Consider the following 113,314-nt stretch of genomic DNA (forward strand, 5'->3'; position numbering starts at 1 on the left):
AGCAGAACGCGCGCCTCGCGCTGCAGGCGGCCGACCGCGGCTACGTGATGGATTCGGGCACGGTCACGATGGAAGGCGACGCGAAGCAGATGCTCGACGATCCGAAGGTGCGGGCCGCGTATCTGGGTGAGTAACCTCGTGAACAAGTGCGGCATGCCGACGATGCTGGTCGAAACGAGCAATGCAGGGAGTGATATCACATGACTTGACTCTCACGCCTTCGTGTCCTGAAAGTCCGGACATTCGCATCGACCGAACCGACTGATTGCGATCGGATGTGTCGAGGCCAGTACCGGGACCAATCATGCAGATGATCCAGCCGCATGAGTCGGCAGAATGCGTTTGTGCTGGAGCGCACTGAGCTTGAGGCCATCGTTGGAAGTTGGAGCGCGTTGCAAGCAAGGCATCCACGACCTTTGGCATCGGGAGCAAGAGGATCCGACCTGAGCGCCCTTCAACGGCTCAAAGAGAGAAGTCTCAGTCGCCTTACCAAGTAGACCGGCACCATGCCGATCAAGTTTTTCAGCGGCCGGTCCGACAAGTGATCTTGGGAAACCAATGGGTTCTTGCCGGTGTCGGAAGCGGAGCAAGATGGGTGGTGGAGCGGGGCAGTCCTGGAGCGAGAGTCATCCTGATTTGCGTCGGGATTCAGCGTCGACGTTTCGGGGCACCGGATGCAAATCGTTACGTGTCGTTCTGGGATCAGGGTTTATGTGCCGGACCGCGATCAGTATGTCGATGATGAGAAGCGTGTGTGATGTACCCCGATCGGAACGCGTCGCTTCTTCCGGCAATATTGCATGCACTTGGGCAAGCCGTGATCGGGGTAACGGGACAATGGACTACCAGTCGAGCGTAGCAAAGAGTTCCGGTACTTCGTGCAGCGTCTGTAACGTCGCGTCTGGAGTGTAGTCCGGCAGCAATTTTCGACCCGTGCCTCGATCAATCCACACGCAACGAAATCCGATGTCTCGCGCCGCTGCATGGTCCAGATGCGGGCTGGCGCAAATGTGAACAACGTCGTCCTTCGATACATCAAGCTGTTCGTGCGCGTAATCGAACAGCCGACGTGCTGGTTTGTAGGCCCCGGCCTGTTGTGCAGTAATGACCCTGTCGATATAGCCGCCAAGTTGTGCTACGTTGCCTGCAATAATGTCGTCGTCCGTATTCGAGACAATACACAGACGGTATCCCATTGCTTTCAACTTCCCTAGCGTGCCGACGACCTCGGGAAACGGTGGCATCGCCGCAATCCTCGAAGTCAGCACTGCGGCGTCGCTTTCGCTCCCGGCAAGCCCGAATTCCTCCAGCGCAAGTCGAAGGCCCTGGCCGGAAACCTGACGGAAGGTGCGGTGGGGCGATTGCTGCTCGAGCTCATGTTCATACCGGTCGTAAACCTCGATGAATCTGGATGCGTCGACCTCCGTTGCCTGCCGTTTTCCAAGAATCTCGCGTACCGCTGCCAGCAAACCTTCGTCCCATTGAATGAGCGTGCCGTAGCAGTCGAATGTCAGCCATTGTGGCCGACTCGTATCTTTCAGTGACATCATTGTTCCTGTTTGGCTAGAAGACATTCGCATCATAGGCAGAAGGTCTCATATTTAGAAATTAGATAATAAAATCATGGATATTTAAATTTCAAATGACTGACCATGTTTGATCTCGAGCTACTGAAGACGCTGATTTGCGTCGTTGATGAAGGCAGCTTCACTCGTGCAGGCGAACGTGTTCATCGCACGCAGTCGACTGTTAGCCAGCAGGTGCGAAAGCTGGAAGAGTCGGTAGGTCGCCCGCTGCTGCTCAGGGACCGTTCGGGGAATCATGTCGTTGCCACCGAACACGGTGTCTTGCTCGCGCAGTACGCGCGGAGGCTGCTGGCGTTGTCGCAGGAAGCCCGCGAGGTGCTCCAGCGCGACGTCAAGCTTTCGCCGGTTCGAATCGGGGTCCCGGAGGACTTCGATGCGCGGCGCATGTCGGCAATACTCTCGGGTTTTCTGAAGGTCCGACCGGATGTGAGGCTTGAAACGTCGGCGGGTATGAGCGCGGATTTGCAAGGCAAGCTTGCCGCGAGGGAAATAGACCTCGCACTCGTCAAGCGGGAACCTGGCAGAGGCGACTGCTTCGCGGCTTGGCCAGAGTCGCTTGCTTGGGTGCGGGGGCGGGATGCTGATTCCCCGAAGCCGGATTCGGACGAGCCGATCGCGCTTGCGCTTTTTCCCCACGGATGTATTTACCGTCAGCGGGCGATCCGCAGTCTCGACAAGGCGCAGCGTGCCTGGCGCATAGCGTTTGGCAGCCAAAGCCTTACTGCGATTCAGGCAGCGGTCGCCGCAGGTCTGGCTATCTCGGTGCTACCGAAGTCTGCGATCTTGCCGGAGCATCGAGTCTGCACCGATTTGCCTCCATTGCCACCGTCAGAGCTTGCGCTAGTCGGCACCGGCGATATTCTTGACAACGCACAGCGAGATATGGTCGATTTTTTGATCAAGCAAATCAAACGCGCGTAACCGCCCGAATACGAAAAGCCTTAAGACATGCCGGCTTCAGGCTGATTTCAACGTGCTTCGAATCGTTGCATGAAGCCGCTACGCCACTTGCATTCATTGGTGTCGTTCAACCGTGGCAATCAGTGAGCCGTTCGAATTTCCCGAACCCGTGCTGAGCGCTGAGAGTCCATCAACCATCATTCTGCTTTCATTTGGATGAATCGGGGGTAGACGCGACAAGCATGTCGATCAGGGCCCGTGATGCCGCAGACAAGCGACGATGAGGCGCATAAATCACAGAAAACGGCCGTGTGCGGCCACGGAGGTGGGGCAGCAGTTCGACGAGAGTTCCGGCCTGAATCCGGTCCCGAACAATAAAATCATAGGTCTGGCAGATGCCGGCGCCGCTCTGCGCCATTGAAACGACACCCAGCACATCGTCGGAGACCGCGACGTTCGAAGGCGGCAGCCAGTCGATGTCCTGACCGCCGTCCTGGAACACCCACGGTGCGATACGGCCGCTGCTGGGCAGCATGAAAGGCAAGCAAAGGTGGCGCTCCAGATCGGCCACGTTTTCCGGAATGCCAGCATTGGCGATGTAATCTGGCGACGCTACCAGGCATAACGCTGCATCTTCGAGCTTGCGCGCGACCAGTCCACTGTCGGGCAATGCGCCTAGCCGGATCGCCAGATCGAAACCTTCGGCCACCAGATCGACGTTCCGGTTCGCGATATTCAACTCCACGCGAACCTGCGGGTGTTGCTGCGTGAACTGCCGAAGCAGCGGTGGCAGACGATAGTGTCCGTACGTCGTCGGTACGCTGAGCCGGACATGACCTGTCAGCGCGCCGTCCTGCCCCTGAATGGCGCGCTCGGCATCGTCGATCAACAAGAACGCTGCGCGCGATTGTTCCAGATAGAGCCTGCCTTGCTCCGTCAGGCTCAACCGTCGGGTCGAACGACGCAGCAACTGCACACCCAGCCGAGTCTCCAGGCGCGTGATAGCTCGGCTCAGAACCGAAGGTGTGCTGCCCAAGGCCACCGCGCCGGCGGTCATCGAGCCTTTTTCAATTACCGTGACAAACGCTTCCACATCACCGAGATGGTCGAATCTTCGCCCCATCTTGTCCCCCAGAGAACAGAAGATTTACTTCTGACTCAGTTTATCTCCTCCATTGAGCTAAATAAAGTGGGCGCATTGTGATCCGTCGTCGGGTCACCCACTGAAATCGAGGAGCGAACCATGAATAGTGAACATCGTGACCGGCAGGACTTGTCCGTGCTGTTCGTACTCACGAGCCACGCGACGAAAGGCTCGACCGGCGAGCCGACCGGGTTTTATCTCGGCGAAGTGACGCATCCGCTTGCCGAACTCGACGCGGCCGGCATCCCGGTCGAATTCGCGTCGATTCTGGGCGGCGAGCCGCCCGTCGACGGGCTTGACCTGACGGACGAAGTCAACGCGCGCTATTGGAACGACAGTGCTTTCCGCGACGCGCTACGCCACACGCAGCGACTGGGCGATGTCGACGCGTCGAAATATGCGGCTGTCTTCTTTGCAGGCGGTCACGGTGCGATGTGGGATTTTCCGGGCAATCCCGACGTGCAAAAGGTGACTCGCGCGGTCTATGAGGCAGGCGGTGTGGTCGGCGCGGTATGTCATGGCCCCGCCGCGCTGGTGGATGTGACCCTCGGCGACGGAACGTACCTGGTCGCCGGCAAGAACCTCAGCGCATTCACGGATGAAGAGGAGCGCGCGGTTCAACTCGATCGCGTCGTGCCTTTCCTGCTCGCGAGCACGTTGACACAGCGCGGCGCGCATCACCATCCCGTACCGAATTGGACGGCGAAGGTCGTCGTCGACGGACGTCTCGTGACCGGCCAGAACCCGCAGTCGGCTTCCGGCGTTGGCGCGGCGATCCGTTATCTGTTGCTGAATCACTCAGGGCAGGCCTGAAATTCCCCATGGAGAACGCTATGCATTCGATGCGCAAGCTCGCCGTTGCCGCCATGCTCGGCATTGCAGCGTACAGCGCTCACGCGGCCAACGTGCTCGTGGTGTTGTCGGATTCCGATCACCTCGATCTGAAGGACGGCAAGGTCTTCGCGACGGGCTTCTACCTGAACGAACTGATGCAGCCCGTGAAGGCCTTGCTTGATGCCGGCCACCAGGTGACCTTCGCCACGCCCGAGGGCAACGCGCCCACGATGGATGCGACGTCTGCCGACAAGATGTACTTCAACGGCGACGAAAAGGCGATGCGCGGTTACCAGGCTTTGCTCGACAAGCTGCAAATCACGTCGCGCTCGCACTCTCCCGTGATCAGTCTGTCGCGGGTGGAGCAGATCGGTTACGGGCACTTCGATGCCGTCTATGTTCCCGGCGGCCACGCGCCGATGCAGGATCTTCTGACCAGCCCCGCGGTGGGCCGACTGCTGGCCGATTTTCACGCGCGCGGCAAGACCACGGCGCTCGTTTGTCATGGTCCGATTGCGTTGCTGTCGACCCTGCCCGATGCACAGGGCTTTGCACGAAAGCTCGCCTCGGGGAACGCGAGCGGCAGCTACCCGAAATGGATCTATTCCGGTTACCGCATGACGGTGATCAGCAACGCGGAAGAGGAGCAGGCAAAAGGACTGCTTGGCGGCGGAGTGATGAAGTTCTATCCGCAGACCGCGCTGCAGCAGGCCGGCGGCATCTATAGCAGCAACGAGGTGCCATTTACCGCGCACATGGTGACCGACCGCGAATTGATCACCGGTCAGAATCCGGCCTCCGCACTCGACGTCGCGGGCGAGATGCTGAAGCGGCTGAAGTAATGCCACGCAATGGACCGGCGTAGCCGGTCCTTCGACGAGCAAGGGAGAGGCAAACGGTGGATCTGCAACTTGAAGGTAAAACTGCCATCGTCACCGGCGCCACCGCTGGCATCGGTATGGCCATTGCACGAACGTTGGCCGGCGAAGGTGTGTCGGTCACGATCACCGGGCGTCAGCGTGACAAACTCGACACCGCCGTCGCCGAGATATCCGCTACCGCGCATCGCGGCAGCGTGCGCGGAATCGTCGCCGATGTGAGCGGCAAGCGAGGTGTCGCGGAACTGATCGAAGCGCAGCCGGATACGGATATTCTCGTGAATAACCTTGGCTACTACGAAGCCAGGGCCTTCGCCGAGATCACTGATGACGAATGGCTGCGAATGATCGATGTCAACGTCATGTCGGGCGTACGGCTGTCACGTCATTACTTTCCTCGCATGCTTGCGAAGAACTGGGGGCGTGTCATCTTCATGTCCAGCGAAGTCGGGGCGTTCACGCCGCCGGACATGGTGCACTACGGTGTCAGCAAATCGGCCCAGCTCGCGGTCTCGCGCGGAATGGCCGAACTGACGAAGGGTACGGGTGTGACCGTCAACAGCGTACTGCCGTCCGCTACGCGCTCCAAAGGCATCGTCGCGTATTTGCGGCAGACCGCGCCACGGCCCGATATGACCGATGCGGAAATCGAATCCCACTTCTTCGACACGTATCGTCCGAGCTCACTGATCGCCCGCATGATCGAGGCCGACGAGATTGCCGCCATAGTGGCGTTGCTGGTCAGTCCTTTGGGTGCCGCATCCAACGGTGCTGCGGTGCGCGTCGAAGGCGGCACTTTTCGGTCGATTCTGTGAACAGGTGCCTCGATATGTCTGCCCACGTCATTGTTGCACTCGTAGAGGCGAAGCACGGTTGCGAAGCGGTGCTGGTTCAAGCCCAACAGGAACTCGTCGAGATGGCGCGCCACCAGCCCGGCTGTCTCAGTTACGAACTGCATGAATCGCTGGATCAGCCGGGGATGGTCGTCTTTTTTGAGCAATGGGCGGACCGCGCGTCGTGGGAGTACCACATGCGCAGCCCGCTGATGGACGCATTCCGCGCGACCGCCGGTCAATGGATCGAAACCTTCAAATTGCTGCATCTGCATCAAGTCGCATAACCGCATCTAACGAATTCACCATCCTTCATCATGTTCGAGCGCTTGAGTCGAGTTACGCCATTTGCTTTCGCAATTGCCTTCATCAGTTGCGCGACCGCAGCGACTGCGGTGGCCGATACCCGGCTTGAACGCTGGCGAAGCTACGCCGGAGTAAGTTGGGAGATTCCGAAAGACGGTGGAGATCCCGCGCCGTTCGCTGGCTCGGTCAATGCGCCGATTGCCGGGCTTCATTTCGACGCACGCGGTACCGCATATGTGAGTACCCCGCGGTTCGTCGCCGCTTCGACACCGGCGACGCTAAGCAGGCTGGATACTCGGGCAACTACCGGCCCGGCGCGACTGACGCCATTTCCGTCAATGGAAGGCAATTCCATAGCAACTGCTCCGAGCGAGCATTTGCGCAACGTGCTGGGCTTCTACGTCGATCGGAAAAACGACTGGCTCTGGGCACTTGACATGGGGTTCGTTGCCGGCGAATCGGAGGCACCTGCTGGAGCCCAGAAAATCGTGGTGTTCGATCTGAAATCCGGACGAATCGTGAAGCGCATCGCCCTCGACGGTGTGGCCGATCGTGTCGGCAGCTTCCTCAACGACATCGTCGTCGACGAACACAGGCGCATCGCGTATGTTTCCGACAGTGGCTCGCGCAGTTCACCGCATAACAAGGTCGGACTGATCGTCGCCGATTTTGCGTCAGGCACGGCGCGACGTGTGCTGGATGGGCATCCGTATTTGCAGGTCGAAGCTGGGGTAAAGGTCGTCTCCCATGGCGTTGAAGTATGGCCGGAAAAGCCGCTGCTGATAGGTATCAATGGTATCGCGCTGTCGCCGGACGGTGCGACGCTGTATTGGACCGTGACGACAGGAACACGCGCACGTTCGGTTCCGACCGCCGTTCTTAGGCTGCACGGTGCAACAGATGAGCAGATCGCCACGGAGATTCGTGATCTTGGTGCTGTCGGTGGCAACACGGACGGAATCGTGACGGATTCGCACGGTGTGCTCTACATTACCGATGTCACGCACAATGGCATCGTGAAGTACGAACCGGGCACGAAATCGATGTCGTTGATCGCATCCGACGATGGCGTGCATTGGCCGGACACTCCGGCTCTGCTTCCGACCGGCGATCTCGTCTTCACGTCGAGCGCGCTGAGTGACCATGTCGCAGGTCTGGTCCCAAACGGTCACGAGCGCTACGAGTTATGGCGGATATCGATCGGCGGCAAGTAATTGGGAGTCGGGGCTGCATCTGTATTGGGCGACAGCCGTTTTATGGCCAACCGAGAATAGAACGGCGTGTGCGCTTGCGGCATTGGCTCCTGGTGTGACGGCGAAGGGTGCTGAAAGCCATGTGCCTGAGCAACCTGAAATTGCGCGGTTAAATTCGGCGATCCGATACGAGTCCGTTTATGCCTTGTGTCGAAACCGTGGCTGTTTCAGATCATTCTCCGGCGCTCTGATTCATCGCCGCGAGAGGATGTTGATCATCGGCGAATAGACTGATCTCTTACGCCATCATTCCTTTAATTTTCCTGATCGTGTAGGATTTTTTCGATTTCACCGCAAAGAAAAATTACGAGAGGACGTTGTTCAAAGCTGACTGGATTCACTTTTGCAATTAAGGCAAGTTCGGTCCCCGGTAAATCGGGCAGCTTATCGGAGGACGACAGGATTCGATGGGAGGGCAAGACGGCAGATCTTGGCAATACGCCAACGGCCAAGCCGGCAGATACCGCGGCTTGAATTCCGGTCAAGCTGGGACTTTCGAAACCAACTCTCCATCGTATTCCTGCTTTTTTGAGAGCATATACCGCTCGTGCCCTGTAGATGCATCCTCGAGGAAAGACTGCCAATGGCAACACGTCGTACGGCGTGACAGTCTGCCGGTTTGTCACCCAGACGACGGACTCTGGCCAAGACGCCACACACGCCCCCGTTCCGGGTTCCCGTTTTACCAAGGCGAGTTGAAGCTGATCAGCAGCAAGCTTCGCATGCAGATCAATACTCATGCCGCTTGCTATTTCAAGTCGAATGGACGGGTTTATACAGGCGAATCCGGAAAGAACTTGCGTAATCCGGTCGACCCGAAAATCTTCTGGTATTCCAATTCGAATTTGAATCAAATCCCGGTTGGCCGCAAGAGCATTTTTTGCTTCCTGGGCAAGTTCAATAAGACGACGCGCGTAGGTCGCCAATATTTCACCCTGTTCCGTGACGACAACATTGTTACCACTTCTATCGCGGACGAGCAACGTGTGTCCAAGTGATCTCTCGAGCCTCGATATTTGTTGACTTACTGTGGATTGCGTCTTGTGGATTCTCTCCGCGGTTCTCGTAAAGTTCCGCTCTTCGACGACGCACAGCAGGGTGTTCAATAGATCGAGGTCAATCATTATCGGGATGTGCTGAATCTCGGAATTAGAAACAGTAATTCATTTCCTTGACGATTGTCATTCGGTGGCGCGGAACAATAGTTTTGCTCGACGGATCAAGATTTCCGTCTTGCTTGGAGCGCCATCCATGGAATTGTCGCGAATCGCATGTGGTGGCTGGGAGTAAGGCGGTTTGGCATTTGATGAATAAAATGGGAGTTTTTGATCTTCGCATATTCAAATAGTCGATCGTGATTGTATGTGGAATGGCTGAGCTGGTGTGCATGAGAGGCATATTATTATAATTAATAACACTTATCGAGATATTTAATTTCCTCGTAAAAATGAGGCGGGTTAGGCTGCGGGTTGTAAATTGGAGTCAAGAATGAGTTATGGTCGTGTGGGGTGGTGTCACGGCCCGGTGGTGCTTCCGAGGTAATTATCCGAATCGGACCCGCTGCACGGTATTCGATGCGGCTTTTTGCAAATATCGATTCGCTGTAATGATGCGGTGTGCTGATGTATTGGTTGTTTTGTTGTGGGTGGTTATTTGAAACTTAGAAACTTTCAATGAATTTGGGGGTGTCGGATGAGGTGGCGCATTGCGTTGTTCATGGGAATTTCGTCGCTTGCGGTCAGTGCGTGTGGAGGGGATGACGGAGCTGTAGGTTCTCCTGCCAGTGTGCTGACGCAGCAGTCTGCATCCGGGCAGCAGTTCGAATCGAACTCCCTTTCGACCGCCGGGAAAAATTCCGTCGCGATCGATAAGGACTATTCCGTAAGAAAATCTGCATGGGTCAACTTGTCGAGTGGATCCGTGGGGATTGCAATGCAAGAACTTGGCCGTTCTGCAACAATCCAGTCCAGCGATTCGGTGAATCCCGCAATTCAGAATCAATTTGATGGGGTGATTGTGAACGCAGATGAAGATTTCGGTCGCTATAAAGAGAAAGTATCCAGTGCGCTGAACGAAGGCTATCTGATAATCATCGATTCATCGGGGAGTGCCGATAGTCAACAGCGCGTTCTCGATCTCAGTATCGAACTGGCCCATGTCGGGCGCAAAGCAGCGGTTGCGTTGCTGTATAAGGGGGCGCCGGATGAGGGGGTAGGCGTACTCGCATTTGATGCCGCAGAGCGAGATGAGTTGGCCACGCTCTTGCCCAAACTCGGGCGACGCGGAAGCGATTCGTTGATTAAACAAAAAACGCAATGATTGCGGGGTGAATCGAATGAAAATTGAATTCTCTCGATATGCCGTTCTGGCAACATTGCTCGCGGCTTGCCTGGGCTTGCTTTCCCAAAATAGTCACGCTCTCGCTACCGGAACAACGAAGTGGGTGACGGACCCAACGATTTCCGCTGATCGAAATAATTCGTATATTTCGTACTATTCCAATCAAGGTGCCCAAGGAACGTATTGGGTGTGGAGGGTCCAAAAATATTATCCCGAATTTACGCTCAGTTGCAGTACGCCGTCGAATAGTGGATGCACAGCGAACAAGACAGAAGGCCGTAGCACGTCGATCACGAGGCAGTGGACGATCGGTATCGATTTATCCCCGACCTTCAAAAGCCAAGGCGGCGGCCTAAGTGCCTCCTATAGTCAGGCCGTGACGCAAGAGCAGAGTTTCACCATTGGGCAAACAATCTATGTGCCATCCGGATCTACGGCGTATGCGATGATAATCGCGCTCGATAAGTACATTCCGGCGGCGGATTATAGAGGTGTTTGGAGGGCGACGGGAAAAAGGCAGAATCCGACGTGTACCCAGTGGGGCTGTGGGCCTTATCGTTACGAAATGCGATGGGATAACGACTATACATTCTCAACATGGAAGGGCCATATGGTGACGTATCACCGTGCTTTCATGTGTGCGACAAGAGATACCGTCGCGCCCCGAGTCGGGGACGGCCCGCCGAAGGGTTGCTCGTTGCCACCGATACCGTATTGACTTGGACGAAGGCCCTGGCAGGCTCCGCCCCTTTTTCGTCGAGGGGCGATCGGCCGTGCGGGGCCAGATTGTTTCGATGAGTGATGGGCCTGATTTGAGTGAAATCGTACCGTCGCGCAGAACGGCGAACCGGCAGTTGAAGTGACTAGCGGTGATCGACGAGTACGCGCGTGAATGCCCGCCGATGACGAGGGCATCAAACACGGATCACTCTCTCCGTTCCAAAACGTCCGCACGGGGCTCGTGTGCCTCGCCTTGCCGAAGGATGCCAATCGGACGGACGAGTTCCTGACAAGCGACGATCCTGCGCTGCGCGTAGCGGTATATGCATCGCGTTGGATGGGTACGAACCAGATCGCCGCAGCCGCCGAGCGCGATGGCGCCATGGGGCTCGATGAGATGGTACGCATACCCAGTTGTGGCGGGGGCAAGAGCATCGAGCCGAGTTGCGTGCAGCCTCCTAGGCGGTGATCAACACCGATCAGCACACCGATTTGCTGCCCACAACCTCTTCACAAGGGGGCGGACGGATGGAGCTCGAGCATCTATCGTGGTTCAGCAACGTGGTGCCCACTGACCTCGATGATCTGGACTTGCTGGCCACTCGGGCAGACGTGCATCGCGTGCTCGAAACATAGGCGGATTCGAACACCGGTCTTGGACTCCAAGAGGTCGGCGCAGCCATCCAGGCGTTGAACAAGCGCCTGGGCTGGGTAGGGTGATTCTCGTTGGGCGCGCTGCTCGCCACCGTCGGCTACCGGTTGTAATGGGGCACATCCTCAAAACAAGCGACGGGGACTTGCGGCCTCGTTGTCGCTTGCGGTCTCCAGATGCCGCGCTCGATCTCCCGGACCTGCTCGCGTTGTGCCGTCGCTCTTGTTTGCGTTCCCACGCCACGGTGATCACGGGCCCCGTAAGGCATCGGTGATCACCCGGGACGGGAAGTGAAATAAATGGGGCCACGACAACGAGCCGTGAGACTTGCCCGGACTAACGAGCCGTGCGAACTGCATGGGACGAGGAAATATCGCGTCCATCGTATAGCCACGAACGAGCGAGATGCACGCCGAGTTCCGTCGAATTCTCATCGGATTCAGCCAAGATCCTATTCAAGGGCCGAGTGTGGCCACGGCCGATAAGAGTCACACCGACGCGCTCGCCGCTTTCTGCACGAGATGTACCGAGGGAGCCGGACAACTGTCCAAAGACAGCTTTTCTGAGAATTTTCGTGCCCAAGGACACTTTTTCTGAGACGAGCAGCGTGCACTCGTCTCAGAAAAGATGTCCAAGTCCTTGATTTCTCAAGGGTGCCAAAGACACCTTTTCTGAGAGCCCACACGTGTTTGTAAAACCAGGAGATTCCGGTGCATCCCCCGATGTCGTTTTTATGGCCAGCATCTACTCCGACTACGCGGCTTCGTCAGGCCCCGGCCAGTGTGGACAGAGCTTTCTCCGATATTTCACCCAGAAAAATGATAGTTTCATATCCATAGATCATCTTTCATTGGGTGGAAGATTAAGTGGACAGACTGGAAGCAATGTCGATCGTGCTGCTCACGATCGAAAAAGGTAGCCTCACTGCGGCCGCGAAAGCCTTGAATATGCCGCTGCCGACCGTGAGCCGGAAGGTCACGGAACTCGAAGCGTATCTCGGCACGAAATTGCTGCATCGTTCAACGCGCAAGCTGACCTTGACCGATGCCGGCCAAGCATACGTCGCGTCTGCCAGACGCATCATGGAAGACATCGAGGAAACCGAACGCGCCGCGGCTGGCGAGTACACCACTCCACGGGGAGAGCTGGTGCTCACCGCGCCGGTGCTGTTCGGCCATGTGTACATCTTGCCCATCGTCACGGACTTCCTGGCTGCCTATCCCGAGATCAACGTCCGGTTGGTTCTCTCGGATCGGAACCTTCATCTCTACGATGACCACGTTGACATGGCAGTGCGCATCGGCACCCTGCCGGACAGCAACATGATTGCAACGCGTGTCGGCGCCATGGATACACTCGTGTGCGCTTCGCCGGCCCTGCTGGCTGCGCACGGCAAACCAAAACACCCGAGCGACCTGGAAAAGCTTCCGTGTGTTGTCTTCGCCGGCCCTTCCACCGCAACATGGTGGTTTCGGGATCCGTCGACCCAACGTGATTTCAACGTCAACATCACTCCGCGCTTGTCCGTGACCACGGCTGAGGCAGCGGTACAGGCGGCGCTCCGTCACACCGGTTTGACGAGGGTGTACCGCTACCACTGCGATGCCGCGCTCCGCACCGGGGAGCTTGTCCACGTCCTTCCGAAGTTCGATGTCGAGTCGATTCCTGTCAGTCTCGTCCACGGAGAGCGCGGGCTGTTGCCGCTCAAGATGAGAGTCTTCCTCGACTTCGCAACCGACCGGTTGCGCTCGGCGATGTCGGAGCTGGGTAAGGCCTGACGAGCGTTCGCTCCAAGGAGTGCGCTCTTTCCAATTCCTCAATACTTTCACTGGATGGAATGTCGGTTCTCGAAAATAGCCAATTATTGTTTTGGGTGGAAGTCACTACTATCTCTCCTACCGAAGCCACGGTGGCTCGGATTAACGGAGAAATCTCATGGCCCGCCTTGCAATCCCCTCGAAAGAAGCCGCTCCCGCCAAAGCGCAACCGATCCTCGCGAACTACGAGAAAGTTCTCGGTGTGATCCCGAACTTCTTCGCCCTGATCTCGCAATCCCCCGACGCACTGAAGGCGATCGCCGACATGCACGGCGCGCTCGGCAAGAGCCTCGGTCACAAGACCCGGGAGCGCATCCACGTGATGACCGCCGAAGTGAACGGCTGCAACTACTGCCTGTCGGCCCACACCTACCTCGGCGCCAAGCTGCAGGGGCTGACGCCGGAAGACATGGAGCTCAATCGCGACGGCCATTCGACCGATCCGAAGGCCGACGCCGCGCTGCAGTTCGCCTACAAGATCGCCATGTCGCGCGGTCACATCGAAGACGCGGATGTCGAAGCCGTACGTGCCGCGGGTTACACCGACGAGCAGATCGTCGACATCGTCGCCGAGACCGCGTTCAGCTTCATCACCAACCTCTTCAACAACACGTTCAAGACCGACATTGACGCGACGTTCCCGCCGCTTCGGACGCGGGCCCGTCAGGCCGCCTGAAGTCCGGGTGGCCCGGGCGTCCTATGAAGCGTCCGGCTGCCTGGCCTCGATGGCTGGCTGCTCCGTTCTGGCCACGCGCAATTCCCTATGCGCGCGTGGTTGGTCGGAACGCTTCTATTGATGCAATCCGCTGGATGGTCGCGCCTGGTAGCGAAGCAGCTTGGTCATCTCGGCGATGCCGACATCGCTGCAGTGAGGCATGCGGGCTACGACGACGCACCGAGCGTCGAAATCGTTGCACTCGCCGCCGTGAATGTCTTCACCCACGACCTCGACGAAGTGGCTAAAACCCACATCGACTTCCCCGTTGTGGCCGATCTGGCAGATCGACTGCATGCAGCAGAGACCCGATGAATCATGGACCATCCGCGCTTCGTTGATCCGCGTATAGCGAACGGACGAGCAAGAGTCATTTCAGATGCGACGTCTCAGTTCGCGTTTTCCAGGGTATTTGATGGCGCGATAAAGCGGGTATCAAAGCAGTGGCGGCCCGGGATGAGCGGCAGGAAGGCATTCCGCTACATGGAACGTGTGCTGAAGCCGGAACTCGACAAGCACCTGATCACGTTTCCGCTGATACGCCTCGGCGAAATGACCATGTACTGCGGATTGTTCGAGCAACGTGGCGCCACTGGCGGGCTGGATTTCTTCTTCTTCGTCTGTTCGTCGGCTGTGCGGCCGGAAGACGGTCTCATGTACCGGATCGAGGTTAGCCAGCATGCAATGCAACGGATCATTCAGCGGACGGGCCGAACCGGCGAGGACGAGATCCGCACGCGCCTCTATACCGCCATGGCAAATATCTATTGGTTGCAGCCGTGGATCTACCGGGACAAATGGTTGCAGTTGGGGCTCGCGTGCGAAGAAGGCGTATTTGTTGGCGAAGTGCGAGACGACTGCTACAGCATCAAGACGTTCATCCCGGCGATCGACAACGGCAGACCGTCGCGATGGCGCGATTTGCACGCCGACCTGTGGCCCCGGATCCAGCGACGCGTTCCCCGCGACAAGACGTACGAAGCGGATCAACGCTCGATTGGCGACTGGTACTTCTTCGCGGACGGGCTGACACGGCGTCATCCCTTTCTGCTGAGGCCTTTTGTACCGGGACACGATTATCTCGACGCGGCATGGGCGAGTCGTCCGGTTTGATTCTGGAAATATCTGAAAGGCTAGCCGGAGCGTCACATGCCGCGCATGGAAAAAGGCCGTTCAATGCGTGCGTGTTCCGTGACAATTTAGTTCGGAACGTTCGGCAATAAAGATTGGAATACAGACAGTCTGAGGCATCCCAATCGCCATGCATTTCACCAGGCCGCAATATTATTTAAGCATCAAAATCACGATGCGCATATCAAAATAAACATATCGATATTATCACGCCGACCAAAATGTTTTTTGAAATTTAACTGAAAGGTCTTTTCCAAGCTTTATTGTCTTCGAACATCTCAACGCGTCACGATTACGTCCACGATCGAAACGATTTGCTGCGACGCAGATTTGACATGCTGCTCGATCAGCTTCGCGCCGCGGCGACACGCCGCGACCCTGCAAATTGGCATGAAATGCTCAGTTCAGTACATCGGAGCAGCGTCAATTAAAACGTGAAAGATCGAGCTTCAGTGGGTTCCTGCGATCATAGTGACGTAGCTCCCACTCAGCGAGCGAGAGTTGACGCGACGACGCCTCGGCCTGCAGCGCATTGATCGCAAGTTTGTACTCATCGACCGTCGAAATTTCAGTCCAGTTAATCTCAATCTGGTCGGAGATTCTCCCGATAATCACGCGGTCCACAGGGCAGTGCGGCGGTTCCGGGATCAGACCCAGCGACCAGAGCGATTTTAGAAGCAGATTGAAGAATTTCTGGGCAACGCCCAGCCGATATCCAGCGTCATCAAACAAGGCTCCGCCGATTTGGGTTCCATATTCGCAGATCCGGACCAGGTTCTCGACATGCTCCACCTCCGTACAACCCGTGATGTAACGAGGTAGCAGGTCGCGTTCGACAAATGCCAACAGATCCCGACGAAACCGGTTTGTCGAAGGACGATCCTTTACGGGAACGCTAGAGTTGTAAGGTTTTGCTCGCTGTACCGATGCTGCCCATGCAACCATAAGCAGTTCGCCAACGAGATAGGTGAGTTGATAAAGAGAGGGGTGCGGCTTGGTCACGATGAACTCCGTATGGTTGAACGCGAGCCCGGCAACATGGCCGGTAGCTGCTTTGCGCTGAGAGTGTTGTGTCGACGTACGTAGTCGGCCGCTTCGCCCAGAAAGCCAGCGGTGCCAAAGCAGGGGTCGTACACGCGCTCGCCGACCCGTGGCTGCACCACCTGCACGATGGCACGGATGATGTGGCGCTGGGTGTAGAACTCGCCGGCATAGCCGGCCGAGTCGGCGGCCACTCGCTTGAGAAGGTCTTCGTAAATCTCCGAGAGGATGATGCCTACCGGATTGTTCTAAGTATCGGCCACGCTCGCTCACATCAAGCCTTGCTGCTACATTCTGAAACTGCCAACCCGTTGGTCTCTTTCCAAGCAACCGCACCAGCAGTTCGACGTCGATAGGATGATCGTAGCAAAGCACGGGTTTCTCACGGCGCTGTCTAAGTTCGTTCATCCAGCTGCTCAACTCCCTTGCCGCCTCCACACTGGACATCACTCTATCGGGATATTGTCCTAGCTGTGGAACAACAATCGTTCGCACAAAGTCAGTACAGTCACTAACTAAATAATCTGTCAGCTCGACGTAGAATTCGCGGCCATCCTCCGCAACTAGCGCGAGGCTTACAAGCGCCGGAGAGTCCAAATTCGTGAACTCCGTGTCAATGAAGACTCGTCTTTTCCATGGGTGCAAGGTCCCCACCATAACGTAGCATTCGAGAAAACACATCATCCCTCAAACGTTTTCCGTAGAAAAAATACCCCCTTAAATCTATTCCCACCTCCATTCCACATAAAATCCATCGAACTTCGATCTCAGCACCACATATCCATCCAATTCAAGAGTATGCTACCAAACGGACTGCACGCCACGATCATAATCCTGGAGCAACTATGCCGCGACTTTCCCTCACCGATCTAGTTGACGTAGTTTCGAAGGCGGGCTCCCCGAAGGCAACAAAAGTTAGACAAATCAAGAACAGAGATGACTACAGCCCGGCGATTGATTTCTACAAGCCATTGCGCGATGGAATCGTTTCCGTTCACCAATCTGGAAAATCCAAATCCGAGCTAGACTCCATTCTCGATGGCCTTAAAGATGTAAAGAAGCGCTCCGCGTATCCGGAAATTATTGAAGGATATCGAAAATGGTGGGGAGCAAAGAGACCTCAATGGTTTTCTCCACCAACGGCCGTGTATACAAATTCCGGTATCGAGGTCTCCGTCAACCCTGAAATTGGATTGCTTTACAACGATACGCCACACGTCATAAAGCTCTACTTGAAAGATGACGATGTAAATAAATCCAAAATGGATCTTATTACCGCACTCATGGAGCATTGCCTCAGACAAAAATCAAGCGCAAATACACGCATGGGGGTTCTGGATGTGCGTGGATCTAAGCTATACACGCTTGGCACCAACTCTGCGGTACAGAGGGCCATCATTGATGCTGAGCTGGCGTATGTCGCGGCACTTTGGCCAAATGTCTGAGACTCATGGCATCGAAGCACGGCGGCATCGAGCGGCAAGAATTTCAGGAAAGTACCGTACATGGCGCACGCCCGCGTGAGTGGACGTCCGGGTACCCAACTCCGAACTCGCCTGCGTACAACGTGGCGCTCACACCATTCGGTTGGGCCGCTCCCACCGCGGGGTAAACGCGATTAGTCCCTGTATCTATAGTCAGCGATCACGTACAACTTTCGAAATTCAAATTTCGAAAAAAAGCCCTCGTGAGAGGGCTTTCATATCGGTTACGATTTCCAAAGTTTGTTGCGGGTCACTCCGTCAACTTTCCAAACTTTGTTGCCGTTTCCAAACTTTATTGTGACGGAACAGTGCGATTCGCCCGCCGATGCCCTATGTCGCCCCGGAATCACCAGACGCCATCGGAAGCTGGCGACGAGACCTACTCCGGAGCGTGATCCCTGCCTTCCTTCGAAAGTTCGAGCAACGCGGCCATGGCCCGCTTGTACGGCCCGAGATCGCCGTTTGCCGCCTGCAGGATGAGCGCTCCTTGCAGGCGAGCGACCCAGTCCTCCGCGAAATGCCGCGCCCGCGCCGGCGACATGCCACTTTCACGCGCCAGGGCTTCGATGGCGTCGATCCAGTGCGAAAACGCCAGCAACAAACCCTGTTTCGCAACCGAGCCGATGTTGGCCGTGGCGAGTTGACCGAGCACGCAGGGGGCGCGCCCACCGACGTACATCTGGTCCAGCGTGGCCACGATTTTGCGAATGCGGGCTTTCAGCGTGCCGGACGAGTGCGCCGCGTTCAGGATTTCGCTGTCGATTACCGCTGTCGCGCGCTCCAACACGGCCTCGGCCATCTGCTCCTTTCCCTCGGGGAAGTGGTGATAGAGGCTCGACTTGCCGAGACCGGTTGCGCGCGACAGATCGGCGATCGACGCCCCGTCGAAGCCGCGATCCCGGAACACCGTGAACAGCCGGTCAATGATTTCGTCCTTCGATGCCTGAGCGGTGGCCATAGATCTTTTCGCTTCCCAAAAAGTACTGATCGTTCGGTACAAGCGGAAGGGTAAGTTGCCTTGCTCGTTAAATCAACCTTGACGCCCATCATTTCCGGATGTACTGTACCGATCGTTCGGTACAGAAAACTCAGGCCGACGCCTCATTCCGTGATCCAGGAGATTTTCGATGTCCACACGCGTGACCTATCAAACCGCCTCCGTCGCCGATCGTCGTACCGGCTCGGCCCTCAATCTGTTCTACCGGGAAGCCGGCCAGAAGGACGCGTCCGCGGTGCTGCTGCTGCACGGTTTCCCGACTTCGAGCCATCAGTATCGCGGGCTGATCGAGCGTCTCGCCGACAAGTACCGGGTGATCGCGCCGGACCTGCCCGGTTTCGGTTTCTCCGACGCCCCGGAAGCGAAGGCGTTCGGCTACACCTTCGACCATCTCGCGGAAGTGATCGAGCGCTTTACCGACACGCTCGGCCTGACGCGCTACGCGCTGTACGTTTTCGATTACGGCGCGCCGGTGGGCTTCCGTCTGGCTGCGTCGCGCCCGGATCGCGTGTCCGCACTCGTCTCGCAGAATGGCAACGCGTACGAGGAAGGCCTGAGCGACGGCTGGAATCCGATGCGTGCATACTGGCAGAACCCGTCCGATGCGAACCGTGAGCAACTGCGCGGTTTCCTGACGGCCGGTACCACGCAGTTCCAGTACCGGCATGGCGAGGCGGATACGTCGCACATTGCGCCGGAGAGCTACACGCTCGACCAGCACTTCCTCGACCGCGCGGGTAACGACGAGATCCAGCTCGACCTGTTCGCCGACTACAAGGCGAACGTCGCGGCCTATCCGCGCTTCCACGAATACTTCCGCACGCATCGTCCGCCGACGCTGGCGGTGTGGGGCAAGAACGATCCGTTTTTCCTGCCGGCGGGAGCCGAGGCGTTCAAGCGCGATATCCCCGATGCCGAGGTGCATTTCGTCGATGGCGGTCATTTCCCGCTCGAGTCGCATCTGGACGAAGTGGCCGGCATCATTCGCGCATTCTTCGCGCGCACGCTGGACGTCGCACAAGGTCAGGCGCTGTTTGGCGGACTGGACGACGTGTCTGCGTCGGCGGAGGCCCAGCCGCTGTTCGACGCGATGCGCGGCGTATTCGGTTTCGTGCCGAATCTCGGCCACGCGCTTGCGGTCGAACCGCCGGTGCTGTCGGCTTACCTGCAGTGGCTCCATGCTCTCGGTGCGACGTCCCTCGATGCGGTGGCGCAGCAGGTCGCAATGGCGGCCGCGAGCCGCGTGAATGCCGCGGACTACGGCGTGGCCGTCCACGCGACGCTGGCTGGCAAGCTCGGTGCCGCCGCGGACGTGGTCGACGCGTTGCGTACCGGCAGCGCGCTTGCCGATCCGAAGCTCGAAGCGGTGCGCCAGTTCGCGACAGCCATCGCATCGAAGCGCGCGCAGGTATCGGATAGCGACGTGAACGCGCTGAAGGCGGCGGGCTTCGACCGCCGCGCGGCGGTGGCGATTGCGATGGCCGTGGCCGGCAAGACGCTCGTCAATACGGTCGCGCACCTGTCGAAGATCGAGATCGATGCGGGTTTCCTGCCGGACGCCGCTGCCTGACCTGCTGCGGCGGGGCGGCCGTAAATGGCCGCCCGGCAAGCAGCCTCGAGGATCGAGAGCATGTCGGGTAGTCAGCTCGACCGCGCGCGACGCGGCCGCGATGATCCCGGACACACGCCGGATCGTCTCGACGAGATCGCGTTGCTGGCGCATCTCGCTATCGACGGCGGGCCAGATGCGGCCCGCTGTCGGTTGACCGATCGCCGCCGCCGGCCCGACTTTTTCACGTCGGCCCGCCGGTCGCGCGTGCCTATTCGGTCTCCAGCGTCGACGCACCGGGGACGACGTGCGAGGGACCCGGTCGAAGCACGATCAACAGCGCACCTGCCGCCATCAGGCTCGATAGCATATAGAGTGCCGGCGTCGTCGAATGGATCGTATCGTGGACCCAACCGATGAAATACGGACTGACGAAGCCGGCGATCTGCCCGAGCGAATTGATCAGTGCGACTCCGGCCGCGGATGGGCGATTGGGCAGCGACGACGTGAATGGCCAGAACATCGCGATGCCGGTCAGCGTGCCTGCGGTCGCCAGCGTCAGGCCGACGATCGACAGGATCATGTCGCCGCCCGCGCCGCCCGTGAGCAAGAGTCCCAGAAAGCCGATCAACAACGGCACCCCGAGATGCAGACGGCGCTCCTGGCGGAAGTCGGCGGAACGGCCGACGACGACCATCGAGATACTCGCCGCAAGATAGGGCACCGCGCTTGCGAGGCCGATCTGGCCCGGCTTCGTGACGCCGAGCGCGTGAATGATCGTCGGCAGCCAGAAGTTCATCGCGTAGGCGCCCATCTGGATGCAGAAGTACACGAAGCCGAGCGACAGGACTGTTCGGTCGAACAGCACATGGCTCGTCGAGCCTGTCGGGTGTGCGGGCAGGGCACGCGTGCGCGCGTCTCTGTCGAGATCCTCGCGGACCATCTGCTTTTCGGCATCAGTCAGCCAGGACACCTGTTCGACGCGATCACGCAGCACGAACAGCAGCAGGATGCCGAACAGGACGGTCGGCGCGCCCTGCAGCAGATAAAGCCACTGCCACGCGGACAGGCCGGCGCGACCGCCGGCGAAATAATCGAGCATCCAGCCGGACAACGGTCCGCCGACCGCGCCTGACACCGGAATCGAAACCAGAAACAGCGACAATACCCGGCCGCGATGCTTGGTCGAGAACCATTGCTCGAGATACAGCACGATGCTCGGAAAGAAGCCGGCTTCCGCCACGCCAGTCAGAAATCGCAGCGCATAGAACGATGCGGGTGTCTTCACCGACAGCAGGGCGGCCGACAGCGTGCCCCATGAAAGCATCAGGATGCACATCCAGCGGCGCGGCGACACGCGGCGCAATACCAGGCTGCTCGGCACGCCTGCACACACATATCCGACGAAGAATACGCCGGCACCGATCCCGAACGCCGTGTTGCTCATTCGGAGTTGATCGAGCATCTGCAGCTTGGCAAAGCCGACGTTGATGCGATCGAGATAGTTGCACATGTAGCAGACGAACAGGATCGGGATGATGCGTAGCGTCGCGGTTCGATACGCGCGCTCGAGCGCGGCCGGCCGATGCGTCGGCGATGATGAAAAGGCGGGGGACATGTCGAATTCTCCGTGCAGGAAGCGGGCCGGAAGTGACCGGTTGCCGCGTGCATTCAGTGGCGTAGCGACGGAATCGCGTCGAGGATCTGCGGCGGGTACGCCGGACGGTCCGGCATCGCGTCTTGCGGCGGGTGGCGAAGCAGCAGCGACACCGCGTTTGCAGCCGCGCGCGCCTCGAGGTCGACCTCGAGGCCGGCCGGCAGGTCCATGTGCACCGGCAGGCCGATCTCGTACAGCACGGCCGGGCCGTCCCCCACGCGGGCACGGGTGAGCAGACCGGGAAAGCCGGTCATTGCGCTCGCGTGCGCGGCCAGCAGCGGCGCGAGGTCGCCGCCTGCGAGGACCGTATCGAACCCGTCCGGCTCGACGATGAACCGCTCGATCGCCTGCTCGACCAGCAGATGCTCGAGCTGAACGTCCGGGTACTGCAACGCGGTCTCGGACACGATGTCGCGCCACATCCCCATCACGTCCAGGCGATCCGACCGGTCGACCGAGGTCAGGCGTCGTGAGCGAGCGCCGGCCAGCCTGAAGGCCCGGTGCGCGAGGCGACGGATGTCGCTCTCCGTATAGCGCTGCGTATACCAGCCCACGAGCTCGCGTTCGCCCGCGACGACGCCGCTCGTATGCGTGTTATTCGTGCCGCGCGACGCATCGCCCAGAATCAGGCAATCCGTTGCGCGTGCATGCCGCGTGGACACGGGAGAAAACCGCTTCAGCTCCGCCGGGATGGAGATCGCATGAAGTTCGGTATGCAGCCCGGCTACCTTGGCGAATGCGGCGACGGCCGTCGCATGTCTCGCGCCGGGTGTGGCAAGCACGATGTCCGATTCGAAACAGGCCGAATACGCGCCGTCATCGGGCGTGCCCGCGTCGACGCATGTGTAGTCGAGCGCGCCGTTGCGCGACTTGAGATCGTCGAGCAGCGCGATCACGTGACGGACGAGCGGGGCGGCGCGATTCGCGCCGGGAATGATCAGGATATGCATGATGAGAGACCTGTGCCGTTGGCGGCATGCGTGACGATTGCTGCGTCACGCATGACGAAAGACCGAGGGGACTGGCGTGGGACGAAGGAGCGGCAGGGACGCCGATCGCCGGATAGGCGAGGGCGTGCTGCGTCACGCGCGCGGTACGCGCGTGACGAACCACTCCGGCCTTGGCGATGCAAGGCAGGGTGCGACCGCGACGGCAGTCGATTGGAAAATCAGGCGAGGGCGGCCGATTCGCGGACGAGGCCGGGCTGTTCCGCGAAGTAGTGGTCGAAGCGGTGCATGCTCGCGTCGTCGCGGAAGCTGTAGGTCTTCAGAAGCCAGCGCTTGAGCGCGTCTTCGTGATCGTTGACCTCGATCAGTTCGCGGTTGTGGAGCGCATCCTGATTCGCGAACGAGAACAAGTCGCCGGTGCGGATCTGCACGCGTTCCTTGTTGGCTTTCACGATCGCGTTTTTCAGCGACAGCAGTGCGTCGATTGCGCCGAGCGGCGCGCCCGGGGCGTAGGTGGTACGCGTGTCGTAATAACGGAAGCTGTGCGCGTTCTCGAGGATCACGTGCCGGTCCGACACCGTCTGATTCAGGTTCGAATCACGGGAGTATTCGTCGTACGGCGTGATGAAGTGCGGTTCGCGCAACAAGGCCTGATGCGCCTCGCTGATGTGATCGAGCAGCGCGCGGCCGTCGAGGAAGCCCGTGTAGATGCGATTGGCGTCGTTGCAACGCATGCCGAGCAGGCTGAGGTAGTCGGCCCGCACCGGGTGAGCCGTGCGGTCGTTGTGGAAGAACAGTTCGCCGTCCGTTTTCTGCGTCTGGGTCTGGCTATATTTCTTGTGGGCGTAGACGTCGTGGAAGAAGTCGCCGTTGTTGCGGGTCTGGTACGCGAGCAGCGGGGTCCGCGTCAGTTGGGCGAACAACTCGAGCAGCGCCTCGCCCACGTAGGATTTCTTCTTCGCGTACTTGTCCTGGACCGGATCATTCTGATCGAAGACCGGAATCGTGTCGTCGAGCGGGACATTGCGCAGCAGATGCGCGTAGCGCTTCTGGCCGGTTCGTTCGTTGCGGATGGTTTCGCAGACGTTCAGAAAGAAGACCGGAATGCTGCCGTTCTCGACCAAGGCGCCGATACCGCGATGAAACCCCGAGTAATCCTGGTAGGGGCTTTTATCGATTTTTCGTAGCGCGGTCGATAGGTCGCTTTTTTCTTGGTCGGAAAATTCAAACGTCGACTTCATAATATCCTCGATAAGGTAAGAAACTTCAACGCGAATTTCCAGCCCGGCCGGGCGGGAACACTACATCGCGCCCGGCATGAGGGTTCATGACGGGCACCGAATTCTTTGTTTCCGTATTCGAGAATTTCTGGTCGCAGGCGAGCCGGTTCCTTGCCAACGGAACGTTCTCCTGGCGACAGGCGTGCAAAAGCAGTCTGTTTTTAAACAAACATTGAATATTTAAATTTGATAATTTAAGGACTGCTTTTTAATGGAATCGTAAAGTTTCGATTCGTTTGATGGTCTTCATCTGGTTTATCTCTCAGGTTCCATTGTGGGTGGTTGGTGCGCAACGACGTGGCGCGCTTTATTGGAGTTCAGACTATCACCGGATTGCTGGAGACGTTACTCGAACATTTGTGGGCGTTGAATTGTTTCCAATGGGAAACTCTTGAACCGAATCGGCGCGACGAAAAGTCGTACGCATGCCTGATCGACGAGCGACCCGGACGGGCGAATGCGAGGAAGGGGGGATTGAGGCGGGGCTGCGAGACAGGGAAGCGCGAGGCAGCGCGGCGCCAATCGACGCGCGACGGGCGTCGATTGGCCGGCGCGTGACTAGTTGCCGAGCGCGCGCATTTCCGTCGCGAAGAAGCGGGTGAGATCCTGAACGAACATCCGGACACGAGGCGACAGGAAATTGTCTTCGCGATACAGCACGTAGGCCGTGCGCACTTCGGACGCCCAGTTCGGCAGCAGCTGAACCAGCTCGTTGCTGGCGATGGCGTCCCGCACGACGTAGCGCGGCAGGTAGGCGACGCCGACGCCGGCGACGGCCGCGTTCAGCAGCGCAACGCTGTTGTTCGAGCGCAGGATGCAGCGCACGCGCGTCTCGAGCTGGCGCTTGCCCTGCCGCAACTGCAGCGCGGTCGTGTGCGCGGGGCCGCGAAACAGCAGGAACGGGTGTCGAGCGAGATCTTCCGGGCGCGTGACCGGCGGGTGTGCGGCGATGTAGTCCGGTGACGCATAGATGCCCCAATGGATGTCGGTCAACGCGTGCGTGTTGGTGCCCGGCTGCTCCGGGTTGTCGCGGCTGATCACGATCGCGACGTCGATGTTCTGCTCGCCGAGATCGACCATCCGGTCGGTCAGCTCGAGGTCGACCTGGACGTGGATGTTGTTCGAGATGAAACGGCACAGCGTCGGCACGATCGCGTGATTGCCGAAGGTCATCGGCGCGACGACACGGAGATTGCCGATCGGCTCTTCGTGATACTGGCGCACGAACGCGTCGGCACCGCGCACTTCCGCGAGCAATCGCGAACAGTACGCGTAATAGGTGCGCCCGACCTCCGTGACTTCGATACGCCGGGTCGTACGTTTCAGCAGCGTGACCCCGAGCCCGGTTTCCAGCCGGCTGATCTCCTTGCTGACGGCCGACTTGGACAGGCCGAGCACTTTCGCCGCCTCCGTGTAGCTCAACGTGTCGACGATCTTCGCGAAGATCGCCATCGAATTCAGTTGATCGAGCTGATTCACTTCGTTTCTCCATGGAAACAAACGCTCGAAATATAAACGATTTGTTTTCGACTGTATGCGTGCCGTGTTACTTTTTTTTGCATACGACGGCGATGCATTCATCGAGGCCGCGCCGATATCCCAATGCCAGAAAAAGGGTGAGCATGAACCACGGACAAACATTGAGCCAGAAGGTATTGGCGAAGGCGAGCGGTCGGACGCATATCACGCCCGGAGAGGTGATCTGGGCCAAGGTGGACATCCTGATGTCGCACGACCCGTGTTCGCCGGGCGTGATCAGCATCTTCAAGAAGGAGTTCGGCGCCGACGCGCGCGTATGGGATCCGGCGCGCTTCGTGATGATCCCGGATCACTTCATCTATACGGCCGACGTGCTTGCCAACCAGAACGTCCGCGTGATGCGGGAGTTCGCGCGCGAGCAGCAGATCAAGTATTTCTATGATGTCGGGACGCCGAAGTATCGCGGCGTCTGCCATATCGGCCTCGCGGAAGGCGGCCACAACCGGCCGGGCGAGGTGTTGCTCGGCACCGATTCGCACACGGTCACGTCGGGTGCGTTCGGCACCTTCGCGGTCGGCCTCGGGATCACGGACGCCGCATTCGCGCTCGGCACGGGCGAGATCCCGTTGAAGGTACCCGACACGATCCGCGTCAACTTTCACGGCGAACTGCCGCGCCATGTCCTTGCGAAAGACCTGATTCTCGCCGTGCTCGGCGAACTGACGATCGACGGGGCGACGTATCAGGCGATCGAGTTCGGCGGTGAAGTGACCGATGCGCTGTCGGTCGAAGAGCGGATGACACTCTGCAACATGGTCGTGGAATGCGGTGCGAAGAACGGGATCATGGTGCCGAATCAGGCAACGCTCGACTATCTCGCCGCGCGTAACGACATCCCGTTCGAGGTCATCACGCCCGACGCGAATGCACGGTATGCGCGCGTACTCGACATCGACGTATCGAAGCTGCAGCCCCTCGTCGCGAAACCGCATTCGCCGGACAACGTCGACAGCGTCGACAACGTCGGCGATATCCGGATCGAGCAGGCGTACATCGGTTCGTGCACGGGCGGCAAGCTCGAGGATTTCGTCGCCGCTGCGAAGGTGCTGAAAGGACGCAAGGTCGCCGTGCCGACTTTTGCCGTGCCGGCGACGAAGGAAGTCTTCCATGGCATCGTGACGACCCAGATCGGCGACACGTCGATCTACTCGATCCTGACCGATTCGGGCGTCACGCTTTCATCCGAGCCGAGTTGCGCGGCGTGCTGCGGCGGCCCGGCCGACACGTTCGGCCGCGTCAACGAACCGCTGTCGGTGGCATCCACCACCAACCGGAACTTTGTCGGCCGCATGGGCAACAAGCGCGCCAATATCTACCTCGGTTCCCCCTATACGGTGGCCGCGGCCGCGGTGGCCGGCCGGCTCGTCAATCCCAACGCATTTTTGTGAGACCCGACAGATGACCGAAAAAACGATTCGGGGCATGGCCTACGTGCTCGGCGACAACATCGATACCGACCAGATCCTGACGGCCGAGTATCTGAAGATCAATCCGTCGAGCGCGGAAGGGTACGCTCAACTCGCGTCGCTCGCGATGTGCGGGCTGCCGGAAGGTTCGATCCCGTTCATCGATCCGGCGCTTGGCAAGTCGCCGTACAGCATCGTCGTCGCCGGGCAGAACTTCGGCTGCGGCTCGTCGCGCGAGCATGCGGTGGTCACGCTCGGCGCGGCCGGTGTCAGGGCCGTGATCGCGCAGTCGTACGCACGGATCTTCTTCCGCAATTGCGTATCGACGGGGCAATTGCTGCCGGTCGCGTCGAAAGAACGGCTGTGCGAGCGGATCAGGACCGGCGACATCATCGAGATCTCGGTCGACGATCAGGTCGTCCGGATCGGCGACGGCCAGCCGGGTGCGCCGATCGAGCCGGTCGGCGAGCTCGCCAACATCGTCGATGCGGGCGGATTGTTCGCCTACGCGCGCCTGGTGGGCAAGATTCCGGCGCGCGTGCCGGAAACTGCCTGATCCATCCGTCCGGGCCGTCGGCCCGGCGGATCGCCGGCCGTCTGTCGATGCATCCGCACGACAGACGGCCGTTTTCGTTTGACGGTTCGGGTTTCGGTTGGTGCGCGTGCGCTCGAACAGGCGTGATGCGTGTGGTGGGGGCCACCTGGCCACGCCGCCGACGGGTTCAACGGACGGACGTCGCGGACGGCAACGACGTCGTCAGCAGCGCGTTGACGTTCGCGAGTTCGGCGTCGGTCAACTGTCCGGCGGCACGGGAGAGTTCGAGCCAGTGCAGCATGTAGTCGTAGCGGGCGCGGCTGAATGCGGTGCGCGACCGATACTGCTTGTCCTCGGCGATGAGCACGTCGGTGCTGGTGCGATCGCCGATCTCGTAGGCAGTCTTCGCGGATCGGGTCGAGGTCCGGGTCGAGACGACCGCCGAGCGCAGCGCCGCGATCATGTCTCTCCCGTTGAGCAACGACAGATACGTCTGCCGTGCATCGAGGACCGCGTTTTCGCGTGCATCGAGCAACGCGTTGCCGGCGCGGCTTTCGAGCGCAAGCGTTTCGCGTTTGCGACTCTGCACGTAGCCGCCGGTGAAGATCGGGATCGTGATCTGCACGCCGATCACCGATGAGTTGCCCGCGCCGCCCGCGACACCGATGCCGTTCTGGCTGGGCAGCGTCGCCGAGTACATGTATCGCGAGTTGCCCTGGCTGCTGTGGTTGAAGGTGGCGATCAGATCGACTGTCGGCAGGTCGGCGGACTGCGCGCGGCGGGTTTCGCGGCTGGCCATCTCGCTGTCGATCTCGCAAGTCGCGACGTCGAGGTTGCGTTGCCGCGCAAGCGTGGTCCACTGGTCGAGATCGGCCGCGGCGAGCGGCGATACCGACGCATCGTCGGGCAATGCGGCCAGCGAACCGACCGGATGGCCGACCAGCTTGTTCAGTCGTTCGGTGCGGATCTGATAGTCGTTCAGCGCACCGGCTCGCTCGGCCCGCGCGAGGTCAAGCGCGGCACGCGCCTGATCGAGATCCACGACGGTCTGCGTGCCCGCGTCGAAGGCGGCCTGGGCGATCTTGAGCTGCTCATCGAGTGCCGCCTCGTGCGCGCGCGAAAACGCGAGCTGATCCTGCGCTTGCAGCACGTCGAAGTACGCGCGCGCGACGTCGATCATCAGGGCTTGCCTGGCCTTCTCGAACACGATCTCGCTGCGCGCGACCTTCAGCTTGCCGATCTCGTAACCCTGCCAGTCGCCCCAGTGGAACACCGGTACGACGAGCGACGCGCCATAGCCATTGGTCGTGTATTCCTGGCGAGGCAGGTCGGACACGCTCGCCCAGGTCGATCCGACGCCGAGCGCCGCCTGCAGGCGCGGCAACAGCGCCGCGCGTGCCTGCGGCAACGCCTCGACGCCCGCCGCTCGCTGAGCGCGCGCGGCGGCGTAACCAGGATCGCTCGCCTGCGCGTCCTGCCACGCGCTCATCAGGTCGGTCGCATACGCGGCTTGCGCGCACGCGCCCAGCACGAGCAGCGCGCAGGCTTTCAGGGATGTCGAGAGTCGTCCGGTCATGCGATGAGGCCTCCTGAGCGTCGACCGTTCGAGGGCCGTTTGCTCCGGACTCTAACGCAGAACGGACAGCCTGCAGCGCCTGCCGAGCGTTGACTCCCTGGCGAAATGATTGTCCTCTGGGAGAAACAATCGACGTACTGGCGATCCAATTGTTCGAAGGAAAACGGGTGCGTGCTATCTTGGCCCTGCATCGAAAGCCGGGCCCGTCGCGTCGCGTTGGCCTGATGCCGCCGGCGGAATCCGAATCCGTACGCAACCGTTAGAACAGGACAGAAAAATGACAACGTTCAGCCTTACTTCGCCGGAATTCGCCGAGCAGGGCAAGCTCGCCAAGGCACACGAGTACAACGATTTCGGCGGTGACGGCGACAACCGATCGCCGGCCTTGCGCTGGATTGGCGTGCCTGCCGGCACGCGGAGTCTCGCGATCACGCTGTACGATCCGGACGCGCCGACGGGCAGCGGGTTCTGGCATTGGGTTGCGTTCGACATTCCTCCGGACACCGAAGGATTGTCCGCCAACAGCGGCGCGAAGGATGGCCGCCTGCTGCCGGCCGGCGCGATCCAGAGCACGAACGACTACGGCGTTCAAGGCTTCGGCGGCGCATGCCCGCCGCCGGGCGCGGAACCGCATCGATACGTGTTCACCCTGCACGCGTTGTCCGTCGAAAAGCTGGGTATCGACGGGACCACGCCGAACGCGGTCGCCCGGTTCCTGATTCACGCGAACACGATCGACAGCGCGTCGACGACCGCCTACTACGGACGTTGAACGCCCAGGCCTCGATCGCACGGAATCCAACCAGAGAAAAAGGGGAAGCACGATGCGTCGCGAATCGTGGGTAGCGCTCCACGTCGATTCGGCGCGGGCGGCATGGAAGCGTGCGTTGCCCGTGGTCGCCATCATCGTCGCGATCCTGGCGGTAGGCTGGTGGTGGCTGAAGCGGCCAGCCAGCAAGCAGGCGTTCATCAATGCCACCGTCATCGTCGTGCGCGCACCGATTGCGGGGACGTTGTCGTTCGTCCCCGGTGTCGAGGTCGGCAATTTGGCGAAAGCGTCGCAGCCGGTCGCGACGATTGCCGGCGACCTGTCGAACCCGCGTGCATCGGAGTTGCGGGTGCTCGAGCAGCAACTGAAGGTGCAGAGCAGCGATCTCGCGCAACGCGAGCGCAGCCTCGCCTTGCGGATCGCGGATCGGCAACAGCAGCAGGATCAGTACCGCAGCGAAAGCCGCAGTCAGCAGACGCTGCAGGCGCGCTACGCGGGTGCGCAGATCGCGCAGGCGCATGCGGAGCTTTCTCGCCTCGATGCAATGTCGGCGTTGTCGGAAGCCGACATGCGCCGCGCCACCGCGTTGTTCGAGAAAGGCTACCTGAGTCGCGCCGGATACGACCGCAGCATCGCGAATGCGCGGGTGAGCGTCGCGCAGGTGCAGGCGCAGCGCGCACAGGTCAGCCAGAGCGAGGCCACGTACGCCGCGGCACGCGTCGGCCTGCAACTCGACGGACCGCGCGCGCTGAGCGAGCCCGAACAGCGCAACCGGCAACTGGAGCTGGAACTCGTCGATCTGCGTCAGCAGTTGCAGGAAACGAAGGCACTCGGCGCGTCGACGAACGAGGAGCTGGCCCGCGTCAGCGCCGAATACGCGCGTCAGCGCATGGCAACGCTCGTCGCGGACCGGCCGAGCGTCGTCTGGTCGCTCGATGCGCAGAGCGGCGAAGCGCTGACCGCGGGGGCGCCGATCATGCAACTGATCGACTGCAACGACGTGTGGGTCGATGCGTTTTTCGACGAATCGGACGTGCGCGACCTGAAGGTCGGCGCGCCGGTCAAGGTGTCGCTGTCGCACGATGCGCGACATTGGACGGGGGTGATCGAGACGGTCCGGTCAGGCTCCGGCCGCGTGACGGTTGGCCAGTACGTCGCGGCACCGCCGCCCGAAATCGCTCGCCGGCAACTGCCGGTCAAGGTGGTCACGGTGCGTGTGCGGGTCGACTGGAAGCGGGCGTTGCAGCCGAGCCAGTACTGCCTGGCCGGCCGCAGCGTCGAGGTGAGCATCTGACGCGCATGGCGCGGCGACGGCGAGTCGCCGCGCTGCCCACGACTTCAACCAGAGGAGACTGGATTCATGTTACCCAACGCACATGCCGCGCAGGTCTTGAAAAACGGTGGCGTATTGATGGTGCCCACCGACACGAACTATGCGTTCGCGGCGGATCCGTGGAACGAGCGCGCCTGCGCGCGTCTGTACGAGATCAAGAAGCGCGACGTCAAGAAGCCGCTGACGCTTTTCGTGTCCGACCCGCAGGAGCTGTGGGCATATGCGAGTCTCGAAGCGGAGCAGGCCGATACGGTGCGCACGTTGATGGAACGGTTCTGGCCGGGGCCGCTGAATTTCGTGTTGCCGAAGTCGGCACGCGCGCCGGATCACCGCTACCTGAAGGAGGATTCCATCTCGGTCGTCTGCAACCGGAATCCGGTGCTGAATGAACTGATCGGAACGTTCGGACGGCCGCTCGCGATGACCTCGGCGAATCTCTCGGGCGTCGAGCACGATTGCCTGATCGACTACGATCTCGCCACGCGGACCTTTCCCGATGCGGTCGACTTCATTGTCCCGCCGGCGCCCGGCAAGCCGACGACGACGAAATCGAGCACGATCGTATCGTTGCTCGACGGTACGCTGAAAGTCCTGCGCCAGGGCGACATCGTGATCGCCTAGCGATTGCGCGCGACGATGAGCGATCCGGTCCCGACTCCGCCGCCCGGCCTCCGCGACATCCGGTTGTTCGTGCTGTACCGGGTCGTCTCGCGGTTGTACTTCCATTTGCCGGTGCTGTTCCTCCACCTTTACCTGGTGGAACTCGGGTTGTATCGCGTGATTGCACTGCTGGCCATTTACGGGCTGGTGACGACCGTCACGTCGGGGCTCGGCGGAAAGCTGCTCGGCGTGATGTCGGAAAAAAAAGTCGTGGCGGCCGGCGAAACCATGAAGGCAGGCGGAATCGTGCTGTTGCTCGCCGGCACGCGGCTCGCGGATGTCGACATGAACCTGCTGGTGCTGGCGCAGATTGTCGGCGGCACCGGATTCAGCGTCGCGTTGTCGACGGATTCAAGCCTGCTGCGCACGCTGGCGGGCGCGGCAGGCGACGCGACGCTGTTCATGCGCACGCAGACGCGCTCGCAAAGCCAGATGTTCATCGCGACGCTGGTGGCCGGATCGACCGGCAGCATCCTGTTCGACTATCAGCCGTTCTGGCCGTTCTATGCGTCACTCGCGGCAAGCATCGCGTCGACGCTGCTGGTGCTGATGATTCGCGAGCCGCGGGCCGAGCCGCGGCCGGCAACGGAAGCGGCGACCGAGGCGGCCGTGCTCGACCCGAGACAGCGTTTCTGGATGGGCTTTTACTCGTTGTCGCGCGCGTTCACCCTCGCTCCGTTCGTCGGTTTCCTGCCGTTCTATTTCATCATGGTCGATGTCGATCCGCTTCTGTTCGGCGCCGTGCTCGGCCTGTTTACGCTGTCTGCGTTCGCGACTTCACTGGCCGTGAACGGATTCATTGCACGCTTCGGCGTGAAAGCGCTGATGATCGCGACGCTCGCCTGCATGTTCAGCTCCATGCTCGTGCTCGGGTGCAGCGACGTGCTGGCCTACCACGGCATCGACTATTTCGTGTCGGGGCTGGTCGGCATCAGCCTGCTTGGTCTCGGCTCGGGCGGCGTGCGGCCGGCGACGATGGCGAATCTCGACCTGTCGGCGCTCGACCCGCTTGCGCGGGTCGCGATGTTTGCGCGCATGGAACGCAACTTCGGGGTGGCCAACGGGATATTGCTCGCGATCGGTGCCTATCTGCTCGCCGATGCCGGCTTTCAGGCACTGATGCTGTGGTTGAGCGGCCTGTACCTGCTTGCGCTGGGTGCGCTGTTTCATGCGAACCGGGCGGTCGACACCGGCGAGGCCACACCGTGAGTCATGCGCGCGTGCCCGTCAGGGGCGATATCGACCGGCGGGCGCACCGCATGCGAACGGCGCTTGCCGCGTGCATGCGGTGGCTTGGTGCGATGTCGATCGCGGCGACCGGCTGTCTGACGCTGACGGGCTGTGCCGACACGCCGGCCGATTCGACGGCGACGTATCGCAGCGATGCGCGCACGCTGGAGGTCGCGTCGATCGGCAGTTTCCATATCGGCGGACATGCGGCAGAGCTGTCCGGCCTGCCGTCGCGCAGCATCGTATTCTCGCCCGGGGCGCCGCCGACCGTCGTCGACCCGAACGGCACGTTCGAAGTCGGCCAGATGTATGTGCAGTACGTGAAGCTCGCCCATCCGCGCAAGGCGTTGCCCGTGTTGTTGTGGCACGGCGGCGGCCTGACCGGCGTGAACTGGGAGACGACGCCGGACGGGCGCGACGGCTGGCAGATGGCCTTCCTGCGCGCGGGCTACGACGTGTATGTCAGCGATGCCGTGGAGCGCGGGCGGGCGTCGTGGGCGCGTTACCCGGATCTCTATCCGGACGAGCCGTTCTTCCGGTCGAAGCGGGAAGCATGGCTGCTCTTCAGGATCGGGCCGTCCTATTCGGATACGCCGGCGTCGCGCGCGGCCTACCCGGAGTCGCAGTTTCCGGTCGACGCTTTCGATGCGTTCAGCAAGCAGTTCGTGCCGCGCTGGGCCACCAACGACGCATTGATCCAGGCCGCCTACGACGCGCTCGTGCAGCGCGTATGCCCGTGCGTCGTCATCGCGCACAGCCAGGCCGCGAATTTTGCGTTCGTGGCCGCATTGCACGCACCCGACAAGATCCGCGCCATCGTCGCGCTCGAGCCGACCGGTACGCCCGACACGAAACAGGCCGACCTGCACGCCATCGCCGCGATCCCGCAATTGTTCGTATGGGGTGACAACCTGGACGGATCGGCGTTCTGGCGTGGTTTGACCCGGGTGTCGTTGCGCTACGAGCGGGCGCTGGCGGAGCAGGGCGGGCGATTGGAAACGCTGTCGCTGCCCGCGCACGGTATCCATGGCAACTCCCACATGCTGATGCTGGACCGCAATTCCGACCGGATCGCCGCGATGGTGCAGGCATGGCTTGCCGTACGCCTGCCCCACGCCGACCCGTGAGCGACCGCCGCCGACAGCGTGGACTGTCCGGCGCCACCGATGACCGAATGCAACCGAGGAGCACTTATGGAAGATACGTTTCGACTGACGGGGAAGGTGTTGTACCTGACTCGCGATCCGGACACGATCGATGCGCAGTTCGCGGGGCGCGCGCTGACGCGGCAGGAGGCCGGTGCGTTGCGCGATGACGTGTCGACCGACGAGATCACGCCGGTCACCGTCATGCTGACCTACGACGAGCGGCTCGGCGAGTTTCCGTACGTCGGCTTCAAGGCGGGCGGCCGCTTACCGATCGGGAATCACGCGGTGCGTGACGGCGGCTTCCAGGTGACCGTGGCCGGCAAGCGATACGGCAAGGGCTCGTCGCGCGAATCGGCACCGCTGGCCGAACTGTCGGCCGGCATCCGCCTGATCGTCGCGGAAAGCTTCGAGCGGATCTACCAGCAGAACTGCGACAACATCGGCATCCTCACCACGACCGATTTCTCCGTGCTGGACCGCCTGCTCGCGGGTGAAGCGATCCCGATCGACGTGTTCCTGCAGGGCCGGGATGCGCTCACGCAACGGATTATCCGCAGCGGCGGGCTGCTCGCCTACAGCAAGACCGTCCGATGGCCGAACGCGGACGAGCGCGCCGTGCCGGCCGACGGGGGCGCGGGCGCGGGCGCGGCGCACGGGCCGCGTACGCTCGTCGAGAAGATTCTCGCACGCCACCTTCATCCGGAAATGCAGGGGGCATCGCGAGGAGACGGCGTTTTCGTCGCCGCGGACTGGCGCTTCAGCCACGACTACTTCACCGGCATGTGTGCGTATCTGATGCACCGAGCGTTCGGCAAACCGGCCCAACTGCACGATCCGGACCGCATCATCGCGTTCCACGATCATCTCGCACTTGCGCGGCAGAGCATTCCGCACGTGAGAGACGGGCTGCTGCCCGGGATCGCGAATCTCGTCGCCGGGCACAGCGAATTCGCACGCGATTACCCGGTGCGCGCACACGGTGCGTTGCCGGACGCGCCCGGCTCGGAAGGCATTTGCCATTCGATGATGGCGGAGCAGTACGCGTTGCCGGGGCAGATCGTCGCGGGCACCGATTCGCATACGCCGCACGCGGGTGCGTTGGGTAGCCTGGCATTCGGCGCCGGCGCCACCGAGATCGCCAACAGTTGGGTCACGGGTTATGTTCGCTGCCGGATTCCGGAAACGTTGCGGATCGAGGTTGACGGCGCGCTGCGTCCCGGCGTGACGGCGAAAGACATCGTGCTCTATCTGCTGCAGATGGACGAGATCCGCTCCGGCGGCGCGATTGGCCTGGTATTTGAATACGGCGGTTCAGCCGTGCGCGCGTTGCCGGTCGACGAGCGCGCGACGCTGACGAACATGGTCGCCGAACTGGGCGGGTTCACGGGGATCGTCGAACCCGATGCGCGGACCGTTGCGTTCCTGAAAGAACGTCGCGGCGTGGACTTCGTGCTCGAGCCGTGGATGAGAAGCGACCCCGATGCCGTCTACCGCGACGTGATCCACATCGATGCGCGCGAGATCGAGCCGATGCTGGCGCGGCCGGGCGACCCGAGCAACGGTGTCGCGGTGAGCGGGCTGGCCGATAACGTCGCGATCGACGTGGCTTACGGCGGATCGTGCACGGCCGGCAAGCAGGCGGACTTCGACTTTTATCACGAAGTGCTGCGGTGGGGCGTCGATCGCGGCATGCGCGTGGCACCGACGACACGCTTGTTCCTGCAGTTCGGCACGATGCACGTGCGCGAATACTGCGCGGAACGCGGCTATCTTCCCACGTTCGAGCAGGCCGGCGTGACGCTCGTGATGCCGGGCTGCGGTGCGTGCGCGAACTGCGGGCCGGGTCAATCGGCCACCAAGGACGATGTGACGATCAGTGCGATCAACCGCAATTTTCCGGGGCGCTCCGGCCCCGGGGACGTATGGCTGGCCAGTCCGTACACGGTTGCCGCGAGCGCGCTGGCCGGCCGTATCGTGACGTTCGAAGCGCTGCGCGCGCTGCACGCCGCGTGAGCAAAGCGGCTTCTTCGCGGTTGAAGCGTGCGGTTTCGACGGGGGCGTTGAACGCCGGCATCGAGTCGACCGTGGATCGCGCGATGGTGTGGGTACGGCTGGGTGCGTGTATGCCGGTATGCCAGGCGGCCGCGCAGCGCCGCCATGAAATGGTGGAGATCCATGGGAGGCGTTGCGTTGCGAGTGAGGTCGGGATTAGACGCAACCGGCACTCGATCGGGGTTACCGCCCGCCATGTCGTCGTGAGGCGGCGAACATACGCGCGTGAGGATTTGCTGTCGCGATACCGAACCGGCGGGCGGCGCGCGTAACGCCTCGCGATTCGAACGCATGATTGACAGGCCGCACGAGGTTGACTAGATTCATCCCATGAACGCACGTTTCGTCACGACCACCACGACCACCACCACGACCGCCAACGGCGGGCCGGGGGGAGGTTGCACGTCGTAGATTCATGCGTCACATCATCCCCAGGAGCCCCGCCGGCAACGGACGGGGCTTTTTTCATGCTCCGTTCGACCGGCACCCCAGTCAACGGAGAACGTGATGGACGATTTCGATCATCGAGTGCTTGGCAGCAGACTCGATCTGTTTCACCAGCAGGATGAAAGTCCGGGCGCCATCTTCTGGCATCCGCGCGGCATGGTCCTTTACCGGACCGTCGAGGAATACATCCGCGCCAGGATGCGGCAAGCCGGCTTCGCCGAAGTCAGGACACCGCAGATCGTGTCGCGCGGCCTGTGGGAGCAGAGCGGTCACTGGGAGAAGTTCGGGAAGAACATGTTCTCGCTCGAGAGCGACAGCCACCCATACTGCCTCAAGCCGATGAGCTGCCCGTGCCATGTGCAGCTCTTCAGGAAGGGCGTTCGTTCGTATCGCGACCTGCCGGTCCGCTACGCGGAATTCGGCGCGGTGCACCGCGCGGAGCCGTCGGGCGCGCTGCACGGACTGATGCGCGCCCGCGCCTTCACGCAGGACGATGCGCATGTGCTGTGCCTGCCCGATCAGGTCGAGGTCGAAGTCGCGCGATTCTGCGTGCTGCTGAAGACGATCTACGCGGACTTCGGGTTCGACGGGTTCGACGTCGCGCTGTCGACGAGGCCGGCGGTTCGCGCGGGCGACGATGCGGTCTGGGATCGGGCGGAAGCGATGCTGGCGTCCGCCGCCCGAGCGGCCGGCCTGGATTTCGCGATGCTGCCCGGGGAAGGCGCGTTCTACGGCCCCAAACTCGAGTTTCATCTGCTCGACCGTCAGGGGCGGAAGTGGCAGTGCGGGACGATCCAGCTCGACTTCGTGTTGCCGGAGCGGCTCGGCGCCACCTATGTCGCGGAAGACGGCGTGCGCGCGACGCCCGTCATGCTGCATCACGCGGTGCTCGGCAGCCTCGAGCGGTTCATCGGCATCCTGCTCGAGCATTACGAGGGATGGTTGCCGACGTGGCTGGCCCCCGACCAGATCGTCGTCGCGAACATCGGGCAGGACGAACGCGCATTTGCGGACAACACGGCGTTCGCGTTCGAGGACATCGGTTGCCGGGTGCTGCGGGATTTCCGTGCCGAGCGCTTGCCGCGCAAGATCTTCGACGCGCGGGAACTCGCCGCGCCGATCGTCGCGGTGGCCGGGCGGAAGGAAGCGCTGGCCGGCGAGGTGTCGCTGCGGATGAGGAACGGGGAGCAGCACGTGCTGTCGATCGACGCTGCGCTTGCGTACCTGAAGCAGCATGTGCGTGCACCCTCCGCGACGCGTGTGTTTCGCTCTCCGGCTTGACCCGGCGGCAGGCCCGTCCATGTGAAGAACGCGTTGGATGGGCGGGCCGATCGCCGTCGTGGTGAGCGGCTCGCGTATCGATGCGAGTGTCGGCGACGGCGCCGTGCTACCCGCGTGCGATGACCCGCGCCTTCACGCACTTGAGCCACAGCCGGGCGGCCCCGACACCGCCCGCGACCGGAATCCGCGGCAGCAGGAACGGATCGTCGGCCGCGCCGGCACATCCGCGCCGGGTCGTCGTCGCATTGTCGTATCCGGCGTCCGCGACCTGGTCGCGTACCCGCGCATCCAGGTCGCCGTACGGGTAGCAGAACGATTCGACGGGCTGGCCGCTCAATGCCTCGAGGCGCCGCTTCGACTCGCTTACCTGATGATCCGACTCGAACCCGGGCACCTGCGACAGCGCGACGTGATCGAGCGTATGCGAGCCGACTTCATGGCCATGGTCGCGCCACATGAGCATGTCCTCGCGTGTCATCAGCGGTGAGCGCGCGGTGTCGTCAGCCGCATCCCAGTCGTTCTGGCCGCCGAAGCGGCCGGCGACGAAATAGCAGGTCGCGGTGAACCCGAGCGCGTCGAGCACCGGCATCGCATGGGTCAGTACGTTGCGAAAACCGTCGTCGAACGAAATGCCGAAGACCTTGCCGCTGCGCTCGCCGCGCAGATACGGCCGCAGTTCACGCACGCTCAGCCCGCGGTAGCCGAGCCGCTTGAACAGCGTCATCTGGCGGCGGAACGCGTCCGGTGCGACGCTCAGGCCGCGTAGCCGGTCGGCCGGCGGCGGCAACGGGCGTATCTGGTGATACATCAGGATCGGATGGCGCGTGGCGGAAAGAAACATCGGCAGCCCGGGAAAAACGCGGCGTTATGCGGCCTTGCGGAAGATCCGCAGGGTCTTGAAGTCGCCGATCTCGACGAAATCGGCGTTTGCCGCCCACTGCGCGATGATCGGCTCGGCCTTGCGGTATGCCGACGAGCCCTTGTAGAACAACAAGTGACCATTGGGCGCGGTATGGCGTGCGAACAGGTCGAGCACCTCTTCGTCCGTTTTCGCGCCATAACGGCTGTTCGACTCGTCGCGGAATTCGCACAGATGGAACAGCGTGACGACGTCGAATGCCGGCAGCAGGCCCGAATTGCTCGTATAGATGTCGCCGAAATACGCGAGGTAGGTCTTGCTGATCTCCGGTTGCCGCGTGACGAGCTCGACGTACGACTTGTATTCCTTCGGCGATGCCGTCACGCCGAAAACGGTGTTGTTCAGGTGCGGCCGCGCGCATTCCATGCCGACATGGTGATGGCCGCCGGTGCCGAAGTGATAGATGCGCACGCCCCTGAGATGCACGGATTCCAGCCATTCGACGAAGTGCACGTCGCACGGACATTCCTGCGTCCGCAAATCCCAGTACTTCTTCCAGATATTCATTGCCATCAAGCGGACCTCATGGATGTCGCCCAGCGGTAGGGGTTGTGTCGAATCGATTTCTGATAGACGGACAGCGTCGCGTCGACGAAGGTGTCGAACGAGAACTCGCGCTTGCCTTTCAGCCGCGCGCTGCGCCCCATCGAACGGACGCAGCCGGGTTCGCGCACGATCGCGCGCAGGATGGCCTCGATCGCTTCGGGCTCGCGCGGCGGGACGACCCAGCCGTCGATGCCCGGCTCGACGTTCTCGGGCAGCCCGCCCACGCGTGTGACGATCGCGGGGCAGCCGAGCGACATCGCTTCGCGGCACGCGTACGACAGGCTCTCGTGGTACGACAGCACGAACGACACGTCGACGATCGCGAACGGCGCCCGTACGTCGTCGAGGCGACCTGTGAACGCGGTGCGCGACGCCATGCCGTGCCGCGCGATCTGTTCGCGCTGCTCGCCGGACGGCTCCGCGCCGACCAGCAGCACGCGAAACCGCTCGCGCTCGCTTTCGGGCAGCCGGCCCAGCGCCGCGATCAGGTCCATCCAGCCTTTCTCCGGCGCGGTGCCGGCGCTGCTGCCCAGCACGATTGCGTCCGCGCCGGACGGCCCGAACAGCGCGATCTTGCGGCGGCGGATTTCGTCGCCGGCCAGCCGTTCGGCGGCGCGGCGCACGCCGTGCTTCACGACCGTGACGTTTCCATACGGCGAACGCAGCGCGAGCATGCTCGCGACATAGTCGCTGACCGCGATGGTGTGGTCGGTGGCGAGCCGTGCGCGCAGCAGGTTGCCGAAACTGTCGGCCCGATAGGTGTTGTGCTTGGTGAGCACGACCGCGGGCCGGTAGCGGCACCCGAGCAGCGCGAGCATGACCTGCCGGTGGTCGGCGGACCCGTTCACGTGAATGACGTCGAAGCGCTCGGCGACGATGCGCCGGCGCAGCCGGACGATTTCCTGGCACAGCCGGTTCCAGCGTGGCTTGAATTCCATGTCGAAGATCGCCACGTCGGGGCTGTCCTTCAACAGACGCGACAGGCGGCTTCCCGCCGGCGACGCGACGGTCACGCGGTGATGCCGGCTCATCGCGGCGGCGAGATCGCGTACGTAGGTATCCTGGCCGCCGCCGTAGTCGCCGTGGAAGTTGGTGTACAGAATGTTCATCACGATGCCGCTTTTCCTCGATCGTCCATTAAAAGGACTACTGATGAAATGAATGGCTCAACCCGTCGGGAGCAATGACTCGAACACGGTGCCGCGTTTGCGGCTCGCGATCGCGGATCGACGCCCGGGCATGGCGCCAACGCGAATCATTTCCAAATATTACATATCGTTTACGTATCGTAGTGTCGAGGTCTGCGCATCTTTGTGAGAATGTGTCGCGATCGCTTGACCGTCTCGGCCGCCTGCGCGGAGCGTGGCGCTGACGCGTGCGTGCACGCAACCCGTTTGCCACGGCGGCGCCGACCGATTTCTCGCCGACCGGCCGGGCTGTTCCACGCCGGCCGGCCCTCGCCAGGGGTGTGCTGGATCGCGACAAAACCTGTTTTGCCGGCGACATCCGGACACAGATCAACCGGCGCCGCTTTCAGATTTGAAAGCCGGTGCGCCATTTGCGTTAGAATGCCCCCCCTTGTCCGCCCTGGCGACCGCCAGGGCGGACTGGTCGCCCGCGTGGCCACACAGGTTCCGATTCGCAGCCGGACGCGAATGATTTGCCAGCCGTTAGCAACATACGTTTTGTGATTTGGATTACTAATGAAGAAGAAGCACAACATTACCAAGTACATCGTCATTGCGATGATGCTTGGTATCGCCGTGGGTTATGCATGCCACAGCGCGTTTCCCGACCCGAAGATGGCGAAGGAAGTCGCCGGTTACGTGTCGTTGCTGTCTGATGTATTCCTGCGCTTGATCAAGATGATCATCGCACCGCTGGTCTTCGCGACGCTGACCGTCGGCATTGCGCAGATGGGCGACGGCAGCGCGGTGGGCCGTGTGGGCGTCAAGGCGTTCGGCTGGTTCTTCATCGCGTCGTTCACGTCGCTGCTGCTCGGCCTGCTGACCGCGACGATCCTGCAGCCGGGCAGCCACCTGAGCCTGCCGCTGCCGCCTTCCGATGCGGCCCTCAACCTGAAGACGGGCGCCTTCACGCTGAAGGACTTCGTGGTCCACCTGGTGCCGAAGTCGATCGCCGAGGCGATGGCGAACAACGAAATCCTGCAGATCGTCGTGTTCTCGATCTTCTTTGGCACCGCGCTGTCCGCGCTCGGCGACGCGGGCAAGCGCCTGACTGGCGTGATCGAGGATCTCGCGCAGGTGATGCTGAAGGTGACGGGCGCGGTGATGTGGTTTGCGCCGGTCGCGGTGTTCGCGGCGCTCGCGTCGACGATCACGACCGAAGGGCTCGGCATCCTGCTGACGTTCGCGAAGTTCATGGCGAGCTTCTATCTGGCGCTCGCGCTGCTGTGGGGCGTGCTGACGCTCGCCGGCGTGACGTTCCTCGGCAAGCGTGCGTTCACGCTGATCCGGCTGATTCGCGAGCCGTTCCTGCTGTCGTTCGCGACGGCGAGTTCCGAGGCCGCGTATCCGAAGCTGCTGGACGCGCTCGACCGCTTCGGCGTGAACCGCAAGATCTCGAGCTTCGTGCTGCCGATCGGGTATTCGTTCAACCTCGACGGCTCGATGATGTACTGCACGTTCGCGGTGCTGTTCATCGCCCAGGTGTACGGCATTCATCTGCCGCTGGGCACGCAGATCACGATGCTGCTGATGCTGATGGTGACGTCGAAGGGGATGGCCGGCGTGCCGCGCGCGTCGCTGGTCGTGATCGCGGCGACGCTCAACCAGTTCAACCTGCCCGAAGCCGGGTTGCTGCTGATCATGGGCGTCGACATGTTCCTCGACATGGGGCGCTCGGCCACCAACGCGGTCGGCAACTCGATCGCGGCCGCGGTGGTCGCGAAGTGGGAAGGGCAACTCGGCGAACCGCGCGACGACAATGATTCGGACGCCGGCACGGTAACCGAGGTAAAGGTGCGGGAGACATCGGCATGATGCATGGCAGCGCGGCGACGCGTTGCCTGATCCGCAGTCGATGACAATCGCCGGCCAGGATTCGCGACGGATTCTGGCCGGCGATTTGTTTTGTGCAGTGATTTTGCGCCGCGTTCGGCGGCCTTTTTCGATTCTCCGCTAAAAGCGTTTGCCGTTTCAATCGGTCGCCGCTGGACGAGCGGCGATATTCCCGCAGGCGAACGCCCGATTCTCCCCATTCCCGTGCTGGTGCGTAAGTGAACATTCACTGTCGCACACTCGTGCTTGCCGCAAGCACGAGCGGACCGCAATTTTTTTCGATTTATATAACGCTATTCTCGCCCTGCTCATTATCGAACGCATGCCGTACGTAATACCGATTGCGCCGGATGATTCACGGGAAGAATTTACGCATTGCGGATTTCAAGCCATCTGGCCGGCCGGTCCCTCAGGTGAATGTCTGCATCATTCAGGAGAGCAACCGTCATGGTCGCCAGCAAACGAATCCAGGCTGCGCTTGTTGCCGCGGCGATCGCCGCGATTGTGCCGGCCGCGCACGCGGGTAATACCACCGACTGGCTGGCGAACACCTACGGTACGCTCGCGGCGCACGTCGGCAACGTCGCGCGCGCGATGTGGGTCGCGCCCGAAGGCGTGATCTATACCGCGTCGATGTGGGACGAGGATGAAGGCGGTGTGGCGATCTACCAGAACGGCAAGAGCATCGGCTCGATCGGCACGCATTCGGAATTCCAGGGCAGCGCGATCACCGGCAACGCGACGTCGCTCTTCGTCGCGCTGCAGCCCGGCAAGACGTACGGCAGCGGCGCGGTGGGGCGCTACAACCGCGCGACGAAATATCGCGACCGCGTGATCCAGATCAGCGCGGCGACCAACCAGCCGCGCATCGACGTCGTCACCGGGCTCGCGACGGCCGGTTCGCTGCTCTATGCCAGCGACTTCTACGGCAATCGCGTGCGCGTATTCACCACCGACGGCGTGTGGCAGCGGGACATCGACGTGTCGGCGCCGGGCGCGCTCGCGGTGGACGGTGCGGGCAACGTGTGGGTCGCCCAGAAGAGCGCGGGCTCGATCGTCGGCTTCAGCCCGGCGGGCGCGTTGCTGAACACGATCCGGATGCCGACCGGGTCGCGGCCGTCGGCGCTGTATTTCGATGCGGCGGCCGGCCAGCTGCTGGCGGGCGACGAAGGCCCCGACCAGAACATCAAGCGCTATACGGTGGCGGGCCGACCGGCGCTGGTCGGCACGTTCGGCGTGCGCGGCGGCTATCTCGACACGACGACGGGCATCAAGGGGCAGGTCGGCGCGCAGCGCTTCACGCGCATCGTCGGGATCGGCAAGGACACCGGCGGCAACCTGTACGTGCTCAACAATCCGTGGGGCGGCAGCTGGGATCTCGGCCGCAACGGCGCGACCGACATTCATGCGTACAGCAGCACCGGGAGCCTGCGTTATACGCTGCAGTCGTTGAATTTCGAAGGCATCGCCGCGCCGGATCCCGTCACGGACGGCGCGCTGTTCTATGGCGGCACGCACGTGTACAGCGGCACCGCGGGCGGCAAGTTCGTCGCGAACACCGTCGATCCGTTCGCGTACCCGGCGGACCCGCGCATCAACATGAGCGACACGCAGCGCGACGAACACTTCGGTCTGCTCACGTCGGTGGGCACGAACCGGATTCTCGTCGCAGCCGGCCAGAATCCGCCGGTCTTCTACTTCTACCATTTCAACGCGGCGAACGGCTATGTCGCGATTCCGGACGGCTCGATTCCGGGCCCCGCATTCAACACGACGCAGCGCGTGACGAGCGGCTTCAGCATCGACAGCAAGGGCGGCGTGTGGGCGGGCCTCGACAAGACCGGCGCGATCACGCATTACCCGCTGACCGGCTTCGACGCGAACGGCAAGCCGTCGTGGGGGCCGGGTGTCGCGACGCGCATTCCGGCCAGCATCCTGCCGCTGACGCGCATCGTCTATCTCGCGGACAGCGACACGATGGTGCTCGCGCAGGGTGCGCCCGGCAGCAACGACTGGACGTCGATCGGCACGCGCGTCGAGGTGTACCACGGCTGGAGCGCGGGCAACACGACGAAGCCCGATCCGGTGATCATGCTTCCGCACAGCGGCGCCAAATCGATCGACGCGGTCGGCAATCATCTGTTCGTCGGCTACTGGTTCAGCAGCAGCGGACCGCTGTGGCCGAACGTCGACGCGTTCAACCTCGCCACCGGCAATCTCGACACCACGCTGGTCAATGCGAGCCCCGCGACGGTCGATACGAGCAGCGCGATCGACGCGATGTACAGCCTCCGCGCGTACCGTCGATCGAACGGCGAGTACGTGGTGATGAAGAACAACGTGAAGGGGAACAGCATCACCGTGTACCGCTGGACGCCTTGATGTGCCGGGCGTGCGGCCGCGTTGCGCGGCGCGGCATTCCCCAACCTCCCGACGCGGAAACGCGGTTCCGTGCACAATGACAGCGGCACACGCAGGCGCTGCGTGTGCGTGCACGATGAACCGGCGCGGCGCTCCATGCCGCGCTTCTTACGCTCGAAGCGACGATAACGATGAAGATGAAGACGACACCGAACCGCCTGGTGCTGATTGCCGCGCTGGCCGGCGCACTGTGCGGCCCTGTTCACGCGCAGACGGCCGCGACCGTCGCGACCGTCAACGGCACGCCGATCACGCAGGCCGACGTCGATACGCTGCTGCGTGCGTCCGGGCAACCCGACTCGCCGCAGGTCCGGCAGGCGATCAAGAACCAGCTGATCACGCGCGTGCTGGTGCAACAGGCCGCCGAAAAGGCGAACTACGGCGACAAGCCCGAGGTCAAGGCGGCGGTGCAGCAGGCGAAGGTGACGGCCGAGGTGCAGCTGTACCTGCGCGACAACGTGAAGCCCGAGCCGGTGACCGACGAGCAGGTGAAGGCGCGCTACGACGCACTCGTCGCGACGCTCGGCAAGAGCGAATACAAGCCGCGCGTGATCGTCGTCAAGGATCCGGTGACGGCCGCGACCGTGCTGAGCGAACTGAAAGCGGGCAAGTCGTTCGACGGGCTCGCGCGGCAGTACAGCATGGCGCCGAGCCGCGACAGCGGCGGCGAGCTGCCTTGGGTGAGCTTCAACACGCCGGCGGCGGAAGGCAAGACGGGCGGGTTGCCGCTGCCGGTCGCGCAGGCGCTCGAGAAACTGGCCGTCGGCGCGACGACCAAGGATTCGATTCCGGTCGACGGTGTGCGGGCGATCGTGAAGCTGGATGCGAAGCGGCCGACGCAGGTGCCGGGTTTCGAGGCCGCGAAGCCGGGACTTCAGCAGCAGCTGCAGGCGATCGCGGTCGAGAAGGCGAGCGCGCAGATGATCGGCGATCTGCTGAAGGACGCGAAGATCACGCAGTAATGCGGCGGCGATATCGCGCGCGTCATGCGCGCCAGATCAGATTCGCGCTCGTGGCGGTTTCCGACGCGAGCCGGAAGCCGAGCCGTTCGTAGAGCCTTCGCGCCGGGTTACCGTGCAGCACGCTCAGCGAGACCGGCACGTGCTCGCGTGCGGCGTCGGCCAGCAAGGCGCGCAGCACGGCCTCGCCGATGCCGCGGCCCTGGTGCGCGGGGAGGATCTGGATCTGGTGGACGTGCCACTCGACGGCGGTGCGCGTCACCTTCAGCAGGCCGATCGCGGCGGCACCTTCGCAGACGATCATCGCGTCTTCGAAGTGGGCGCGGATGCGCTGGTCGTGCGCTGCGTCGTCGGTCGGCGCGCCGACCCGCTGCAGGTGCTCGGTCATCGTCAGTCGACGGAGCGTCAGCAGGAAGGGGAGGTCGGCGGCGGAGGCAGGACGCAGATCGATCGCCGTTTTCATGATGGATGACGGATTGCGTTGGGCATTGGAGCGGCGACGCGGATCACAGGCCGGGCAACTGAATCTGCCGGCCGGCCGGACGATGTTCGAGGACATCCGTGACTTCGTATTCGGTTTTTGCCCCGTCCGAAGTTTGCCATTGCTGCATGCGGACATTGCAGACGAGCACGTCCCCCTTGCTGAAACTGATCTGGCTGTTGTTCACGCGCGACAGGAAGCCGGCATCCGTGATCGCCGCATGAATCGTCGACGTGCCGTCGTGCAGCCGCCATTTGTTGTCGTCCTTGAACGCGAGCGACACGATCGAGAACGCCATCTTGCGATGCTCGTCGAGCAGGAGCGCATCGGCTGGCTCGGGCGCGTGAAACCACGCAATTTCGTGGCGGGCGACCGTCTCGAACACTTGCGTATCGGTGCCGGCCGCGAACATCTCGATGCCTTCGTGCGCGAGCGGCGCAAGGACCTGCGCGGTTGCGTGGCGAACGCGGACGTCGCGCAACAGCGTGAGGACGGGCAGGTCGATCTCGAGTTCGTCGCCGTCGACCTGCAGCACCGCGCCGTGGTCCTGCACCCGCACGTGCCGGATCTCGCGTCCGCGCTGCCACTTGAGGACGGCGAAAAGCCCCTTGCTCGTCTTGGGCGCGGCGATGCCGAGCGCCGTCAGGATCGTGACCGCATTGGCGAGCGCCGTGCCTTCGTTGCCGCTCAGCATGTCGCGCATGCGGCCGAGCAACGAGGTCGCGAGCGTGAAGTCGATGCCGAAGCTGCCGGTCTTGAAGCTGCCGCGCACATTCACTTGCGGCCGAACCTGATCGCCGCACAGTGCACGCGTCGACGCGTCGAGCAAATCGCCGAATGCAAGCAGCGCGGGCGCGAGTTCGCGCACGTCCATCTCGGACGATTCGAGCGCGGGGCCGTCGTACGTGACGCGAAATCGGCTCATGGCATCAAAGGGGCCGAGATCGGCCGGGCCGGGACGGTTTCCATTGCATGTGGTCATGTCGAATGCGGGCTGGAAAGGGGGACGATACCCGAAACGAGTGCTTCCGGATGTCTTTCATGATGGGGGTGAACGACCTGCCATGCGCGAATTTGGCCATTCGGCCAGGGGGACACGCGGACGTGTCCCGACAGCATCCGGCCACCCGCGAACTTTTCCGATATCTTCCCGGTCACAACCGCCGGCTTGCGGGCACGCCGGCGCCGCCGGCCCCCGGTATTCCCCGGCCCGCGCCGTCCGCATATCATTCGCACATCGCGCACCTGCAGGCCGCAGGCGCGGCATACAGGGATTCTCGATGGACACCAAACGATCGCGGCCGGGGCTCGTCGCCGCGCTGCTCTGGGCGGCGCTGTATCTCGCGACCGGCTACATCTCGCACGAGTTCAACGGCCCCGTCCGGCTGACGGGCTATATCTGGCTGCCGGCCGGCGTGACGGTCGGCGCGTTCATGCTGCGCCCGGTGCGCGACTGGCTGACGCTGGCCGGCGCGTTCCTCGTCGGCCAGCTCGCGCTGACCGCGATCGAACACGGCAGCCTCGTCAACGCCGTGCTGTTCACGGTCGACGAGGTCGGCGCGGCCGCGCTGGCCGTCTGGCTCGTGCAGCGCGTGCGCTTCTCGCTCGAAGGGCTGTACTTCCTGCGCTCGGTGATCCTCGCCGGGCTGATCGCGGGCGTCGTCGGCGCGATCGGCGGCGCGGCGTGGTACACGACGGTCAAGGGCGCGTCGTTCTTCGACGTGTGGTCGGTGTGGGCCGCGTCCGATTTCGTCGGCGTGCTGCTGGTCACGCCGGTGCTCGCGTCGTGGTCGCGCTTTCGCGCGCACCGCTCCGGCGACCACGAGCGCTTCGACCTGATGCTCGGCATCGTCGCGTTCGCGCTGCTCGGGCTCGTCGCGCTCGCCATCTTCGACGGCGATACGTCGCGGAAATTCGGCACGGGCGCCGGCTTCGCGCTCACCTATGTCCCGCTGTTCCTGGCCGTGGCGGTCACGCTGCTGCTCGGCGGCCGCGCGGGCTCGTCGTCGGTGCTGGTGCTCGCGCTGATCGTGATCGAGCAGACCGCGCAGGGCGACGGCCCGTTCTCGTCGTTCCACGAACACTACGGCAGCGCGCTGCTCGAAGCGCAGCTTTATCTCGCGGTTGCATCGCTGCTGGTGCTGGCGGTCAGCACGCTGAAGACGACCCGCGAACGCGTGCACGAGCATGCGGCGGTGCTGCAGAACAACATGGAGCTCGCGCTCGCGAGCGCCGGCCAGATCGCGTACGTGCTCGATCCGGAGTCGGGCCGGATCGACTGGAGCGGCGACGTCGAGCGCGTGTTCGGCGTCGGCGTCGACGCGTCGCAGATCGCGAGCGTGCCGCTCGTGCTCGAACGCGTGCAGCCGGGCGACCGCGAAGCACTGAGCGACTACTGGAACGCGGAGATCGCGGGCGAGGACCGCGCGTCGCTGTCGCTGCGCATCGTGCTGCGCGACGGCGGCACGCGGACGGTCACCGACCACGGCGCGCCGCTGCTCGATTCGAACGTCGACGTGACGGTGGTCGCGGGCGTCTGGCAGATCGAGCGCGTGTGGCCGGCGGACGAATGAGCGGGCACGCGTCATGACAGGGCGTACGGGCGTCCTGCTGATCCATGGGCTCGGCGGCACGCAATACGATCTCGGTTCGCTGCACAAGGCGATGCGGCGCGCGGGCGCCGACCCGCACATGATCACGCTGCCGGGGCACGGCACGCGCCCCGAGGATCTGGTCGGCGTGCGCGCGGAGGCGTGGCTCGACGCGGTGACCGAACAGTATCGTGCGCTGGAACGCGAGTACGACACGCTGCATGTCGCGGGGATGTGCATGGGCGCGCTGGTCGCGCTGCTGCTGTGCCACCGCGTGCAGCATGCGCGCGGCCGGCTCGCATTGCTGGCCGCACCGGTATTCATCGACGGCTGGTCGACGCCGTGGTACCGGTCGCTGCGGCACGTGCTGTATCGCGTGCCGGGGGTGGCGGAACGGATGCGCGTCGAGGAAGGCGATCCGTTCGGCATCAAGAACGCGACGATCCGCGCGATCGTGAAGAAGAAGTTCGAGCGGCAGGACGGTTTCCACTATGCGTGGGTGCCGCTCGCGTGCGTGCGGCAGGTCGACCGGATGCGCGACTGGGTGCGCGAGGCCGCGCCAGGCACGCCGTGCCCGACACTCGTGCTGCATGCGCGCGAGGACGAACTGACGAGCCTGCGCTCGGCCGATTTCCTGCTGGAGAAGATGCCCGACGCGCGCGGGATCGTGCTGGAAAACAGCTATCACATGATCTGCGCGGACAACGATCGCGACGACGTCGCGCGGCACGTGCTCGAATTCTTCGGCTTCGATCCCGTGCATGCGGTGAGCCCGGCGATGGCGCGCAGGCTGGGGCGGCTGGAGTCCTGATACCTGCTCACGCCGCTTCCGGCCGGCGGGCGAGCCGCTCGCGGACCGCCGGCGACGCCAGGCATGTCGCTACCGCCTCGTAACCGGGCGCGCCCGGGTAAGGCGCCACCCGTGAAGGCGGGCTGTGATTGGCCGGGCACAACAGGATGGTTTCGTCGGGGCCGACGGCCGCCAGGTCGAGGATCGCCGACGAGCGCGTGAGCAGGAACAGCGGCCGCCTGCCGGCGGCGCGTTCACGCAGATGGGCCATCAAGGCCAGTTGCGTGGAACGGTCGAGATCCTGTTCGATCATGTCGACGATCAGCGTGCGCGGGCCTTCCGCTTCGAGGTTGACGAGCAGCGCGGTCAGCGCTGCCGACGGCGTGGCGTCCCTGTCGGCAAGCGAGGTCAGCGCGCGGTCGACGCACGACTTCAGCGCTGGATCGGCGCGCACTGCCGCGCGTGCCGCCGCACAGTCGTTTTCCAGCCGATCGAGCCCCACGAACACCGCACCGGGCAGCGCGTCGGCCAGCCGAAGCGCGAGCCGCGTCTTGCCGCTTCCCAGCGAGCCGATGATGTAGTTCAGCGGCCGGATATCGCGACACTCGAACCACTCGCCGCCCCACGGCCACGGCAGGCTGAACGCGACGCCGGTACCCGAATCGTCGAGCAGCCGCGTCAGCTCGCCGCCGGCAGGCATCCGGCCGCGCGCGAGGCCGGCGCGGATCGCGCGCACGCGGTCCATCTTGCGCACGAGATCCTGAACGCCGCGATCGAGCGCGGCTTCGTGTGCCGCCAGTGCGGCATCGAGGCTGCGCGCATCGCCGTCGAGCACGTCCGCCACCTGCGCGAGGCTGAGGCCGAGCTTGCGCAGCGCCGCGATGTCGGCGGCGCGGGCGAGGTCATCCGGGCCGTACGCGCGGTATCCGGCCGGCGTGCGCTCCGGCATGACGAGGCCATGCTGCTCATACAGCCGCAGCGCCTTGGTCGAAACACCAAGCTGCGCGGCGGCCGCGGATGCGTTCAAACGGGGCGTGGACCTACCCATCCGTCACCTCTTTGCGGTCGATTGGTTGCGTCCAGCATAAAGGCGACCCCAAGGGCCGGGTCAAGCGCGATGGCGCGGCCGCTCAGTCGGCGGCCGCGAATTCCTCCCGCAACGCCCGATACAACCGCCGATACCGCGTGAGCCGCCCCGCCAGCCGATCGACCGACGCCGAATCGGGCGCGACCGTCTCCGTCACCGGCGGCGCGACGCAGACTGCCTCGAGCGGGTCGCCCGTCGCCGCCCGTCGCGCCAGACGCGCGGCGCCGAGTGCCGCGCCGACGGCACCGTCCGCATGACGCCGCATCGCGAGCCCGGTCGCATTCGCGCACAGCCGCGCCCAGAACGCGCTCTTCGAGCCGCCGCCGATGAACGACACCGTGTCGAGCGTCGTGCCGGCCGCACGCAGCGCGTCGTAGCCGTCGGCCATCGCGAACGCGACACCTTCCATCACCGCATAGGCGAGGTCGTCCGCGTCGTGCTCGTTGGACAACCCGAAGAACACGCCGCGCGCATGCGCGTCGTTGTGCGGCGTGCGCTCGCCGCCGAGATACGGCAGGAACAGCGGCGCACGCGCCGGATCGGCGTGCTCGGCGCGCGCGGCCAGCGCGCCGGCGGTCGTGCCGTGCGCGCGCGCGAGCCAGTCGAGGCTCGCGGCGGCCGACAGGATCACGCTCATCTGGTGCCAGCGTCCTTCGATGCAGTGGCAGAACGCGTGCACCGCCGCATCCGGGTTCGGCGCGAAGCGGTCGTTGCCGGCGAACAGTACGCCGGACGTGCCGAGCGACAGGAAGCCGCTGCCGGCGCCCGTGACGCCCATGCCGATCGCCGACGCCGCGTTGTCGCCGGCCCCGCCGGCGATCGTCACGGGCCCCGCGATGCCCCATTCGCGCCGCAGCGCATCGCGCAGTTGCGCGGCCGGCGCATTGCCTTCGACGAGGCGTGGCATCTGCGCGCGCGACAGCTCGGTCGCGGCGAGCATCCGGTCGGACCAGTCGCGGCGCGCGCAGTCGAGCCACAGCGTGCCCGACGCGTCGGACAGGTCGGACACGAATTCGCCGGACAGGCGCCAGATCAGGTAATCCTTCGGCAGCAGCACCTTGTGCACCGCGCGGAACACGGCCGGCTCGTACTTCGCGAGCCACAGCAGCTTCGGCGCGGTGAAACCCGGCATCGCCATGTTGCCGGTGATCGCGCGCGACTCCGGCACCAGCGCCTCGAGTTCGACGCATTCGGTGCCGGCGCGCGTGTCGTTCCACAGGATCGCGGGCCGCAGCACCTGGTCCGCGCGATCGATCAGCGTCGCGCCGTGCATCTGCCCGGACAGCGCGATGCCGCGCAGCGCGGCGAAGCCGGCCGGATGCGCGGCGCGCACCGACGCGATCGCATCGAGCATCGCGTGCCACCACGCCTGCGGGCTCTGTTCGGACCAGTGCGGATGCGGGCGGCTGATCGACAGCGTGGCCGAGCCGGTCGCGAGGGGCACCGAGCCGGAATCGGTGAGGAGAACCTTGACCTCGGACGTGCCGAGATCGATGCCGAGAAATGTCACGTATGAAGCGTCCTGTCTGGGGCGCGCGGCGGCGCGCGTCGCGGGAGCGGCGCGTCGTCGTCGCGGCCGTGCGGTTCGTTGAGGCGATGCAGCGCGCGGAACTTCGACGGCGGCACCTGTTTCATCGCGAGAAACTGACGGTTGAAGTTCGACAGGTTGTTGAAGCCGACCCGGTAGCAGATGTCGGTCACCGTCAGGTCGGAAAACATCAGCAACTCGCACGCCTCGTTGATGCGCAGCCGGTTCAGGTAGCGCACGAACGACGAGCCGGTATGGCGGCGGAAGAACCGCGTGAAGGTGCTGACGCTCATGCCGGCGAACGCGGCGACGTCGGTCTCGCGCAGCACGCCGGGCAGGTTCTGCTGCAGGTACGACAGCACCTGGTTGATGGTCGACGACATGTAGTGCTGCGCGTCGCTGCGGTAGCCGGGGCCCGCGAGCACGCGCCGCTCGCGGCACGACGACAGCCGGTCGAACAGCGACATCAGGATCTCGACGCGCCGGCAGCCGTGCGCGTTCGCGAGCTCGAGCATCAGCGGCGCGACCTCGATGCCGATGCGGTCGGGAAACTGCACGCCACGCGCCGCGTCGTCGATCAGGTCGATCACCGGCTGCAGCTCGCTGAACGCGCCGACCATCTTCTCGATCGCATCGCGCGAGAACTGCAGCACGACGTCGCGCGACGGCACACGCTCGCCGTCGGGGAGTTCGCTGACCCAGTTGTGCGGCAGGTTCGGCCCGGTGACGATCAGGTTGCCGGGGCCGAAATCGCCGATATGGTCGCCGACGAACACCTTGCCGTGCGACGCCTGGATCAGATGAATCTCGTATTCGGGATGAAAGTGCCACTTCGCGACCGAATGCGGATAGTCGTGGACCCACGCGCGGAACGATTCGTCGCGGTGGGTGGGAACGATCTCGAGATCCGGGTTCATCATGTGCTCCGTCGGGCGTGCCGGCGTGCTACGAGCGGGACATCGACCAGCCCGTCGCGGCAGGCGGCGTGGCGCGCGTCGCGGCCGCCGGCGGGGCCGCGTGCGCGATCGGGTTCGCGTCGGGCAGCGTGACGTTGCGCTCGGTGCCGGCGTCGAACAGGTGCAGGGCTGCTTCGTCGAAGCGCAACGCTACCACGGCGCCCGGGGCCGGTGCCATCGGGGCCGGCACGAGGGCCGCGCACGGCTGGCCGTGCCAGTCGAGCGTGACGAGCGCCTCGGCGCCGAGCAGTTCGACGAGTTCCACGGTGCCGGTTAGCGCGAGCGTGCCGGGGGTCGAATCGCTTTCGGCGACGAGCCGCAGGTGATTCGGGCGGACCGCCGCCTTGACCTGCTGGCCGTCCTGCAGCCGCGCGAAGCGCGACGACGCGAGCAGCCAGCGCGTGCCGTTGCAGTCGAGCACCACGGTCGCGCCGTGGCGCCCGATCGTGCCGTCCGCGAAGTTCATCGCGGGCGTGCCGACGAACCCGGCGGCGAACACGGTATGCGGCTGGCCGTACAGCTCGGCCGGCGTACCGATCTGCTCGATGCGGCCGCCGCGCATCAGCACGACGCGGTCCGCGAGCGTCATTGCCTCGAGCTGGTCGTGCGTGACGTACAGCGTCGTCGTCTTCAGCCGCCGGTGCAGCCGCTTGATGTCGCCGCGCAACTGCGTGCGCAGCTTCGCGTCGAGGTTCGACAGCGGCTCGTCGAACAGGAACACGGCCGGCGTCTTGATCATCGCGCGCGCGATCGCCGCGCGCTGCTGCTGGCCGCCCGACATCGCGCGCGGGCGGCGCTCGAGCAGCGCGTCGAGGCTCAGGATGCGCGCGACGTCGCGCACGCGGCGGTCGATCTCGTCGGCCGGCACCTTCAGGCGCCGCAGGCCGAACGCGATGTTGTCGTACACCGTCATGTGCGGGTACAGCGCGTAGTTCTGGAACACCATCGCGACATTGCGCTCGCGCGACGGCAGGTCGTTCACGACCGCATCGCCGATCACGAGTTCGCCGCCGGTGATCGCCTCGAGGCCCGCGATCATCCGCAGCATCGTCGACTTGCCGCAGCCGGACGGGCCCAGCAATACGATGAATTCGCCGTCGGCGATCTCGAGGTCGAGCGGATGCAGCACGGCGGGGCCGCCGTCGTAGTGCTTCGACAAAGCCTTGCAGGTGATCTGGGCCATGGCTCAATCCATTTCGATCTGAATCTTGACGTCGCGCGGCTGGCCGCTCGCCGCTTCCTCGAACGCGCGCACGCCTTCGGAAAACGGGAACGTGCGCGAGATGAACGGCTTCACGTCGATCGCGCCGGACGCGATCAGCGCCAGCGCGCGCGGGAAGATGTTCGCGTAGCGGAAGACCGATTCGATGCGGCCTTCCTTCGCCTGCAGCGCGACCACGTCGAGCGGCACGGGGGCGACCGGCATGCCGATCAGCACCGCGCAGCCGCCCGGGCACATCAGGTCGACGAGGCCCGCATAGGCGTTCGCGCTGCCGCTTGCCTCGAACACGACGTCCGCGCCCCAGCCGCCGGAGGCTTCCGCTACCGCGTCGGCAAGCGGCCGCGTGCGCACGTCGACGGTCGTGACGGCCGGGTTGCCGGCGAACAGCGCGAGCTTCTCGGGTACGACGTCGGCGAGGATCACGCGCGCGGCGCCGCCCGCGAGCGCGGCGAGCGCCGTCATCGCGCCGATCGTGCCGGCGCCGATCACGACCGCGAGGTCGCCCGGCTTCATCGCCGCCTTCTTCGCGGCCTGCAGGCCGATCGACAGCGGCTCGACGATCGCGCCTTCGGCAAACGACACGTTGTCGGGCAGCCGGTACGTGAACGCGGCCGGGTGCACGACGAACGGCGTCAGGCAGCCGTGGACGGGCGGCGTCGCCCAGAAGCGCACGTCGGGATCGAGGTTGTAGAGCCCGCGCAGCGTCGCGGGCGAATCGAGGCGCGGCACGCCGGGCTCCATGCACACGCGGTCGCCGACGCGCAGGTGCGTGACGGCGGCGCCGGTCTCGACGACGGTGCCGGACGCCTCGTGGCCGAGCACCATCGGCGCGTCGACGCGAAACGGGCCGATGCCGCCGTGAACGTAGTAATGCACGTCGCTGCCGCAGACGCCGACCGTATGCACCTTGATCCGGACATCGCCGGGGCCGACCTGTTGCGGCAGGTCGATGTCGCGCAGCGCGAGCTCGCGCGTGCGTTCGAGTACGAGCGCTTTCAACGTTTCCTCCTTATTTTCCCTTGACCATCGAATTGAGCAGGCGGCTCAGCATGCCGACGAACACGAGCGGCGGCAGCGCGAGCAGCACCGTCGACGCATTGATCACGCCCCACGGCACTTCCTGGCCGAGCGACGTGAACGCGGACGCGACCACCGGCAGCGTCGCGCTGCGCGACGACGTCAGCGCGAGCGCGATCATCAGTTCGTTCCAGACCAGCACGAAGCTGAACACGATGCCGCCGAGCAGCGTGCTCGCGCACACCGGCAGCGCGATATGCCAGAACACCGCGTACGGGCCGTAGCCGTCGAGCGCGGCGGCTTCCTCGATCTCGCGCGGCAGCCGGCGGAACACCGGGATCGACAGCCACGTGATGGTCGACAGCGTGACCAGCAGGTACGTGACGATCATCGACAGCTTCGTGTCGTACAGCCCGAGATCGACCCAGATCGCGATCAGCGGCAGCGCGACCGCGACCGGCGGCAAAAAGCGCAGCGACAGCAGGAAGAACTGGATGTCGCGCTTGCCGCGCACCGGGTAGCGCGCGATCGCATACGCGGCCGGCACGCCGAGCACCGCGCCGATCAGCACGGCCGCGCCGACGATCGCGATGCTGTTGCCGAGCCCGATCAACACTTCGGGGCTCGACAGCACCTGCTCGTAGTTCGCGAGCGTCGGCGTGAAGATGAAGCGCGGCGTCGGCGTGACGATGTCGAGCAGGTGCTTGAGCGAATTGAGCACGGCCCAGAACAGCGGAAACGAGGCGACGAGCAGGATCGCGCCGGCAATCGCGACGGTGGAAACGGCGGCGGGGCCGCAGCGAGCCATTCGGCGAGCCATCAGTCGTCCCATTTGTTGACCCTCTTCCAGATGAGCGTGAAGACGAGCGTGGTCGCGACCATCATCAGCACGGCCATGCCCGACGCATACGACACCTTGCCGGCGAGGCCGATGCCCTGCTGGTACGCGTAGAGATCGAGCGTCTCGGTCGCGATGCCGGGGCCGCCCTTGGTCATCACGTAGATCAGGTCGAACGAACGCAGCGACTCGACCATCTTGATGAACACGAGGCTCACGAGCGGCGCCTTCAGCATCGGCAGCGCGATGTACGCATGCACCTGCCACGTCGTCGCGTAGTCGAGCCGCGCGGCTTCGAGCGGCTCGGGCGGCAGCGTCTCCAGCAGCTTCAGGATCACGACCGCGAAGAACAGCCCCCATTGCCATACGTCGACGAGCGCGACCGCGTACAGCGCGAGATGCGGATCGGCGAGGAACGCGGTGTTCTCGATGCCGAGCGTACCGAGCAGCCAGCTCAGGATGCCGGTGAGCGGCGCGTACATGAACTTCCAGATGAACGCGGCCGACACGCGCGGCAGCAGCACCGGCATGATCAGCACCAGCGACGCAAGACGGCGCCAGCGGCCGTGCACGCGCTCGAACAGGAACACGGCGAGCGCGATTCCGACCAGCACCGCGCCGGCGACCGTGACGACTTCCCACAGCACCGACACCTCGATCGCGTTCAGGAAGCGGCGGTCCGATGCGAGCCGGACGAAATTGCGCAGGCCGACGTATTCGCTGTCCGGGTAGCGCAGCACGCGGTTGCGCAGCGCGAGGTTGATCGCGGCGACGGTCGGGACGAGGCTCAGGACCGCGAGCAGCGCGAGCGTCGGCGCGAGGAATACCCACGGCAGGCTCGTGCGGTCGCGGCGCGCGCGGCCGTGCCGGGCCGCAGGAGGGGAAGGGGCAGGGCGGACGTCGAGCGCGCGCCCGCCCGCGCCGTCATTTGCGAGCGCCATGTTCGAGCGCATCCTTCGCGTACTGGGCCGCGTCGTCGAGCGTGCCGCGGATATCCGTCTGCGTGCCGGTGAACACCTGTTCGAGCGCGATGCCGAGGTTGTCGCCGATGTCCGGCCACTGCGGCGTGCGCCAGATCGTCACCTGCGTGACGGGGTTGGTGTCGTTCAGTCCGGCCTGGATCTGCGGCGCGACGTGCTGCTTGAAGTACGGGCTGCCGATCGTGCTCGAGCGGTTGTAGTCGCTGAACACGCCGTTGCGCAGCCGCGCCTGTTCCTGGTCCTTGCTGGTCGCCCACGCGATGAAGCGGCCGGCGGCCATCCGCGTGCAGTCGTCCTTCGCGCCGACCGCCGAGATCGCGAAGCCGTGGCCGTACGCGGCCGACGGCAGCGGCGCGGGCGGGCGCGTGTAGCCGACCTTGCCGGCCACGCTCGACTTGCTCGCATCCTCCATCCAGTCGGCGAACGGCGTCGATTCGATCATGAACGCGACCTTGCCCGAGCGGAACGCTTCGAGCGCGTTGCTCCAGTCGTAGGTCGCGGCGCCCGGCGGCGCGTACTTGAACAGGTCGCTGTAGAGCTGCGTGGCCTTCACGGCGGCCGGCGAGTTGAACGCGGGCTGGCCGCCCTTGTCGGTCCATGCGCCGCCCATCCCGAGCATGAACGGCGACCAGCGCCACACGTTCATCCCCGAGCCGCGCTGGCCGCGCGCGACCCAGCCGTACAGCTTCGGCGGCGCGTTGAGCTTCTTGATCGCGGCGACGAGCTGGTCGAGCGTCTTCGGCACCGGGATGTGCGCGGCGTCGAGCAGGTCGCGGCGGTAGAACAGGAAGTCGCCGCCGCCGATCAGCGGCGCGAAGTACGCGACGCCGTTGTAGCTCGCGACCGCGCGGCGGCCGGGCAGGAAATCGTCGTAGTCGTATTCCTTCGGGTAGTACTTGAGGAGCGGCACGATCCAGTTGGCCGACGCGAATTCGGCGACGTTTGCCTCGTCGACGTAGTAGATCTGGTAGGAACCCGCGCCGGTCGACGCGTCGAGCCGCGATTTCGCGCGACGGTCGTTCTCGCCGAAATAGCTGATCTCGACCCTGGTGCCGCTCTTCTTCTCGTAGTCGGCCAGCGACTTCTCCATCACCGACAGGCCGAGGCTCTTCTGCGCGAGCACCCGAAGGGTCGGCACCTTGCAGGCTTGCGCGGCCGCGACGCCCGGCAGACAGGCGCCGAGCAGCAGGCCGGCTGCGACGATTCGCATCTTGTTCACCCGTGTCTCCTTGATTCTGCTTGTTCGAATGCCGTCGATGACGGCAGGAACAATGGTGTGACGCGGGCGATGCGATCACCACATCAAAAGAGTTTGGAAACCGATACTTTTTGCTCAGGGTCGGTCGTGCGATGCACAAAATGTGGTGGTCGGGCGAGGCGCATGCCGGAGTCGGGCCGGAGCCGGGCGGCAGGCGGTGGTTCCTTTCTCGCCGTGCCGCGCATCTGGGAGAATGCGGTTGCGGCCGTGCCGGTCCACGGCCCGCGCCGACACGGCGCAGCATCCGACAGGGGGGAACTTGACCGACAACGAAGCACTCTCGCTCCGCCCGGAAAGCCGCTTCTGGCAGCTTGCGCCGGTGAGGTGGTGGATTCGCGGGCACGGCCGCGACGGTTATTCGTTCCGTCTGCTGCTGGTCCCGCTCGTCATCGTGTTCGCGCTCGAATTCGTCTGCATGATGGTCGACGCGCTGTACACGAGCATCGCCGTCAGCGCGGCCGCGACGCTGTTCCTCGGCTTCGCCGGTTACCACGGCGCGCAGCGCGAATGGCTCGTGACGTCCGCGACCGCGCGTGCGCTCGTGAAGGCACGCATGAAGAAGGCGGCCGAGCGGCTCGCGTCGCTCGGCGTCGGTGCGACCGTGCTGGCGATCTGCGTCGCCGCGACGTCGCTGTCGCTCTTGATGTCGGGCCGGCCGGTGCTGGACAGCGTGTCGAAGGAAGCCGTGTCGATCTTCATCGCGCTGGTGTTCCTGCCGGTGTACGTGTCCGGCGCGGTGCGCAAGCTCGCGATCGCCCGGATCGAGGAACTGGAGGCGCTGCGTTACGCCACGGTCGGCACGCAGCTGAAATTCGATCGCGCCGGCGCCGTGCGCGCGGTGGTCGTGCAGGGCGCCGGCGGGAGAGGAACGGTGTCCGTGACGGAGTACACGGTGCTCGGCTTCGGCCCGCCGCTCGAACAGGTTGGACGCGAGCGGTGCGCATGAGCGCGTAACGGCGCCGCGTTACGCCGGGAAGCGCTCGCGGTCGGATGCCGGCACGAGGTTGTCGGGCCACTGCAGCTCGAAGCGCGTGCCGCCCGCGCCGGTCGGCACGCAGATGGCCTCGCCGCGGTGCGCATGCGCGATCGCCGCGACGACGGCGAGCCCGAGGCCGGTGCCGCCGGGTTGCGTATCGTCGATCCGGCGGAATGCCTGGAACACATGGGGCGCGAAATCGGCCGGGATGCCGGGGCCGTCGTCCTCGACGCTCAGCCGGCACATGCCGTGCTCGACGCGCGTCCGGATCCGGATCGCGCCGGGCACCGCATGGCGGCGCGCGTTCTCCAGCAGCGCCAGCAACGCCTGGCGGATGCGGACCGGGTCGCAGCACATGCGCCGCGTATCGAGATCGAGCTCCGGATGCTGGCCGGCGGCCTGCAGCGTGGGCGCGAACACGTCGACCACGGCGCGCACGTCGGCGGCGAGGTCGGTGTCGCGGATCTCGATGCTCAGGTGGCCGCTGTCGGCGAGGCTGACCACGCGCAGATCCTCGATCAGCCGCGTCAACCCCTCGACCTGCGCGAGCAGGCTGCGGTACAGCGCTTCGTTCGGCGTGAACACGCCTTCGGCGAGCCCCTGCAGCCGGCCGCGCAGCACGGTTACGGGCGTGCGCAGCTCGTGCGCGATCGCCGCATTCCAGAAGGTCTGCTCCTCGGTCACGCGCTGCAGCTCGCTCGCGAGCGCGTTGAAGTTGTCGGCGAGCAGCGCGGCTTCGCGCAGCGAACGGTCGCCGGCGACGGCGCGCGCGCGGAGGTCGCCGCGCGCGACGCGGCGGATGCCGTCCGTCACCGAGTTCAGCGGCACGAGGATGCGGCGCGACAGGTTGATCGCGACGACGACCGAGATCAGCAGGCCGACCAGCGTGGTCGAGACGATCCACACCCACTCCGGTCCGCTCGGGAGCCAGCTCTGCGGCTTGAAGTACTCGGGCGAGTACTGGTACAGCAGGTAGTAGAACGCGTAGGCCGTCACGACGATCAGCACCGTGATGCCGAACGCGATCGCGCCCATCGTCAGCGCGATCTGGCGGCTCAGGCCATCGAGTTTCACTCGCCGCTCCACAGTTTGTAGCCGACGCCGCGCACGCTGGCGGGCACGCCTTGTACGCCGAGGTCGTCCAGTTTCTTGCGCAGTTTGCTGACGTGGCTGTCGACCGTACGTTCCAGCGCATCGCCTTCCGGCAGGCAGGTGGCCATCAGCTCGGCGCGGCTGAACACGCGGCGCGGCGCGCGCGCGAGTTGCGCGAGCAGCTTGAATTCGGTGAGCGTCAGCACGAGCGTGTGGCGTGTGCCGCCGACCTCGACCGTCGCTTCGTGATGTTCGAGATCGATCTCGAACGGCGCGGCGCGCAGCACGCGCTGTTCTTCCTGGCGCGAGCCGGCCATCGACCGGCGCAGCACGGCCTGCGCGCGCGCGACGACTTCGGCCGGGTTGAACGGCTTGACCACGTAGTCGTCGGCGCCGATGCGCAGCCCGGTCAGCTTGTCGATGTCCTGGTCGAGCGCGGTCAGCATGATGACCGGCGTGTCGCCGCGATGGCGGATCTCGGCGAGCACCTTCCAGCCGTCGACGTGCGGCATCTGCACGTCGAGCAGCACGAGGTCCGGCTTCAGCGACAGGTGGAGTTCGAGCGCGCGGCGGCCGTCGGCGGCGTGCACGGTGCGCAGACCGTTGCGCGCGAAGTAGGCGGTCAGGATCTCGGCGATCTCGGGCTCGTCCTCGGCGATGAGGACGAGCGCTTGCGCGCCCTGGCCGGCGCCGGGAGACGAGGAAAATTCGGGCATGGCCACTCGTTCAGATCCATCGGGGTTCCATCGAGTCGCCATACTACCGCACGGTCCGGTCGATCGAACGAAGGCGGGCAACGCGCCCGGAACAGGTGGGCGAGCGTGCAAGCGTGACGGACGGCACCGCGTGTGCTGCTACGGTTTGCTCGCGTGTGTAAAGAAGTCACGACGGAAGTCCTGGCGCCGGGACTGGAACGCGCGTGCTCATGCAACGGGCACGCGCGTTCGGGCGTCAAATCCGACCCAGCAGCACCAGCACGACGACGATGACGACGATGAGCCCGACCGAGCCCGATGGCCAGTAACCCCAGCTTCGGCTGTGCGGCCATGCAGGAAATGCGCCGATGAGCAGCAGAATCAGAACGATGATGAGGATCGTACCGAGCATCGCATCTCTCCAGAATTTATTCGACACGGTGCTGTCGCAATTTGCGTACCGCGCCGCCGGGGCCGATGCGTCCGTGGGGCGCCGCTGCCGCATCGGACGATGCGCGGCGGGCGGCCGGGATTACGCGCCGGCGTCCGTGTCGGTGGCGTCCGGCCAGAGCAGCGCCTGGGCGACGACGACGTGATCGCCGTTGAAGGTGGCGGCGGGCGATCCGTACAGGCGATAGCCGAGCGCCAGTGCATCCGATACACGGTGGCAAAACGTGGCGTCGTCCTTGCCCGTCAGCAAGCGATAGCGAGGCAGGTCGTTGGGCGGGGAATGCGACATGGTCTGGACTCCTGTGAAGGGGGCGGACCGGGCAGTATAAGTCGGACAAACCCGGGCCACCCGCGAGGGCAGGTGTATTTCCGTCATGAATGTCGGTTCATTCAACAAATAAATTTCAAAAATGCTGCCCCGCTGGCTATGCTGAATCCTTCACTCAGGCGGGCATGCGATGGCTGAACTCTTTCTGGTACGGCACGGGCAGGCATCATTCGGCACCGACGACTACGACCGGCTTTCCGCTGCAGGCGAGCAGCAGGGCGCGTGGCTCGGCGAATACTTCGCGCGGCAGGGCCTGACGTTCGATCGCGTGATCCGCGGCACGATGACCCGCCACGCGCAGACGGTCGACGCGATCCTGCGCGGGATGGGCCGCGAGGGCGTACCGGTCGACCGCCATCCCGGCCTGAACGAATACGACTTCCACGGGCTGTTCGCGGCGGCCGCGAGCGACTATCCGGACGTCGCGCGGCTGGCCGCCGGCTCGATGAAGGAGCACTTCCGCGCGCTCCGGCAGGTGCTGCAGCTGTGGACCGAGGACAAGCTCGGCGACGCGGCCCCCGAAACCTGGTCGCATTTCCAGCAGCGCGTCGCCGACGCACGCGCCGCGATCCGCGAGGGCGGCGGTCAGCGCGTGCTCGCGGTGAGTTCCGGCGGCCCGATCGCGGTGACCGTCCAGCAGGTGCTCGCGGCACCGCCGTCGAGCGCGATCGCGCTGAACCTGCAGATCCGCAACAGCAGTCTTTCGCAGTTTTTCTTCAATGCCGATGCGTTCCACCTCGCGTCGTTCAACGGCATCCCGCATCTGGAGGATCCCGAACGGCACGCGTGGCGAACCTACGGCTGACCCACGAACGATCGCGACGATGACGAACCCTTCCCAGCAACTCGACGTAGCCCGCCTGACGCGCTATCTGGAAACGCACGTGCCGGGCTTCGAAGGCCCGGTCGACACGGAGAAGTTTGCCGGCGGCCAGTCGAATCCGACTTTCCTGCTGAACGCGAAGAGCGGCCGCTATGTATTGCGCCGCCAGCCGCCGGGCGAACTGCTGAAGTCCGCGCACGCGGTCGACCGCGAATTCCGCGTGCTGACCGCGCTGTCGGGCACCGCGGTGCCGGTCGCGCGCCCGTATCACCTCTGCGAGGACCGCGACGTGATCGGCAGCCTGTTCTACGTGATGAGTTTCGAGGACGGCCGGATCTTCTGGGATCCCGCGCTGCCGGAACTGCCGCGGGCCGATCGCGCGACGTGCTACGACGCACTGCTGCGGACGATGGCCGCACTGCACGACGTCGATGTCGACGCGGTGGGGCTGGCCGACTACGGCCGCCCCGGCAACTACTTCGAGCGCCAGATCGGCGTGTGGACGAAGCAGTATCGCGCGGCCGAAACGGGGCGCCTCGACGCGATGGAGACGCTGATCGACTGGCTGCCGAACGCGTGCCCCGAGGATACGGGCCGGCCGGCGCTGGTGCACGGCGATTTCCGGATCGACAACCTGATGTTCGCGCATGACGGTTATCGCGTGCAGGCCGTGCTCGACTGGGAACTGTCGACGCTCGGCAACCCGCTCGCCGATCTCGCATATTTCTGCATGTGCCTGCGGCTGCCGTCCGGCGGGCAGGTGCGCGGGCTCGCGGGCCAGGATCGCGCGGCGCTCGGGATTCCCGACGAAGCGGCGATCGTCGCGCGCTATTGCGAGCTGCGCGGCATCGCGCCGATTCGCGACTGGCACTTCTACCTCGCGTTCAGTTTCTTCCGGCTCGCGGCGATCGCGCAGGGTGTGAAGGCGCGCGCGCTGCAGGGCAACGCATCGAGCGAGCAGGCGCTGCGTGTCGGCGAAATGGCCGGCCGGCTCGCCGAACTGGCGGTCGGCGTGATCGACGCGCATCGCTGAGCGCGCCAGGGTCGCCGGGCGGCGACACGACAATCCAATCAATGGAGGAGCACAGCAACATGGCAACGAACCTGTTCGACCTGACGGGCAAGATCGCACTGGTGACGGGCGCAAGCCGCGGCATCGGCGAGGAAATCGCGAAGCTGCTCGCGGAGCAGGGCGCGCACGTGATCGTGTCGAGCCGCAAGCTCGACGACTGCCAGGCCGTGGCCGACGCGATCGTCGCGGCGGGCGGCCGCGCGGAGGCGCTGGCGTGTCACGTCGGGCGTCTGGAGGATATCGCCGCGACGTTCGAGACCATTCGCGGCAAGCACGGGCGGCTCGACATCCTCGTGAACAACGCGGCCGCGAACCCGTATTTCGGGCATATCCTCGATACCGATCTCGCCGCGTACGAGAAGACCGTCGACGTGAACATCCGCGGCTACTTCTTCATGTCGGTCGAGGCCGGCAAGCTGATGAAGGAACACGGCGGCGGCGCGATCGTCAACACGGCGTCGGTCAACGCACTGCAGCCGGGCGACCGGCAGGGCATCTACTCGATCACGAAGGCGGCCGTCGTCAACATGACGAAGGCGTTCGCGAAGGAATGCGGGCCGCTCGGCATCCGCGTGAACGCGCTGCTGCCGGGGCTCACGAAGACGAAGTTCGCGGGCGCGCTGTTCGCCGACAAGGACATCTACGAGACGTGGAAGGCGAAGATCCCGCTGAAGCGCCACGCGGAGCCGCGCGAGATGGCCGGCACCGTGCTGTACCTCGTGTCGGATGCGGCAAGCTACACGAACGGCGAATGCATCGTCGTCGACGGCGGCCTGACGATCTGAGCGCGCGATGAAAATCGACAGCTACGCCGGGCAGGCCGTGATGATCACCGGCGCCGCGAGCGGCTTCGGCGCATTGCTCGCGAGCGAACTCGCAGCGATGGGCGCGCGGCTCGCGCTCGGCGACCTGAACGGCGACGCGCTCGAACGCGTGGCCGCGCCGCTGCGCGCGGCCGGTGCCGACGTGATCGCGCAGCGTTGCGACGTGCGCGTCGAAGCGGAGGTGGCTTCGCTGGTGCATGAGGCCGCCGCGCGCTTCGGGCGGCTCGACGTCGGCATCAACAACGCGGGCATCGCGCCGCCGCTGAAGGCGCTGATCGATACCGACGAAGCCGATCTCGACCTGAGCTTCGCGGTGAACGCGAAGGGCGTGTTCTTCGGGATGAAGCATCAGATCCGCCAGATGCTCGCGCAGCGCGAAGGCGTGATCCTGAACGTCGCGTCGATGGCCGGGCTCGGCGGCGCGCCGAAGCTCGCCGCGTACGCGGCGTCGAAGCATGCGGTGGTCGGGCTGACGAAAACGGCCGCGCTCGAATACGCGCGCCACGGCATCCGCGTGAACGCGGTGTGCCCGTTCTACAGCACGACGCCGATGGTCACCGACAGCGATATCGGCGAGCGCCAGGACTTCCTCGCGCAGGGCTCGCCGATGAAGCGGCTCGGCCGGCCCGACGAAATCGTCGCGACGATGCTGACGCTGTGCGCAAAGGAAAACACTTATCTGACCGGGCAGGCCGTCGCCGTCGACGGCGGTGTCTCGGCCTTCTGACCGAACGGAACACGACAATCTCGAGGAGTCGATCATGGACTTTGGCTATACCCCGAAAGTGGAGGCGCTGCGCGAACGTGTGAGCGCGTTCCTGGACGCGCACATCGTGCCGCGCATCCGCCAGTGGAACGAGGAAGTGCACGCGGGCCGGTATCCGGTATCGTTCATGGAGGAACTGAAGGAGCGTGCGAAGGCGGAAGGGCTGTGGAACCTGTTCCTGCCGCACCTGAAGGACGACGAGCCCGGCACGGGCCTGACGAACCTCGAATACGCGCCGCTCGCCGAGATCATGGGGCGCGTGGGCTGGGCGTCGGAAGTGTTCAACTGCAACGCGCCGGACACCGGCAACATGGAGCTGCTGCACATGTTCGCGACGCCCGAGCAGCGCGAACAGTGGCTGCTGCCGCTGCTGCGCGGCGAGATCCGCTCGGCGTTCGCGATGACGGAGCCGGACGTGGCGTCGTCGGATGCGACCAACATCACGACGCGCATCGAGCGCGTGGGCGACGAATACGTGATCAACGGCCGCAAGTGGTTCATCACGAACGCCGCGCATCCGAACTGCAAGATCTTCATCGTGATGGGCAAGACCGATCCCGACGCCGAGTCGCACCGGCAGCAGAGCATGATTCTCGTGCCGCGCGACACGCCGGGCGTGACGGTCGTGCGCAACATCACGGTGGTCAACCACTACGCGCCGGAAGGGCACTGCGAGATCACGTTCGACAACGTGCGCGTGCCGGCGCGCAACCTGCTCGGCGAGGAAGGCAGCGGCTTCGCGCTCGCGCAGGCGCGCCTCGGGCCGGGGCGCATCCACCACTGCATGCGCTCGATCGGCGCGGCCGAACTGGCGCTGGAGCTGATGGTCGACCGCGCGCAGTCGCGTGTCGCGTTCGGCAAGCCGTTGAACCGGCATGGCACGGTTGGCGAATGGATCGCACGCTCGCGCATCGAGATCGATCAGGCGCGCCTGCTGGTACTGAAGGCCGCATGGATGATCGACAAGGTCGGCGCGAAGGCCGCGCGCAAGGAAATCTCGATGATCAAGGCGCTCGTGCCGACGGTTTATACGGACGTATGCGACCGCGCGATGCAGGTGTTCGGCGCGGCGGGGTTGAGCCCCGATACGCCGCTCGCCGACCTGTGGACGTGGGGCCGCGCGCTGCGCTTCGCCGACGGCCCGGACGAGGTGCACCTGCAGGCGATCGCGCGGATGGAGATCAAGGACGGCGAGCCCGGTTCGACGGCGCCTTACCTGACGCCGCCGCCGCGCGGCTGAGCGGCGGCACGATCGGCCGGGCGACATGGACGAACGAGCGGCGCGCGCCGTAAGATGCCGGCAAGGAGATCCGGCGATGCGCTTGACGAAGATTGATCTGAACCTGTTCGTCGTATTCGAGGCGATCTACAACAAGCGCAACCTGACGCGCGCGGCCGAGGTGCTGAACCTCACGCAGCCGGCCGTCAGCAATGCGCTGGCGCGGCTGCGCAAGACGCTGAACGATCCGCTGTTCGTCAGCACGCCGGCCGGGATGATGCCGACGCCGATGGCCGAGAACATCGTCGGCCGCGTGCGCGAGGCGCTGCAACTGCTCGATTCGAGCGCGCACGAAGGCGACGTGTTCGATCCGGCGTCTTCGGAGCGCGTGTTCCGGCTCAGCATGAGCGACCTGACCGAAGCGCTGCTGCTGCCCGCGCTCGGCGAGCTGCTGCAGACGCATGCGCCCGGCATGCACGTGCGCAGCTACACGATGGATCGCCGCGAAGTCGCGACCGCGCTCGCGAACGGCTCGGTCGACATCGCGATCGACGCGCCGCTGATCGGCGATCCGCATCTGCACCAGGCGTTGCTCGTGCGTGACCGCTACGCGTGCATGATCCGCGACGATCATCCGTTCAGGGGCGACACGCTCACCATGGACGACTACCTGTCGATGGGGCACATCCACGTGTCGAGCCGCCGCAAGGGCAGCGGGCACGTCGATGCGGAACTGACGCGCCTCGGGCTGCGCCGCAACATCCAGATGCGCGTGCAGCACTACATGGTCGCGCCGCTGATCGCGATGCGCGGCGACCTCGCGCTCACCGCGCCGCTGCGGCTGCTGCAGCGCTATCCGGCGCGCATCCTCGAACTGCCGTTCGAGATGCCGGGGCTCGACTACTTCTGCTACTGGCACCGCAGCGCGGATCAGGACCAGGGCAGCCAGTGGCTGCGCGAGCAACTGATGACGCTGATGGGCGGAATCGGCGACGTGCGGTGACGCAGCCGGGCAGCAACGGCCACTCGGCATCGCCCTCGACGTGTCGTCATGCTCGGCTTCGTGGCCGAAGCTGCGGCTCATCCCGTAGCACGACGATTCGACCGGCGGCACCTCTCCGATGCGTCGCGGCGCCTACGCCGAACCGCTTACCCGCGTGTGCCGTCGCCACCGGTTTCCTCCGTGAACAACGCGAGGCCGGCAAGACTGGCTGCGCAGCAGGCCATCACATACCAGGCAGGCGCATAGAAGCTGCCGGTCGCACGCCACATCATGCCGACGATCAGTTGCGCAAAGCCGCCGAAGATCGTGACGCCGAGCGCATAGATCATCCCGAGCGACGTCGCGCGCACTTCGGGGCGCAGTGCCTCGAGGATCATCACGAAACAGGCCGGACTCGACAGCGTCATCAGGCCGATCAGAAGGGCGACGACGACGATGGCGGTCGTCACCGACGGCCACGCGTGCATCGCGTAAAAGGCCGGTAGGACGAGCAGGGCCGACACGACGCAGACGCTGCGCACCAGCGGCTTGCGGCGGCGGAGCCGGTCCGCGAGCCGTCCCGCGAACGGCGAGCCGGCCAGCAGCACGACGCCGGCCGTGCAGCCCGACAGCAGCGATACCGATGCCGGCATACCCGTCGTCAACGTCAGGAACGACGGCAGGAAGAACACGATCGTGTACATCGTCGACGTGCCGCCGATCACGAGCAACGTGCCAGCCGCGATCAACCGCCATGGAATGCGCACGCGCTCGCGCATGACACCGGATGTCGCGTGCGGCAGCGTGTCGTCGAGATGACGCCGCAGGTAGAATCCAACCGGCCCGATCAGCAGGCCGAGCATGAACGGCACACGCCAGCCCCACGCATGCAGCGCGTCGGGCGACAGCGTGCGTGACAGCGTCAGCGCGACGAGTGCGCCGACGAGTGCCGCTCCGCCCTGGCTCGCCATCTGCCAGCTCACGAGTTCGCCGCGCCGGCGGGTGCCGCCCGATTCCATCAGCAACGTCGTCGCCGCGCCCACTTCGCCGCCGGCCGAGAAACCCTGCAGCAGACGCCCGACGACGATCAGCAACGGCGCCGCGATGCCGATCTGCGCGTAGGTCGGCGCGAAACCGATCAGCCCGGTGCCGAGCGCCATCAACGCGACGGTCAGCACGAGCGCCGGCTTGCGCCCGACGCGATCCGCATACGCGCCGATCGCGACACTGCCGAGCGGCCGCGCGACGAAGCCGACGCCGAACGTCGCGAGCGACAGCATCAACGCGCCCGTGTCGCTCGAGGCGGGGAAGAACAGCTTGCCGATCAGCGCCGCGAAAAAACTGTAGACGGTGAAATCGAAAAATTCGAGCCCGTTGCCGAGTGCGGCCGCGACGATCGTGCGGCGCATCGGGCGCTGTCCGGCATCCGCCGGGAGGGCGGCCGTGCGATTCAGTGTGTTCATCGAAGAGCGGCCCTGGTCAGAAGTTGTGATACATGCCGAGCGACATCGTGACCGGCGTCGTCCCGGTGCGCGGCGCGGTGCTGCCGGGCTCGGTCGGCAACGGATTGCCGTTCAGCAGGACGGTCGAGATCCCGTAGTTGCGGATGAAACCGGCGCGGGCATAGAGGCCGGTGCGCTTCGACAGCAGGTAGTCGTAGCCGAGCATCACGCCGAGCGCCGAGTCCTTCGCCGGCCGGCCGGTTGCGTCGCGCACGCCCGACGTGTCGCGGTAGACGACCGACGCGCGGATCGCATTGACCCCGAACGGCACGATCGTGCCGACCGTGTAGACGCGCGCGATACCGTCGCCGGCCAGCTTCGGCGCGTACTGGTTGAAGGACGCGGACAGCACGAGCCGCCCGGTGTCGTGGACGACGCCGAATCCGTACAGGTCGTTGCGCACGGTGCTCGCGCCATTGACGCCCCAGGCCTGGTTGTAGCTCGCCGCCAGATAGGTGGTGCCGTTGTACCACTGCAGCAGCACCCCTTGTGCGGAGGCGGCCGGTGCGCGTCCGGCCACGTTGCTCGGGGCGAGCATCAGCATCAGCGACGTGGTGCCGGCGACGATCGGCGTGCGGTATGTGATCGCGTTGTCGATGCGCGCCGGCAACTGTGTCGCGCCCGGGCCGAGGTCCGAGTTGTAGCCGACGCCACGGCTCGTTTGCACCGCCGCCGCACCGAGCCACGTATAGACCGAGTTCGTGCCCACCGTGCCGAACACGTCGATGAACAGCGGCAGTGCCGTTCCGATCTGCTTGCCGAAACGCAGCCGCCCGTAGCTGTCCGACGACAGGCCGACCCAGGATTGCCGGTTGTAGGTCGATTGCGGGTCCTGCTGCGCACCGCTGTTGGCGAGAAATCCGCTCTCGAGATTGAACTCGGCGCGCCAGCCGCCGCCGAGGTTCTCGCGGCCGAACAGGCCGAACTTCGACGTCCACTCACCGCCGCTCTGCGTCTGCCACAACGAGCGGCCGCCGACCGTCTGGTAATTGATCCCCATGTCCACCGAGCCGTACAGTGCGACGCCTTCCGCCATGCGGCCGTTGTACTCGGGGACGGCGGCGAGCAGCGTGTCCTGGTACGGCACGGCACGCGCGTGGCCTGCGCCGAGTGCAAGGCAGGCGGCGCTCAGTGCAATTCGTTTTTTCATTTGGATTCCTTATCGTGATGGCAGCGGATACGTCGCCTTTCCCCGCACGCGCTCGTCAGATGACCTTCAGGTAGCGCTCGGCGACCCCGGCGAGATAGGCCGCGCCCCAACTCAGCGCGGTGTCGTTGAAGTCGTAACCGGGGTTGTGCACCGAACAGCCGCCTTGCGAATCGACGCCGTTGCCGAGCAGCACGTAGCAACCCGGCACGCATTCGGTCATCCACGAGAAGTCCTCGCTGCCCATCACGCCGTCGGGCAGGAGCGTGAGCGCGCCGTCGCCGGCCAGCGCCGCGATGGTCTCCACCGCGAGATCCGACGCGGCGGGGTTGTTGTCGACGACGCGCGAGATCGATTGGTAGTCGACCTGCGCGGTCATGCCGTACGCTTGCGCATGCGTGTCGACGATCCGGTGGATTCGCGCCTCGATTTCATTGCGCGTGGCCGCGTCGAGTGCGCGCACCGACAACTGCAGCGTTGCGCTGTGCGGAATCACGTTCGGCGCGGTGCCTGCGTGAAACGTGCCGACGGTCACGACCGCCGGCTTCGCCGGGTCGATGTTGCGGGAGACGATCGACTGCAGCGCGGTGACGATGTATGCGCCCGCGACGATCGGATCGCTCGCGAGCTGCGGCATCGCCCCGTGGCCGCCATTGCCGGTCAGCGTGATCGTCACCGAATCGGACGACGCCATCATCGGGCCGTAGCGCAGCGCGAAATGACCGACCGGCACGCCCGGCGCGTTGTGCAGCGCATACACCCGCTCGCACGGGAATCGCTCGAACAGTCCGTCGTCGATCATCCGCTTCGCGCCGCCGAGCCCTTCCTCGGCCGGCTGGAAGATCAGGTTCAGCGTGCCGTCGAAACGCCCCTGGCGGGCGAGATAGTGCGCCGCGGCGAGCAGGATCGCCGTATGGCCGTCGTGCCCGCACGCGTGCATCGTGCGCTCGACGGTGCTCGCATACGGCAGCCCGGTCGCCTCCTGGATCGGCAGCGCGTCCATGTCGGCGCGCAGGCCGAGCGTGCGCGCCGATGCGCCGCGCCGCAACCGGCCGACGACGCCGGTCCCGCCGACACCGGTCGTCACGTCATAGCCCCATTCGGCCAGCCGTTCGGCGACGAGCCGCGCGGTGCGGGTTTCGGCGAAGCCGAGTTCGGGATGGGCGTGGATGTCGCGCCGGATCGCGATGAATCGGGACTCGGACTCGCGGATGGCCGCGAGCACGTGAGCAAGGTCCTGCGTCATTGATGAGCTCCATGAGATCGGCCGCCTCGCGACCGTCACGGCCAAGCATAGGGAGACCCACCCGCTCAAAAAACTCACCAATTTTGATATAAATAACTTCCGGTGATACATTCCACATCATGAAAACCCATCAATTGCGCGCACTCGTCGCCGTGGCGACGGCCGGCAGCATCAAGGGCGCCGCAGCCGCGCTGCACGTGACCCAGCCGGCGGTCAGCAAGGCGATCCAGGAGATGGAGAACGAGTTCGGCGTGCCGCTGCTCGAGCGCATGCCGTGGGGCGTCGTGCCGACGCCGGAAGGCGACGCGCTGCTCGGGCGTGCGCAGGCGGTGGTCCGCGAGCTCGAACGGGCGCGCGAGGACATGGCGCACATGAAGGGCTTGCGCGACGGCCGGCTCGTGATCGGTTTCACGCCAATCGTCGCGGTGACGGGCTTCGCGGATGCGTATGCGACGTTTCGCCGTCACTGGCCGCACGTCGAGTGCGAACTGCGCGAGCTGACGTTTACCCAGCTCGCCGAGCAGTTGCGCAACCGGACACTCGACCTCGCGTTTGCGGCCGTCACGGGCCCGCTCGCAGAATCGGCCGACGTGAAGGCGATTCGCGCCTTCGACACCGTGTTCGTCACGCGCGAGAACGGACGTTTTGCCGGCGCGACGTCGCTCGATGCGCTGCGCGAAGCGGAGTGGATCCACGCCGACGCGAGCGAGAGCTTTCCCGCGTACATCCGCGATCTGCACGAGCGGGCGGGGCTGCCGCCGCCGCACTGCGTCACCCGCTGTACGTCGTATGCGCTGTTCTACAGCCTGCTCTTGACCACCGACGCCGTCTTTTCGTGGACCCGGCACTCGCTCGCCGAGACCGTTTTCGGCCAGAAGCTGACGCCGTTGCCGCTGCCGATGTCACCGCCGCCGCTTCAACTGTACCGGCTCACGCCACCGGGGCTGCAACTGACGCGGCCCGCCTCCGACTTCCTCGCGTATGTCGAAACCGCATTCGCATCGCAGCCGGTCGTCGGGAAGGTTCCGTCGCGTTGATGCTCGGCAACTGCGGGTTGCTCGGCGACGCGCCTAGAAAGAATCGTCGTCGAAGCGCGACGAAGCCGGCCGGCGCTTCATGTCCTTCAGCCAGTCGCGGACGTTTTCGGGATCGTCGAACTCGCGCAGCGTCACGGTCAGGTCGTGGTTGCTGCGCTGCATCGCGGCGATGTCGCGCGTGAGCGTGCGCATCACGGTATCGGGCGCCAGCTTGACCGATGGCGCGATCCCGTAAGTTCGCCGGAAGTCGTTCTCGACGTGCCGGATCTCCTGATCGAGCTCGCGAATCTGCTCCTCCAGGATGCCGCTGTAGCGGGTCAGCCGGTCTTCGCTCAGGCCGTCGATCGCGCGCCGGTCGATCTGTTCGATCTCCAGCTGCAGTTCCAGCAATTGCAGCAGGTTGCCTTTTGCATACGCGTGGTTGACCCGCTGCATCAGCACGGTCTTGCGTGCCTGCTCCTGCGGATCGGTTTCGCGATCGGGGTGCAGCGCGCTCGCGAGCTTGCGATAGACCTCGCGGATCGACTTGCTCGATTCGGCCTGCTCGGCTTCGCGCCTCGCCGCCGCGGCCGATTGCCGGGGTGCTTTCCTGCGTTTGGCGCGCTGTGCCTCGCGGGCCTCGTGGGCGGCCATGTCGCGCTCGAACTGTTCGTCCAGCTCGGCTTGCATGCGCTCGGCGAGTTTGTCGGGCGACAGCATGTCGAGATCGTCCGCCGGCGCCACGTCGGGAGTCGGCTCCGCATGCTGCTTCGCGGGTGCGTGATCGGCCGCCGGGCGGTCGTCGTCCGATTTGGCGTGCCGGTTGTAGATGATTTTCAACTGCGCGTCGTCGCTGAAGTCGAGCAGGTTGCGCGCCATGTCGGCGATCAGCGCGGACAGCGTGCGCTGCTCGGCCTTGCTCAAGCCCTTCTGCAGGAACGCGTCGTCGAGCAGATTGAGCAAGCGGATCCGCAACGCGGTCGACGCCTGTTCGAGCGGCAGCAGCCCGTCGACGAATTTCTTCTGGAACGCGGGCATCACGGCGTCCCACGCGCCGAGCCGCTCGCGCCGCTGCTCGATCTGCTTGACGAGCGTATTGAACGTTTTCTGGGCTTTCGACAGGCTGGCTGCTTCGTGGCCGGGTGTGATGACGACCGCGGCACCGCGACGTGCGGTCATGATGAAGGTTCTCCGGCCGCGGCGGGAGGCGCGGCAGGCCGGTATTTTAGCCGGACGCGCGGCAAGCGGCCCGGCGGCGTTCTGTCCCGACGCAACCGGCCGCGCGCGTTACGGCTTCACGGTCGCCACCGCCGGCGTGCCCGCTTCCGTAGCCGGTGCGCCGTTCGATCCGTAGGCCGCCTCGGCGTGCTCGCGTTCGGCGAGGCGCTTGGCGGCCAGGCGTTCCTGCGCGGCGACGATGTCGCCCGGATAGTTGTCACCGTCGGCGGCAATCGGCACGTAGCCGACCGATTCGAGGTCGAACAGCTCTTGGCGGACCTGGGCGCGCGTGAGCGTCGAGTGAGACGACTGCGCGTACGACACGGCCGGCGCGGCGAGCAGAGCGGTGGCGGTAGCGGCGACGGCGGCGATGGTGACGATGACGGATTTCACGGTTTCCTCAGACGGTTTCGTTACGGTCCTGCACGCATTCGCTTGGCTGAACCGACGATGCAAGTTTAGGAACCCGCACCGCCCGGATAAATGGAGAATCCGTTCCAGCAGTGTTTCAGAACGAGTAAGAATGAGCCGCGCGGCGCCGGCGCGTCAGTCGCCGAACAATTGCCCCTGCCCCGAGATCACGCGCTCGAAATCGTCCCGCAGGAACGGCAGGATCGCGTCGGCGACGGGCTGGAGCTGGCGGCTCAGGTAGAACGCATAGTCGATCGGCGAGCGCATCGTTTCGAGCGGCTCGGGGCCGGCCGTCGTCATCACGTAGCTGATCCAGCCGCCGCGCTGATACTGCAGCGGCCGGCCCTGCGCGTGGTTGAACTCGTCGGCGATCCGCGCGGCGCGCACGTGCGGCGGCACGTTGCGTTCGTATTCGCGCAGCGGCCGGCGCACGCGCTTGCGGTAGACGAGCTGGTCGTCGAATTCGCCGGCCAGCGTGCGCCGCACGTAGTCGCGGATGAAATCCTGGTACGGCTCGCGCCGGAACACGCGCCGGTACAGCTCGCGCTGGAACTGCTGCGCGAGCGGCGTCCAGTCGGTGCGTACCGTCTCGAGCCCTTTGAAGACGAGGTCCTCGCCGCCGCCGGCCGCGGCCGCGAGGCCCGCGTAGCGCTTCTTGCTGCCTTCTTCCGCGCCGCGCACGGTCGGCATCAGGAAGCGGCGGTAGTGCCGCTCGTACTGCAGTTCCAGCGCGCTCTCGAGCCCGAAGCGGTCGCGCAGGTGCGCCTGCCACCAGCGGTTCACGTGCCCGACGAGCGCGCGGCCCTTGGCGCCGGCCTCGTCGTCGTCGTGCGCGCGGCCGAGCCACACGAACGTCGAATCGGTATCGCCGTAGATCACTTCGTAACCCTGCGCCTCGATCAGCTCGCGCGTGCGGTGCATGATCTCGTGGCCGCGCATCGTGATCGACGACGCGAGGCGCGGGTCGAAGAAGCGGCAACCCGTCGAGCCGAGCACGCCGTAGAACGAATTCATGATGATCTTCAGTGCCTGCGACAGCGGCGCGTTGCGCTGCCGCTTCGCATCGTCGCGGCCTTCCCATACGCGGCGCACGACATCGGGCAGGCAATGCGCGGTGCGCGAGAAACGCGCGCCGAGAAAGCCGGGCACCGAGGCGTCGTCGCCGGGGTTCGCGAGTCCTTCGATCAGGCCGACCGGATCGATCAGGAACGTGCGGATGATCGACGGATAAAGGCTCTTGTAATCGAACACGAGCACCGAGTCGTACAGCCCGGGGCGCGAATCCATCACGAAGCCGCCAGGGCTGTTCTGTCCCGTCACGTCGCCGAGGTTCGGCGCGACGTAGCCGAGCCGGTGCATGCGCGGCAGGTACAGGTGCGTGAACGCCGCGACCGAGCCGCCGGTGCGATCGGCCGCGAGGCCCGTGACGCTCGCGCGTTCGAGCGCGAAGGACAGCAGGTCGGCCTTGTCGAAAATACGCGTGACGAGCTCGCAGTCCTTCAGGTTGTAGCGTGCGAGCGCCGGCTTGTCGTGATCGAAGCGGCGCTGGATTTCGTCCATCCGCTGGTACGGGTTGTCGATCGACTTGCCTTCGCCGAGCAGCGCTTGCGACACGTACTCGAGGCTGAACGACGGAAAGGTCCACGTCGCGGATTTCAGCATGTCGATGCCGTCGAGGATCAGCCGGCCGGCCGCGCCCGCGAAGAAGTGGTCGGGCTGCTGGCCGTGCGCCCGCCAGTCGAGCACGCTGCCGCCGCGCCCGAGCTTCAGCGGGATGCCGTATTGCTCCGCATGCGCATGCAGGATGCGCAAGTCGAACTGCACGAGGTTCCAGCCGATCACCGCATCGGGATCGTGCGCGTCGAACCATTCGTTGAGCCGCGCGAGCAGCGCGGGCCGGGTATCGCAGTAGTCGAGGTCGAAATCGAGGGGGCCGGCATCGCCGCTTGCATCGCCGTTGGGCGGGCCGAGCATGTAGACCTGGCGTTGCCCGCAGCCTTCGAGCGCGATCGAATACAGTTCGCCGTGGACGCTGGTTTCGATGTCGAGCGACACGCAGCGCAGCGTCGGGCGGTAGCCGTCGGCGGGCTTCAGCTCGGCGACGGTCAGCGTGCCGTCGCGACCGGGCTGGCCGCGAAACTGCACGGACGCCGTGATGAAGCGCTCCATCGCGTAGCGGTCGGGCGGTTGCACGTCGGCCTCGTAGACGTCGACGCCGGCGGCGGCCAGGCGCTTCTGGAGCGCGGACAGATGACGGTAGCGCTTGCAATAGAGGCCGACGACCGGGCGCTGCCGGAAGTCGCGCAACGCGAGCGGACGCAATTCGGCTTCGCGCTCGCCGGCCAGCGCGCGTTCGGCGAGTGCCTGCTGTTCGGCCGGAATGAACGCGACGGCTTCCTGCGGGCGCAAGCGCACGCGGCGCGGACCGTGTTCGGTTGCCAGCCAGAACTCGATCTCGATGCCGGATGCGGTGTCCCGCCAGTGGCGGGTGAGGATGAAACCCTGCTCGAACGCCGTCAAAACGCTTGCTCGTCGTGAATGCCCAGGCGGCGGATTTTAGCGCCTGGCCCGGGTTCACGCTCGCGCCGGCCGCGCGCGAAGCCGGCAGCGCTCGAACGGTCCGCGTTCCGCGGCGGCGGGTTGCCTGCCCGGTTGCGGATCGTCCGTGCTCAACCGAACTGCGCGCTCAGCCATCCTTTGGCCCATTGGGTCGCGTAGGCGACTGCATCATCGCGCGCATCGAAGCCGGCGAGATCGCCGCTGGCGTGCACTTCCCGTTCATCTCCGTCCAGGAGAATCGTGGTGATCCGCGCATGCGCGATGTATTCGCCGTCCGCCCTGCGCGGTGTCGGGTCGATCCGGAAACGTGTCGTGTCGAAGCGCATGGGCGCCTCCCTGTCGGGTTACCGCGAGTGGGCTGGCGCGGGAGGGGGAAGAATGGACCGGCAAACCGGATGCCGCCCGCAGGGAGAGGAGAAAGCCCGCTGCTCCGGAACTGCTTCGGAGCCACGCTCAAGCGACGGGACAGGAAGGGGGCATCACGGCCGCTCGACGGCGCCGGGGCGATCGGTCGCGGTGAGGGGCCCGATCGAATTCAAGGAGGGACGCGGCGCAACGCGCCGGAATCGGCCGCCGGTCATCCGTCGCCTCGATCGTACGCCGTTCAATCCGTTTGTATAGCGAAATTTCGAGCGGATTTCCGCAGCCGCGACGGGCCTTCGCGCCGCGGCGACGGCATGCACGGCAGCGGTAGCGCGTATAGTGGAGCAAGCGCTGTTCAGTGGTTCGCGTCGACACGAGCGAGATCGGCAACGTACCTCCGGAAGAAACGGCGTGCCCATGAAAATCGATCGCAGTGCCATTCCCTGTTATCTCGTCCTGCGTGCCGGCTGGGCGCCGTACGTATTGAATGAAGATCGCCGGGTGCTTCGCCGCGAGGCGAGCCCGCTGTTGCGGGCGTTTGCACGGTCGCGCGGCCGGTTCGCGCATGTCGACGGCGTCGCATGGAACATCTTCTCCGACACCGAGGGTCTGTCGGCGATCGAGCGTCGCGAGACCGCGTTCTTCGCGTTGATCAACGGCACCGAAACCGAACATCAGTTGCGCTTGCTGGCGTCCCTCTGAGCGTGTCGTCGGGACGGTGCGAACGACGGTCGCGCGTTCTGCCCCTCGACCGAAAGCGCTTGACACACCTGTTGACGAGGCGTACTGTCGGCCGCGTAAGTATTCAAGAAGCGCGATTGCTGCTCATCATCGACCGCAGCCTGCGGTATTCGTTGTCCTCTCCCTCCTTGATTATTTTTTTGTGTCCGCGTCTTTTCGGATGCGTGCGCTCGTCCATACTTTCAGGAGATCTAACATGGATAACGGTACCGTCAAGTGGTTCAACGATAGCAAGGGTTTCGGCTTCATCACGCCCGACAGCGGCGGCGACGATCTGTTCGCCCACTTCTCCGAGATTCGCGGTGAGGGCTTCAAGACGCTCGCCGAGGGCCAGAAGGTCAGCTACGAGACGAAGACGGGCCCCAAGGGCCTGCAGGCAGCGAACATCACCCCGCTGTAATTCATTGCCCGGGTGCGTCAGCATCGTTCATGAGGCGGCGCGTCGTCGCCGCTTCACGGGTGACGCACCGCCGTCGAACTCGCGCGCATGCCGATCCCGGGCATGCATCGCCGTGCGCGTGTTCGGCCGCGCGCGCGATTTGACGCGTCACGCTCATCGGATCGCGCAAGCGGTGCGGCAGGAGAACCCGCATGACCCGAAGTCAGTCCCGCAGCAACAAGCCGCCGCCGCGCGCCAAGCCGGCCATCATGCTGCCCAGGCTCGGCACCGCATTGAACTGGGTGCCGCCCAAACCCGCCGCACTCACGAAATCGCGCCCGAAGAAGCGCTTGCCGGCGCCGTAATCGCGATCCGGATCGGATGGCGCGGCGAGTGTCGGCTTCGTGGCCGGACACCGTGTGCCGTCCGGCTGCACCCGCGCGCCTGGTCGCGCACAACCCGGAATTAGTTGGGCGTCCGACAAACGATGCGCGTATGATGGGTTCATTCGAGCCGGCATCCGCCCACCGGCCGCTCGCCCCTCCTAATACCCGCTTGCTGCATCGCCCCGCCTCCGCGCTGCAACGTTGTCCCATTCACCCTACCTGCCCGCCCCGCAACGGGGATGCAGGCCGGATGTGTTCGCCCATGCGATGCGCCGTGGCCGAACGCCAGGAGTTCGTCATGAGCATGCATATCTACCGTGGATTCGAGATTTATCCACTGATTTACCCTCACGTGCCGGCGCCCAATGGCAGCCCGCACAACTACGATGCCGGTTTCGACGCGGCGGTCAAGATTTGCCTTCGCGGCACCGACGATACGCTGACCCGCAGCCAGACTTTCATGGTGCGTGAGCGTCGCCCGTTCGACAACGCCGGCGACGCGCGTCGCGCTTCGCTGCGCTTCGCCGAGAGCATCATCGACAGCAATCGCGACAAACAGGATTTCTTCGCCGCCTCGCTTTGATGCGACGCGGTCAGGCAATGCAATGCGTGATGAATTCGGAGAGCGAAATGATTGTCGATGAACTGCTTGGATTGATCGGACGACGCGAGGTGACGTGGACGGGCACGGCCGTGCCTGCCGGAGTCGCCGATTCGGCGCTGTGCCATCAGCAGGAACTGCAGATGTTCGCGGCGGTACGCGCACTGTCGATTGGAGCCGGATATTCGGAATTCGAGTCGGACGGGATCGCGAGTGCCGTCATGACACGGCTTGGCTAGTTTTGCGTTCCCCCTTTCCCTTTTCCTTTCCCTGAAACAGGACCCTGATGACAACCATTACGCTGAAGGTCAACGAACCGATCGATGTCGCGCTGCGGCGATTCCGCCGCGGCATCGAGAAAACCGGGCTGATCCGGGAGCTGCGCAGTCGCACCGGCTATGAAAAGCCGACGACCGAACGCAAGCGGAAAAAGGCCAGCGCCGTGGCCAGGCAGCGCCTGCGTGCGAAGCGCATGCTGCCGCCGCGCAAAATGTACTAGGAGAACATCGTGTACAACATGCCGGCCGAGGCACCCCCGTTCTTCCCGTTGACGAAATGTGAAGTCGATCTCGATCGGCAGAAGGACATGGTGACACTGCTGCCGAGCTTCTATGCGTTCGGATGCGAGTACACCAGCCGCGGTTTTCTGATCGGGCGGGACGATGCGTTCAAGCTGATCGCCGCGCTCGAGAAGGCGCTCAGCGTTCAGGGGTGAGGTGGGTTTGATTTGCTGTGGGCACCAGTAACGAATAGATGGACGATGCATATCCCGACCCCGGTACGTCGATCTGCGCCATTAGGGCGTACGGGGCAGGGATCGCCGCTCGGGCGTTATGTGGCCTGATGAGCGACGGCAGGCAGGTGTTGTCGTGCAAGGGCCGGAGCCCTTCGGGCTGGAATATCTGGCGACTTGCAGTTTTTCGGCGACGTGCGATGCAGTACGCGTGGCATCGGCGGGCCGCAACAGTCAGCGACACATGATGACTGTGCGTTGCTTCTGCGTGATGTATTCGTCTGTGGCGAATTCGATCGCGGCGTAATCTGGTCTTGCGGTCAATGCGTTTCGCCGTTGGATTTATATTACCAAATGCATTCACATGCATGACTTAATGATTACGGTTTTCAATTGTTTGAATTCCACCCGATTGACGTCACAGAATCGTCATTCGTAGAATCACAGATCAAGAACAACATAATTCTGAGAGAGGCGCTATGGATGCGCACAGCATGATCGGGGCAATCACGGGAGGGCTGGCCCAGCAGGAACGGCTTCTCAAGCTCGATACACCGCTTGGCAGCAACGTTTTGATCCCGCACCGGGTGTTCGGACAGTCCCGCATCGGTCGAGATTACCTGTTCATGATCGACTGCGTGTCGACATCGAACGATGTTCAGCTCAAGACACTGATTTCGCAGCCGATCACGCTGTGGGTCCAGCAGACCGACAAAACCTATCTTCCTCACCACGGCTATGTGCATACCGCGAGAAAACTCGGTGTGGACGGCGGCCTCGCTTGCTACCAGCTCAGTTTTTCATCGTGGCTGCATTTCCTGAAATTTCGCCGCGACCAGCGTCACTGGCAAGACAAAAGCGTCGACGCGATCATTACCGAGGTATTCAATGATCATCCGCAGGCGCGCGGAATGTATCGCTTTGAATTATCGCAACCGCTACCCTCACGCTCCTACTGCCGCCAGGATGAAACCGACTGGAATTTCGTGCACCGGCTCCTCGAATCCGAGGGCTTGTACGGTATCTGGAAGCAGGCTCAGGATGGAAAGTCGCATACACTGGTGATTACCGATCGTCTTCAGGCGCTCGAGCCGCTTGCGCCTCCGACAGTCGATTTTTCCCGCGCGAGCGTTCATGGTGAAGTGAACGCCCTTACGCAGTGGGCCGGAACCCGGACACTGCAGTCCGTCCTGTTGTCGACGCGAACGTTCGACTACAAGAGTCCGGCCACGCCGGCCAATCCGAAGGCGACTTCGATTCCCACGATGGCCAATCAGGGCGATCTCCCGTCGCAGGCCGAGGTGTATGAATACACGGGCGGCTATACGTACCCCGAACAGGAGCGTGGCGACCATCTCAGCAAGATCCGCATGGAGGAATGGGAGTCGCAGGCCAAACGCTATGACGGCGTCGGCGGGGTGCGCCGCATCGATGCGGGACGGCGGTTCACGCTGACCGGACATCCCGAGCATGATCAGGACGCGGCCGACCATCGAGAGTTCGCGGTGATCGACGTCGAGTGGATCATCGTCAACAACATCCCGCTTTCCGGGCACGAAGCGAATTACCCGCATAGTCTCTATCAGGCAGTGAAGCAGGCCGATGCGGACGACACCGAGAAGCTGTTCACCGTGTCGCATGTCGACGGCTCGGCGGGCTTCTATCGCGTTGCGATCGAAGCGCAACGCACGTCGGTCCCGTATCACAGCCCCCTCGAACACAAAAAGCCCGAAGCAAAGCTCGAATCGGCCATCGTTGCCGGTCCGAAGGGGGCGCAGGCGTATACCGACGACCTGAACCGGATCAAGGTGCTGTTCATCTGGGATCGGCACAACGAAGGCGACGAGCGGGCGTCGTGCTGGGTGCGCGTCGCGCAATCCGATACCGGCGACGGTTATGGCGGCGTTCATATGCCGCGCGCGGGCGAAGAACTGCTGATTGGCCATATCGGGAACGACATCGATCGTCCGATTGCACTACATCGGGTATACAACGGGGGCGTAAAGCCACGATGGCATTCGAATGCCCTGTTGTCGGGTTACCGGTCCCAGGAGTTCTCGGGGAGCGGTTACAACCAGATGGTGATGGACGATTCGACGGGCCAGAACCGCGTGCACCTGTACAGCAGCAGTTCGAACGCGGCGTTGCACCTGGGCTACCTGATCGACCAGACCGACAACACGCGCGGCAGCTATCTGGGCAAGGGCTTCGATCTGAGTTCGGAGGCCTATGGCGCGCTACGGGCAGGGCGAGGGCTGTTCGTGACGACACACCCGGTCGCCGGCCAGCCGCTTGATACCACCTTGGCGACGCGTCAATTGAACGGTTCGGTGAATATGCTCGACGGCCTGTCGCAAGCGAGCGAGACGTCGACGGCGGAAAGCCTGAAGGACGGCCACGACACCTTCAAGGCATTCGCCGATGCGACGCAGCACCACGAATCAGGGGCGACGGGCGGAGGGGGGGTGACAGCGGGTGGAGGGACGGGCGATGCCGGCGCGTTCAAGCTGCCCGTGATCCTGGTTGCGGCACCTGCCGGCATCGGTCTGTCGACGCAGAAGTCGACGCACGTAGCAGCCGATGAGCATGTCAATATCGTTAGCGGGCAAAGCACGCACGTTGCCACCGGCAAGTCACTCGTTGCCAGCATTACGGAGAAACTGAGCCTGTTCGTGCAGAATGCCGGGATGAAGCTGTTTGCGGCAAAAGGGAAAATCGAGGTCCAGACTCACGCGGACAACGTCGAGGTGACAGCGCAGAAGTCGCTATTGCTGGCATCTGTTACCGAGAAGGTCCACGCATCGGCACAGCAGGAAATTCTGCTGACGTCCGGCGGTGCGTACATCCGTCTCAAAGGCGGCGATATCGAGATTCATGCGCCGGGCAAGATCGACGTGAAGGGTGCGCAGCATGCGTTCAGTGGTCCGACGAGCATGGACGTGACCAATCCGGCGTTCAAGGACTTGCCGACGCGTCGGTTGATGCTGAATACGATGGCTTCGCCGTCTGCCACCGGTGTCGTTCCGGTCGGCATGCCTTACAAGCTCTATGCGGACGGGGCGCTGGTCAAACAGGGCGTATTCGACAAGACGGGGCAGTTGCCGATCGATCACCAGGTCACCACGCAGAAGTACACGCTGGAGATGGCGAACGGGGTGAGGCATGAGATTCCGGTGCCGGGCGAGTATCGCGATGCGGCGAACGGGAAACTCGCCAATCAGGGGTTTCAGTTCCTCGAGAGTTCGCCCGAGGACGAAGTTGCTCCCGATCGGGCTGTCCACCGACAACAGTACAACGATCTGCTGAATCCTTCTTCGGACGCATAGCTCATGGCAACGCCGAACAATACCTTCACCACGCCGCTGGCGCTGAATCATACGTCGAACGCGACGGCGACGCTGCCATGGTTTCTGCAATTTACTGAATACGCCGCGAAGCAGGCAACATTCAGGCCCTTGGTAAACGGCGAAGAAGCGTTCGGGACGCTCTACGATGTACTCATGGGAGCTCAGCATACCATCGACATCATTTGCTGGGGGTTTCAGCCGTCCATGTATTTCAGGCGCAAAGGTAACTCGCTTCGGATCGGAGAATTGCTTGAGCAGAAGGGGCAGAAGGGCGTCAAAATCCGATTGCTGTGTTGGCGGGACCCGTTGTATCTCACCGAATTGGGCGAGAACAACATGCCCGGCTACGACGCAGTGACCGGGTTAAAGCAACATATATCCGACGATATCTATCGTCGGAGCTCGATGTTGTCCCGTGACTATCAAACTGACGAAGAAAGAAAATTCGACGCGGAATGGTATTGGCGCGCTGACTTGAATAACGTAACAAGCACTTCGCTGTTATCACCCCTGTCGCCTCTGTCGCCGCTGGCGAAGCTGGCCTACGAAAAAGCGCGTGCACGGTACTACAAAGAGCATGCGCTGAAGAATATCGACTTCGCCACTCGTGGCTTCAGTCCCTCCAATCGGGCGGAGATTGCATGGCGTACTTTCTGGCATGGTAAAGACAAGGATCGCGACCTCCAAACCAAGGCGATGAACAGTGTTGGCATGGGTGCCGGAATTCCGACACACCACCAAAAGATGGTGCTTGTCGATTATGAGAGCCCGGAGAATGCCGTCGGTTTTGTGATGGGGCACAACATGCTCGATCAGTACTGGGATACGGACGCTCACAGTTACAAGCCAGAGACACCTTCGACCGGGCGTAACGGTCCGAGCCCGTGGCAGGACATCTCCAGCTATGTGACCGGTCCGGTGTTGCAGCATCTGAATGCGAACTTCTGTCAGGCATGGGATGACGCTACCGGCCAAGGCCTAGGCAAGGCACGGGAGGGTCTTAAGGACCGCCTCAAGGTCCGATACGTTCCGGGCGGTGATACGCCGATGATGGCTCAGATCGTGCGTACACAGTCCCAGAAGGGGCGGCGCGATATCGAGAAGCTTTATTTGCAAGCGGTGAACAACGCAACGCAACACATCTTTATCCAGAATCAATATTTTCGATGGCCGCCGCTTGCGAATGCAATCAAAGCGGTCGCTGCCAAGCACGTCAGTTGGGGGCGCAACGTCACCGAGCATGGTCCGCTGTATCTGTTTGCCATCACGAATTCCGGTGACGAGGCAGTCGGAACCGGGACCGTCAATACTTACCGGATGCTGAACGCGTTGGGAAAGGCGCAGAGCATTCCGGGTGTCGCGACGTTGGAGCAAGAGGATGCTCGCCAGACTGCTCTGAAGGATCAGATGGCAGCGGTTGCGGATCAGCAGTCGCAGGCAAACCAAGCGTTACTTGGGGCTCTTGAAGTGCAAGGCATTGTCGACTCGCCTGACTCGGCAAAGCGGGTTGCCGATGCGAAGGCGAGAATCGAGCAGTTGAAACAGCAGCGAGAATCGATAGCATCGAACATGAAGAGCGTGCCCCAGCCGGTCTTGAACAAGGAATACGATGGCCTCAAGGTTCATGTCTGTACGCTCGTGGCTCCGGATTCTCCGCCAGGCAACTGGGTGCCCGTCTACGTTCATGCAAAATTGATGACGATCGATGACGTGTTCATGACGCTCGGGTCGGCGAACATCAACACACGTAGCATGGAGGCAGATAGCGAACTCAACATCTGTCATGAGAATGGTGACGTGACCAAGAGGTTACGGCAGCAGCTGTGGAGTCTGCATACAAATAAGGTGGGGGCGCAGGACGATTCTGGGCAAGCTTTCAATAAGTGGGAGATTATCCTCAACAACAATGCCGACCTTCAAGGTGGAGGCAAGCAATCACCCATCGCTTCGATCGTTCGTTTCATGCGCACGTCAAACGAACGCACCTACAAAGACTGAAAAATGAGAAAGTCGCTTGTAATTTATGTAATCGTGTTGCTGGGCTGTGCATGCACCCATAAGGAAGACTCTGTGGAATCAAATTTACCCGATATGTCGGCTGTGCGGGCCAATCTCGCATTCACTTGCGTGCACGAGAGTGAGCACCTTCCGCCGCTGGATCCGCGGGCAGATCAATTGTTTCAGTATGGTCGGTATTTGCAGAAGCTTGATGGTCCTAAGGATTTCAATGAAATCGTCCGATACTATCGAGTCGCTTCGGCGTATGGTCACTACAAAGCCAACACCAATGCACAGAAGCTGATTTCTCAAGGGCTAGCCAACTCCCCCGATGGAGCAAAGGAAACCATTGAGCTAGCAAAAAAGCTAATCGAAGATGGAGTTCCTGGTGGTTATTATGATATCGGTCACTATCTCGAAATTGGATACGGCTTGAAGCAAGACACCGAGATGGCTTTACGGTATTTCAGGAAGGCTGCCGACATGGGAAGTCCTGAGGCGCAAACATATGTTGCAGAGCAACTGGCGCCACATGATCGAGCTCCCGAGGTTGCGCTTCAAATGAGACAATGTGCTGCCGATCAAGGATACGGAGACGCCGCCAATTATTTGGGGATCAATTTAAAAAACGATTCAAAATATTCGGATGCTGTTTCATTTTTTCAACAAGGTGTAAAGGCAGGGAATGCCCAGGCTGCGTTGGCTCTCGAAGATGGATTCAATGGTCCAGAGACATCAAATCGTCTTTCGTACCTGGCGCTCGCGCATGATCCAGAGCGCTCGCGTCGTTATCGTTTGATCGGAAAATTTCTTGATAGTAACGAGAGCCGCAATCCCAAGGTTCCCGACCTCGACAAGATTGTTCCGTTGCCTCCAGCGAAGCTCCCGGCGTGGGATGGGACATTCCAGTGGCAAAAGGAGCAAGATGCAGCCGCGCCGCCGCCGAAGCCTTCGGATGATTTCATCAACGAGATGGCGAAAGCCAAGCATCTCGATCCTGCGACGGGGTTGCCAGTTCAGGGAGCGGTAGACAAGACGTCACAGACCGAGCAACCGGAAAGCGTCGCGTCCCGCCTGCCGTTGGGCACGATCGCTCACACCGGTCAATCCTGCCCGGAGGACGGCGTTTGGTGCGCGAAACTCGCGACCGGCCAGATTGGTGATACGCAGCGCCGGTTTCTCAAGGGCGATGCGTTGCCGTCTGTCGTTGTGCATGAGCCGAGAAAGCTGGCAGTGCTCGACAGTATGATGGGTACACGCCAGCACGTCGAACAAGTGGCATGGGAACTCATTGCGTATCTTGATCAGACTTGATCGACTTATTCAGCAACTCCGCGTGGCCAATCTCTCGCTCGAATTCGGCCACGAAGTGGGCTCCATTAGTCATGCGTAGAGCTTCTATAGTTCTGCTTCGTGCCTGCTGGCGACTTGATCGAAGAGCGAAAACGCTCTCAGTCCGTTGCCTGATGTAAGTGAAGTACGGCCGAATCTCGCCTTCAGCATGATGAAGATGCGGCGCGTCGGTATATTCAAAACGCTGCGGATCTGGGGAATGCCGACACGCAGTATTACGTGGCAAACTTGCTCGACCCGCTGACGCCGCGCGGGATATTGCTCGTCAAATGTTTCAATGCGCGGCGGACGCCGCCGCAGAAGCCCTCGGACGAACGCATCGGCAAGATCGCGAAAACCAAGCATCTCGATCCCGCGACGGGATTGCCACCCATTGGGTGTGGTTCCACGTGTTCTACACTACCGTGAGCCGCGACACTGTCGAAGCGCCTCGGGGAATGCCTTCGCTGTAGAAGCCGAACGCGGGTGCGGACGGTACCCCTGACACTGGCTGCCCACATCGCCACCCCAAGGCATACCATACTGTCGCGGCCGGCACCCTCGGCATGAACGCCGGAAAACTATGCGCGATGCAGCGTTTCGAGCACGGCCGATGACGGCCGCTCGCCAGCGCCATGGCCCTTCGACTGCAGCCCGGGCATCATGCCGACGACAAAGTCGATGAACGCTCGTACCTTGGCCGGAACGTGACTCCGGCTGGGGTAATAGACATAAAGCGGGAACGTCTCGTCGCTCCAGTCCGTCAGGATCGGCTCCAGCGTGCCGGCACGCAGGTGCGCGTCGATTCCGAGGTCGATCAGCTGGGCGATCCCGAAGCCTGCAACGCACGCGCCGATTTTGGTTCCCGCATCCGTGACGATCAGATTCCCGTTGACAGCCACTTTCACTTTCTCGTTGTCGCGCCAGAATTCCCAGTCGAAGGGCCGACCGGTAGCCGGATCGATGGCCAGGATGCATTCATGGCCGTCATCGACCAGATCCTGCGGCGACCTCGGCCGGCCGCGTTGCGCCAGGTAGGACGGCGCGGCCACCGTCAGGACCCGCGGGCTGTACAGCCTGCGACAGACCAACGTGGAAACGGACGGCGGCCCGAATCGTATCGCGAGATCGAAACCGTCGCTTACCAGATCCGACAGGTCGTTCCGGGTTTCCAGCTTCACATGAAGCGCCGGGTAATCCTTCATGAACTGGGCCAGCTCCGGCGCCAGCACAAGTCGAGCGAACGCCGCGTCGCACGCCACACGGAGCGTTCCGTTGACGACCGAGGTCTGGCCGGCGGCTTCGGCGGTCGCCTCTTCGATTCCCTGGAGCAACGGCCGCACTTTCGACAACAGCGCGTGGCCAGCGTCCGTCACTTCGACGTGCCGGCTGGTGCGATGCACGAGCTTCGCGTGCAGGCGGTCTTCCAGTCGCTGAATGGCGCGACTGACCGCCGGCTGAGTCCTGCCCAGACGAGATGCCGCACGGCCAAAGCTCCCGGATTCGGCGATGGCCGCAAGCACGAGCAAGCCGCCGACAAGTCCTCCGTCGAGGTCTTCCATGATCCATGAGTTCCTGTAATGGCAGCGATAACCGGGCCGCCGTAGCCGAGGCGAGGACGATCGCTCACTATACGAGCCGTTCACTCTCGAGGAAAGCCAGTCATGACCCAGACCCAAGCCGTCGTCGCGTTGATCGAGGATTACTTCAATCTGGCTTACGAGCCGAGGAGCCGTGACTTCAACAAGGTCTTTCACCCGAGCTGCCTGATTCAGTGGCTGGACGAAGGCCGGCTGCGCACGCTGTCGTCGTCGGAGTACGAGGCGCTCGTCAACGGGAGGCCGAGCCCTCGGTCAACCGGCGCACCCCGAGACGAGGCGATCCTCTCCATGGCGCACGTCTCGGACGGCCTTTCGACGGCGACGGTGCGGGTGCGGATCGGAAGCCGGCTGTTCAACGATCACTTCGTCATGCACAAGGTGGACGGCAGTTGGCTGATCGCCACCAAGGCGTCCGCCATCGTGCATACGTTCGACTGAAACGTGGCGTAGCGCCGCGCGGCTGACGCGCGTCCGGGTCCGGAGCGCGCGCCGACACCAACGAACAAAACCCCGGGAAACGCGTCGATTTCCCGGGGTTTTCATGTCATCGAACATGAATCGACCCGCAGCCGGAACCTGAAAGGCGGGCTCGAACCTTCCCTCTCAAACATGCCCTTCATGTTCGATCGGCGCGCCATGCCCGGCCCGCGCCGCAACGATGATCGGCATGCCTGACATTCTGGCCGCCCGCTTCGCCCACATCGCCGTCAGGATCGGCACGAGAATCGCCGTCACGAGGCAAGCCGTCGCGACGATCGCCGTCGCGGCCGGCACCATCGGCTTGAACTTCGGAATCATCTCGCCGATGATCGCCGGGTTCGCCACGGCGGCGCCCGCCGTCGACGACGCGGCGAGCCCGGCTGTCCCGTTGCCGCCGCCCACGAACTTGTCCGCGAGAATCAGCGGCACGCCCGTCACGACGATCACCGCGAGCCCGAGCGCGATGCCCGGCAGCCCGCTCTTCGCGATCACGTTGAGATCGATGCCGTTGCCGAGCGCAAAGCCGAAGAACGGGATCAGCGGATGCACGCAGCGCCCGAACAGCTCGCGCAGGTCTTCATCGAGGTTGCCGAGCGTGAAGCCGATCAGGAACGGCAGCACCGCGCCGACGAAGAGCCGCGTCTCGAATACCGCGACGCCCGCCGCGCCGAGGATCAGCATGCTGACGAGCGGCCCCGATTCGATCGACATCAGCACGAACGCACCGGCTTCTTCCTTGCTGCCGTACTGCTGCATCACGGCCGCATAGAGGCCGCCGTTGGTCATGTCCATCGACGTCGTGATCGCGAGCAGCGACAGGCCCGCGAAGAGGCCCGTGCGGATGCCGTCGTCGGGGATGAACCGTGCGGCGATCAGGGTCGCCAGCCACGCGACCACGATCTTGGTCGCGAGCAGCGTGCCCGATTTGCGCAGCACGACGCCGGTCGCGCGCAGGTTGATCGTCGCGCCCATGCAGAAGAACCAGACGGCGAGGATCGGCACCGTGCCCGCGATCAGGCCGTTGGTGAACGAGCCGAAGTACTTCCCGGCGTTCGGCGCGAACGTGTGCACGCACGCGCCGAGCAGCATCGGGACCAGCATGAGCCCGCCCGGTATGCGGTCGATGGCCTGTTTCAGCTTCACGTCTCCTCCGTGGACGTCGATGCGTCCCGTTGTCGAATGATGTCTGCTGACTGACTATAGGACATGATTCGGAACGTCGGTCCGCTTTTATTGTCTGGAACGGTAATCGTATACCCGTATCACTATAAATAGCTGATAAAAAAGGGAATTGCGCTATCGTTGTACGGCGGGCTATTTTCGGATCGATGTTCCGTATATGCAGAATCTGTGCTTCAATTCATCGTATGACCACCGCCGGCGCGCGCGTCGGCGGCGTCTTCTTCCCCAACGGAGAGCCGGCATGGAAGTGCGACAGGGCATACACGGCGAACACGCGAAGACGCTCGATACGGCCGGCCTGCGCCGGCATTTCCTGGTGGAGAACGTGTTCGCTCCGGACGCGTTGTCGCTCACCTACAGCCACATCGACCGGATCATCGTCGGCGGCGCGTGGCCGGCCACGCGGCCGGTCGAGGTGCCCGCATCGCTCGGCGCAGCGATGGGCGTGAGCCATCTGCTGGCGCGTCGCGAACTGGGAGCGATCAACATCGGCGGCCCCGGCTGGGTCGAGGTCGACGGGCAGCGCCATGCGGTCGGCACCGAGGAGGCGATCTACATCGGGCAAGGCGGGCAGGGCGTCGTGTTCGGCAGCGACGATCCCACGCGTCCCGCGAAGTTCTACCTGAACTGCGCGCCCGCGCACACGGCCTGGCCGACACGCACGATCACGCTCGCGCAGGCGTCGCCCGAAACGCTCGGCGATGCGGCCACGAGCAACCGCCGCACGATCTACAAGTTCATCGTGCCCGACGTGCTGCCCACCTGCCAGCTGTCGATGGGGATGACGAAGCTCGAGCCCGGCAGCCTGTGGAACACGATGCCGTGCCATACGCACGAGCGCCGGATGGAGGTGTATTTCTACTTCAACCTCGCCGACGATGCGGCCGTGTTCCACCTGCTCGGCGAGCCGCGGGAAACGCGGCACGTCGTCGTGCACAACGAGCAGGCGGTGATCTCGCCGAGCTGGTCGATCCATTCGGGCGTCGGCACGAAGGCGTACACGTTCATCTGGGGCATGGTGGGCGAGAACCAGGTGTTCAAGGACATGGATCACATTGCCGTTGCGGACCTGCGCTGACACCATGAAGCGCGATACGCCCGATCTTCCCGCCGTCGACGCGCGCCCCGCGCGCGCCGGCCTGTTCGACCTGACCGGCAAGGTTGCGATCGTCACCGGCTGCAATACGGGGCTCGGCGCCGCGATGGCCGTCGCGCTCGCGTCGGCCGGGTGCGACATCGTCGGCGCGAACCGTTCGGCCCCGGCCGAGACCTCGGCGCGCGTCGAGGCGGCCGGCCGGCGTTTCGCCGACGTGCGCGCCGACCTGTCGACGCTCGAACCGGTCGAGCGGATCGTCGGCGGCGCGGTCGATGCGTTCGGTCGCGTCGACATCCTCGTCAACAACGCGGGCATGATCCGCCGCTGCGATGCGCTCGAATTCACCGAAGCCGACTGGGACGCCGTGATCGACGTGAACCTGAAGAGCGTGTTCTTCCTGTCGCAGGCCGTCGCGCGGCAGATGGTGAGGCAGCGGCGCGGCGGCAAGATCGTGAACGTCGCGTCGATGCTGTCGTTCCAGGGCGGCATCCGCGTACCGTCGTACACCGCGTCGAAAAGCGGCGTGCTGGGGCTCACGCGCCTGCTCGCGAACGAATGGGCCGCGCGCGGGATCAACGTGAACGCGATCGCGCCCGGCTACATGGAGACCGACAACACCGCGCAACTGCGCGAGGACAGCCGGCGCAGCGACGAAATCCTCGGACGCATCCCGGCCGGCCGCTGGGGCGTGCCCGACGACCTCGCGGGCGCGGCCGTGTTTCTTGCGTCGCCTGCGTCGGACTATGTGCACGGCCACACGCTCGCCGTCGACGGCGGGTGGCTCGCGCGCTGATCGCGCTTCGCGGCGGACGCGTTATGCTCTCCCGATTCGCACTCACGGATTCACGGACATGACAGCAACGCCCAGGCAGCGCAAAGGCGATCAGGCGAACCTCGGCGCCGAAGCCGACCCGTCGGCGGCCGGTGCCGCCGAAAAGGCCGATTCGGTCGCGGCCGTCGGCAAGGTCTTCACGATCCTCGCCGCGCTCGGCGATCGCCGCGAGATCGGCATCAGCGAGTTGTCGCAGCATCTCGGCATGTCGAAGACCACGGTGCATCGCTTCCTGCAGACGCTGAAGACGCTCGGCTACGTCGCGCAGGCAGGCGAGACCGACCGCTACCGCCTGACGATCCGGCTGTTCGAGCTGGGCAGCAAGGCACTGGACAGCGTGGACCTCGTGCGCGAGGCCGATCTCGAGATGCGCCGCATCGGGCAGCTGACGCGCGAAGCCGTGCACCTCGGTGCATTCGACGAGGACGCGATCATCTACATCCACAAGATCGACGCCGATTACGGGCTGCGCATGCAGTCGCGGATCGGCCGGCGCAATCCGTTGTACAGCACGGCGATCGGCAAGGTGCTGCTCGCCTGGATGACGCCCGACGAAGCGCGCGCGGTGCTGGCCGGCATCGAGTTCAGGAAGTCGACCGCGAAGACGCTCGCGTCGGCGGATGCGGTGATGAGCATCCTGCCGCACGTGCGGCAGCAGGGCTACGGCGAGGACAACGAAGAGCAGGAAGACGGCCTGCTGTGTCTCGCGGTACCCGTGTTCGACCGTTTCGATCGCGTGATCGCGGGGTTGTCGCTGTCGTTCCCGACGATGCGTTGCGGCGCCGACACGAAAGCGCATTATGTCGCACTGCTGAAGGAAGCCGGGCAGGCGATTTCCGCGCGGCTCGGGCATCGCCCGCACGCGGCGGCCGTCGAGGCGGCCGCGGTCGTGCACGACTGAACACGCCGCGGGCGGCGCTACAATCGGTGCCGCGCCGGTCGCGCGCCGGCGAACCCCGAACACGACGACCTGAAGGACGAACCATGCGAATGAACATGTCGATGCGCACGTGCATGGCGCTGCTGGCGATCGGCGCGAGCCTCGTCGCGAACGGCGCGCAGGCAAAAAGCGCGGTGGATTGCGGGAAGCTCGATGCGGCCACGAGCGGCCCGGACGACAACTTCCGGCCGCCGGCGTCCGGCACGGTCATCGGCGCCGGGCGCGCATATTTCTACTCGGCACCCGACGCGCAGTGCATGACGAAGCGAACCTTCATCGTCCCGGGCGATTCGGTGACCGTCTACAAGTCGCACGGGCGCTGGTACAACATCATGTACGTGAACGGCAAGACCGGCGACGACTTCGAAGGCTGGGTCGAACTGGGCCGCGTACGTCTTGGCGGTCAATACGGCGCACAGTAACCGCCGGCGGTGCGTGTCGGGCCCGGTGCCGCTACGACGACACCCAAGCGAAATCGCGTTTCAGGTTCTCCGCGCGCTGCGGCCGCCGATACAGATAGCCCTGCGCATACTGAATCCCGATCGCATGCAGCGCGCGATGCTGCGTTTCCGTCTCCACGCCTTCCGCGATGATCTTCAGGTCGTAGTGGTGCGCGACGGCCGCGATCCCCTCGATCAGCCCTGCGCCGCCGTCGTTCAGCTGGGCGACGAACTGGCGATCGATCTTCACGTAGTCGAACGGAAAACGCGACAGCACGTCGAGATTGCTGTGATGCGTGCCGAAATCGTCGATCGCGAACTTCGCGCCTTTCGACCGGAGCGCGTTGAAGACCTCGGTGGTCCGCGCGTTCTTCTCGAGCAGGATGCGTTCGGTGACCTCGAGCACCAGCGTGAAGCCCGGCGGCAGCGCGCGGATCGCTTCCTCGACGACGGATACGAAGCGCGCGCGCTCGAGATCCTTCGGCGCGATGTTCACCGCGATGCGCAGCGGCGCGGACGGCGTCAGCGCGGTCAGTTCCGACACGGCCGTCCGCAGCACGAATTCGGTCACCTTCGGCAGTACCGTGCTCGCTTCCACCTGCGGGATGAACACGGCCGGGCTGATGACTCCCCACTTCGGATGCTGCCAGCGCAGCAGCGCCTCGACACCGACCGTCCGGCGCGTCTGCACGTCGACGATCGGCTGGTACACGACGTGAAACTCGTTGCGCCTGAGCGCATGGCGAACGGCCTTCAGCAACAGCCGCCGCGGCGCCATCGCCAGCAGATAGGCGGCCATCACGAGACCGTCGGCCAACAGCACGATCGTCATGCCGATCAACCGGTAGTGGCCCTGGACGTGCGAGGCGTACTGAGCCGATGCGGCGACCGACACCGTGAAGGGCCAGCGTTGCGACGCGATCGTGGTGCCGCCGGCGGCAGCGTGGTCCGATTCCGGCGCGAACTTGCCTTGCTGGTCGAGACGGCCCGATCCGGCGATCGACAGCGTGGCGGATTCCGTCCCGCTGCGGGCGCTCGGCGCGAGTGCATCGACCACGTAGTCGCCTTCGATCAGGTACAGGACACCCGCGCCACGCGCGGTGGCGCGATACACGGCCAGCACCGGAATGCCGCGCTGAAACGGCGTCTGGCGCAGCAGCGTGACGATCGTCGCGCCCGGTTCGGGCTCGCGCGAGTATGCGTCGAGCGGCAGGTCGATCGCACCGAGCGCCGACGAGCACATGACGCGGCCGTCGTTCACCAGCGCGACGGCGCGCAGGTAGCGCAGGCGAGTGCCCACTTCGGCCAGCGTCCGGAATACCGACGCGCAAGGGCGTCCGACGAGCGCGGTCAGCTCGTCCGCATGTCGCAGGCGGACGCCGTCGAGGATGCGGTTCACCGTCGCCACGATGTCGTTCGCGACGACGCGTTCCTGCGTGGCGACGGCATCGCGTGCGTAGCGATCGGCCAGTACGATCGCGCAGGCGGGCACGAGCACGCAAACGATTACCGCGACGAAAAAGACCGCCCGCGGCCATGTACCGCTACGCTGGAAAACGGACTTCGAGCCTGGTATGAGCGCCGACATTCCCGCGGTTGCCCTTGATGTTGTACGCATGGAGAGGCATGTCGAACCGGTCGGTGCGCATGCGTCATGCCTGGTCCGGGCGATCCGGTTCGCGTATCTGCATCGCGATGCGAACCGGCGCGACGATCGCGCTGGGCAGCGGCGGCAGGCCCGTCGCGATCGGCCATTCGGTCCGACGGCTCACGTCTCTGACGAGTGCATTTTGCGCATCCATATTGACGTAGCACACCGAAAAAACCCCCGGCCGCATGGTCATGCGGCCGGGTCGAAAGACACCGTCTCTTGGCACGAGGATGGTGCGCGGCAAGTATATGATGTGGCGCGCTATTACGAAATATTATTGATTAAAAATTGGTGCAGTTTTGTGATTGCGTCTAAAAAAGAAACATTGCCGCGACATACCGTTTTAGGCGGGTCGCCGCGAGCGCGCGGGGGCTGTTCGCGCGTCATGCCGGAGTTTCGCAATGATGGAAGAAGATACCGCTCCTACGACGGTCATGGTGACCGATGGCGCTGCCGCCGCGGATGGCGGCTCGCTGTGGATCCAGATTTCGATCGACGGACAGGTCCGCAACTATCTGCTCGATCGCGCACTCGCGTCGCGCGGTACGCCGCGCTACGACACCATCTGCGGCGCGCACGGGGTACTGTCGAAAGGAGAGCGAAAGGAATTGCGGGGATGGCTGGCGCGTATCGCCGACCCCGCGATGTGGGCGGGCATCGTCAGCACGTTCGTGGAGGTGCTGTCGCGGCCTGACGCGGAATGAGCGGCGCCGGCCGCGACTCAGAAATCGTTGCGCATCTTGTGAAGCAGCGCGCCGGGCGACTGGTGCGTGTCGACCGCGGTCAGGACGTCGGTCAGGAACCATGGCAGGTTCAGTTGCGTATCGGAATCGCCGACGCATACGCGGATCGGCGGCGCCTTCGACGGCGAGCGGACGTCCTGCGTGGCCTCCCGCGACGGCACGCAGTTTTTCGCATGCGCCTGAACGGGAACCGGCGCGGCGGCGCCGGGGAGCGCGCCGGCGTCGGCGGGCACGCTGACGGCGGCAAGCAGGGTCAGGACAGCAGCAGCGGTAACGCGTTTCATGAGGATTCTCCGGCGATGTCCGTTCGACCGTGCCGGCGGGCGCGAGTTCGTCAGCCGCGCGCGACGCGGGCCGCCCGCAGCGGCTGTCGGGCGCGCCACTGCTGAGGCGATTCGCCGGTCCAGCGCCGGAACGCGCGCGTGAATGCGCTGTGTTCGGAATAGCCGAGCAGCCAGGCGACTTCCGCGAGCGTCAGCTGCGGATCGTTCAGGTGGTCGATCGCGAGCCGCCGCCGCGTGTCCTCGCGCAGGGTCCTGAAATTCAGCCCGAGTTCGGCCAGCCGGCGATGCAGCGTGCGCGACGACACGTGCAGCGCCGCCGCGATCGGCTCGATGCCGGCTTCGCCGTGCGTCAACAAGCGCGCGACGGCTTCGCGCACCGACTGTTCGAGGTCGTCGGCCTGCCGCAGCTCGGCGAGCAGCGCGCTCGCCTGGCGCTCCATCATGTGCCGCAGCGCGTCGTCCGGCCGTTGCAGCGGCTGCGTCAGCAGGTGCAGCGGAAACGCGAGACGGTTCACCGGCTGGCCGAACCGCACCGGGCAGCCGAAGTAGTCGAGGTACGGTTGTGCGTCGCGGGGCGACGGATGCACGAAGCAGACTTCGTCGGGCCCGTGGCGCGTGCCGGTGATATTGCGCGCGAACTGGACGATGGCGGTCAGTGCCACTTCGTCGACGAGCGGGCCGAGCGGCTCGGGCGCATCGTGCCATTCGATCGCGACCGACGTCGCCTCGACGCGCACTTCCATGCGCGCGACGTTCGCGATCAGGTGTTCGTATTGCTGCCAGCGCGCGAGCGCGGCGCCGGCATCGCGGCACGCATGCAGCGCATAGCCGAGCGCGCCGAGATGCGCGGGCGTGATCCGCTGGCCGACGTGCAGGCCGAGCAGCGGATCGTCGAGCGCGCGGGCCGCGCGTTCGAGCAGGCCGCGCCAATGCGCGCTCGCGTACAGCGTCAGCCCGCGATCGTCCTCGGGCGGCCGCGCCTCGCCGAGGACGCGCGGGGCATCCTGGCCCTGCCCGGACAGATAGTCGAACAGCAGCCGCACGTAGGTGCTCGAGTAGTAGACGCGCTGGGTCGCGAGCGGGGAGGCGGCGGGCATGGCGGAAAGTGTCAAGTAATCGTCGGCAAGTGTCAACGCGAGCGGACCCGTGCGCGACCATACTGCGCGGCAGTTCCTGATCGAGGCCGCCGACATGCCGAACGAGTTGATGACGTGGCTCCACGCGTTCCTGGGTAACGACGTGGACTGGAAGCAGGTGCTGTTGATCGGCATGACGCCGGTGTTCCTGATCGCGTTCGCGATCGAATATGCGGTGATGACCGGGCGCGGCCGCCGCGAGCCGTTTCGCTGGAAGGAGATCGTCGCGAACCTGTCGCTCGGTGCCGGCTACCAGGTGGCCGAGACCGTGATGGGGCTGCTGTTTACCGGTGCGATCTTCGCGTGGGTCCATCGACACCGGCTGTTCGACGTGCCCGTGAACGGCTATACGGTCGTGCCGATTTTCGTCGTCGTGGAATTCTGCTACTACTGGTTTCATCGCACGTCGCATCGCGTGCGCTGGTTCTGGGCCGCGCACGTGCCGCACCACAGCGGCGAAGTGATGAACTTCACGACGGCGATGCGGCAGTCGCTGCTGAATGCGTTCGTCGGCGTGTTCGTGTTCTACCTGCCGCCCGTGTGGCTCGGCATCCCGCCGGCCGTCGTGCTGTTCCTGCTCGCGGTCGATCTCGCATACCAGTACTTCGTGCATACCGAAGCGATCGGGCGGCTGCCGCGCTGGTTCGAATACGTGTTCGACACACCGTCGAACCATCGCGCGCATCACGGCCGCAATCCGCGTTATATCGACAGGAACTATGGCGGCGTGCTGATCATCTTCGATCGCATGTTCGGCACGTATGCCGAGGAAACGGAACCGGTCGACTACGGGATCACGCAGCAGATCCGTTCGTACAACTTCCTGGTGCTGAACGTGCACGAATTCGTCGACATGTGGCGCGACGTGTTTGCGCCGGGGCCCGTCATGCAGCGTGTGAAACACCTGTGGATGCCGCCCGGGTGGGAGCGGCCGGGGCATCGGCCGATCCACACGTGGCGCGTCGAGCGCAAGCGCGAGGAAGACGCGATGGCGCCGCGCGACGCACCGGCGGAGGGTGCGATGGCAACGGGGCGCAAGATCGTACAAGCCGCCCGGACGCGTTCGGGCTAAGCTGGGCGTTTTCCTCGGCGAAAGGCGTGGCGGGCGATGACAAGGAAAATGTTCTGGGACGATCCCTACCGGACCACACTGGATACCGTCGTCACGCACGTCGACGGCGATCGCGTGCGGGTCGACGCAACCATCTTCTTCGCGTTTTCGGGCGGCCAGGAAAGCGACGCGGGATCGCTGGGCGACTATCCGGTGATCCGCGCCGACAAGCAGGGCCTCGACATCGTCTATACGCTCCCGCATGATCACGCGCTGCGCGTCGGCGATCGTGCGACCTGGCGCATCGACTGGGCGCGCCGGTACCGGCTGATGCGCCTGCACTTCGCGGCCGAAATGGTGCTGCAACTGGTCTACCGGCTCAGGCCCGGCATCGAGCGTATCGGCGCGCATATCGCGCAGGACAAGGCGCGCATCGACTTCGCGAGCGACACGAGCCTGTCGCCGCTGTTCCCGGAGATCGAATCGGCGGCCGCCGACCTGTCGAGGCGTGACCTGCGCATCGTGACCGACTTCAGCGATGTCGATGCACAGCGCCGGTTCTGGGCGGTCGACGGCTTTGCGACGATGGCCTGCGGCGGCACACACCCGGCGACGACCGGCGAGATCGGCATGCTGACGCTCAAGCGCAAGAACATCGGGAAGGGCAAGGAGCGGATCGAGGTCATGCTGCTCGATCCTCAGGTAGCGAGCGGGCACGCGATGATGCGACTTGCGTGACCCGCACCGCGCCTCATCCTCGCGTCACTGATACCCGTAGCACTGCTTCAACCCCGCGTAGTCGTAGAAGTGGCTGGCTGGCGCGATCTTCGCGCCGTCGCACGCAGCCTGAAAATCCGTCTCGCGCTCGTTGTACAGCATCTTCACGATCAGCCGCGACCCGTTGCGGTAGACGTCCCACTGCAGGTTCGCCGCCATCGGCGACACCTGGTCGCCGCGCCACGGGTTGTTCGCATAGGTGTACGTCTGCGCCTGCGGCGTCGGCACGAACACGTTCTTCAGGTTCATGACCGATGCGAACGGAATCACGATCTCCGCGTGCGTGAAGCGCAGCTTCGCGGCCCGCGTCAGGTCGCCGCGGGCGATCGCGTCGACTTCGCCGAAGAAATCGTCCTGCAGCACCTTTGCCATCCGGTACGTGACCGGGTTCGCTTCCTGGATGCCGGGCCCCTTCTGGTAGTAGTCCTCGGCATCCTGCAGGTACGCGAGATACTGCGCCTGCTCCGCGCCGATGTACTTCTCCATCGTGACGCCGCCGGTTTCCGCGGTCATCGCGGGCGCGACCTGCAGCAGGTTGTACAGCACGTTCACCGCATCGACGGCCGTCGCGATCCTCGTCTTTCCGTCACCCTTCAGCGTATTGGTGAACTTGCCGTCCGTCGACGTGAACGCGTAGGTTCCCGTGTTCGCGAACGTGTAGCCGTCGCTGCCGAGCTTGGCGATGAAGGCCGGCGACACGAGTGCGGACAGCACCGTCTGCGCGACGTCGGCCGCCTGCGGTGCGGCCTTGATCGCCTTCAGCTTCGCGGCGACCGTCGCGTCGTTCGCATAGGCCTGGTACGCCTGGCTCGCCTGATAGGTCGCGTAGTACGGATCGCTCGTATCGGTGACGAGATCGGTGGCCGGTTTCAGCGAATGGAAATACAGCAGGAAGCGGTTGGTGCCGGCCGGCTGCGCAACCGGCGCGCTCGCCGGATAGCCGGACGGCGCGGCCGGCAGCGTGATGGCGGATGCCAGCGCCGGCCGGGCGGCGACGAGCGCCGCCGAGAAATACGTCGAGCTGTCCACCGCGCGATCCTGGCCCGAGTTGACGACGACGACCTGCCGGGTGCCCGCCGCGAACAGCGCGGGCAGCCGCTGGGCGAGACGGGCGGCGAGCTGCTGGTGTTCGCGGATGCCGGTTTGCGTGAGGTTGCCGTATCCGGGCGTCGAGATACCCTGCACGCCGTAGCCGAGCAGCGCGTTGGCCTTCATCATCGCGTACGTGTCGGCCTTGAGCTGCATGCCGAGCGCGGTCAGCGCGCCGTCGGCCTCGGCCTTGAGCAGCATCGCGTAGATCGCGCCGTCGTACTTGAAGCCCGACAACCCGCGCGAGCCGTGGCGCGCGACGAGTTCGGTATAGACGGGCGCGTAGCCGGCGGGCGGCGCTTCGTACGTCGCGGCGTCCTGCTGCGGGCGGTACGGTGTCTTCGTCTGGTAGTAGGTCGCGGGCGCCGGTGTCGGCGTGGGCTGCGGCTGCGGCTGCGGCGCGGGCGTCGTGCCGCCGTTGTCGGCCGAGGTGGCGGGCGGCGTCGATTCTTCCCCGCCGCAGGCGGCGAGCAGCAGACAGGCGATCGTGAGGGCGGCGGCGGTGCGGGTCGGGCGTGTCATCGTGGCGAGCGGCGGACGGACGCATGCGGATGCGCGCCGTTCCGTTTCCGGGAGAGTGGGATCGAGCCCGGAAGTGTGGCAAGCGACTTTGACAGCGGAATGTCAGGGTTCGGTCGGGCAATCGTCGGATTGCCGCCGGATCGGCGCCGGCCGGTCGCCGCCGGCCGCCGTGCCGACGTTCAGTGGAGCCCGGCCGATGCGATCGAGCGCACGGTGTCGGTGATGTTCACGCAGCGCGACAGGCCGAAATGCTCGGCTTCGCGGCGCTCCGGTTCGCTGCTTGCGATCGCGACCGCGCGTTCGGGCGGCACGCCGAGCGCCTGCAGCGCGACGTCGAACGGATGCTGATTCGATCTGGAGTCCTGCTGATCTGAATCGGTGACGACGACCGAGAAGCGGTCGAGGTGCGCGCGGCCGAACTGGCCTTCGAACATGTCGCTGAGCCGGGCGGCCGGCAGCGTCGTGACGAGACCGAGTCGATATCCTTCTTCCGATGCGCGATCGAGCCACTGGATGATCGCGTCGCGCTGATGGCGCGATTCGCGCGAATCCGGTGTTGCTTCGATTTGTGCGAATGCTGCGTCGAGACGGGTGACGATGGCTTCGATGACCACGGTGATTCCTCTTCAGAGACGTGATGATCCGTTCGCCGACGGGAATGCCACACACCTTAGCGTTCATCTTGAAAATACGACCAATTAATATTTATAGGTGACTTATATGATATGGCTTATGAATGAGGTGGCGCGCCAGAGCGGGCGCGGGGCGCGGGCCGCATGGTGTTTCCCGCGCGCATGACGTCGCATCGACGGCGTTCGACGTGATGCACCAGCGTGGCGCGCGGTTTGAATGCATTCGGCATATGCATATAAGAAAACGGCATATCGAGCGATGGCCGCCCGGCATGCCGTCTTGCGATGCCGCGTGCGTGCCGTCGATCAGTGCAGCTTGATCGACGGCTGGTTGCGGCTTTGCAGCCAGTGGCTCAGCGACTGGAACAGCGCGCGCTTCGCGCCGACCACGCTGAACAGGTGCTTGCGATACAGGAACTTGTACAGCCCGATCGCGGCGAGCCCGTCGACGATCAGCGAGCGCGAGCGCACGCCGATGTCGGCCTGGTACACGGCGCCCGCATGGCCGAGCGACACGACGGTGCCCGCATCGTGGAACGTGAAGCCGGCCACCGGCTTGCCGGCGATGCGCCGCGCGAATGCGTTGACCAGATACACGGCCTGCTGGTGCGCGACCTGCGCACGCGGCGGCAGGAAGCCGCTCGCACCCGTCGACGGGCACGCGGCGCAGTCGCCGAACGCGTACACGTGCGGATCGTCGGGCGTCTGCAGCGTGTCGGTCACGATCACCTGGTTCGAGCGGTTGAGCGCGAGGTCGCCGATGTCCCGCAGGATCGCGGGGCCCGCGACGCCGGCCGCCCAGATCGTGATGTCGCTCGCGAGCCGTTCGCCCGTCGCGGTCGTCACGGCGTCCGCGCCCACTTCCGCCACGCGCGTGTCGGTCAGCACGTCGACGTTCAGCGCGCGCAGTTGCGCGTGCATCTTGCCGGAGAGCCGTGCGTCGAGCGCCGGCAGGATGCGCGGGCCGCCTTCGATCAGCCGGATGTGCACGTCGCGTGCGGACACCAGCGCCTTGAAGCGGTACGTCGTCAGCTGCTGGACCGCGTGGCGCAGCGCGGCCGCCAGTTCGACGCCCGTCGCGCCCGCGCCGATCACGTTGATGCAGATCGGTGCCGCGCGCCGCGCGGGCTGCTGCTCGGCCAGGTGATTCGCCTTCGTGCAGGCCGCGAGGAACTTGCGGCGGAAATCCTCGGCCTGGTCGAGGTTTTCGAGCGGCAGCGCATGGCGGGCGGCGCCCGGCACGCCGAAGAAGTTCGTCACGCTGCCGACGGCGAGCACGAGGTCGTCGTAGCCGAGTTCGCGCCGCGGCAGGACTTCGGTACCGTCCGCGTCGTGCACGGCCGCGATCGTCGCGGTGCGTGCCGCGCGGTCGACCTGCTGCAGCGCGCCCTGCACGAAGCGGAAGCCGTGGCGCTTGGCCTGCGCCGCGTATTCGATCGTGTGCGAGGCCGGATCGCGATGGCCCGATGCGGCTTCGTGCAGCAGCGGCTTCCAGAAGTGCGTCGGATAGCGGTCGACGAGCACGATGTCGGCCTGGCCGCGGCGTCCGATCGTATCGCCGAGACGCGTGGCGAGCTGCAGGCCGCCGGCGCCGCCGCCGACGATCACGATGCGCGGCAGGCGCGGTGCGCGGTCCGTTGCAAGGTTGGGCGTGGTGTTGTCCATGTGGGGCTCCCGCTGAATGACGATTCGGATGACATTGCTCAAGAACCGACGATATAGTTTGGCACCCACTCGAACAATTTAATGTTTATAAGCGACTCATATGTATTCACTTATAGGAAAGACCGCGACGTTCCGGCAGCTGAAGGCGCTGGACATGATTGCGCGGCTCGGCAGCGTGTCGCGCGCGGCCGAGGAGCTGAACCTGACGCAGCCGGCCGTGTCGCTGCAGGTTCGCCTGCTGGAGGAGGCCGTGGGCGCCGCGTTGCTGCAGCGGGTGGGGCGCGGCGTGCAGCTGACCGCGGCCGGCGAGATCGTGGCGCGTTATGCGCGCGAGATCCTGCATCTGTGGAGCGAGGCCGGCGACGAAGTGGCCGCGTTGACGGGCGATCTCGGCGGCACGTTGCGGATCGGCGCGATCACGACGGCCGAGTACCTGATCCCGCCGCTGCTCGTCAAGTTCACCGCGACGCGCCCGCACGTGAAGACGTATTTCAAGGTCGGTAATCGCGACGACATCATCCGCATGCTCGCGACGCATGAAATCGATCTCGCGGTGATGGGCAGCGCGCCCAAGGAACTGCGCACGCACGCGGTCGAGTTCGCGAAGCATCCGATGGTGTTCGTCGCGGCGCCCGGCCATCCGCTGATGCAGCGCAAGCGCGTCGCGCTGAAGGATCTCGAATCCGCGCACCTGCTCGTGCGCGAACGCGGCGCGGGCACGCGCTCGACCGTCGAGAGCCTGTTCAAGAACGCGGGCCACCGGTTTCATGTGGGCTCCGAACTGTCGAGCAACGAGGCGATCAAGCAAATGGCCGAAGCGGGGCTCGGCATCGCGTTCCTGTCGTTGCACGCGTGCGCGCTCGAGCTGCGCACGGGGCTGCTCGGGCAACTGCCGTTTCCCGGCAACCCGATCGAGCGCGAATGGTATGTGGTCACGCTCGCCGACCGGCGCATCTCGCAGGTCACGGGGCTGTTCCGCGACTTCCTGATCAAGCAGGGCGCGCCGGTGATCGACGGCGCGACGGTGGCGCCGCACGATCGGCGGCGCAAGTAGGCGAACGCGTCGGCTGCCGGTCAGACGAGCCCGAAGTCGTCGTTGCTGTCGGGAATCGACGCGAGCAGCCGTTCGAGCCGGTACCCGCCCACGATGCGCAGGCACCAGGCGGCGATGGCGGTGCGGCGGGTGCGCGGGCGGGGATCGGATGCCGGGCGGGCGGCGCCGGAAGGCGAAGGCGCGACGAACGTCGCGCGCAGCGGGCAGGAATGGGGCATGGCGGGCTCCGTAGGTGTCGGATGGGGCGATCGTAAGCGCCGCGGCGCCCGCTGGCGCGCACGCAAGGATCGTCTCGAGCAGAAACGGATGATCTTTTTCCGCTCGGTGCCGGGACGGCCGCCCAGGCCCGGCGCGCGGCCCGAAAACGCGTCACAATGCGCGTTCGAACCACGAATGGGTGGAGCCCAGCCATGAGCGATCCGATTCCCGCCGTGCCGCCGGACAACGGTGTGCCGGTCAGTTTGCGTTCCAGCCGCGGGCTCGGCTGGCGGGGCTTCGGCGCGGCGCTGCTCGACATTCGCGCCGGCACGTACCGGATTCCGGCCGCCGAGCATCACCGCATCGGCGTGCATATCGGCGGGCCCGTCCGCGCGGATTGCGTGTGCGACGGCGAGCGCGTGTCGCGGATCCAGGCGCACGGCGACGTCGACGTGATTCCGGCCGGCCTGCCCGGCCAGTGGACCGACAGCGCCGACTGTCGGATCCTGCACATCATGCTCAGCGACGCGTTCGTGCGACGCACCGTCGAGCACCTCGAACTGAAGCCGTCGCACGCGCAGATCCGCCGGCGGCTGCAGGTGCGCGACCCGCGGCTGCAGCACATCGCGTGGGCGATGGCCGCCGAGCTCGAAGCGGATGACGCGTCGGACCCGCTCTATGCGGAAAGCCTGTGCACGGCGCTCGTCGCGCGGCTGGTCGACGGCCAGCCGGTGTTCCGCGAACGCCGGCGCACGCTGGCGCCGAAGGCGGCCGCGCGCGTGATCGACTATGTCGAGGCGAACCTCGAGCGGCGCATGACGCTGGCCGAACTCGCGGCGCTCGTGTCGATCAGCGTGCCGCATTTCAAGGTGCTGTTCCGCGAAACGCTCGGGATGCCCGTGCACCAGTACGTCGTGCGGCGCCGGGTGGAGCGCGCGAAGGCGCTGCTGCTCGAAGGCCGGCTCAGCATCAGCCAGATCGCGCTCGAAGCCGGGTTCGCGCACCAGAGCCACATGGCGAACTGGATGAATCGCGTGCTCGGCGCGACGCCGACGGAGATTGCGCGCTCGGGCGCGCGGGGCCGGTTGCGGCTGGCTTATGACGGGGAGGACGACGTGAAGCCTGCGCGCCGATAGCGGCCCGGCGGGCGGATTGCACGAACGGCGCCCGCATCCCGTCATCCTTTCCTGCGCGATTCATCCCTCCCTGCGCGCCTTTCCGGCCGCGCATGCCGACAATCACGACACCTTCATCCCCCAGGAGCGGATCGTGTTCGTGATCTTCGGAGCATCAGGCAACGTCGGCCTGTCGACCGTGACGACCTTGCGCCAGGCCGGCCATGCCGTGCGCGCGGTGCTGCACGACGCGCGCCAGCGTGACCGTTTCGTGCAACTCGGCTGCGATGTCGCGATCGCGGACCTGACGGACGAGAATGCCGTCGCCGCGGCGATCGACGGTGCGCAGGCCGTGCAGATCCTGTGCCCGGTGCCGGTCGCCGATCCCGATCCGGCCACGACGATGGCGCGGACGATCGACGTGGCGGCCGCCGCGCTCGCCGCGAACCCGCCGCCTGCGCTGCTCGCGTTGTCGGACTACGGAGCGGAGCTCGAAGGCAATACGGGTATCACGCGTCTGTTCCATGATTTCGAGGAACGTCTGAAGACGATCCCGACGCGACTGACGCTGCTGCGCGCCGCCGAACATCTGCAGAACTGGGCACGCGTGCTGCCGGTCGCGCTCGGCGCCGGCGTGCTGCCGAGCTTCCATCATCCGGTCGGCAAGGTGTTTCCGACGGTGTGGGCGCCCGATGTGGGCGTCGTCGCGGCGCGGCTGCTGCTCGATGCGCCGGAAGGCGGCAACGGGCCGCGCATCGTCAGCGTCGAGGGGCCGCGACGCGTGAGCGTGACGGCGATCGCGGAGACCCTCGGCGCGGCGGCCGGCCGTGCGGTCGTCGCGCACGAACTGCCGCGCGAGACATGGCAGGCGACACTGCTGCGCGCCGGGCTCGGCGAGCGCCATGCGCAGCTGATCGTCGATCTGTACGACGTGCACAACGCGGGGCGGATCGACGTCGAGGCCGACGTGTCGGAGCGGGCTTACGGGACGACGGCACCGGAGGACGCGCTCGCGCAACTGGTGCGCCGGCATGCGCGTTGAGTGAAGCAGCCGCACGCGGCGCGCATCACGCGGGCCGGCGCACCTTGTTCAGCACCGCATACGCCACCGACCCGATCACGATCCCCCAGAACGCGGACCCGAGCCCGAGCCACGTCATCCCCGACGCGGTCGCGAGGAACGTGATCATCGACGCTTCGCGGTGGTGCTCGTCCTCGAAGATTCCGTGCACGTTCGCACTGATCGCGCCGATCAGCGCGAGCCCCGCGAGGATCGCGACGAACGCCTTCGGCAGCGCGAAGAACACCGTGACGATCGTGCCCGCGAACAGCCCGCCGAGCAGGTAGAACGCGCCGTTCGCGAGGCCGGCGACGTAGCGCCGGTCCGGATCCTCGTGCGCGTCCTTGCCGGTGCAGAGCGCGGCGGTGATCGCGGCAACGACGATCGTGATCCCGCCGAAGCACGCGACGACGAGCGACATCACGCCGGTCGCGGCGATGATCGGGCGCGCCGGTGTGGGATAGCCGGACACGCGCAGGATCGTCATCCCCGGCAAGAACTGGCCGGTGAGGCTGACGACGACGAGCGGCAGCGCGAGGCTGAGCGTCGTGCCGAGCGTCCATTCGGGGGCGATGAAGACCGGCCGCGCGAGGCTCGGCGACACGTTGCCGAGATGCGTCATCCCGAGCAGCGTCGCGAGCGCGGCGCCCGTCAGCAGCACGAGCACGATGCTGTAGCGGGGCAGCAGGCGCCGGAAGATCACGTAGGCCGCGATCATGCCGAACGCGAGCACGGGTTGCGCCGACGCGGCGGAGAACGCATGCATGCCGAACGGCAGCAGGATGCCGGCCATCATCCCGCACGCGATGCCGCGCGGGATGTGGCGCACGAGCCGGTCGAAGTAGCCGGTGACGCCGATCAGCAGGATGATGACGGCGGCCGTGATGTACGCGCCGACGGCCTGGTTGAGCGTCAGTTGCGGAAACAGGCCGACGAGCAGCGCGGTGCCGGGCGCCGACCACGCGGTGACGACCGGTACCTTCAGCCTCCAGCTCGCGAACAGGCCCGATACGCCCGCGCCGATCGAGATCGCCCAGACCCACGACGACACCATCGCATTGGACGCGTGCGCGGCTTGCGACGCCTGGAAGAAGATCGCGAGCGGGCCCGCATAGGAAATCAGGACCGCGAGAAAGCCCGCGGTGATCGCGGACACGGACCAGTCGTTGCCGATCGTGCGGATCGCGCCGGGCGGGGAGTTCGGTTGCATCGTCGTCGGGAAATGCGGCGCGCGGCCGTCGGGCGGAGCCGGGGCGAATGATTGTTGGAAGCCCCGGATGAGCCGCCATTCTGGCCATTGCCGGCCCGGTTGGCAATTCGCCGGCGAAGATCGACGTTGTCGGCTTTTCGTAAGGATTGGTGCGAAAGCGGAGGGATCGCCGGCCGTCACGTACTGATCTGCAGCACCGTGTCGACCACGGCCACCTTCACGCCGCTTCCGGTCGACAGCGACGCCGTGCCTTCGTCGAACGGATGCACGGGCGGGTCGGTCGGCGTCCACGCATGGCGCGCGAGCAACGCGCGATACCCGCCGCGGATCACGAAGCCGCCGCATTTGCGCGCATACGCGTCGCGCCGCATCCGGTATGCACGCGGCAGGTCGTACCACGGCAGCTTCGGCAGGTCGTGATGGACGAGGTGATAGTTGTTGTTCAGGTACAGCAGCCGCATCGCGAAACCGGCTTCGTTGATCGTGATGCGCGCCTTCGGATGCCGCGCGGCGCGGTGCTCGTACAGCGAGCGGATCATCGCGAGCGACAGCGCGGGCCACGTGACGGCCAGCAGGTAGTACCACCACGGCACGCCGATCGCCCATTGCAGCCATGCGAGCAGCGCGATCACGCAGGCGGCGTGCGTCGCCCACATCGGCAGATAACGGAAGTCGCCGCGCCGGAACGCGGCGAAGGCATCGCCGATGGTCGCCGCGACGGAGAGCGGCGGCCCGACGACGATTCGTCCGATGAAAGTCTTGCGCGCGACCGTCAGCGCACGGCGCCAGCGCGGCAGCCGCGCCCAGCGTTCGCGCGTCACGTAGTTCGTTTCCGGATCGACGCCCGGCACGGTCAAATCTTCGTCGCGATGATGGTCGAGGTGGGTGTCGCGATACAGCGTGTACGGATACCAGACCGTCAGCGGCGGATAGCCGAGCAGCTTGTTGATGAACGCGGAGCGCGTCGGATGGCCGTGCAGCAGTTCGTGCTGCAGCGACATGTGCCATGCGCCGAGCAGGATCAGCGGCGGTGTCGCGGCCGCGAGCGGCAGGCGCCCGTCGCGCACGAGCAGCAGCACGGCGAGCCAGCCGCCGTAGATGACGGCGACCAGCAGCCAGGTCGGCCACTCGGTGCGGGCGGTGAAGCGGGCGTCGAGCGCGGCAATCGCGCGCGCATGATCGACGTCGAAGTATTCGGCCATGGCGTTGAGGCGGGATGGATCGGGCAGTGCGGGGAACGAGCGGTGGAACCGGGACGCTCGGCCCGGGTGCGCAGGTGTCTCGCGGATCACGGTCGGCCCGCCAGGCATCGCGCAGGGTGCGGCGCCGGCAGGCCCGCCAACGGTAACCGGCGGGCGCGCCATGGCCAACCAATCGATTCGTATTTGCTTATCGGCGGGCGGCCGATAAGCATCGGGGCCGCCGCCGATGCGTAGAATGCCCGCATGAGCCCATCGATCGCCGTACTCCCGATGTACAACGTGACGCCGCGCCACGCCGCCCTGTGGCGTGCGCTGTTGCGCGACACGCTCGATGCGTTCGCGCAGGCGGGCGGCCCCGCCGACGTCGTGCTGCCCGACGATCCGTTCGACGACCTGCACGCGCTGTGGCGGCGCGACGATCTGCTGCTGTCGCAGACCTGCGGCTATCCGTACCGGATGCTCGGCCTGCGCGACGTCGTGCGCTTGATCGCGACGCCCGCCTTCGACGCGGACGGCTGCGACGGCGCGCGCTACAGCAGCGTGCTGGTCGTGTCGGCGCGTGTGCACGCGGGCGGCTCGACGACGCTCGCCGCATGCCGGGGGCTGCGCGCCGCGTTCAACGGCGAGGATTCACACAGCGGGATGAACGCATTCCGGCACGCGGTCGCGCCGCATGCGCACGACGGACGCTTCTTCGGCGCGGTCACGCCGTTCGGCTCGCACGTGAACGTGCTGCGTGCGCTGGCGGCGGGCGAGGCCGATTGCGCGTCGATCGACTGCGTGACGTTTGCCTATGTGCGCGATGCGCTGCCCGATCTGCTGAAGGACATCCGGGTGATCGGCACGACGGCCTCCGCGCCGGGATTGCCGTTCATCGCGTCGCGGGCACTGCCGGAAACGCAGGTCGGCGCATTGCGGGAGGCGCTCGATCGGGCGGTGGCCGCCGATGCGGAACGGGCGCGCGTGCTGCGGCTGAAGGGATTCGAGCGGCTGTCGCCGGCCGACTACGACACGATTGCGCGGCTCGCGGAGGACGCGGCCGCGCACGGCTATCCGGAACTGGCGTGAAGCGCGGGGCGGCGCGCGGCATGGCGCGCCGCGTCGCGCGTCATGCGTCGTCTTCGTCCATCAACCGGACCTTGACCCGCTTGCCCTTGATCTTCCCCGCATTGAGCTTGCGCAACGCGTCGCGCGCGACGCCGCGCTCGATCGCGACATAGGTCGAGAACTCGGTCACGTTGATCTTGCCGATCTGCTTGCCGTCGAACCCGGCGTCGCCGGTCAGCGCGCCGAGCACGTCGCCCGGGCGGATCTTGTCCTTGCGCCCGCCGAGGATCTGCAGCGTTTCCATCGGCGGCAGCAGCACGCTGTCGTCCGCCGGCTTCAGTTCCGCGAGCGGATGCCATTCGACGTCGCGCTTCTGCGCCTGTTCGATCGCGCCGACGCGGCCCATCTCGTCCATGCTCGCGAGGCTCAGCGCCCAGCCTTGTTGATCCGCGCGGCCGGTGCGGCCGATGCGGTGCACATGCACTTCGGGGTCGGGCGTCACGTCGACGTTGATCACTGCTTCGAGCTGCGCGATGTCGAGCCCGCGCGCCGCGACGTCGGTCGCCACCAGCACCGAGCAACTGCGGTTCGCGAACTGGATCAGCACCTGGTCGCGCTCACGCTGGTCGAGCTCGCCGTGCAGCGCCAGCGCGTGGAAACCCTGCGCATGCAGCACGTCGAGCAGGTCGCGGCACTGCTGCTTCGTATTGCAGAACGCGATCGTGCTCACCGGCCGGTAGTGGTTCAGCAGCTGGCCCACCGCGTGCAGCCGCTCGTTCTCGGTCACCTCGTAGAAGCGCTGGCGGATCTTGCTGTCGTCGTGGCGCTCCTCGAGCTTGACTTCCTTCGGGTTGCGCAGGAACTGCTGGCTCAGCTTCGCGATGCCGTCCGGATAGGTCGCGGAGAACAGCAGCGTCTGGCGCGTGGTCGGGCACATCCGCGCGACCTTCGCGATGTCGTCGAAGAAGCCCATGTCGAGCATCCGGTCGGCTTCGTCGAGCACCAGCGTGTTCAGCGCGTCGAGCTTCAGGTTGCCGCGGTCGAGGTGATCCATGATGCGGCCGGGCGTGCCGACGACGATGTGCGCGCCGTGTTCGAGGCTTTGCGCCTGCGGGCGCATCGGCGTGCCGCCGCACAGCGTCAGCACCTTCACGTTTTCTTCGGCACGTGCGAGGCGGCGCACTTCCTGCGCGACCTGGTCGGCCAGCTCGCGCGTCGGGCACAGGATCATCGCCTGCACGTCGAAGCGGCGCGCGTCGAGGCGCGCGAGCAGTGCGAGCGAGAACGCGGCGGTCTTGCCGCTCCCCGTCTTCGCCTGGGCGATCAGGTCCTGGCCGGCCAGCGCGACCGGCAGGCTCGCGGCCTGGATCGGCGTCATGTCGACATAGCCGAGCTGCGCGAGGTTCGCGAGCGTGGCGGGCGTCAGTGGCAGCGCGCTGAAGGGCGTGGGCGTCGATTGGGTCATGTCAGGACAGGTCTCCGAGGTAGGGGCGGCCTTCCATCTGCTCGTAGACGACGTTGCCTTCGTCGTCCTCGAAGCGTTCGAGGTAGTTGCGCGCGCCGCACAGCGGGCAGCGGAACAGCAGCCCCTGGCCTTCGTCCTTGATGACGACGTCGGACTGCTCCCACTGCGTGCCGCAGCTCTGGTTTCTGCAGGTAAACACGGTCTTTCTCCAGCTGAATTCGGTTGATGGCGCGCCCGGGCGGGCGCGGCAACGGCGGGCGGCGCTCGCGCGGCTCGGGCGCGGGCCGCACCGGCGGTGGCTCGGGTTGTGTCGATGCGGATGATGGATCGGGCGGCGACGGGGTCGCGCGTGCCGCAATTCTAGCGGATGCGGGGGCGTCCGCCCGGCGCGCGCCAAGAAAAACGGCCGCCCCGGAGGGCGGCCGTGCGGCGTGGCGAAACGGGGCCGGGCGCGTTACAGCGCCATGTCGGCCGATGCCTTCGCCGGGCGGGCCGGCGCGTTGCCGGCCGGCTGCGACGGCACGCCGAGGTCGATCTTCGGCGGCGGCGACAGCTGCAGCACGTCGCTCGTGTAGGTCCATTCCTCGACGACCTTCGCCGGGCTGTCGTTCAGCTTCGTGCCGTAGCTCGGCACGATCTGGCGGATCTTCTGCTGCCACTCGGGCGTCGCGACCTTGTCCTTGAACACCTTCTTCATCAGGTTCAGCATGATCGGCGCGGCCGTCGACGCGCCCGGCGATGCGCCGAGCAGGCCCGCGATGCTGCCGTCCTGCGACGCGACGATCTCGGTGCCGAGCTTCAGCACGCCGCCCTTGACCGGGTCGCGCTTGATGATCTGCACGCGCTGGCCGGCCTGCCACAGGCGCCAGTCTTCCTTCTTCGCGTTCGGGAAGTATTCCTTCAGCGCGTTGAAGCGATCGTCGTCCGACAGCATCAGCTGGCCGGCGAGGTACTGGACCAGCGGGAATTCGTCGACGCCCACCCGCATCATCGGCGCGACGTTGTGCAGGTTGGTGCTCTTCGCGAGGTCGAAGTACGAGCCGTTCTTCAGGAACTTGGTCGAGAACGTCGCGAACGGCCCGAACAGGATGATCTTCTTGCCGTCGATGATCCGCGTGTCGAGGTGCGGCACCGACATCGGCGGCGAGCCGACCGACGCCTTGCCGTAGGCCTTCGCGAGGTGCTGCTTCACGACCTCGGGGTTGTCGGTCACGAGGAACGAGCCGCCGACCGGGAACGCGCCGTAGTCCTTCGCCTCGGGGATGCCCGACGCCTGCAGCAGGTGCAGCGCACCGCCGCCCGCGCCGATGAACACGAACTTCGCGTCGACGGCTTGCGGCGGTTCATCCGAGTGCAGCTTGACCCACGACACGTGCCACGTGCCGTCGGCATTGCGCGTGATCTCGCGCACTTCGCTCGACAGCGACAGCGTGAAGTTCGGCTGCGTCTTCAGGTAGCCGACGAACTGGCGCGTGATCTCGCCGAAGTTCACGTCGGTGCCGATCGGCGTCCACGTCGCCGCGACCTTCTGGTTGCGGTCGCGGCCTTCCATCATCAGCGGTACCCACTGCTTGATCTGGTCGTAGTCTTCCGAATACTGCATCCCGCGGAACAGCGGGCTCGCCTGCAGCGCCTCGTAGCGCTTCTTCAGGAAGCGCACGTTGTCGTCGCCCCACACGAAGCTCATGTGCGGCGTCGAGTTGATGAACGAGTGCGGGTTCTTCAGCACGCCCTGCTTGACCTGCCACGCCCAGAACTGGCGCGAGATCTGGAACGACTCGTTGATCTCGATCGCCTTCGAGATGTCGATCTTGCCGTCCGCCTTCTCCGGCGTGTAGTTCAGTTCGGCGAGCGCCGAGTGGCCGGTGCCGGCGTTGTTCCAGCCGTTCGAGCTTTCCAGCGCGACGCCGTCGAGGCGTTCGACCATCGTCATCGACCAGTCGGGCTGGAGTTCGTGCAGCCAGACGCCGAGCGTCGAGCTCA

Annotated in this window: 109 protein-coding genes and 1 pseudogene (1 of these 110 cut by a window edge); 59 read left to right on the forward strand and 51 right to left on the reverse strand. The window is 64.6% G+C overall.

Annotated features, from left to right (window positions below; all coding sequences use genetic code 11):
- Positions 1-134, forward strand: a pseudogene (locus G3N62_RS00005) (ABC transporter ATP-binding protein); the annotation flags it as partial.
- A 708-nt stretch (positions 135-842) separates the two neighbouring features.
- Here the strand turns inward: G3N62_RS00005 and G3N62_RS00010 are convergent.
- Positions 843-1,547, reverse strand: a complete 705-nt coding sequence (locus G3N62_RS00010; protein WP_069707191.1) for a haloacid dehalogenase type II — start codon at positions 1,545-1,547, stop codon at positions 843-845.
- A 105-nt stretch (positions 1,548-1,652) separates the two neighbouring features.
- Between G3N62_RS00010 and G3N62_RS00015 the strand changes: the two genes are divergently transcribed.
- On the forward strand, positions 1,653-2,507 hold the full coding sequence (locus tag G3N62_RS00015; protein WP_124670733.1) for a LysR substrate-binding domain-containing protein: 855 nt from the start codon (positions 1,653-1,655) through the stop codon (positions 2,505-2,507).
- A 187-nt stretch (positions 2,508-2,694) separates the two neighbouring features.
- On the opposite strand, the gene G3N62_RS00020 is transcribed toward G3N62_RS00015, so the two are convergent.
- Complete coding sequence (locus G3N62_RS00020) at positions 2,695-3,609, reverse strand: LysR family transcriptional regulator (RefSeq protein ID WP_124489509.1); 915 nt, start codon at positions 3,607-3,609, stop codon at positions 2,695-2,697.
- 120 nt (positions 3,610-3,729) lie between these two features.
- On the opposite strand from G3N62_RS00020, the gene G3N62_RS00025 reads away from it, so the two are divergent.
- Genes G3N62_RS00025 through G3N62_RS00045 form a run of 5 tightly spaced genes read left to right on the forward strand, consistent with a single transcriptional unit; the run spans position 3,730 to position 7,695 of the window.
- The gene (locus G3N62_RS00025; protein WP_124530256.1) at positions 3,730-4,443 is read left to right on the forward strand and encodes a type 1 glutamine amidotransferase domain-containing protein; all 714 of its coding nucleotides are present in this window, start codon (positions 3,730-3,732) and stop codon (positions 4,441-4,443) included.
- Between the two features lie 20 nt (positions 4,444-4,463).
- On the forward strand, positions 4,464-5,306 hold the full coding sequence (locus G3N62_RS00030; protein ID WP_124489531.1) for a type 1 glutamine amidotransferase domain-containing protein: 843 nt from the start codon (positions 4,464-4,466) through the stop codon (positions 5,304-5,306).
- Between the two features lie 56 nt (positions 5,307-5,362).
- The gene (locus tag G3N62_RS00035; RefSeq protein WP_059619754.1) at positions 5,363-6,157 is read left to right on the forward strand and encodes an SDR family oxidoreductase; all 795 of its coding nucleotides are present in this window, start codon (positions 5,363-5,365) and stop codon (positions 6,155-6,157) included.
- 14 nt (positions 6,158-6,171) lie between these two features.
- Entirely contained in the window at positions 6,172-6,462 is a 291-nt protein-coding gene (locus tag G3N62_RS00040) for a putative quinol monooxygenase (RefSeq protein WP_059619756.1), read from the forward strand.
- A 30-nt stretch (positions 6,463-6,492) separates the two neighbouring features.
- Positions 6,493-7,695, forward strand: a complete 1,203-nt coding sequence (locus tag G3N62_RS00045) for an L-dopachrome tautomerase-related protein (RefSeq protein WP_124670731.1) — start codon at positions 6,493-6,495, stop codon at positions 7,693-7,695.
- Between the two features lie 293 nt (positions 7,696-7,988).
- Here G3N62_RS00045 and G3N62_RS00050 read toward each other — a convergent pair whose 3' ends face one another.
- A complete protein-coding gene (locus G3N62_RS00050; protein WP_124670730.1) occupies positions 7,989-8,858 on the reverse strand; it encodes a LysR family transcriptional regulator in 870 nt (289 codons plus the stop codon).
- A 592-nt stretch (positions 8,859-9,450) separates the two neighbouring features.
- On the opposite strand from G3N62_RS00050, the gene G3N62_RS00055 reads away from it, so the two are divergent.
- The 5 genes from G3N62_RS00055 (at position 9,451) to G3N62_RS00075 (ending at position 15,091) form a co-directional block, all read left to right on the forward strand.
- Positions 9,451-10,053, forward strand: a complete 603-nt coding sequence (locus tag G3N62_RS00055; protein ID WP_124670729.1) for a hypothetical protein — start codon at positions 9,451-9,453, stop codon at positions 10,051-10,053.
- Positions 10,054-12,312: 2,259 nt separating this feature from the next.
- Positions 12,313-13,224, forward strand: coding sequence for a LysR substrate-binding domain-containing protein (locus tag G3N62_RS00060; RefSeq protein WP_124670728.1), 912 nt, complete (start codon positions 12,313-12,315; stop codon positions 13,222-13,224).
- 157 nt (positions 13,225-13,381) lie between these two features.
- Entirely contained in the window at positions 13,382-13,939 is a 558-nt protein-coding gene (locus tag G3N62_RS00065) for a peroxidase-related enzyme (RefSeq protein ID WP_069705952.1), read from the forward strand.
- 120 nt (positions 13,940-14,059) lie between these two features.
- The gene (locus tag G3N62_RS00070; RefSeq protein WP_124609195.1) at positions 14,060-14,293 is read left to right on the forward strand and encodes a hypothetical protein; all 234 of its coding nucleotides are present in this window, start codon (positions 14,060-14,062) and stop codon (positions 14,291-14,293) included.
- Positions 14,294-14,296: 3 nt separating this feature from the next.
- Positions 14,297-15,091, forward strand: a complete 795-nt coding sequence (locus G3N62_RS00075) for a hypothetical protein (protein WP_124670727.1) — start codon at positions 14,297-14,299, stop codon at positions 15,089-15,091.
- A gap of 441 nt (positions 15,092-15,532) precedes the next feature.
- Here the strand turns inward: G3N62_RS00075 and G3N62_RS00080 are convergent, their stop codons facing one another.
- The gene (locus G3N62_RS00080; RefSeq protein WP_124670726.1) at positions 15,533-16,111 is read right to left on the reverse strand and encodes a hypothetical protein; all 579 of its coding nucleotides are present in this window, start codon (positions 16,109-16,111) and stop codon (positions 15,533-15,535) included.
- A gap of 884 nt (positions 16,112-16,995) precedes the next feature.
- On the opposite strand from G3N62_RS00080, the gene G3N62_RS00090 reads away from it, so the two are divergent.
- Positions 16,996-17,595, forward strand: coding sequence for a hypothetical protein (locus G3N62_RS00090; RefSeq protein WP_124609891.1), 600 nt, complete (start codon positions 16,996-16,998; stop codon positions 17,593-17,595).
- 418 nt (positions 17,596-18,013) lie between these two features.
- Here G3N62_RS00090 and G3N62_RS00095 read toward each other — a convergent pair whose 3' ends face one another.
- Entirely contained in the window at positions 18,014-18,592 is a 579-nt protein-coding gene (locus G3N62_RS00095; protein ID WP_059556383.1) for a TetR/AcrR family transcriptional regulator, read from the reverse strand.
- Between the two features lie 169 nt (positions 18,593-18,761).
- Here G3N62_RS00095 and G3N62_RS00100 point away from each other — a divergent pair, with 169 nt between their 5' ends.
- Positions 18,762-20,201, forward strand: coding sequence for an alpha/beta fold hydrolase (locus G3N62_RS00100; RefSeq protein ID WP_124670724.1), 1,440 nt, complete (start codon positions 18,762-18,764; stop codon positions 20,199-20,201).
- A gap of 250 nt (positions 20,202-20,451) precedes the next feature.
- Here G3N62_RS00100 and G3N62_RS00105 read toward each other — a convergent pair whose 3' ends face one another.
- The 4 genes from G3N62_RS00105 to G3N62_RS00120 form a co-directional block, all read right to left on the reverse strand.
- Complete coding sequence (locus G3N62_RS00105; RefSeq protein ID WP_034189733.1) at positions 20,452-21,798, reverse strand: MFS transporter; 1,347 nt, start codon at positions 21,796-21,798, stop codon at positions 20,452-20,454.
- 53 nt (positions 21,799-21,851) lie between these two features.
- Positions 21,852-22,787, reverse strand: a complete 936-nt coding sequence (locus tag G3N62_RS00110) for an isocitrate/isopropylmalate family dehydrogenase (RefSeq protein ID WP_124670723.1) — start codon at positions 22,785-22,787, stop codon at positions 21,852-21,854.
- A 218-nt stretch (positions 22,788-23,005) separates the two neighbouring features.
- Positions 23,006-23,908: a TauD/TfdA family dioxygenase gene (locus G3N62_RS00115; protein ID WP_226227098.1), complete on the reverse strand. Its 903-nt coding sequence runs from the start codon at positions 23,906-23,908 to the stop codon at positions 23,006-23,008.
- Between the two features lie 714 nt (positions 23,909-24,622).
- Entirely contained in the window at positions 24,623-25,543 is a 921-nt protein-coding gene (locus tag G3N62_RS00120) for a LysR family transcriptional regulator (protein ID WP_034189731.1), read from the reverse strand.
- An 11-nt stretch (positions 25,544-25,554) separates the two neighbouring features.
- On the opposite strand from G3N62_RS00120, the gene G3N62_RS00125 reads away from it, so the two are divergent.
- Together G3N62_RS00125 and G3N62_RS00130 are read left to right on the forward strand one after the other, a co-directional pair.
- Positions 25,555-26,991, forward strand: coding sequence for an aconitase/3-isopropylmalate dehydratase large subunit family protein (locus tag G3N62_RS00125; protein WP_241012806.1), 1,437 nt, complete (start codon positions 25,555-25,557; stop codon positions 26,989-26,991).
- Positions 26,992-27,025: 34 nt separating this feature from the next.
- On the forward strand, positions 27,026-27,565 hold the full coding sequence (locus G3N62_RS00130) for a 3-isopropylmalate dehydratase (protein ID WP_241012807.1): 540 nt from the start codon (positions 27,026-27,028) through the stop codon (positions 27,563-27,565).
- Positions 27,566-27,731: 166 nt separating this feature from the next.
- On the opposite strand, the gene G3N62_RS00135 is transcribed toward G3N62_RS00130, so the two are convergent.
- Positions 27,732-29,120: a TolC family outer membrane protein gene (locus G3N62_RS00135; protein ID WP_034189728.1), complete on the reverse strand. Its 1,389-nt coding sequence runs from the start codon at positions 29,118-29,120 to the stop codon at positions 27,732-27,734.
- 277 nt (positions 29,121-29,397) lie between these two features.
- Here G3N62_RS00135 and G3N62_RS00140 point away from each other — a divergent pair, with 277 nt between their 5' ends.
- From G3N62_RS00140 to thrS, 7 genes are all read left to right on the forward strand, one after another.
- Positions 29,398-29,892: a YbhB/YbcL family Raf kinase inhibitor-like protein gene (locus G3N62_RS00140; protein ID WP_034189727.1), complete on the forward strand. Its 495-nt coding sequence runs from the start codon at positions 29,398-29,400 to the stop codon at positions 29,890-29,892.
- A gap of 52 nt (positions 29,893-29,944) precedes the next feature.
- Entirely contained in the window at positions 29,945-31,183 is a 1,239-nt protein-coding gene (locus tag G3N62_RS00145; protein WP_049033755.1) for an HlyD family efflux transporter periplasmic adaptor subunit, read from the forward strand.
- 66 nt (positions 31,184-31,249) lie between these two features.
- Positions 31,250-31,843 (forward strand): L-threonylcarbamoyladenylate synthase, encoded by a 594-nt coding sequence (locus tag G3N62_RS00150; RefSeq protein ID WP_034189725.1) that lies wholly within the window; start codon positions 31,250-31,252, stop codon positions 31,841-31,843.
- Positions 31,844-31,858: 15 nt separating this feature from the next.
- The gene (locus tag G3N62_RS00155) at positions 31,859-33,091 is read left to right on the forward strand and encodes a hypothetical protein (protein WP_034189790.1); all 1,233 of its coding nucleotides are present in this window, start codon (positions 31,859-31,861) and stop codon (positions 33,089-33,091) included.
- Between the two features lie 50 nt (positions 33,092-33,141).
- Positions 33,142-34,239 (forward strand): alpha/beta fold hydrolase, encoded by a 1,098-nt coding sequence (locus G3N62_RS00160; RefSeq protein ID WP_241012808.1) that lies wholly within the window; start codon positions 33,142-33,144, stop codon positions 34,237-34,239.
- A 66-nt stretch (positions 34,240-34,305) separates the two neighbouring features.
- On the forward strand, positions 34,306-36,273 hold the full coding sequence (locus G3N62_RS00165) for an aconitase family protein (protein WP_124670721.1): 1,968 nt from the start codon (positions 34,306-34,308) through the stop codon (positions 36,271-36,273).
- Positions 36,274-36,819: 546 nt separating this feature from the next.
- Positions 36,820-38,040 carry a threonine--tRNA ligase gene (gene thrS / locus G3N62_RS00170; RefSeq protein ID WP_124670720.1) on the forward strand — a complete coding sequence of 407 codons (1,221 nt, stop codon included), beginning with the start codon at positions 36,820-36,822 and terminating at the stop codon, positions 38,038-38,040.
- A 106-nt stretch (positions 38,041-38,146) separates the two neighbouring features.
- Here the strand turns inward: thrS and G3N62_RS00175 are convergent, their stop codons facing one another.
- The 3 genes from G3N62_RS00175 to G3N62_RS00185 are packed head-to-tail and all read right to left on the reverse strand — an operon-like array spanning position 38,147 to position 40,614.
- Positions 38,147-38,881 (reverse strand): polysaccharide deacetylase family protein, encoded by a 735-nt coding sequence (locus tag G3N62_RS00175; RefSeq protein WP_124670719.1) that lies wholly within the window; start codon positions 38,879-38,881, stop codon positions 38,147-38,149.
- 24 nt (positions 38,882-38,905) lie between these two features.
- Positions 38,906-39,472 (reverse strand): hypothetical protein, encoded by a 567-nt coding sequence (locus G3N62_RS00180; protein ID WP_241012809.1) that lies wholly within the window; start codon positions 39,470-39,472, stop codon positions 38,906-38,908.
- A complete protein-coding gene (locus G3N62_RS00185) occupies positions 39,472-40,614 on the reverse strand; it encodes a glycosyltransferase (protein WP_124670737.1) in 1,143 nt (380 codons plus the stop codon). Before G3N62_RS00185 ends, G3N62_RS00180 begins: the two co-directional genes overlap by 1 nt.
- A gap of 266 nt (positions 40,615-40,880) precedes the next feature.
- Between G3N62_RS00185 and G3N62_RS00190 the strand changes: the two genes are divergently transcribed.
- The 4 genes from G3N62_RS00190 to G3N62_RS00205 all read left to right on the forward strand — a co-directional run bounded on the left by G3N62_RS00190 (position 40,881) and on the right by G3N62_RS00205 (position 45,908).
- The gene (locus G3N62_RS00190; RefSeq protein WP_154233782.1) at positions 40,881-41,048 is read left to right on the forward strand and encodes a hypothetical protein; all 168 of its coding nucleotides are present in this window, start codon (positions 40,881-40,883) and stop codon (positions 41,046-41,048) included.
- Positions 41,049-41,208: 160 nt separating this feature from the next.
- Positions 41,209-42,507 (forward strand): dicarboxylate/amino acid:cation symporter, encoded by a 1,299-nt coding sequence (locus G3N62_RS00195; protein WP_059556376.1) that lies wholly within the window; start codon positions 41,209-41,211, stop codon positions 42,505-42,507.
- Between the two features lie 465 nt (positions 42,508-42,972).
- The gene (locus G3N62_RS00200; protein WP_175027225.1) at positions 42,973-44,907 is read left to right on the forward strand and encodes an SMP-30/gluconolactonase/LRE family protein; all 1,935 of its coding nucleotides are present in this window, start codon (positions 42,973-42,975) and stop codon (positions 44,905-44,907) included.
- A 170-nt stretch (positions 44,908-45,077) separates the two neighbouring features.
- Positions 45,078-45,908 (forward strand): peptidyl-prolyl cis-trans isomerase, encoded by an 831-nt coding sequence (locus G3N62_RS00205; RefSeq protein WP_049028225.1) that lies wholly within the window; start codon positions 45,078-45,080, stop codon positions 45,906-45,908.
- A 22-nt stretch (positions 45,909-45,930) separates the two neighbouring features.
- Here the strand turns inward: G3N62_RS00205 and G3N62_RS00210 are convergent, their stop codons facing one another.
- Both G3N62_RS00210 and G3N62_RS00215 read right to left on the reverse strand, forming a co-directional pair.
- Positions 45,931-46,368: a GNAT family N-acetyltransferase gene (locus tag G3N62_RS00210; RefSeq protein WP_059556374.1), complete on the reverse strand. Its 438-nt coding sequence runs from the start codon at positions 46,366-46,368 to the stop codon at positions 45,931-45,933.
- 43 nt (positions 46,369-46,411) lie between these two features.
- Complete coding sequence (locus tag G3N62_RS00215) at positions 46,412-47,368, reverse strand: hypothetical protein (protein WP_124670718.1); 957 nt, start codon at positions 47,366-47,368, stop codon at positions 46,412-46,414.
- 298 nt (positions 47,369-47,666) lie between these two features.
- Here G3N62_RS00215 and G3N62_RS00220 point away from each other — a divergent pair, with 298 nt between their 5' ends.
- Together G3N62_RS00220 and G3N62_RS00225 are read left to right on the forward strand one after the other, a co-directional pair.
- Complete coding sequence (locus G3N62_RS00220; RefSeq protein ID WP_124670717.1) at positions 47,667-48,959, forward strand: MASE1 domain-containing protein; 1,293 nt, start codon at positions 47,667-47,669, stop codon at positions 48,957-48,959.
- A 13-nt stretch (positions 48,960-48,972) separates the two neighbouring features.
- Positions 48,973-49,788 carry an alpha/beta fold hydrolase gene (locus tag G3N62_RS00225; RefSeq protein WP_034189715.1) on the forward strand — a complete coding sequence of 272 codons (816 nt, stop codon included), beginning with the start codon at positions 48,973-48,975 and terminating at the stop codon, positions 49,786-49,788.
- Positions 49,789-49,795: 7 nt separating this feature from the next.
- On the opposite strand, the gene G3N62_RS00230 is transcribed toward G3N62_RS00225, so the two are convergent.
- The 8 genes from G3N62_RS00230 to G3N62_RS00265 form a co-directional block, all read right to left on the reverse strand.
- Entirely contained in the window at positions 49,796-50,815 is a 1,020-nt protein-coding gene (locus tag G3N62_RS00230; protein WP_124670716.1) for a MerR family transcriptional regulator, read from the reverse strand.
- An 82-nt stretch (positions 50,816-50,897) separates the two neighbouring features.
- On the reverse strand, positions 50,898-52,364 hold the full coding sequence (gene xylB / locus G3N62_RS00235) for a xylulokinase (protein ID WP_124670715.1): 1,467 nt from the start codon (positions 52,362-52,364) through the stop codon (positions 50,898-50,900).
- Positions 52,361-53,299, reverse strand: coding sequence for an AraC family transcriptional regulator (locus tag G3N62_RS00240; RefSeq protein WP_049030664.1), 939 nt, complete (start codon positions 53,297-53,299; stop codon positions 52,361-52,363). The genes xylB and G3N62_RS00240 overlap by 4 nt, the downstream gene beginning before the upstream one ends.
- A gap of 28 nt (positions 53,300-53,327) precedes the next feature.
- Positions 53,328-54,521, reverse strand: coding sequence for a sn-glycerol-3-phosphate ABC transporter ATP-binding protein UgpC (ugpC, locus tag G3N62_RS00245; protein WP_124670714.1), 1,194 nt, complete (start codon positions 54,519-54,521; stop codon positions 53,328-53,330).
- Positions 54,522-54,524: 3 nt separating this feature from the next.
- Positions 54,525-55,559 (reverse strand): NAD(P)-dependent alcohol dehydrogenase, encoded by a 1,035-nt coding sequence (locus G3N62_RS00250; protein WP_124609183.1) that lies wholly within the window; start codon positions 55,557-55,559, stop codon positions 54,525-54,527.
- A 10-nt stretch (positions 55,560-55,569) separates the two neighbouring features.
- Positions 55,570-56,409: a carbohydrate ABC transporter permease gene (locus tag G3N62_RS00255; RefSeq protein WP_124670713.1), complete on the reverse strand. Its 840-nt coding sequence runs from the start codon at positions 56,407-56,409 to the stop codon at positions 55,570-55,572.
- Positions 56,397-57,356: a sugar ABC transporter permease gene (locus G3N62_RS00260; RefSeq protein WP_226103857.1), complete on the reverse strand. Its 960-nt coding sequence runs from the start codon at positions 57,354-57,356 to the stop codon at positions 56,397-56,399. The genes G3N62_RS00255 and G3N62_RS00260 overlap by 13 nt, the downstream gene beginning before the upstream one ends.
- Positions 57,340-58,614 carry a sugar ABC transporter substrate-binding protein gene (locus G3N62_RS00265; protein ID WP_069705933.1) on the reverse strand — a complete coding sequence of 425 codons (1,275 nt, stop codon included), beginning with the start codon at positions 58,612-58,614 and terminating at the stop codon, positions 57,340-57,342. The genes G3N62_RS00260 and G3N62_RS00265 overlap by 17 nt, the downstream gene beginning before the upstream one ends.
- A 298-nt stretch (positions 58,615-58,912) precedes the next feature.
- Between G3N62_RS00265 and G3N62_RS00270 the strand changes: the two genes are divergently transcribed.
- Positions 58,913-59,599, forward strand: coding sequence for a hypothetical protein (locus G3N62_RS00270; RefSeq protein WP_124670712.1), 687 nt, complete (start codon positions 58,913-58,915; stop codon positions 59,597-59,599).
- Positions 59,600-59,617: 18 nt separating this feature from the next.
- Here the strand turns inward: G3N62_RS00270 and G3N62_RS00275 are convergent, their stop codons facing one another.
- The 4 genes from G3N62_RS00275 to G3N62_RS00290 all read right to left on the reverse strand — a co-directional run bounded on the left by G3N62_RS00275 (position 59,618) and on the right by G3N62_RS00290 (position 62,155).
- On the reverse strand, positions 59,618-60,703 hold the full coding sequence (locus tag G3N62_RS00275; RefSeq protein WP_034189708.1) for an ATP-binding protein: 1,086 nt from the start codon (positions 60,701-60,703) through the stop codon (positions 59,618-59,620).
- Positions 60,700-61,437: a response regulator gene (locus G3N62_RS00280; protein ID WP_034189707.1), complete on the reverse strand. Its 738-nt coding sequence runs from the start codon at positions 61,435-61,437 to the stop codon at positions 60,700-60,702. The genes G3N62_RS00275 and G3N62_RS00280 overlap by 4 nt, the downstream gene beginning before the upstream one ends.
- A 235-nt stretch (positions 61,438-61,672) precedes the next feature.
- Positions 61,673-61,828, reverse strand: a complete 156-nt coding sequence (locus G3N62_RS00285; RefSeq protein ID WP_034189706.1) for a DUF3309 family protein — start codon at positions 61,826-61,828, stop codon at positions 61,673-61,675.
- Between the two features lie 120 nt (positions 61,829-61,948).
- Entirely contained in the window at positions 61,949-62,155 is a 207-nt protein-coding gene (locus G3N62_RS00290) for a DUF1737 domain-containing protein (RefSeq protein ID WP_049032069.1), read from the reverse strand.
- Positions 62,156-62,324: 169 nt separating this feature from the next.
- Here G3N62_RS00290 and G3N62_RS00295 point away from each other — a divergent pair, with 169 nt between their 5' ends.
- The 6 genes from G3N62_RS00295 to G3N62_RS00320 all read left to right on the forward strand — a co-directional run bounded on the left by G3N62_RS00295 (position 62,325) and on the right by G3N62_RS00320 (position 67,901).
- A complete protein-coding gene (locus tag G3N62_RS00295) occupies positions 62,325-62,999 on the forward strand; it encodes a histidine phosphatase family protein (protein ID WP_034189704.1) in 675 nt (224 codons plus the stop codon).
- Between the two features lie 19 nt (positions 63,000-63,018).
- The gene (locus G3N62_RS00300; RefSeq protein ID WP_049032068.1) at positions 63,019-64,050 is read left to right on the forward strand and encodes a phosphotransferase; all 1,032 of its coding nucleotides are present in this window, start codon (positions 63,019-63,021) and stop codon (positions 64,048-64,050) included.
- Between the two features lie 59 nt (positions 64,051-64,109).
- Entirely contained in the window at positions 64,110-64,874 is a 765-nt protein-coding gene (locus G3N62_RS00305) for an SDR family oxidoreductase (protein WP_034189702.1), read from the forward strand.
- A 7-nt stretch (positions 64,875-64,881) separates the two neighbouring features.
- A complete protein-coding gene (locus G3N62_RS00310) occupies positions 64,882-65,640 on the forward strand; it encodes a glucose 1-dehydrogenase (protein ID WP_124670711.1) in 759 nt (252 codons plus the stop codon).
- Positions 65,641-65,674: 34 nt separating this feature from the next.
- A complete protein-coding gene (locus G3N62_RS00315; protein WP_124670710.1) occupies positions 65,675-66,919 on the forward strand; it encodes an acyl-CoA dehydrogenase family protein in 1,245 nt (414 codons plus the stop codon).
- A 76-nt stretch (positions 66,920-66,995) separates the two neighbouring features.
- Positions 66,996-67,901, forward strand: coding sequence for a LysR family transcriptional regulator (locus G3N62_RS00320; RefSeq protein WP_034189699.1), 906 nt, complete (start codon positions 66,996-66,998; stop codon positions 67,899-67,901).
- Positions 67,902-68,047: 146 nt separating this feature from the next.
- Here G3N62_RS00320 and G3N62_RS00325 read toward each other — a convergent pair whose 3' ends face one another.
- From G3N62_RS00325 to G3N62_RS00335, 3 genes are read right to left on the reverse strand one after another with little or no spacing between them, the layout of a single operon-like run.
- The gene (locus tag G3N62_RS00325; RefSeq protein WP_069705929.1) at positions 68,048-69,343 is read right to left on the reverse strand and encodes an MFS transporter; all 1,296 of its coding nucleotides are present in this window, start codon (positions 69,341-69,343) and stop codon (positions 68,048-68,050) included.
- A gap of 16 nt (positions 69,344-69,359) precedes the next feature.
- Positions 69,360-70,532, reverse strand: coding sequence for a porin (locus G3N62_RS00330; RefSeq protein ID WP_049032063.1), 1,173 nt, complete (start codon positions 70,530-70,532; stop codon positions 69,360-69,362).
- Positions 70,533-70,587: 55 nt separating this feature from the next.
- Entirely contained in the window at positions 70,588-71,775 is a 1,188-nt protein-coding gene (locus tag G3N62_RS00335) for a M20 aminoacylase family protein (protein ID WP_059556361.1), read from the reverse strand.
- Positions 71,776-71,894: 119 nt separating this feature from the next.
- Here G3N62_RS00335 and G3N62_RS00340 point away from each other — a divergent pair, with 119 nt between their 5' ends.
- Positions 71,895-72,812, forward strand: coding sequence for a LysR family transcriptional regulator (locus G3N62_RS00340; protein WP_034189695.1), 918 nt, complete (start codon positions 71,895-71,897; stop codon positions 72,810-72,812).
- Between the two features lie 33 nt (positions 72,813-72,845).
- Here the strand turns inward: G3N62_RS00340 and G3N62_RS00345 are convergent, their stop codons facing one another.
- The 4 genes from G3N62_RS00345 to G3N62_RS00360 form a co-directional block, all read right to left on the reverse strand.
- On the reverse strand, positions 72,846-73,970 hold the full coding sequence (locus G3N62_RS00345; RefSeq protein WP_124670709.1) for a J domain-containing protein: 1,125 nt from the start codon (positions 73,968-73,970) through the stop codon (positions 72,846-72,848).
- Positions 73,971-74,078: 108 nt separating this feature from the next.
- Positions 74,079-74,402: a DUF4148 domain-containing protein gene (locus G3N62_RS00350; protein ID WP_034189693.1), complete on the reverse strand. Its 324-nt coding sequence runs from the start codon at positions 74,400-74,402 to the stop codon at positions 74,079-74,081.
- Between the two features lie 153 nt (positions 74,403-74,555).
- Positions 74,556-76,940 carry a DNA polymerase II gene (locus G3N62_RS00355; RefSeq protein ID WP_034189692.1) on the reverse strand — a complete coding sequence of 795 codons (2,385 nt, stop codon included), beginning with the start codon at positions 76,938-76,940 and terminating at the stop codon, positions 74,556-74,558.
- A 149-nt stretch (positions 76,941-77,089) separates the two neighbouring features.
- Entirely contained in the window at positions 77,090-77,305 is a 216-nt protein-coding gene (locus G3N62_RS00360) for a hypothetical protein (protein ID WP_049035401.1), read from the reverse strand.
- 454 nt (positions 77,306-77,759) lie between these two features.
- Here G3N62_RS00360 and G3N62_RS00365 point away from each other — a divergent pair, with 454 nt between their 5' ends.
- Together G3N62_RS00365 and G3N62_RS00370 are read left to right on the forward strand one after the other, a co-directional pair.
- Positions 77,760-78,044 (forward strand): hypothetical protein, encoded by a 285-nt coding sequence (locus G3N62_RS00365; RefSeq protein WP_034189690.1) that lies wholly within the window; start codon positions 77,760-77,762, stop codon positions 78,042-78,044.
- Between the two features lie 235 nt (positions 78,045-78,279).
- Positions 78,280-78,483, forward strand: coding sequence for a cold-shock protein (locus G3N62_RS00370; protein ID WP_034189689.1), 204 nt, complete (start codon positions 78,280-78,282; stop codon positions 78,481-78,483).
- 202 nt (positions 78,484-78,685) lie between these two features.
- On the opposite strand, the gene G3N62_RS00375 is transcribed toward G3N62_RS00370, so the two are convergent.
- Complete coding sequence (locus tag G3N62_RS00375; protein WP_154233781.1) at positions 78,686-78,970, reverse strand: hypothetical protein; 285 nt, start codon at positions 78,968-78,970, stop codon at positions 78,686-78,688.
- 176 nt (positions 78,971-79,146) lie between these two features.
- On the opposite strand from G3N62_RS00375, the gene G3N62_RS00380 reads away from it, so the two are divergent.
- The 7 genes from G3N62_RS00380 (at position 79,147) to G3N62_RS00410 (ending at position 86,841) form a co-directional block, all read left to right on the forward strand.
- Positions 79,147-79,431 carry a hypothetical protein gene (locus tag G3N62_RS00380; RefSeq protein ID WP_034189783.1) on the forward strand — a complete coding sequence of 95 codons (285 nt, stop codon included), beginning with the start codon at positions 79,147-79,149 and terminating at the stop codon, positions 79,429-79,431.
- 47 nt (positions 79,432-79,478) lie between these two features.
- Positions 79,479-79,688, forward strand: coding sequence for a hypothetical protein (locus tag G3N62_RS00385; protein ID WP_034189782.1), 210 nt, complete (start codon positions 79,479-79,481; stop codon positions 79,686-79,688).
- A gap of 47 nt (positions 79,689-79,735) precedes the next feature.
- Positions 79,736-79,948, forward strand: coding sequence for a 30S ribosomal protein S21 (gene rpsU, locus G3N62_RS00390; RefSeq protein ID WP_034189687.1), 213 nt, complete (start codon positions 79,736-79,738; stop codon positions 79,946-79,948).
- 9 nt (positions 79,949-79,957) lie between these two features.
- Positions 79,958-80,164, forward strand: a complete 207-nt coding sequence (locus tag G3N62_RS00395) for a hypothetical protein (RefSeq protein WP_034189686.1) — start codon at positions 79,958-79,960, stop codon at positions 80,162-80,164.
- Between the two features lie 497 nt (positions 80,165-80,661).
- A complete protein-coding gene (locus G3N62_RS00400) occupies positions 80,662-83,508 on the forward strand; it encodes a type VI secretion system tip protein VgrG (RefSeq protein WP_069705924.1) in 2,847 nt (948 codons plus the stop codon).
- 3 nt (positions 83,509-83,511) lie between these two features.
- Positions 83,512-85,527, forward strand: coding sequence for a phospholipase D-like domain-containing protein (locus G3N62_RS00405; RefSeq protein WP_124670708.1), 2,016 nt, complete (start codon positions 83,512-83,514; stop codon positions 85,525-85,527).
- A gap of 3 nt (positions 85,528-85,530) precedes the next feature.
- Positions 85,531-86,841, forward strand: coding sequence for a sel1 repeat family protein (locus G3N62_RS00410; RefSeq protein ID WP_185733111.1), 1,311 nt, complete (start codon positions 85,531-85,533; stop codon positions 86,839-86,841).
- Positions 86,842-86,925: 84 nt separating this feature from the next.
- Here G3N62_RS00410 and G3N62_RS36335 read toward each other — a convergent pair whose 3' ends face one another.
- The gene (locus G3N62_RS36335) at positions 86,926-87,225 is read right to left on the reverse strand and encodes a hypothetical protein (RefSeq protein ID WP_185733110.1); all 300 of its coding nucleotides are present in this window, start codon (positions 87,223-87,225) and stop codon (positions 86,926-86,928) included.
- Here G3N62_RS36335 and G3N62_RS36340 point away from each other — a divergent pair.
- Entirely contained in the window at positions 87,199-87,288 is a 90-nt protein-coding gene (locus G3N62_RS36340; RefSeq protein WP_346778198.1) for a hypothetical protein, read from the forward strand. The genes G3N62_RS36335 and G3N62_RS36340 overlap by 27 nt on opposite strands.
- A gap of 152 nt (positions 87,289-87,440) precedes the next feature.
- On the opposite strand, the gene G3N62_RS00420 is transcribed toward G3N62_RS36340, so the two are convergent.
- Positions 87,441-88,421 carry a LysR family transcriptional regulator gene (locus G3N62_RS00420; protein WP_124670706.1) on the reverse strand — a complete coding sequence of 327 codons (981 nt, stop codon included), beginning with the start codon at positions 88,419-88,421 and terminating at the stop codon, positions 87,441-87,443.
- 102 nt (positions 88,422-88,523) lie between these two features.
- Between G3N62_RS00420 and G3N62_RS00425 the strand changes: the two genes are divergently transcribed.
- Positions 88,524-88,898: a nuclear transport factor 2 family protein gene (locus tag G3N62_RS00425; protein WP_124670705.1), complete on the forward strand. Its 375-nt coding sequence runs from the start codon at positions 88,524-88,526 to the stop codon at positions 88,896-88,898.
- 165 nt (positions 88,899-89,063) lie between these two features.
- Here G3N62_RS00425 and kdgT read toward each other — a convergent pair whose 3' ends face one another.
- On the reverse strand, positions 89,064-90,083 hold the full coding sequence (kdgT, locus tag G3N62_RS00430; protein WP_034189680.1) for a 2-keto-3-deoxygluconate transporter: 1,020 nt from the start codon (positions 90,081-90,083) through the stop codon (positions 89,064-89,066).
- 280 nt (positions 90,084-90,363) lie between these two features.
- On the opposite strand from kdgT, the gene kduI reads away from it, so the two are divergent.
- The 4 genes from kduI (at position 90,364) to G3N62_RS00450 (ending at position 93,412) form a co-directional block, all read left to right on the forward strand.
- Positions 90,364-91,200 carry a 5-dehydro-4-deoxy-D-glucuronate isomerase gene (gene kduI, locus G3N62_RS00435; RefSeq protein ID WP_124670704.1) on the forward strand — a complete coding sequence of 279 codons (837 nt, stop codon included), beginning with the start codon at positions 90,364-90,366 and terminating at the stop codon, positions 91,198-91,200.
- Positions 91,201-91,204: 4 nt separating this feature from the next.
- Positions 91,205-92,011 (forward strand): 2-dehydro-3-deoxy-D-gluconate 5-dehydrogenase KduD, encoded by an 807-nt coding sequence (kduD, locus tag G3N62_RS00440; protein WP_124609174.1) that lies wholly within the window; start codon positions 91,205-91,207, stop codon positions 92,009-92,011.
- Positions 92,012-92,069: 58 nt separating this feature from the next.
- A complete protein-coding gene (gene kdgR, locus G3N62_RS00445) occupies positions 92,070-92,951 on the forward strand; it encodes a DNA-binding transcriptional regulator KdgR (RefSeq protein ID WP_124670703.1) in 882 nt (293 codons plus the stop codon).
- Positions 92,952-93,040: 89 nt separating this feature from the next.
- A complete protein-coding gene (locus tag G3N62_RS00450) occupies positions 93,041-93,412 on the forward strand; it encodes an SH3 domain-containing protein (RefSeq protein WP_124670702.1) in 372 nt (123 codons plus the stop codon).
- A gap of 31 nt (positions 93,413-93,443) precedes the next feature.
- On the opposite strand, the gene G3N62_RS00455 is transcribed toward G3N62_RS00450, so the two are convergent.
- Positions 93,444-95,048, reverse strand: coding sequence for an EAL domain-containing protein (locus tag G3N62_RS00455; protein ID WP_124670701.1), 1,605 nt, complete (start codon positions 95,046-95,048; stop codon positions 93,444-93,446).
- 34 nt (positions 95,049-95,082) lie between these two features.
- Complete coding sequence (locus G3N62_RS00460) at positions 95,083-95,274, reverse strand: hypothetical protein (RefSeq protein WP_124670700.1); 192 nt, start codon at positions 95,272-95,274, stop codon at positions 95,083-95,085.
- 211 nt (positions 95,275-95,485) lie between these two features.
- Here G3N62_RS00460 and G3N62_RS00465 point away from each other — a divergent pair, with 211 nt between their 5' ends.
- The gene (locus G3N62_RS00465; RefSeq protein ID WP_059556351.1) at positions 95,486-95,785 is read left to right on the forward strand and encodes a hypothetical protein; all 300 of its coding nucleotides are present in this window, start codon (positions 95,486-95,488) and stop codon (positions 95,783-95,785) included.
- Positions 95,786-95,802: 17 nt separating this feature from the next.
- Here G3N62_RS00465 and G3N62_RS00470 read toward each other — a convergent pair whose 3' ends face one another.
- Both G3N62_RS00470 and G3N62_RS00475 read right to left on the reverse strand, forming a co-directional pair.
- Positions 95,803-96,108 carry a hypothetical protein gene (locus G3N62_RS00470; protein WP_034189673.1) on the reverse strand — a complete coding sequence of 102 codons (306 nt, stop codon included), beginning with the start codon at positions 96,106-96,108 and terminating at the stop codon, positions 95,803-95,805.
- Positions 96,109-96,158: 50 nt separating this feature from the next.
- Complete coding sequence (locus G3N62_RS00475; protein ID WP_124670699.1) at positions 96,159-97,205, reverse strand: AraC family transcriptional regulator; 1,047 nt, start codon at positions 97,203-97,205, stop codon at positions 96,159-96,161.
- A gap of 94 nt (positions 97,206-97,299) precedes the next feature.
- On the opposite strand from G3N62_RS00475, the gene G3N62_RS00480 reads away from it, so the two are divergent.
- Positions 97,300-98,316: a sterol desaturase family protein gene (locus G3N62_RS00480; protein ID WP_124670736.1), complete on the forward strand. Its 1,017-nt coding sequence runs from the start codon at positions 97,300-97,302 to the stop codon at positions 98,314-98,316.
- A 36-nt stretch (positions 98,317-98,352) separates the two neighbouring features.
- Positions 98,353-99,033, forward strand: a complete 681-nt coding sequence (locus G3N62_RS00485; protein WP_034189672.1) for an alanyl-tRNA editing protein — start codon at positions 98,353-98,355, stop codon at positions 99,031-99,033.
- A gap of 24 nt (positions 99,034-99,057) precedes the next feature.
- Here G3N62_RS00485 and G3N62_RS00490 read toward each other — a convergent pair whose 3' ends face one another.
- The 3 genes from G3N62_RS00490 to G3N62_RS00500 all read right to left on the reverse strand — a co-directional run bounded on the left by G3N62_RS00490 (position 99,058) and on the right by G3N62_RS00500 (position 102,980).
- The gene (locus G3N62_RS00490; RefSeq protein ID WP_124670698.1) at positions 99,058-100,683 is read right to left on the reverse strand and encodes a histidine-type phosphatase; all 1,626 of its coding nucleotides are present in this window, start codon (positions 100,681-100,683) and stop codon (positions 99,058-99,060) included.
- A gap of 179 nt (positions 100,684-100,862) precedes the next feature.
- Positions 100,863-101,297 carry a phosphatase gene (locus G3N62_RS00495; protein ID WP_034189670.1) on the reverse strand — a complete coding sequence of 145 codons (435 nt, stop codon included), beginning with the start codon at positions 101,295-101,297 and terminating at the stop codon, positions 100,863-100,865.
- A gap of 324 nt (positions 101,298-101,621) precedes the next feature.
- Positions 101,622-102,980, reverse strand: coding sequence for an NAD(P)/FAD-dependent oxidoreductase (locus tag G3N62_RS00500; RefSeq protein WP_124670697.1), 1,359 nt, complete (start codon positions 102,978-102,980; stop codon positions 101,622-101,624).
- A gap of 100 nt (positions 102,981-103,080) precedes the next feature.
- Between G3N62_RS00500 and G3N62_RS00505 the strand changes: the two genes are divergently transcribed.
- A complete protein-coding gene (locus G3N62_RS00505; RefSeq protein WP_049032209.1) occupies positions 103,081-104,034 on the forward strand; it encodes a LysR family transcriptional regulator in 954 nt (317 codons plus the stop codon).
- A 20-nt stretch (positions 104,035-104,054) separates the two neighbouring features.
- Here the strand turns inward: G3N62_RS00505 and G3N62_RS00510 are convergent, their stop codons facing one another.
- On the reverse strand, positions 104,055-104,252 hold the full coding sequence (locus G3N62_RS00510) for a hypothetical protein (RefSeq protein ID WP_185733109.1): 198 nt from the start codon (positions 104,250-104,252) through the stop codon (positions 104,055-104,057).
- Between the two features lie 192 nt (positions 104,253-104,444).
- Between G3N62_RS00510 and G3N62_RS00515 the strand changes: the two genes are divergently transcribed.
- Entirely contained in the window at positions 104,445-105,368 is a 924-nt protein-coding gene (locus tag G3N62_RS00515) for an AraC family transcriptional regulator (protein WP_124670695.1), read from the forward strand.
- A gap of 133 nt (positions 105,369-105,501) precedes the next feature.
- The gene (locus G3N62_RS00520) at positions 105,502-106,389 is read left to right on the forward strand and encodes an NAD(P)H-binding protein (RefSeq protein WP_034189665.1); all 888 of its coding nucleotides are present in this window, start codon (positions 105,502-105,504) and stop codon (positions 106,387-106,389) included.
- 25 nt (positions 106,390-106,414) lie between these two features.
- Here G3N62_RS00520 and G3N62_RS00525 read toward each other — a convergent pair whose 3' ends face one another.
- Together G3N62_RS00525 and G3N62_RS00530 are read right to left on the reverse strand one after the other, a co-directional pair.
- Positions 106,415-107,617 carry a benzoate/H(+) symporter BenE family transporter gene (locus G3N62_RS00525; RefSeq protein WP_034189664.1) on the reverse strand — a complete coding sequence of 401 codons (1,203 nt, stop codon included), beginning with the start codon at positions 107,615-107,617 and terminating at the stop codon, positions 106,415-106,417.
- Between the two features lie 176 nt (positions 107,618-107,793).
- The gene (locus tag G3N62_RS00530) at positions 107,794-108,819 is read right to left on the reverse strand and encodes a fatty acid desaturase (protein WP_124670694.1); all 1,026 of its coding nucleotides are present in this window, start codon (positions 108,817-108,819) and stop codon (positions 107,794-107,796) included.
- 243 nt (positions 108,820-109,062) lie between these two features.
- Here G3N62_RS00530 and G3N62_RS00535 point away from each other — a divergent pair, with 243 nt between their 5' ends.
- Positions 109,063-109,887, forward strand: coding sequence for a PhnD/SsuA/transferrin family substrate-binding protein (locus G3N62_RS00535; protein WP_124670693.1), 825 nt, complete (start codon positions 109,063-109,065; stop codon positions 109,885-109,887).
- A 40-nt stretch (positions 109,888-109,927) separates the two neighbouring features.
- Here G3N62_RS00535 and dbpA read toward each other — a convergent pair whose 3' ends face one another.
- From dbpA to mqo, 3 genes are all read right to left on the reverse strand, one after another.
- The gene (gene dbpA, locus G3N62_RS00540) at positions 109,928-111,331 is read right to left on the reverse strand and encodes an ATP-dependent RNA helicase DbpA (RefSeq protein WP_034189661.1); all 1,404 of its coding nucleotides are present in this window, start codon (positions 111,329-111,331) and stop codon (positions 109,928-109,930) included.
- A 1-nt stretch (position 111,332) separates the two neighbouring features.
- Positions 111,333-111,530, reverse strand: coding sequence for a hypothetical protein (locus G3N62_RS00545; RefSeq protein WP_006483193.1), 198 nt, complete (start codon positions 111,528-111,530; stop codon positions 111,333-111,335).
- 255 nt (positions 111,531-111,785) lie between these two features.
- Positions 111,786-113,314: the 3' portion of a malate dehydrogenase (quinone) gene (gene mqo, locus G3N62_RS00550; RefSeq protein ID WP_175027251.1), read on the reverse strand. It continues 133 nt past the right edge of the window; only the last 1,529 of its 1,662 coding nucleotides appear in the window; the start codon falls outside the window, past its right edge; it ends in the stop codon at positions 111,786-111,788.

The sequence above is a fragment of the Burkholderia sp. Tr-20355 genome, from assembly GCF_017104685.1.
Classification (GTDB): domain Bacteria; phylum Pseudomonadota; class Gammaproteobacteria; order Burkholderiales; family Burkholderiaceae; genus Burkholderia; species Burkholderia seminalis.

What these genes read in the sequence shown, in the direction of transcription:
- G3N62_RS00515 (WP_124670695.1), top strand. Translation starts at nt 104,445, where the DNA reads ATGAGCGATCCGATTCCCGCCGTGCCGCCGGACAACGGTGTGCCGGTC.
- G3N62_RS00400 (WP_069705924.1), top strand. Translation starts at nt 80,662, where the DNA reads ATGGATGCGCACAGCATGATCGGGGCAATCACGGGAGGGCTGGCCCAG.
- G3N62_RS00420 (WP_124670706.1), bottom strand. Translation starts at nt 88,421, where the DNA reads ATGGAAGACCTCGACGGAGGACTTGTCGGCGGCTTGCTCGTGCTTGCG.
- G3N62_RS00300 (WP_049032068.1), top strand. Translation starts at nt 63,019, where the DNA reads ATGACGAACCCTTCCCAGCAACTCGACGTAGCCCGCCTGACGCGCTAT.
- G3N62_RS00240 (WP_049030664.1), bottom strand. Translation starts at nt 53,299, where the DNA reads ATGAACCCGGATCTCGAGATCGTTCCCACCCACCGCGACGAATCGTTC.
- ugpC (WP_124670714.1), bottom strand. Translation starts at nt 54,521, where the DNA reads ATGGCCCAGATCACCTGCAAGGCTTTGTCGAAGCACTACGACGGCGGC.
- G3N62_RS00220 (WP_124670717.1), top strand. Translation starts at nt 47,667, where the DNA reads ATGGACACCAAACGATCGCGGCCGGGGCTCGTCGCCGCGCTGCTCTGG.
- G3N62_RS00145 (WP_049033755.1), top strand. Translation starts at nt 29,945, where the DNA reads ATGCGTCGCGAATCGTGGGTAGCGCTCCACGTCGATTCGGCGCGGGCG.
- G3N62_RS00050 (WP_124670730.1), bottom strand. Translation starts at nt 8,858, where the DNA reads ATGATTGACCTCGATCTATTGAACACCCTGCTGTGCGTCGTCGAAGAG.
- G3N62_RS00285 (WP_034189706.1), bottom strand. Translation starts at nt 61,828, where the DNA reads ATGCTCGGTACGATCCTCATCATCGTTCTGATTCTGCTGCTCATCGGC.
- G3N62_RS00205 (WP_049028225.1), top strand. Translation starts at nt 45,078, where the DNA reads ATGAAGATGAAGACGACACCGAACCGCCTGGTGCTGATTGCCGCGCTG.
- G3N62_RS00385 (WP_034189782.1), top strand. Translation starts at nt 79,479, where the DNA reads ATGATTGTCGATGAACTGCTTGGATTGATCGGACGACGCGAGGTGACG.
- G3N62_RS00370 (WP_034189689.1), top strand. Translation starts at nt 78,280, where the DNA reads ATGGATAACGGTACCGTCAAGTGGTTCAACGATAGCAAGGGTTTCGGC.
- G3N62_RS00480 (WP_124670736.1), top strand. Translation starts at nt 97,300, where the DNA reads ATGCCGAACGAGTTGATGACGTGGCTCCACGCGTTCCTGGGTAACGAC.
- kdgR (WP_124670703.1), top strand. Translation starts at nt 92,070, where the DNA reads ATGACAGCAACGCCCAGGCAGCGCAAAGGCGATCAGGCGAACCTCGGC.
- G3N62_RS00475 (WP_124670699.1), bottom strand. Translation starts at nt 97,205, where the DNA reads ATGCCCGCCGCCTCCCCGCTCGCGACCCAGCGCGTCTACTACTCGAGC.
- G3N62_RS00180 (WP_241012809.1), bottom strand. Translation starts at nt 39,472, where the DNA reads ATGGCAATGAATATCTGGAAGAAGTACTGGGATTTGCGGACGCAGGAA.
- G3N62_RS00500 (WP_124670697.1), bottom strand. Translation starts at nt 102,980, where the DNA reads ATGGACAACACCACGCCCAACCTTGCAACGGACCGCGCACCGCGCCTG.
- G3N62_RS00345 (WP_124670709.1), bottom strand. Translation starts at nt 73,970, where the DNA reads ATGACCGCACGTCGCGGTGCCGCGGTCGTCATCACACCCGGCCACGAA.
- G3N62_RS00195 (WP_059556376.1), top strand. Translation starts at nt 41,209, where the DNA reads ATGAAGAAGAAGCACAACATTACCAAGTACATCGTCATTGCGATGATG.
- G3N62_RS00465 (WP_059556351.1), top strand. Translation starts at nt 95,486, where the DNA reads ATGGAAGAAGATACCGCTCCTACGACGGTCATGGTGACCGATGGCGCT.
- G3N62_RS00450 (WP_124670702.1), top strand. Translation starts at nt 93,041, where the DNA reads ATGAACATGTCGATGCGCACGTGCATGGCGCTGCTGGCGATCGGCGCG.
- G3N62_RS00535 (WP_124670693.1), top strand. Translation starts at nt 109,063, where the DNA reads ATGAGCCCATCGATCGCCGTACTCCCGATGTACAACGTGACGCCGCGC.
- rpsU (WP_034189687.1), top strand. Translation starts at nt 79,736, where the DNA reads ATGACAACCATTACGCTGAAGGTCAACGAACCGATCGATGTCGCGCTG.
- thrS (WP_124670720.1), top strand. Translation starts at nt 36,820, where the DNA reads ATGGACGATTTCGATCATCGAGTGCTTGGCAGCAGACTCGATCTGTTT.
- G3N62_RS36335 (WP_185733110.1), bottom strand. Translation starts at nt 87,225, where the DNA reads ATGCTTGGTTTTCGCGATCTTGCCGATGCGTTCGTCCGAGGGCTTCTG.
- G3N62_RS00125 (WP_241012806.1), top strand. Translation starts at nt 25,555, where the DNA reads ATGGAAACAAACGCTCGAAATATAAACGATTTGTTTTCGACTGTATGC.
- G3N62_RS00290 (WP_049032069.1), bottom strand. Translation starts at nt 62,155, where the DNA reads ATGTCGCATTCCCCGCCCAACGACCTGCCTCGCTATCGCTTGCTGACG.
- G3N62_RS00320 (WP_034189699.1), top strand. Translation starts at nt 66,996, where the DNA reads ATGCGCTTGACGAAGATTGATCTGAACCTGTTCGTCGTATTCGAGGCG.
- G3N62_RS00040 (WP_059619756.1), top strand. Translation starts at nt 6,172, where the DNA reads ATGTCTGCCCACGTCATTGTTGCACTCGTAGAGGCGAAGCACGGTTGC.
- G3N62_RS00425 (WP_124670705.1), top strand. Translation starts at nt 88,524, where the DNA reads ATGACCCAGACCCAAGCCGTCGTCGCGTTGATCGAGGATTACTTCAAT.
- G3N62_RS00335 (WP_059556361.1), bottom strand. Translation starts at nt 71,775, where the DNA reads ATGACGCAGGACCTTGCTCACGTGCTCGCGGCCATCCGCGAGTCCGAG.
- G3N62_RS00405 (WP_124670708.1), top strand. Translation starts at nt 83,512, where the DNA reads ATGGCAACGCCGAACAATACCTTCACCACGCCGCTGGCGCTGAATCAT.
- G3N62_RS00055 (WP_124670729.1), top strand. Translation starts at nt 9,451, where the DNA reads ATGGGAATTTCGTCGCTTGCGGTCAGTGCGTGTGGAGGGGATGACGGA.
- G3N62_RS00255 (WP_124670713.1), bottom strand. Translation starts at nt 56,409, where the DNA reads ATGGGACGACTGATGGCTCGCCGAATGGCTCGCTGCGGCCCCGCCGCC.
- kduI (WP_124670704.1), top strand. Translation starts at nt 90,364, where the DNA reads ATGGAAGTGCGACAGGGCATACACGGCGAACACGCGAAGACGCTCGAT.
- G3N62_RS00375 (WP_154233781.1), bottom strand. Translation starts at nt 78,970, where the DNA reads ATGAACCCATCATACGCGCATCGTTTGTCGGACGCCCAACTAATTCCG.
- G3N62_RS00485 (WP_034189672.1), top strand. Translation starts at nt 98,353, where the DNA reads ATGACAAGGAAAATGTTCTGGGACGATCCCTACCGGACCACACTGGAT.
- G3N62_RS00100 (WP_124670724.1), top strand. Translation starts at nt 18,762, where the DNA reads ATGTCCACACGCGTGACCTATCAAACCGCCTCCGTCGCCGATCGTCGT.
- G3N62_RS00510 (WP_185733109.1), bottom strand. Translation starts at nt 104,252, where the DNA reads ATGCCCCATTCCTGCCCGCTGCGCGCGACGTTCGTCGCGCCTTCGCCT.
- G3N62_RS00090 (WP_124609891.1), top strand. Translation starts at nt 16,996, where the DNA reads ATGCCGCGACTTTCCCTCACCGATCTAGTTGACGTAGTTTCGAAGGCG.
- G3N62_RS00045 (WP_124670731.1), top strand. Translation starts at nt 6,493, where the DNA reads ATGTTCGAGCGCTTGAGTCGAGTTACGCCATTTGCTTTCGCAATTGCC.
- G3N62_RS00015 (WP_124670733.1), top strand. Translation starts at nt 1,653, where the DNA reads ATGTTTGATCTCGAGCTACTGAAGACGCTGATTTGCGTCGTTGATGAA.
- G3N62_RS00065 (WP_069705952.1), top strand. Translation starts at nt 13,382, where the DNA reads ATGGCCCGCCTTGCAATCCCCTCGAAAGAAGCCGCTCCCGCCAAAGCG.
- G3N62_RS00325 (WP_069705929.1), bottom strand. Translation starts at nt 69,343, where the DNA reads ATGAACACACTGAATCGCACGGCCGCCCTCCCGGCGGATGCCGGACAG.
- G3N62_RS00020 (WP_124489509.1), bottom strand. Translation starts at nt 3,609, where the DNA reads ATGGGGCGAAGATTCGACCATCTCGGTGATGTGGAAGCGTTTGTCACG.
- G3N62_RS00460 (WP_124670700.1), bottom strand. Translation starts at nt 95,274, where the DNA reads ATGACCATGCGGCCGGGGGTTTTTTCGGTGTGCTACGTCAATATGGAT.
- G3N62_RS00365 (WP_034189690.1), top strand. Translation starts at nt 77,760, where the DNA reads ATGAAAATCGATCGCAGTGCCATTCCCTGTTATCTCGTCCTGCGTGCC.
- G3N62_RS00490 (WP_124670698.1), bottom strand. Translation starts at nt 100,683, where the DNA reads ATGACACGCCCGACCCGCACCGCCGCCGCCCTCACGATCGCCTGTCTG.
- G3N62_RS00175 (WP_124670719.1), bottom strand. Translation starts at nt 38,881, where the DNA reads ATGTTTCTTTCCGCCACGCGCCATCCGATCCTGATGTATCACCAGATA.
- G3N62_RS00530 (WP_124670694.1), bottom strand. Translation starts at nt 108,819, where the DNA reads ATGGCCGAATACTTCGACGTCGATCATGCGCGCGCGATTGCCGCGCTC.
- G3N62_RS00330 (WP_049032063.1), bottom strand. Translation starts at nt 70,532, where the DNA reads ATGAAAAAACGAATTGCACTGAGCGCCGCCTGCCTTGCACTCGGCGCA.
- G3N62_RS00225 (WP_034189715.1), top strand. Translation starts at nt 48,973, where the DNA reads ATGACAGGGCGTACGGGCGTCCTGCTGATCCATGGGCTCGGCGGCACG.
- G3N62_RS00200 (WP_175027225.1), top strand. Translation starts at nt 42,973, where the DNA reads ATGGTCGCCAGCAAACGAATCCAGGCTGCGCTTGTTGCCGCGGCGATC.
- G3N62_RS00210 (WP_059556374.1), bottom strand. Translation starts at nt 46,368, where the DNA reads ATGAAAACGGCGATCGATCTGCGTCCTGCCTCCGCCGCCGACCTCCCC.
- G3N62_RS00150 (WP_034189725.1), top strand. Translation starts at nt 31,250, where the DNA reads ATGTTACCCAACGCACATGCCGCGCAGGTCTTGAAAAACGGTGGCGTA.
- G3N62_RS00525 (WP_034189664.1), bottom strand. Translation starts at nt 107,617, where the DNA reads ATGCAACCGAACTCCCCGCCCGGCGCGATCCGCACGATCGGCAACGAC.
- G3N62_RS00155 (WP_034189790.1), top strand. Translation starts at nt 31,859, where the DNA reads ATGAGCGATCCGGTCCCGACTCCGCCGCCCGGCCTCCGCGACATCCGG.
- G3N62_RS00070 (WP_124609195.1), top strand. Translation starts at nt 14,060, where the DNA reads ATGCAATCCGCTGGATGGTCGCGCCTGGTAGCGAAGCAGCTTGGTCAT.
- G3N62_RS00260 (WP_226103857.1), bottom strand. Translation starts at nt 57,356, where the DNA reads ATGGCGCTCGCAAATGACGGCGCGGGCGGGCGCGCGCTCGACGTCCGC.
- G3N62_RS00095 (WP_059556383.1), bottom strand. Translation starts at nt 18,592, where the DNA reads ATGGCCACCGCTCAGGCATCGAAGGACGAAATCATTGACCGGCTGTTC.
- G3N62_RS00160 (WP_241012808.1), top strand. Translation starts at nt 33,142, where the DNA reads ATGCGAACGGCGCTTGCCGCGTGCATGCGGTGGCTTGGTGCGATGTCG.
- G3N62_RS00075 (WP_124670727.1), top strand. Translation starts at nt 14,297, where the DNA reads ATGGACCATCCGCGCTTCGTTGATCCGCGTATAGCGAACGGACGAGCA.
- G3N62_RS00030 (WP_124489531.1), top strand. Translation starts at nt 4,464, where the DNA reads ATGCATTCGATGCGCAAGCTCGCCGTTGCCGCCATGCTCGGCATTGCA.
- G3N62_RS00280 (WP_034189707.1), bottom strand. Translation starts at nt 61,437, where the DNA reads ATGCCCGAATTTTCCTCGTCTCCCGGCGCCGGCCAGGGCGCGCAAGCG.
- G3N62_RS00230 (WP_124670716.1), bottom strand. Translation starts at nt 50,815, where the DNA reads ATGGGTAGGTCCACGCCCCGTTTGAACGCATCCGCGGCCGCCGCGCAG.
- G3N62_RS00310 (WP_124670711.1), top strand. Translation starts at nt 64,882, where the DNA reads ATGAAAATCGACAGCTACGCCGGGCAGGCCGTGATGATCACCGGCGCC.
- kduD (WP_124609174.1), top strand. Translation starts at nt 91,205, where the DNA reads ATGAAGCGCGATACGCCCGATCTTCCCGCCGTCGACGCGCGCCCCGCG.
- G3N62_RS00305 (WP_034189702.1), top strand. Translation starts at nt 64,110, where the DNA reads ATGGCAACGAACCTGTTCGACCTGACGGGCAAGATCGCACTGGTGACG.
- G3N62_RS00135 (WP_034189728.1), bottom strand. Translation starts at nt 29,120, where the DNA reads ATGACCGGACGACTCTCGACATCCCTGAAAGCCTGCGCGCTGCTCGTG.
- G3N62_RS00110 (WP_124670723.1), bottom strand. Translation starts at nt 22,787, where the DNA reads ATGCATATCCTGATCATTCCCGGCGCGAATCGCGCCGCCCCGCTCGTC.
- G3N62_RS00140 (WP_034189727.1), top strand. Translation starts at nt 29,398, where the DNA reads ATGACAACGTTCAGCCTTACTTCGCCGGAATTCGCCGAGCAGGGCAAG.
- G3N62_RS00185 (WP_124670737.1), bottom strand. Translation starts at nt 40,614, where the DNA reads ATGAACATTCTGTACACCAACTTCCACGGCGACTACGGCGGCGGCCAG.
- G3N62_RS00215 (WP_124670718.1), bottom strand. Translation starts at nt 47,368, where the DNA reads ATGACCACATGCAATGGAAACCGTCCCGGCCCGGCCGATCTCGGCCCC.
- G3N62_RS00010 (WP_069707191.1), bottom strand. Translation starts at nt 1,547, where the DNA reads ATGTCACTGAAAGATACGAGTCGGCCACAATGGCTGACATTCGACTGC.
- G3N62_RS00410 (WP_185733111.1), top strand. Translation starts at nt 85,531, where the DNA reads ATGAGAAAGTCGCTTGTAATTTATGTAATCGTGTTGCTGGGCTGTGCA.
- G3N62_RS00295 (WP_034189704.1), top strand. Translation starts at nt 62,325, where the DNA reads ATGGCTGAACTCTTTCTGGTACGGCACGGGCAGGCATCATTCGGCACC.
- G3N62_RS00165 (WP_124670721.1), top strand. Translation starts at nt 34,306, where the DNA reads ATGGAAGATACGTTTCGACTGACGGGGAAGGTGTTGTACCTGACTCGC.
- G3N62_RS00340 (WP_034189695.1), top strand. Translation starts at nt 71,895, where the DNA reads ATGAAAACCCATCAATTGCGCGCACTCGTCGCCGTGGCGACGGCCGGC.
- G3N62_RS00505 (WP_049032209.1), top strand. Translation starts at nt 103,081, where the DNA reads ATGTATTCACTTATAGGAAAGACCGCGACGTTCCGGCAGCTGAAGGCG.
- G3N62_RS00470 (WP_034189673.1), bottom strand. Translation starts at nt 96,108, where the DNA reads ATGAAACGCGTTACCGCTGCTGCTGTCCTGACCCTGCTTGCCGCCGTC.
- G3N62_RS00455 (WP_124670701.1), bottom strand. Translation starts at nt 95,048, where the DNA reads ATGCGTACAACATCAAGGGCAACCGCGGGAATGTCGGCGCTCATACCA.
- G3N62_RS00105 (WP_034189733.1), bottom strand. Translation starts at nt 21,798, where the DNA reads ATGTCCCCCGCCTTTTCATCATCGCCGACGCATCGGCCGGCCGCGCTC.
- G3N62_RS00380 (WP_034189783.1), top strand. Translation starts at nt 79,147, where the DNA reads ATGAGCATGCATATCTACCGTGGATTCGAGATTTATCCACTGATTTAC.
- G3N62_RS00315 (WP_124670710.1), top strand. Translation starts at nt 65,675, where the DNA reads ATGGACTTTGGCTATACCCCGAAAGTGGAGGCGCTGCGCGAACGTGTG.
- G3N62_RS00025 (WP_124530256.1), top strand. Translation starts at nt 3,730, where the DNA reads ATGAATAGTGAACATCGTGACCGGCAGGACTTGTCCGTGCTGTTCGTA.
- dbpA (WP_034189661.1), bottom strand. Translation starts at nt 111,331, where the DNA reads ATGACCCAATCGACGCCCACGCCCTTCAGCGCGCTGCCACTGACGCCC.
- G3N62_RS00360 (WP_049035401.1), bottom strand. Translation starts at nt 77,305, where the DNA reads ATGCGCTTCGACACGACACGTTTCCGGATCGACCCGACACCGCGCAGG.
- G3N62_RS00130 (WP_241012807.1), top strand. Translation starts at nt 27,026, where the DNA reads ATGGCCTACGTGCTCGGCGACAACATCGATACCGACCAGATCCTGACG.